The organism is Streptomyces sp. NPDC088261, assembly GCF_044740805.1.
GTDB lineage: Bacteria > Actinomycetota > Actinomycetes > Streptomycetales > Streptomycetaceae > Streptomyces.
Map to the genome: position 1 here is coordinate 1 of NZ_JBIURL010000002.1, position 113,129 is coordinate 113,129.

A 113,129-nucleotide genomic window follows, 5' to 3' on the forward strand; every position below is an offset into this window, starting at 1 on the left:
GGCGGCGTGAGGGGGGTGGGGTCGGAGGAGGTGCGTGTGGCCGGACGTAAAGCGTGTTTTGTGGCGCATGGCTACCGTTAATCAAGACAAGACCTCGCACGCGCCGTAAAACATGCAGTCCGGACATACGTGCCTCCGGAGGCCCCGCCCCCCGTCACCACGGCACCCCCAAGCCCGTCCGGCGATTGAGGACATCAGTAAGCCGCGCCAAAGCACCGCGCCGCAGAAGCCCGTCCGGCGATTGAGGACAAGGGAAAACGGCAACGGACACCGCCGCAGGCGCTAGCTATCGCTGAGGCCCGCCCTCCGGAGCGCGTCGGCCATCGCGCTGTTCGCCGGCCCCGGCACCCGCGCCGCAGGCGCAGACGCAGACGCGCCGGCACGGCCCCCCCGCTGCCGAGGCCGAGGCGCAGACGCCCGCTCCGGCCTCGCCGAAGTCGCCGCCTCGTCGTCCAGCCGCAACGTCAGGGAGATCCGCTTACGCGCAAGGTCCACCTCCTGGACCTTCACCCGCACCACGTCCCCCGGCTTCACCACGTCCCGCGGGTCCTTCACGAACGTCCGCGACATCGCGGACACATGCACCAGCCCGTCCTGATGCACGCCCACATCCACAAACGCCCCGAACGCCGCCACGTTCGTCACGACGCCCTCCAGGATCATGCCCGGCTCCAGGTCGGCGAGCTTCTCGACGCCGTCCTTGAACGTCGCCGTCTTGAACGCGGGACGCGGATCCCGCCCCGGCTTCTCCAGCTCGCGCAGGATGTCCGTCACGGTCGGCAGCCCGAAGGAGTCGTTCACGAACTCCGCCGGCCTCAGCGACCGCAGCACCGTCGTGTTGCCGATGAGCGACGCGACCTCGCCGCCCGCCGACTTCACCATCGCGCGGACGACCGGGTACGCCTCCGGGTGGACCGACGACGCGTCGAGCGGATCGTCGCCGTCGCGGATCCGCAGGAAGCCCGCGCACTGCTCGTACGCCTTGGGACCCAGCCTGGCCACGTCCTTGAGCGCGCGCCGGGACCGGAAGGGCCCGTGCGCGTCGCGGTGGGCCACGATGTTCTCCGCGAGGCCCGCGCTGATGCCGGAGACCCGGGCGAGCAGCGGCGTGGACGCGGTGTTGACGTCGACCCCCACCCCGTTCACACAGTCCTCGACCACCGTGTCGAGCGAGCGGGACAGCTTCACCTCGGACAGGTCGTGCTGGTACTGGCCGACGCCGATGGACTTGGGGTCGATCTTCACCAGCTCGGCGAGCGGGTCCTGGAGCCGCCGCGCGATCGAGACGGCGCCCCGGATCGACACGTCCAGGTCGGGCAGCTCCTGCGAGGCGAACGCCGACGCGGAGTACACGGAGGCGCCCGCCTCCGAGACCATCACCTTCGTGAGGTTCAGCTCCGGATGCGCCGCGATCAGCTCGGCCGCGAGCTTGTCGGTCTCGCGGGACGCCGTGCCGTTGCCGATGGCGATCAGGTCGACCGCGTGCTCCTTCGCGAGCCGCGCGAGCTTCGCCAGAGCTTCGTTCCACTTGTTCGCCGGCACGTGCGGGTAGATCGTGTCGATGGCGACGACCTTGCCCGTCGCGTCCACGACGGCCACCTTCACGCCCGTACGGAACCCGGGGTCGAGGCCGAGCGTCGCACGCGTCCCCGCCGGCGCCGCGAGGAGCAGGTCGCGCAGGTTCGACGCGAAGACCCGGACCGCCTCGTCCTCGGCGGCCGTCCGCAGCCGGAGCCGCAGGTCGATTCCGAGGTGCACGAGGATCCGGGTGCGCCAGGCCCACCGCACGGTGTCCGCCAGCCACTTGTCACCGGGCCGGCCCCGGTCGGCGACGCCGAAGCGCCGCGCGATCATGTTCTCGTACATCGTCGGACCCGGCAGGTCCGACGGCTCCTCGGGCTCCAGGGAGAGGTCGAGGATGTCCTCCTTCTCGCCCCGGAGCATCGCCAGCACGCGGTGCGAGGGCAGCGCGGTGAACGGCTCGGCGAAGTCGAAGTAGTCGGCGAACTTCGCGCCGGCCTCCTCCTTGCCCGCCCGCACCTTCGCGGTCAGCCGCCCCTTGGCCCACATCCGCTCGCGCGCCTCGCCGATCAGGTCGGCGTCCTCGGAGAACCGCTCGGTGAGGATCGCCCGCGCCCCCTCCAGCGCCGCGGCCGGGTCGGCAACGCCCTTGTCCGCGTCCACGAACGCCGCGGCCGCTGCCAGGGGATCCACCGAAGGGTCCGTCAGCAGCCCCTCGGCGAGCGGCCCGAGACCGGCCTCCCGGGCGATCTGCGCCTTCGTGCGCCGCTTGGGCTTGAACGGCAGGTAGATGTCCTCCAGGCGCGCCTTGGTGTCGGCGCCCCGGATCCGCGCCTCCAGGGCCGCGTCGAGCTTCCCCTGGTCCCGTACGGACTCCAGGATCGCCGTCCGCCGCTCCTCCAGCTCGCGCAGATAGCGCAGCCGCTCCTCCAGGGTGCGCAGCTGCGTGTCGTCGAGCATCTCGGTCGCTTCCTTGCGGTAGCGCGCGATGAACGGCACGGTCGACCCGCCGTCGAGCAGCTCGACGGCCGCCCTCACCTGTCGCTCCCGTACGCCGATTTCCTCGGCGATCCTGCCTTCGATGGACGTCGTCACGATCACGCTCCGCTGTTCTGTGGTCCGCCGTCTGCATTGTGGCAGGTGGCTGTGACAGCGGGGGGCGCGACCGGCGGTCCTGACAGCCGCCGGCCCGGTCCCGAGAGCGGATCGGGACCGGGCCGGCGAGTTGGGGGACGGGTCAGGCGTGCCCGCGGGAAGCGCCGCCGAAGAGCCGCGCGAGCGCGCGGAAGGGCAGGGTCACCACGGAGGCGATCGTCGATCCGATCGAGCGGAGTACGTCGGCGATGGCACGGAACACGGGGGCCTCCTGCTGTCGGTCGTCGGGCCGCCGACCGCGGGGATCGAACGGGACGCGGTCGGTCACTGTCTTCCGGGTGTCCCGCTTCGAGCCGGGTAAACGGTCCGTCAGTGCTTGCCTATGAGGTCCGCGGGGAACGCCCTGGCCGCCAGGGCGGTGCCCGTGAAGCCGCCGGCCAGATCGGTCAGGCGGGCCACCCCCGCCGCGCCCAGCCGTTCGTAGGGCGCCACGTCCAAGCGGTTCGTCTCGTCCTCCAGGGCCTTGCGCAGGTCCGCGCCGGCCTCCGTCAGCTCCCCGTCGGCGTCCAGCAGACCGCGCTCGCGCAGCCGCCCCCGGGCCGCCTCCCACTCCCCGGAGGTCCAGCCCCTGCTGGAGACGGCCCACTTCGGCGTCATGCCCCGGCCGCTCGCGGTGTGGCTGGCCAGCGCCTCCACGGGGTCCAGGCCCGAGGACAGCAGCGCCGCCAGGTGGCCGTCGCCGCGGTGCTCCCGCAGCAGGGTGGTGGCGTGCCAGTACGCCAGGTGCGGTGCGTCCGGTACGGGCAGGTCGGCGTTGGCCGCGTACAGCGGGCGGGCGTGGCGGGTGCATCCCTCGGCGGCCCGCAGCGCCAGTTCCGCCGCCTCGGCCATCTCCCCGGACGCGACGGTCTCCTCCCCGAGGAGCCGGCGCAGCAGCGAGTCGACGGCGCGCAGCCGGGCGTCGAGGGCGGCCTGCGGGGAGAGGATGTCCCAGACGGCGGGTACGTGACGGGTGATCAGCTCGTGGTTGAAGTTGTAGAAGGTCGCGGCGACCACACCCGCGCCGACCGGGCCGAGGGGCGCCGCGCGGGCGGCGAAGTAGACGGCGTCGGAGTCCCGTACCCCCTCGCGCTCGAACTCGCGCCCGAGGTCGGGCGAGAAGTACAGGGTCGAGTGGATCGGGTTCAGGGCGGCGTAACAGCGTCGGGCGGCCCGCTCGGGCAGAGTGGTCATGGCCTCATATTACTGACCGGTCGGTACGGGGCTGCGTGTACGGCCGGGATGGCAGGAAAGGAGGGGTCCTCGTCATTGCGGCCCTCCTCCGCAGGGCGGAAGGATGGCGGGCATGACCGAGCGATCCGTGCTGGTGGTCCTCTTCGACGACGTGCAGAGCCTCGACGTGACGGGTCCGGTGGAGGTGTTCGCCGGGGCCGCCCGCTTCACCGGCGACCCGGACGCGTACCGCATCCGCACGGCCTCACTCGACGGCGGTCCGGTCCGCGCGTCCAGCGGGCTGACGCTGGTCCCCGACACCGCGCTCGCCGCGGCCGCCGCGCCGCACACCCTGCTCGTGCCGGGCGGATCGGGCACCCGCACACCGGATCCACGGCTGATCGACTGGTTGCGGGAGAACGCGCCGCGCGCCCACCGGCTGGTGTCGGTCTGCACCGGCGCCCTGCTCCTCGCGGAGGCCGGCCTGCTCGACGGGCGCCGGGCGACCACCCACTGGGTGGCGGCCGACCTGCTGTCCCGGAAGTACCCGGCCGTGGACGTGGACCCGGACCCGATCTTCGTACGGGACGGCCGGGTCTCGACCTCCGCCGGAGTGACGTCCGGCATCGACCTGGCCCTGGCCCTGGTCGAGGAGGATCTCGGGCGGGACGCCGCGCTGACCGTCGCCCGTCATCTGGTGGTGTTCCTCCGACGGCCCGGCAACCAGGCCCAGTTCAGCGCCCGGCTCGCGGCCCAGACGGCCCAGCGCGGTCCGCTGCGCGACGTGCAGGCGTGGATCGGGGAACACCCCGGCGGCGATCTGTCCGTCGAGTCGCTGGCCGGGCGCGCGCGGCTGTCGCCCCGCCACTTCGCCCGCGCCTTCCGCGCGGAGACGGGCACCACGCCCGGCCGGTACGTGGACCGCGTCCGGCTGGAACACGCGCGGATGCTGCTGGAGGACAGCGCCGACGGAATCGAGGAGATCTCCCGCGCGAGCGGCTACGGCACCCCGGAGGCGATGCGCCGGGCCTTCGTGAAGTCCCTGGGTACGTCCCCGGCGGAGTACCGCCGCCGCTTCCGGCCGCACCCGGCCCCGGCGCCCGACGAACCCGGCAACCACCCGGCCGCGCCCCGTACCTGACAACCCGTAACACCCCCTACCTGACGACCGTCACCTGACGCCCCGCCACGCCCCACCACCGGAGGGCCCCCATGCAGATCGCGATCCTGCTCTTCGACCGGTTCACCGCCCTCGACGCCGTCGGACCCTACGAGATCCTCGCCCGGACCCCCGGCGCCCGGACCGTGTTCGTCGCCGAGCACACCGGACCGGTGGCCAACGACCAGGGCAGCCTGTCGCTCGTCGCCGAACGGACACTCGCCGAGGTGACCCGCCCCGACATCGTCGTGGTGCCCGGCGGGCCCGGCCAGGGCGCGCAGATGGAGAACGAGACCGTCCTCGGCTGGCTGCGGGCCGTGGACGCCACCACCACCTGGACCACCTCCGTCTGCACCGGCTCCCTCCTGCTCGCCGCCGCCGGGCTGCTCACGGGACGGCGCGCCACCACTCACTGGCTCTCGCTCGACCGGCTCGCGGGCCTGGGGGCCGAACCGACCGGCGAGCGGGTCGTCTTCGACGGCAAGTACGTCACGGCCGCCGGCGTCTCGTCCGGCATCGACATGGGCCTGAGCCTGCTCGGGCGGATCGCCGGTGACCGGGTCGCCCAGTCCGTACAGCTGATGACCGAGTACGACCCGCAGCCGCCCTACGACGCGGGATCGCCCGAGAAGGCGCCCGCCGCCCTCGTCGCGGAGTTCCGGGCGAAGCGGCGGCCTCCCGTCACGACGCCGTCCAGCTGAACCGCGGCTCACGCCGTTCCAGGAAGGCGGCGACCCCCTCCGAGGTGTCACCGCTGCCGCGCGCCTGCTCCGTCCAGTACGCGTCACGCTCCTCCCCGTACGCCGCGCGCCCGTCCGGATCGGCGGCGAACTCCTTCGCCGCCGCCTGGGTCAGCTGCGAGCGCGAGACCAGCACCCGGGCGAACTCCGCCACCCGCGCGTCCAGTTCGCCCGCCGGCAGCACCTCGTCCACGAGGCCGGTGCGCAGCGCCCGTTCCGTGTCGATCAACTCGGCCGAGAACAGCAGGTACTTGGCGGTCGCCGGACCCACCAGCGACGCCAACCGCCGCGTGGAGGAGGCCGCGTACACGATCCCGAGCCGGGCCGGCGTCACCCCGAACCGCGCCCCCTCCTCCGCGAACCGCAGATCGCACGCGGCGGCCAGCTGGCAGCCCCCGCCCACACACGACCCGCGTACGGCGGCCAGCGTCGGCTTGGGGAAGGCCGCCAGCGCGTCCTCCGCCGCCACCGCCAGCGACCGCGCGTCCTCACCGGGCTCCCCGAGCGTGGAGATGTCCGCGCCCGCGGAGAAGTGCGCCCCCTCGCCGGTGAGCACCAGCGCCCGTACAGCGGGGTCCGGGGCCAGCCCCGCGAGCAGCGGAGGGAGGTCCCGCCACATCCGGGCCGTCATCGCGTTGCGCTTGGCCGGATGGTGGATGACGACGGTCGCGACACCGTCCGCGACGCGGTGCAGCAGCTGGGGCTCCATGCGCCGGATCGTATCCGGGGCGCGGGACCGGCCCGCGGACAGCCCTCACCGCCCCCGCGTACCGCCCTCGCCACCACTCCGGACGAGCCTCACCGACCCCACAGAGAGCCCTCACCGAAAGAGACGGAAGACGGCACCCGGCGATCAGAGGCGGTCGCGTGTCCGAGGTGTCCGCAACAAGGTGATCGGACACCATCAATAACGGCTGACTTCTGTTCAGTGGCCCGGGCGGGACCCGCCCGTTCCCAAGACTCGGTGTCCGATGGACGTCGCCGGCGGAAACAGCCGGTCAAGCCGAGGGTGGTGCCGCAGGATGGTGGAGAGCCGCGGGAGTGTTCCGGCCCGGCCGCTGTCGTACGAAGGAGTGTGGCGGTTCACCGCCCCCACCGTCGACGTCTCCGTGCCGCGGGCCCGGCATGCCGTACGCGATCTCCTGAAGCGCCAGGGGGTCCCGGTCAGGGACGACGTCGTCCAGGGGATCCTGCTGATCGTCTCCGAGCTGGTCACCAACGCCGTACGGCACGCGGCCCTGCTCTCGCCCGAGCTGGCCGTCGGGGTGGCGATCGAGGCGGAGTGGATCCGGGTGTCGGTGGAGGACAACCACCCGTACCGCCCCACGGCGCTGGAGACCGACTACGCGCAGACGGGCGGGCGCGGGCTGCTCCTCGTACGGGAGATCGTCCGCGAGGCGGGCGGCGGCTTCGACATGGAACAGACCGCCGGTGGCGGGAAGATCATCTGGGCGGCGCTTCCCCTCAGGTCACCGCTCGACGATCCCCCGCTCCGGGAAGGTGTCACCAGCCCCCGGCCGGCCCTGTGAGCTCTCTGATCGCCGGGCGCGCCGCGTCCAGCACGCTCATGAACCACGCGGAGAAGCGCGCCTCGTCGTGACGTTTCGTCAGCTCCGCGGGGGTGACGAACACCGTCTCGCCGACCTCTTCCGGGTCGGGCAGCGGGGGCGCCTGGGCCATGCCGACGAAGAGGTGGTTGTACTCCTGCTCCACCAGCCCGGAGTCCGGGTCGGGGTGGTTGTACCGGACCGTGCCGGCCTCGGCGAGCAGCGACGGCGAGATGCCCAGCTCCTCGTAGGTCCGCCGGGCGGCAGCGGCGAACGGCGCCTCGCCCGGGTACGGGTGCCCGCAGCAGGTGTTCGACCAGACGCCGGGGGAGTGGTACTTGCCGAGCGCGCGGCGCTGGATGAGCAGCCGGCCCTGCTCGTCGAAGAGGAAGACGGAGAACGCCCGGTGCAGCTTCCCGGGCGGCTGGTGGGCGGCGAGCTTCTCGGCGGTGCCGATGGTCTGCCCGAGCTCGTCGACCAGCTCCAGCAGGATTGGCTCTGGTACCCCGTTCGACGAGTCCGGTACCCCGTTCGGCGAGCTGCTCGCCTCAGTGACTGGTGTGGTCGGCATAACCATCCTTCGCTTCGGGCCTCGAACCCCAAGTCTGCCGTACAAAAGCCCCGTGTCCGCACTTCGAACGTGTGGGCATGTCTGTTCGGCCGACCGGCCGGCCGGGCGCCTCAATGGCAGAGTTTCGCCTCGTGCTCGGCGTGTCCCCGGGGTTCCAGCTGGAACGTGCAGTGCTCCACGTCGAAGTGGGTCCCGAGGCATCCCTGGAGGTCGTGCAGCATCTTCTCGTGCCCCACCGAGTCCAGCGCGTCCTGGTCCACCACCACGTGCGCGGAGAGCACCGGCATGCCCGAGGTGATCGTCCAGGCGTGCAGGTCGTGGACGTCGGCCACACCGGGCAGCGCGAGCATGTGGGCCCGTACCTCCGCCATGTCGACATTCCGGGGCGCCGCCTCCAGCAGCACGTTGAGCGTCTCTCTGAGGAGCTTCACCGTACGCGGGACGATCATCAGACCGATCAGCAGGCCCGCGATCGGGTCGGCCGTCTGCCACCCCGTGGTCAGGATGATCACGGACGACACGAGCACGGTGAACGAGCCGAGCGTGTCGGCGAGCACCTCCAGATAGGCCCCGCGCACGTTCAGGCTCTCCTTCTGCCCGCGCATCAGCAGGGAGAGGGACACCAGGTTGGCGGCCATGCCGATCAGCGCGAAGACGATCGCAAGACCGCCCCGCGTGTCCGGCGGCACGATGAACCGCTCGATCGCCTCGTACAGCAGATAGCCGCCGACCCCCAGCAGCAGGAGGCAGTTGGCCAGCGCGGCGAGGATCTCGGCGCGCGCGTAGCCGAAGGTACGGCTGGTGTCGGCGGGCCGGGCCGCGAAGTGGATCGCCAGCAGCGCCAGGCCGAGGCCGACCGCGTCCGTCGCCATGTGCGCGGCGTCCGCGACCAGGGCGAGCGAGTCGGCCGCGATGCCACCGATGATCTCCACGACCATCACGGACAGCGTGATGCCCAGGGCGATCCGCAGCCGTCCCTGGTACGCCGCCGCGGCCGTCCCGGTCGGCGGTGGTCCTCCGTGCGTGTGGCCGTGGTCGTGCCCTGCCCCCATGGGGACGCCTCCCGGTCGTCTCGGTGAAGTGCCGACCACGTCAGTGAACTACGGACGGGGGGTATCCGACAACACGGGACTGAACACCGTTGTCATATGCTCTGACCTGCGAAAACGGCCTACCGGACGGCCCCTGGGGTGATCCGCCGGAAGGGCGCGGAAGCCCGCAGGTCAGAGCCCTGACCGCGTCATCCGACCGGCGCGGGGCGGTGCTGTGCCTGCCAGCCCTCCCATGCCGACGCGACCATGTCCCGTACGTCACGGGTGGCCGTCCAGCCCAGCTCGCGCGCGATCAGCTCCACCGAGGCCACGGCCTTCGCCGCGTCCCCGGGGCGCCGGGCCTCGACGACCGGCGGGGTCCGGTGGCCGGTGACCTCCGCGACCAGGTCGGCGAGTTCCCGGACCGAGACGCCGACGCCGCGTCCGATGTTCAGGGTCAGATCACCGGATCCCGGCCGCTCCGCCAGCCGCCGGGCCACCGCGAGATGCGCGTCGGCGAGATCCGCCACATGGATGTAGTCCCGCACACCCGTGCCGTCCGGTGTCGGGTAGTCGTCGCCGAAGATACGGGGCGCCTCGCCCCGGCTGATCCGGTCGAAGAACATCGGGATGATGTTGAACACCCCGGTGTCCGCCAGCTCGGGCCGCGCGGCGCCCGCCACGTTGAAGTAGCGCAGACAACCGGTGGCGATCCCGTGGGCCTTCCCGGCCGCCCGCACCAGCCACTCGCCCGCGAGCTTCGTCTCGCCGTACGGACTGATCGGGACGGCCGGCGTCTCCTCCGTGATCAACTCCACATCCGGTACGCCGTACACGGCGGCGGACGAGGAGAAGAGGAAGCGCCCCACCCCGGCCGCGACCACCGCGTCGAGCAGCACCGTCAGCCCGTGCAGATTCTCCCGGTAGTAGCGCAGCGGCCGCTCCACGGACTCGCCGACCTGCTTCTTCGCCGCCAGATGCACCACACCGGTGACCCCGTGCTCCGCCAGGACCCCGTCCACCGCGTCCCGGTCCAGCAGTGAGCCCCGTACCAGCGGAATCTCCGCGGGCAGCCGCCCGGCGACGCCCGTCGACAGGTCGTCGAGCACCACCACCCGCTCGCCCGCCCCGCTCATGGCCCGCGCCACGTGCGCCCCGATATAGCCCGCCCCACCTGTGATCAGCCACGTCATGCCGCCACCCTAAGGGCTGCCGCCCGGCCGCCGGGGGCCGTACGGCGGAGGCGACCGGGGTCCGTACGGCGGCGGTCCCGGCCCGGCGGCGGTTTGTGGGCGGCGCGGTGATCGACAATGATGATCTCCGCCCGGGACCCCGTTCAGACCATGGCGTCCTGTGCGTAAACGCCCGGTGAACTCAGGCTTCCGTTCATCCGATAGCCTCTGCCGACGTGTCGCCGCCCGGAATCCCCGGGCACGGGCCTGTCGCAGGACAGGCCCTGGTCGCCGCGCACCAACCCTGATCAGTGCCAAGGAGTGAGTTCGTCTGTCGACCGCCATCCTCACCGGTCTCCCGGTACCCGGATCGTCGCTCGCGCACGATCTGCGGTCGCTGGGATTCGACGTACGCACCGCCACCAGCACGGCCGAGACGGTCAGCCTGATCGCCGAGGTCCCGCCGGCCGAGCGTGTCGCCCTCGTCGACCCCCGCTTCGTCGGCCACCTCCACGCCCTGCGCCTCGCGCTGACCGACCCCCGCTTCCCGCTCGCCGCCGTGACCGGCGCGCTCACCGCCCGGCCCGGGGCCCGTACCGCGCTGGTACGCGCCGCGGGCGCCGTCGAGCGGAGCGCCGCGCTGTCGCCGGCCGCCGCCGACCACCCGACGGGGACCGCCGGGACCGCGCAGCTCTCCTCCGCCGTCCTCGCCGACGGCGGTTCCCTCGCCGACCGGGTCGCGGAGGCGCTCGACGCCGAGGGCACCCCCGTACACCGCCCCGAACTGGGCTCGCTCGTCGCCGCCGTCCCGCTCGACACCGCCTCCCACCAGGAGGCCGCCGCCGCCACCGCGGCCGTCGACGACGAAGCCGTACGGCTGCGCTCCGCCGTGAAGGCCCGTGACGGCTTCTTCACGACGTACTGCGTCAGCCCCTACTCCCGCTACCTCGCCCGCTGGTGCGCCCGCCGCGGCCTGACGCCCAACCAGGTCACCACCGCGTCCCTGGTCACCGCGCTGATCGCGGCGGCCTGCGCGGCCACCGGCACCCGGGGCGGCTATGTCGCCGCCGGAGTGCTGCTGCTCTTCTCCTTCGTCCTGGACTGCACCGACGGGCAGCTCGCCCGCTACTCGCTCCAGTACTCCACGATGGGCGCCTGGCTCGACGCCACCTTCGACCGGGCCAAGGAGTACGCCTACTACGCGGGCCTCGCCCTCGGCGCCGCGAGGAATGGCGACGACGTATGGGCCCTCGCGCTCGGCGCGATGATCCTCCAGACCTGCCGCCACGTCGTCGACTTCTCGTTCAACGAGGCGAACGCCGACGCCACGGCCGCCACCTCCACCGGCAAGGCCGTCGTCGGGACCCCCACCGCCGCGCTCTCCAGCAAGCTCGACAGCGTCGGCTGGACCGTCTGGGTGCGCCGGATGATCGTGCTCCCGATCGGCGAGCGCTGGGCGATGATCGCCGTCCTGACCGCCCTGACCACCCCGCGTGTCGTCTTCTACGCCCTCCTCGTCGGCTGCGGATTCGCCGCCTGCTACACCAGCGCCGGGCGCGTACTGCGCTCGGTGACCCGCAAGGCCGTCCGCACCGAACGCGCCGCGCGGGCCCTCGCCGACCTCGCCGACTCCGGCCCGGTGGCCGAGACCGTCTCCCGGCTGCTGACCCGCCTCAAGGCCCGCCCGCCGTTCGGCCTGCGCCCGTTCGTGGCCTTCGCCGGCGGCGCCCTGCTGGTGGCCGCCGCCTGCTTTGAACCGTTCGGCAGCTCCTGGGTGGTCCTGGCCGCCGCGCTGTACGCCGTCCTCGCCGGCGCCGCCGTCACCCCGCCCCTCACCGGCGCGCTCGACTGGCTCGTCCCGCCGGTGCTCCGGGCCGCCGAGTACTCCACGGTCCTCGTCCTCGCCGCGCGCTCCGAGGTGAACGGCGCGTTGCCCGCGGCTTTCGGGCTGGTGGCGGCCGTCGCCTACCATCACTACGACACGGTGTACCGCATCCGCGGCGGCACCGGCGCCCCGCCCCGCCTGCTGGTCATGACCATAGGCGGACACGAGGGCCGCACGCTGGTCGTCACCGCCCTCGCCGCCGTCCTCGGGACGCGCGGCACGGACTTCCCCCTGGCCCTGACGGTGCTCGCGACCGTCGTGGCGCTGGTCGTGCTCCTGGAGTCCATCCGCTTCTGGGTGTCCGCCGGAGCCCCCGCCGTACATGACGAAGGAGAACCCGCATGATCGGCCTCGTACTGGCCGCCGGTGCCGGACGGCGTCTGCGCCCCTACACCGACACGCTCCCCAAGGCCCTCGTGCCCGTGGACCCCGAAGGGGAGGGGACCCTCACGGTCCTCGACCTGACCCTCGCCAACTTCGCCGAGGTCGGCCTGACCGAGGCGGCCGTCGTCGTCGGCTACCGCAAGGAGGCCGTGTACGCCCGCAAGGCCGCCCTGGAGGAGACGTACGGCATCCGGCTCACCCTCATCGACAACGACAAGGCCGAGGAGTGGAACAACGCCTACTCCCTCTGGTGCGCCCGTGACGTCCTGGCGAAGGGCGTGATCCTCGCCAACGGCGACACCGTCCACCCCGTCTCCGTCGAGAAGACCCTGCTCGCCGCGCGCGGCGAGGGGCGGCGGATCATCCTCGCCCTCGACACGGTCAAGCACCTCGCCGACGAGGAGATGAAGGTCGTCACGGAGGGCACCAAGGGGGTGCGCCGCATCACCAAGCTGATGGACCCGGCCACCGCCACCGGCGAGTACATCGGCGTCACGCTGATCGAGGCCGAGGCCGCCGCGGACCTCGCCGACGCCCTGCGGACCACCTTCGAGCGCGACCCCGACCTCTACTACGAGGACGGCTACCAGGAACTGGTCGACCGCGGTTTCACCCTCGACGTGGCGCCCATCGGCGACGTCCCCTGGGTCGAGATCGACAATCACGCCGACCTCGCGAAGGGCCGTGAGATCGCGTGCCAGTACTGACCCGGCTGATCCCCTCCCCGGTCTCCGTCGACATCCGCCGCGGCGCCATGGACGACCTGGCCGGGCTCCTCGCCGACCAGCGCATCTCCAGCTCGGGCCGGCTCGCGTTCGCCATCAGCGGCGGCTCGGGGGCGGCGCTGCGCGACAAGCTGGCGCCGGTCCTGCCCGACGCCGACTGGTTCGCCGTCGCCGACGGCACCATCGACTCCGCCGTCCGGCTCGCCGACGGCATCAAGGGCAAGCGGTACGACGCCGTCGTCGGCCTCGGCGGCGGCAAGATCATCGACGTGACGAAGTACGCGGCGGCCCGCCTCGGCCTGCCGATGGTGGCGGTCGCCACCAACCTGGCGCACGACGGCATCTGTTCACCCGTCGCCACTCTCGACAACGACAACGGCCGCGGCTCGTACGGTGTGCCGACCCCCATCGCCGTGGTCATCGACCTCGACGTCATCCGGGACGCGCCCGTCCGCTTCGTCCGCTCCGGCATCGGCGACGCCGTCTCCAACATCTCGGCCATCGCCGACTGGGAGCTGTCGCACCGGACCAACGGCGAACCCGTCGACGGCCTGGCCGCCGCCATGGCCCGCACGGCCGGCGAGGCGGTGCTGCGCCACCCCGGCGGCGTCGGCGACGACCTGTTCCTGACGGTCCTCGCCGAGGCGCTGGTCCTCACCGGCATCGCCATGTCGATCAGCGGGGACACCCGCCCCTCGTCCGGCGCCTGCCACGAGATCAGCCACGCCTTCGACCTGCTCCACCCCAAGCGCTCCGCGCTCCACGGCGAACAGGTCGGCCTCGGTGCCGCCTTCGCCATGCACCTGCGCGGTGCCCACGAGGAGTCGCGGCTGCTCGTCGAGGTCCTGCACCGGCACGGACTGCCCGTCCTGCCCGAGCAGATCGGCTTCACCGTCGACGAGTTCGTACGGGCGGTGGCCTACGCGCCGCAGACCCGCCCCGGCCGCTTCACGATCCTCGAACACCTCGACCTGTCCACCGATCAGATCAGGGACGCGTACGCCGACTATGCCAAGACCATCAGTAGCTGAACTCCGTCCCGTCGTCCACCCCGACGGAGTGAAGGACCGGCGCAGCGGGGAGCACTGGGCCGGCCGCATGTACATGCGGGAGATCTCGCTGCACATCGACCCGTACCTGGTGAACACCCGGATCTCGCCCAACCAGCTCACGTACCTCATGGTGGTCGTGGGTGTCATAGGCGGCGCGACACTGCTCCTGCCGGGGCTCACCGGCGCGATCCTCGCGGTGGTCCTCTTCCAGGTCTACCTGCTGCTCGACTGCGTCGACGGCGAGGTGGCCCGCTGGCGCAAGCAGACCTCGATCACCGGCGTCTACCTCGACCGGGTGGGCCACTACCTGTGCGAGGCGGCCCTGCTGGTCGGCTTCGGGGTGCGCGGCGCGGACGTCTTCCACGACAACGGCGCGTCCACCAACTGGCTGTGGGCCTTCCTCGGCACCCTCGCCGCGCTCGGCGCGATCCTGATCAAGGCCGAGACGGACCTGGTCGACGTGGCCCGCCAGCGCAGCGGCCTGCCGGCCGTCAAGGACGAGGCGTCCGTGCCCCGTTCGTCCGGCCTGGCGGTGGCCCGCCGCGCGGCGGCCATGCTCAAGTTCCACCGGCTCGTCGGCGGGATCGAGGCGAGCCTCTTCATCCTGGTCGTCGCGATCATCGACCAGGCGCGGGGCGATCTCTTCTTCACCCGCCTCGGCATCGCGGTCCTCGCCGGCATCGCCCTCGTCCAGACCCTGCTCCACCTGGTCTCCATCCTGGCGTCCAGCAGGCTGAAGTGAGCGACATGCGGCTCGGCGCGGTGATCATCACGATGGGTGAGCGCCCCGGCGAACTGCGTGCGCTCCTCGACTCGGTCGCCCGCCAGGAGGGCGACCCGGTCGACGTCGTCGTGGTCGGGAACGGCGCCCCGGTGGGGCCCGTTCCCGACGGGGTACGGACGGTCGAACTGCCCGAGAACCTGGGCATCCCGGGCGGCCGCAACGTCGGCATCGAGGCCTTCGGCGCGGCGGGCTCGGAGGTCGACGCGCTGCTCTTCCTGGACGACGACGGTTCGCTGCCCCTCACGGACACGGCCCAGTTGGTACGGGAGGCCTTCGCGGCCGATCCCGCCCTCGGCATCGTCAGCTTCCGGATCGCCGACCCGGAGACCGGTTTGACGCAGCGCCGGCACGTCCCGCGCCTGCGCGCGTCCGACCCGCTGCGGTCGTCCCGGGTGACGACCTTCCTCGGCGGCGCCAACGCCGTACGGACGAAGGTCCTCGCGGAGGTCGGCCCGCTGCCGGACGACTTCTTCTACGCCCACGAGGAGACCGATCTCGCCTGGCGGGCGCTGGACGCCGGATGGATGATCGACTACCGCGCGGACCTGGTGCTGCACCACCCGACGATGCCGCCGTCCCGGCACGCGGTCTACCACCGCATGGTGGCCCGCAACCGGGTCTGGCTGGCGCGGCGCAACCTCCCCGCCGCGGTCGTACCGGTCTACCTGGGGGTCTGGCTGCTGCTGACCCTGCTCAGGCGGCCGTCGCGCCCGGCGCTCAAGGCGTGGTGGGGCGGCTTCCGGGAAGGCTGGTCCACCCCGTGCGGACCACGGAGGCCGATGAAATGGCGTACGGTCTGGCGACTCACCAGGCTGGGCCGTCCACCGGTCGTCTGAGATGCTCGGACTCTGAGAGCATCTGGGGTCTGAGAACATCTCATGTCCTGTCCCCGCGGCCTGGCCGTCCGTGCCGGTGCCCGATCGTCTGCGCATCTTGAACACGAAAGTTTCAACTTGTGAGTGAGACAACCCATGACGGTGCGATCGCGATGAGCGCCCCGCCGTCTCCCGACGACCGTCTCTCCCCGGCGGAGGTCGCCGCCAAGTACGGCCTGGCGGTGAGCGGGGCGCGCCCCGGACTGGCCGAGTACGTGCGGCAGTTGTGGGGTCGCCGGCACTTCGTCCTGGCCTTCTCCAGCGCGAAGCTCACGGCCCAGTACAGCCAGGCCAAGCTCGGCCAGCTCTGGCAGGTGGCGACCCCCCTGCTCAACGCGGCCGTCTACTACCTGATCTTCGGCCTGATCCTCCAGAGCAGCCGGGGCATCCCGTCGGAGGTCTTCATCCCGTTCCTGGTGACCGGGGTGTTTGTCTTCACCTTCACCCAGAGTTCGGTGATGGCCGGGGTCCGTGCCATCTCCGGGAACCTGGGGCTGGTCAGGGCCCTGCACTTCCCCCGGGCCGCCCTGCCGGTCTCCTTCGCGCTCCAGCAGCTCCAGCAGCTGATGTACTCCATGATCGTGCTGGTGGTCGTGGCGGTGGCCTTCGGCAGCTATCCGTCGCTGAGCTGGCTGCTGATCCTGCCCGCGCTGGCCCTCCAGTTCGTGTTCAACACCGGCCTCGCGCTGATCATGGCGAGGCTGGGCAGCAAGACCCCGGACCTCGCCCAGCTGATGCCGTTCGTGATGCGTACGTGGATGTACGCGTCGGGTGTGATGTTCTCCATCCCCGTGATGCTCAGGGACAAGCCCGCCTGGATCGGGGACGTCCTCCAGTACAACCCGGCCGCCATCTACATGGATCTGGTCAGGTTCGCGCTGATCGACGGCTACGGCTCGGAGAATCTGCCCGCGCACGTCTGGATGGTCGGCCTGCTCTGGGCCGTGATCCTGGGCGCCGGGGGCTTCGTGTACTTCTGGAAAGCTGAGGAGCGGTACGGCCGTGGCTGACATCGAAAAGGGGCGCACCCCCACCGTCATCGCCGACGACGTGCACATCGTCTACCGGGTCAACGCCGGTGGCGGCGGCAAGGGCAGTGCCACGGCGGCGCTGAGCCGGATCGTCCGCCGGGAGAGGGAGAAGGGGGAGTCCCGGGGCGTCCGCAAGGTCCACGCCGTCCGGGGTGTCACCTTCACCGCGTACCGCGGCGAGGCGATCGGCCTGATCGGCACCAACGGCTCCGGCAAGTCGACCCTGCTGCGGGCCATCGCCGGGCTGCTGCCGACCGAGCGGGGGAAGGTCTACACCGACGGTCAGCCCTCGCTGCTCGGGGTGAACGCGGCGCTGATGAACGACCTGACCGGCGAACGCAACGTGATCCTCGGCGGTCTGGCCATGGGCATGTCGCGCGAGGAGGTCCGCGAGCGCTACCAGCAGATCGTGGACTTCTCCGGCATCAACGAGAAGGGCGACTTCATCACCCTTCCCATGCGGACGTACTCCTCCGGCATGGCGGCCCGGCTGCGGTTCTCCATCGCCGCCGCCAAGAACCACGACGTCCTGATGATCGACGAGGCGCTGGCCACCGGCGACCGCAAGTTCCAGATCCGCTCCGAGCAGCGGATCCGCGAGCTGCGCAAGGAGGCCGGCACGGTCTTCCTGGTGAGCCACAGCAACAAGTCGATCAGGGACACCTGTGACCGGGTGCTCTGGCTGGAGAAGGGCGAGCTGCTCATGGACGGCCCCACCGACGAGGTCATCAAGGCGTACGAGAAGGAGACGGGCAAGTAGTCCGCCGGTCCGTCCCCCACCGTGCCCCTCGGCCCGACGCGGCCCCCGCCGGAACACCACGGCGGGGGCCGCGCCATGACGGGGGCCCGGCGCGCCCCCGGCGATCCCCGGCCGGCCGGGAGCATCATGGCGTACGGGGTTTCACCGGGGCGGGACCGGGCGGGCCGGGTGCGGCCACCGGCCGTTTTCGTCAAACGTCGGTCAAGTCGGCCGGGTCGGGGGAAGGTTGACCGGCATTGCGATGTTCTTGTTATGCGCTCAACACCCCCGCGTGTTCCTCTTCGTTGTACAACGTAAGCTGTGCGGGTGCTGATTCGTGGCATGTGGGGCGATTCCCCCGGGGGCGTCCTGTCCGCCGGTGACCTCCGGACGCGGGAGCGGCCAGGTGCGCGGGAGTGCGAAGGGACTGGGCCGAGCGGGCGGCGTGTCCGAAATGGGATGTATTGGGTCGGCAGTGTAGAACGGGAGATGTGACGGCAATGACGGAAAATCTCCAGATCCGCGAGGGTTTCGCCGTCCTTGCACCGGGAAGCTCGCAGTGACGGGCACCCCACAGGTGCGCCCCGACGCCACCTCGCGGACGACGCTGGACAAGGCCGCGGACGAGAACTTCCCCGTGGCGCCGTTCTTCCTGCCCCGCGCCTGGCGCGACGACCTGATGGCGGTCTACGGCTTCGCCCGGCTCGTCGACGACATCGGCGACGGCGATCTCGCCCCCGGCGGCGGCGACGCCCGCCACCTCGGGGTCGACCCCGGGCAGGCCGACGACCGGCTCGTGATGCTCGACGCGTTCGAGGCCGACCTGCGCCGCGTCTTCGACCCGGCGGGACCCGCCCCCGGTCATCCGCTGCTGAGGGCGCTCGTCCCGACCGTACGGAACGCCTCGCTCACGCCCGAGCCGTTCCTCGGCCTGATCGGCGCCAACCGGCAGGACCAGCTGGTACGGCGCTACGAGACGTACGACGACCTCCTCGCGTACTGCGAACTGTCCGCGAACCCGGTCGGCCGGCTCGTCCTGGCGATCAGCGGCACCGCGACCCCGGAGCGTCTCCGCCTCTCCGACGCCGTCTGCACCGCGCTCCAGATCATCGAACATCTCCAGGACGTGACCGAGGACCTCGGGCGCGACCGGATCTACCTGCCCGCGGAAGACATGAAACGATTCCGCGTCACCGAGGCGGACCTCGCCGTCCCCAGCGCGGGCGCCGCCGTGCGCCAGCTGGTGGCCTACGAGGCCGAACGGGCGGGGCGGCTGCTGAATGAAGGCACCCTGCTGGTGGGTAGCGTCCACGGCAGACTCCGTCTGCTGCTCGCGGGATTTGTGGCCGGAGGGCGCGCCGCCCTCGCTTCGATCGCGGCCGCCGGGCACGATGTGCTCCCCGGACCGCCCAAACCCACCAAGCCGCGTCTGCTGCGCGAAGTGGGAGCTGTCTTGCGACGAGCGCACAGAGAGGGGTGAGCCGGAACGTGGAGGGACAGACGCCGATGTCCGCGCCGGTATGGGCGGCCTACAGCTACTGCGAGGCCGTCACGGGCCAGCAGGCCCGCAATTTCGCCTACGGCATCAGGCTGCTGCCGACCGACAAGCGGCAGGCCATGTCCGCGCTGTACGCCCTCTCCCGGCGGGTGGACGACATCGGCGACGGCACACTGGAACCGGCGGCCAAGCAGGCCAGGCTGGAGGACACCCGTGTGCTCCTGGACCGGATCAGGGAAGGCGCCGTCGACGAGGACGACACCGACCCCGTCGCCGTCGCGCTCGCCGACGCGGCCCGCCGCTTCCCCATCCCCGTCGACGGGCTCGACGAGCTGATCGACGGCGTCCTGATGGACGTCCGCGGCGAGACGTACGAAACCTGGGACCGGCTGAAGGTGTACTGCCGGTGTGTCGCGGGCGCCATCGGCCGGCTCTCGCTCGGCGTGTTCGGTACGTCCCCCGGCGCGCCGGGCGCCGAGCGCGCGTCCGAGTACGCCGACACGCTGGGCCTCGCCCTCCAGCTGACGAACATCCTCAGGGACGTGCGCGAGGACGCGGGCAACGGCCGTACGTACCTGCCGTCCGACGACCTCGCCAAGTTCGGCTGCTCCGCCGGCTTCCACAGCAACACCCCCGCCCCCGGCGCCGACTTCGCCGGGCTGGTGCACTTCGAGGTCCGCCGCGCGCGGGCGCTGTTCGCCGAGGGCTACCGGCTGCTGCCGCTGCTCGACCGGCGCAGCGGCGCCTGTGTCGCCGCCATGGCCGGCATCTACCGCAGGCTCCTCGACCGCATCGAGCGCGACCCCGAGGCCGTGCTGCGCGGGCGTGTCTCCCTGCCGGGACGCGAGAAGGCGTACGTGGCGGTCCGCGGCCTCTCGGGTCTCGACGCCAGGAGCGTCACCCGGCAGACGGTCAGGAGGCGCGCATGACGTGCGACAACACCCCGGAGGGCTCCCGGACCGGTACGAGCGGCACACCGGCGCCGACGGCCGGGCCGACGGTGTCAACCATCCGCCGGTCCGACGCGTCCCTGACTGCGACACTCCGAGGGGAGCAGGCATGACCACAGCCGACGGCACGCGGTCCCGGCACGCGGTCGTGGTCGGCGCGGGACTCGCCGGGACCACCGCCGCGCTCCAGCTCGCCGACGCCGGACTGGACGTGACCCTGGTCGAGGGCCGGCCCCGCCTCGGCGGCCTCGCCTTCTCCTTCCGCCGCGGCGACCTCGACATCGACAACGGCCAGCACGTGTACCTGCGCTGCTGCACCGCGTACCGCTGGTTCCTCGACCGGGTCGACGGCGCCGCGCTCGCCCCCCTCCAGGACCGCCTGGACGTGCCCGTCCTGGACGTCGGCACGCCCGGCGGGCCGCGCCTCGGCCGGATCCGCCGCAACGGCCTGCCCGTACCGCTGCACCTCGCCGCGGGACTCGCCGCCTACCCGCACCTCTCCCTCGCCGAGCGCGCCTCCGTAGGACGCGCCGCGCTCGCCCTCAAGCGGCTCGACCCCGCCGACCCGGCGCTGGACGGGATCGACTTCGGCACCTGGCTCGGCCGCCACGGCCAGTCGGCCCGGACGATCGAGGCCCTCTGGGACCTGGTGGGCGTCGCCACCCTCAACGCCACCGCGCCGCACGCCTCCCTGGGGCTCGCCGCGATGGTCTTCAAGACCGGACTGCTCTCCGAGCCCGGCGCCGCCGACATCGGCTGGGCGCACGTCCCCCTCGGCGAGCTGCACGACACGCTGGCCCGCAAGGCCCTGGACTCCGCCGGCGTACGGACGCAGCTGCGCACCCGCGTCCACTCCGTCACCCGGGCGGAGCACGGCGGCTGGCACGTCGAGGTGGACGGCGAGCGGCTGGACGCGGACGCCGTCGTCCTCGCCGTACCCCAGCGCGAGGCACACGCGCTGCTGCCCGAGGGCGCCCTCGACGACCCCGACCGGCTGCTCGACATCGGCACCGCGCCGATCCTGAACATCCACGTCGTCTACGACCGCAAGGTCCTGCGCCGGCCGTTCTTCGCCGCCCTCGGCAGCCCCGTCCAGTGGGTCTTCGACCGTACGGCCGCCTCCGGACTCCAGGAGGGCCAGTACCTGGCCCTCTCCCAGTCCGCGGCCGAGGACGAGATCGACACCCCCGTCGCCGCCCTGCGCACGCGCTACCTGCCCGAGCTGGAACGCCTGCTCCCGGCGACCAGGGGCGCGGAGGTACGGGACTTCTTCGTCACCCGTGAGCGGACCGCGACCTTCGCCCCCGCCCCGGGCGTGGGCCGGCTGCGGCCGGGGGCCCGTACCCGCGCGCCCGGCCTCTACCTGGCCGGCGCGTGGACCGCCACCGGCTGGCCCGCGACCATGGAAAGCGCGGTCAGGAGCGGCTTCAGCGCCGCCGGCGCGGCCCTGGCCGGGCTGGGCGCCCGCCCCGCACACCCGCTGGAGGAGGCGGCATGAGCCCGAGCACCGCCCCCACGAGTACTGGAACAAGAGGAGAGACCGTGCCGACCGTGCCCCCGGCGAACCCGGCTGTCGACACCGCCGACGTCCACGCACTGCTGGAGCGCGGACGGAGCATGTCGACCCCCGTGCTGCGCGCCGCGGTCGACCGGCTGGCCCCGCCCATGGACACCGTGGCCGCCTACCACTTCGGCTGGATCGACGCCGAGGGCAGGCCCGCCGACGGCGACGGCGGCAAGGCCGTGCGCCCGGCGCTCGCGCTGCTCTCCGCCGAGGCGGCCGGCGCCGACCCGCGTACGGGCATCCCCGGCGCGGTCGCCGTGGAGCTGGTCCACAACTTCTCGCTGCTGCACGACGACCTGATGGACGGCGACGAACAGCGCCGCCACCGCGACACCGTCTGGAAGATGCACGGCCCCGCCCAGGCGATCCTCGTCGGCGACGCGCTCTTCGCGCTCGCCAACGAGGTGCTGCTGGAGCTGGGCACGGTCGAGGCGGGCCGGGCGACCCGCCGGCTGACCACCGCCAGCCGCAAACTGATCGACGGCCAGGCCCAGGACATCTCCTTCGAGCACCGCGAACGGGTCACCGTCGAGGAGTGCCTGGAGATGGAGGGCAACAAGACCGGCGCCCTGCTCGCCTGCGCCGCGTCCATCGGCGCGGTCCTCGGCGGCGCCGACGACCGGACGGCCGACACGCTGGAGGCGTACGGCCACCACCTCGGCCTCGCCTTCCAGGCCGTGGACGACCTGCTGGGCATCTGGGGGGACCCGGGGGCCACCGGCAAGCAGACCTGGAGCGACCTGCGCCAGCGCAAGAAGTCCCTGCCGGTCGTCGCCGCGCTCGCGGCGGGCGGTCCGGCGTCGGAACGGCTCGGCGAACTGCTCGCCGCCGACGCCAAGAGCAACGACTTCGAGCGTTTCTCGGAGGAGGAGTTCGCCACCAGGGCGGCTCTGATCGAGGAGGCGGGCGGCCGGGAGTGGACCTCGCAGGAGGCCCGCAGGCAGCACACCGTCGCCATCGAGGCGCTGGACGCCGTGGACATGCCGGAACAGGTCAGGGGGCAGCTCACCGCGCTCGCCGACTTCGTCGTCGTACGAAAGAGATGATCATTATTCCCATATGCCTCGCAGTCGCCGTCCACGGCCCCTAGGGCACAGCCCTCGCGGCAGCCCGACCGGGCATGGACGACGGAGACCCCAGCACAGCAGAAGCACCACTGCACGAAGGGGAAGCCATGACAGCGACGACCGACGGAAGCACCGGGGCCGTGGGACCCCGCGCGGCCGCGGCCAGTGAACCGACCGACACGACTACCGCCGCGGCGGGCGCCCTCCTGACGGCCGCCCGGCGGGCCACCGCACGATCCGTCGAGCACCTGCTCGGCCAACAGGACGCCCAGGGCTGGTGGAAGGGCGACCTGGAGACGAACGTCACCATGGACGCCGAGGACCTGCTGCTCCGTCAGTTCCTCGGGGTCCAGGACCCGCGCACCACCGAGGCCGCGGGCCTGTTCATCCGCGGCCAGCAACGCGCGGACGGCACCTGGGCCACCTTCTACGGCGGCCCCCCCGAACTCTCCGCCACCATCGAGGCGTACGTGGCCCTGCGGCTCGCCGGGGACAGCCCGGACGACCCGCACATGAAACGCGCCGCCACCTGGGTACGGGAGCAGGGCGGCATCGCCGCCGCCCGCGTCTTCACCCGGATCTGGCTGGCCCTCTTCGGCTGGTGGAAGTGGGACGACCTCCCCGAACTGCCCCCCGAACTCATCTTCTTCCCCAAGTGGTTCCCGCTCAACATCTACGACTTCGGCTGCTGGGCCCGGCAGACCATCGTGCCGCTCACCATCGTCTCGGCGAAGCGGCCCGTGCGGCCCGCCCCCTTCCCGCTCGACGAACTGCACACCGACGCCGGAGCCCCCAACCCCGTCAAGCCGCTCGCGCCGGTGGCCAGTTGGGACGGTGTGTTCCAGCGCCTCGACAAGGTTCTGCACGCCTACCACAAGGTCGCGCCGCGCCGTGTGCGCAGGATCGCGATGAACGCGGCCGCCCGCTGGATCATCGAGCGGCAGGAGAACGACGGCGCCTGGGGCGGGATCCAGCCGCCCGCCGTCTACTCCGTGATCGCGCTGCACCTCCTCGGCTACGACCTGGACCACCCGATCATGCGCGCGGGCCTCGAATCGCTCGACCGGTTCGCCGTGTGGCGCGAGGACGGCGCGCGGATGATCGAAGCCTGCCAGTCCCCGGTCTGGGACACCTGCCTGGCCACCATCGCCCTCGCCGACGCGGGCCTGAGCCCCGACCATCCGGCGCTGGTCAAGGCCGCCGACTGGATGATCGCCGAGGAGATCTCCCGGCCGGGGGACTGGGCCGTACGCAGACCCGAACTGGCCCCCGGGGGCTGGGCCTTCGAGTTCCACAACGACAACTACCCGGACATCGACGACACCGCCGAGGTGATCCTCGCGCTGCGCCGGGTCAGACACCCGGCGCCCGCGCGGCTCGACGCTGCCGTCGAGCGCGGTACCCGGTGGACGCTCGGCATGCAGTCCAGGAACGGGGCGTGGGCGGCGTTCGACGCCGACAACACCAGTCCGTTCCCCAACCGGATGCCGTTCTGCGACTTCGGCGAGGTCATCGACCCGCCGTCCGCCGACGTCACCGCGCACGTCGTGGAGATGCTGGCGTACGAGGGGATGGCCCAACACCCCGACACCCGCAGGGGCATCGAGTGGCTCCTGGCGGAACAGGAGGCGTCCGGGGCCTGGTTCGGCCGCTGGGGCGTCAACTACGTCTACGGTACGGGCTCGGTGGTGCCCGCCCTGACCGCCGCCGGGCTGCCGGTCACCCACCCCGCGATCCGCCGGGCGGTCCGCTGGCTCGAATCCGTGCAGAACGACGACGGAGGCTGGGGCGAGGACCTGCGCTCGTACCGCGAGGAGAAGTGGATCGGGCACGGTGTCTCCACCGCCTCCCAGACCGCGTGGGCGCTGCTGGCGCTCCTCGCGGCCGGCGGCCGGGAGAGCACGGCCGTCGAGCGGGGCGTCGCCTGGCTCGCCGAGACCCAGCGCGAGGACGGGTCCTGGGACGAGCCGTACTTCACCGGCACCGGCTTCCCGTGGGACTTCTCCATCAACTACCACCTCTACCGGCAGGTCTTCCCGCTCACGGCCCTCGGCCGGTACGTCAACGGCGAGCCCCTGGCCAGCGGCGCGATCAGCCGCAAGGGGAGCTGATGGACGAGCCCTTCGGCCTGCTGATCGCCTGCGCCCTGGGCATCGAGCGGTTCGCGCTGCGCACCGGCGGGCGCGCCGACGCGGCCGGTCCCGTGACCGTCCTGCGGACGGGCATGGGACCCAAGAACGCCGAGCACGCGGTGGCACGCGCGCTCGGCGAGGCCAGGCACAGGGACGCGGCCGTCATCGCGTCCGGCTTCTGTGCCGGCCTCGCTCCCGGGATGAACCCCGGGGATTTGATCGTCGCCGACGAGACCCGGGGAGCCGGCGGCTCCACGCCCTGCACGGCCACCGGGCTGCTCGTCGAGGCGCTGACACGCGCAGTACCGGGACACGCGGTCCACACCGGACCGCTGACCGGCTCCGATCATGTGGTGCGCGGCGAGGAGCGGGTCGCGCTGCGTACCACCGGGGCGGTCGCGGTGGACATGGAGTCCGCCACGACACTCCGTACCGCTCTGCGTGCCGGACCCCGTCCGGTTGCCGCCGTCCGGGTGGTCGTGGACGCCCCGGAGCACGAGCTCGTCCGGATCGGCACGGTGCGCGGTGGAATATCGGCTTTCCGTGTTCTCCGTGCCGTCCTTCCAGCTTTTTATGAATGGCACCGTTCTTTGCTGCTCCCCAGGAGGTGAGCTAGATGGCCATGCCGCTTCGCCAGACCATCAGGGTCGGGACTTATCTGGCTGAACAGAAGCTCAGAAAGCGGGAGAAGTTCCCGCTCATCGTGGAGCTCGAACCACTGTTCGCCTGCAATCTGGCCTGTGAGGGCTGCGGCAAGATCCAGCACCCGGCCGGCGTGCTCAAGCAGCGGATGCCCGTTGCCCAGGCGGTCGGCGCGGTGCTGGAGTCAGGGGCGCCGATGGTCTCCATCGCCGGCGGCGAGCCGCTGATGCACCCACAGATCGACGAGATCGTCCGGCAGCTGGTGGCCAAGAAGAAGTACGTCTTCCTGTGCACCAACGCGATGCTGATGCGCAAGAAGCTCGACAAGTTCACCCCGTCGCCGTACTTCGCGTTCGCCGTGCACATCGACGGGCTGCGGGAGCGGCACGACGAGTCCGTCGCGAAGGAGGGGGTGTTCGACGAGGCGGTGGCGGCCATCAAGGCGGCCAAGGCGGCCGGTTTCCGGGTGACCACCAACTCGACCTTCTTCAACACCGACACCCCGCAGACCATCATCGAGGTGCTGAACTACCTCAATGACGACCTGAAGGTGGACGAGATGATGATCTCGCCCGCCTACGCCTACGAGAAGGCCCCCGACCAGGAGCACTTCCTGGGTGTCGAACAGACGCGGGAGCTGTTCAAGAAGGCGTTCTCCGGCGGCAACCGCAGGCGCTGGCGCCTCAACCACTCGCCGCTCTTCCTGGACTTCCTCGAAGGCAAGGCCGACTTCCCCTGCACGGCCTGGGCCATCCCGAACTACTCCCTCTTCGGCTGGCAGCGCCCCTGCTACCTGATGAGCGACGGGTACGTCCCGACGTACCGGCAGCTCATCGAGGAGACCGACTGGGAGAAGTACGGGCGCGGCAAGGACCCCCGGTGCGCCAACTGCATGGCGCACTGCGGCTACGAGCCGACGGCCGTCCTCGCCACCATGGGCTCCCTCAAGGAGTCCCTGCGGGCGGTCCGCGAGACGGTCGGCGGAACGCGCTGACGCAGGCTCCTACCCCCGCCGCCGCCGGCCCGTCCGGCGGCGGCGGGGGCTCGGGCGGCCCGTCGACGCGGAAGGGGAACACCGGATGACCAAAGACTTCGACCTGGCACGGCTGCTCGCGGAGCGCGGCGCCGAGCGGTACGACCTGCACACCAAGCACCTCAACCACCAACTCCCGCGCATGCTCCACACCATCGGCTTCGACCGCGTCTACGAACGGGCCGAGGGCGCCTACTTCTGGGACGCGGACGGCAACGACTACCTGGACATGCTCGCCGGGTTCGGCGTGATGGGGCTCGGGCGCCACCACCCCGTCGTACGGAAGGCGCTGCACGACGTCCTCGACGCCTCGCTCGCCGACCTCACCCGCTTCGACTGCCAGCCGCTGCCCGGGCTGCTCGCGGAGAAGCTGCTGGCCCACAGCCCGCACCTGGACCGGGTGTTCTTCGGCAACAGCGGTACGGAAGCCGTCGAGACGGCGCTGAAGTTCGCGCGGTACGCCACCGGCCGCCCCAGGATCCTCTACTGCTCCCACGCCTTCCACGGGCTGACCACCGGCTCGCTGTCCGTCAACGGCGAGGACGGCTTCCGGGACGGCTTCGCGCCGCTGCTGCCCGACACGGCGATCGAGATGGGCGACCTCGACGCGCTGGAGCGCGAGCTGAAGCGCGGCGACGTCGCCGGGTTCGTGGTCGAACCGATCCAGGGCAAGGGGGTGTACGCGGCACCGCCCGGCTTCCTGCGCGGGGCCCAGGAGCTGCTGCGCCGTCACAAGAGCCTGCTCATCGTGGACGAGGTGCAGACCGGCCTCGGCAGGACCGGTGACTTCTACGCGTACCAACACGAGGACGGCGTCGAGCCCGACCTCATCTGTGTGGCCAAGGCGCTGTCCGGCGGCTATGTGCCCGTCGGCGCGACCGTCGGCCGGGACTGGATCTTCAAGAAGGTCTACTCGTCGATGGACCGGGTGCTGGTCCACTCGGCGAGCTTCGGCTCCAACGCGCAGGCGATGGCGGCGGGCCTGGCCGTCCTGTCGGTGATCGAGGACGAGCAGGTCGTCGCCAACGCGCGGGTCACCGGCGACCTGCTCAGGACCCGGCTGGCGGCGCTCGTGGACCGCTACGAACTGCTGCACGACGTGCGCGGGCGCGGGCTGATGATCGGGATCGAGTTCGGCCGGCCCAGCTCGATCAAGCTGCGGGGGCGCTGGACCATGCTCCAGGCCGCCCGCAAGGGGCTCTTCGCCCAGATGGTCGTCGTACCGCTGCTCCAGAAGCACCGGATCCTCACCCAGGTCTCCGGCGACCACCTGGAAGTGATCAAGCTGATTCCGCCCCTGACGATCGGCGAGCGGGAGGTCGAGCGCTTCGTGGACGCCTTCACGGCCGTGATGGACGACGCGCACGGCGGCGGCGGGCTGATGTGGGACTTCGGCCGGACGCTGGTGAAGCAGGCCGTCGCGAACCGGTAGCGGGCGGCTGGGTTCGGGGCGATTTTGCCTCGGAGGCAAAAAAGTTGCCTCCGAGGCACGTCCCTGGCGCAATAGAGGCATGAACACGCCTGAGGGCGCGGCTTCGGGCCGGTCCGACGAGCTGCCGAACGCCACGCCGGACATCATGCCCGACGCCGTACCGGAAACACTCCCCGACGTCGCCCCGCGCCTGCGCGAGCTGCGCCGCGACCGCCGGCTCACGCTGGAGACCGTCGCCGCGCGGGCGGGCCTGTCACCCGCCCACCTCTCCCGGCTGGAGACCGGCCGCCGCCAGCCCTCGTTGCCGATGCTGCTGGCGCTGGCCCGCATCTACGGCACGACGGTGGCCGACCTGCTCGGCGAGGCGCCCGCCGAGCGCGATCCCGTCGTCCGCGCGGGACGCCAGGAGCCGGTCGAGGCCGACGGCTGGACGTACCACCGCGCGGGCGGCTCGGGCCGGGCCATGCAGCCGCTGCGAGTCGTGGTGCCGTACGGGGCGCAGGGCGATCTCGTACGCGTGCACCCGGGGGAGGAGTGGCTCTACGTGCTCCGCGGGCGCCTGCGGCTCGGCCTCGGCGACGCGGTGCACGTCCTCGGCCCCGGGGACAGCGCGCACTTCGACTCGCTGACCCCGCACCGGCTCGCCGCGGCCGACCCCGGCGGGACCGAGCTGCTGTTCGTCCACACCCTGCTCCAGAGCCCCGCCGCCGATCTCCACTGACGGCTTCGCCGAGCGTCACCGACGGCCTTCGAGAAAGGTTCGGCACCATGCCGGAGAACAAGAAGAACCGCACTCTGCCCCGGGGGCTGGTCATCCGCCTCTTCGCCTACCTGATCGCCGGCCACCTCTTCGCGGGCTTCCTCTACCTGCTGTTCAGCGTCGGCTCCTAGGGCGCCGCTCCCGCGCGCGTCCTAGGACGCGTCCAGCAGGCCCTCCCGCAGCCGTTCACGGGTCTCCGGGGCCAGCCCGAGGCCCTCGGAGAGGTAGCGGTCGGTCGAGCCCCAGGTGGCCGTGATCGTGTCGAAGGCCGCTTCGAGGTACGCGGCGCGCGCGTCGAAGAGCGGACCGAGCAGCTCCATCACCTCCGCCGACCTCCCGGCGGGTGAGGTGTCGCTGCGGCGCACCTGGTAGCGGCGGCTCGGCTCGTTCGACTTGAGGTAGTCCTCCTCGATCGCGTCCCGCTCCACCCCGACCGCGAGCAGCGACACCGCGACGGACAGGCCGGCGCGGTCCTTGCCGGCCGCGCAGTGCATCAGCGCGGGGACGTTGTTGTCGGCGAGCGCGTGCAGGACCCTGCTGTGCTCGGCGGTGCGGTCCCTGATGATCGCGCGGTACGAACCGATCATCCGGGCCACCGCCTTCCCGTCCGCGAGCAGCGAGCGCAGCTGGTCGAGGTCGCCGTCCCGGACCATCCGCCAGAACTCGGCGCCGTCCGCCGGGTCCGTGAGCGGGATGTTCACGTTCCGTACGCCGGGCAGCTCGATGTCCTCCCCGTCCAGGCGCACGTCGGCCGCGTTGCGGAAGTCGAAGACCGTGTGCAGGCCCAGCGACGCCAGGTGGGCGGCGTCCGCCGGGGTGGCCGACGCGAGGTGCCCGCTGCGGTAGAGCCGCCCGTACCTGACCCTCCTGCCGTCCGTGGTCGGCAGCCCGCCCACGTCGCGGAAGTTGCGTACCCCGGTCAGCTCCGGCTCGACCGGCGGTACGTGCGGCAGATTCTGGGTCACGGGCTGCTCCTCCGTGTCTGCCGTCGGCGCGGCTCGCCGACGATGTCGAGTGCGACCCTACGACATGGGTCATTGGGTAATTGGCGGCATCTGTCCGTATTGGGGCATTGCGCATAACCTGCCCCGATCGAGGGGGAGATGGTCCTCGGCTCGTGAGCAGGATCATATCCGTGACGGTGCGTGGCGGTGACGGAAAACGGAATTGCGCCGTCAGAAGGAAAGCGAAGATCGCATATCCACGCAGGGTGACCGGAAAGGCCGGAAGATATCGGAGCGTGCACGAATGCGAGGTACCGGTGGCTTGTACCGGCCCTCCGCGTCGGCTTACGTTCACCCTCAATCCGAGCGGAACGCCTAATCCTGCCGCCGCCCGGAATTCGCACCCACCGACCATCCACGCGTGGCAGGAGCGGGGGACCCAGGTAGTACGCCGTTCCGTTTCCGCGGGCGGCTTGGGGTGAAGTCGCGCGGCAACCGCGACCGGGCATCTCCAGCCCGAACCCGACAGCTCACCTCGTAGGCGCCGGAGAGGAATTCGCCATGCCCGGCAAGGGTAAGCACCGCCGTCCCAAGAGCAACCCGATCACCCGCGGATTCGTCCTGGCCGGAACGGGCGGAGCCGCAGTCGTGCTTCCGCTCATCGGCGCCACCGGGGCGCACGCCGCACCGGCCGCCGCCGGATCCGTCACCGCGGCCCCCGCGTCCGCCGTCCACGCCGCTCCCGCGTCCGTGACGCGGGCCGCCGCCGCGAAGACCGCCGCCACCTACCGCGTGGTCTCCGGCGACTCCCTGTCGAAGATCGCCAAGAAGAAGAAGGTCGCGGGCGGCTGGAAGAAGCTGTACGCGGACAACCGGCGCGTCATCGGCTCCGACCCGTCGCTGATCCACCCCGGCCAGAAGCTGACCCTCGGCGCCAAGGCCCCCGCGGCCGACCGCGCCAAGGCCCCCACCACGGCCTCCCGCTCCGCCGAGCGCACCGCGCTCAAGAAGGCCGCGCCGGTGAAGAAGGCGGCGCCCGTGAAGAAGGCGGCCCCGGCCGTGAAGGCGTCCGCCTTCACGCTGCCGGTCTCCGGCATCGCCATCGGCACGCCGTACCACGCCTCGGGCAGCAACTGGTCGAGCGGCTACCACACCGGCGTGGACTTCCTGGCGCCCTCGGGCACCGTCGTGAAGGCCGTCGGCGCGGGCACCGTCGTGACCGCCGGTGACGGCGGCTCGTACGGCAACCAGGTCGTCGTCCGGCACGCGGACGGCATGTACTCGCAGTACGCGCACCTGTCCTCGATCACCGTCTCCGCCGGACAGACCGTCAGTGAGGGCCAGCAGCTGGGGCTCTCCGGCGCCACCGGCAACGTGACCGGCCCGCACCTGCACTTCGAGATCCGTACCGGCCCCGACTACGGCTCCGACGTCGACCCGCTGGCCTTCCTGCGCCAGCAGGGCGTCGTCATCTGATCCCTTCCGGGCTCACTTCGGCCCCGCTCCGGTGATTCCCTTTCACCGGGCGGGGCCATTCCCGTTCGAGCCGAACTCGACCGATGGCATGTCTCACCCCGCGTCAATGCCGCCGGCCGGGACGCGCTCCAGCACCCCGCCCGCGAACACGTCGTACAACGGCAGTGTCTCCAGGTGCACATAGCCGATGTGACAGTCGCACACGGCCAGCGGACAGCCCCGGGGGCCCAGGGCCGCGCGGTACGAACCGTCGTACAGGTTGCCCAGCTCGGCGCGGACGAAGTGGCAGCGCCGTACCGTACCGTCGCCGTCCACGGAGATCACCGACTCGCCCGTGCGGCAGGGCAGGCCGGCCGAGCGGTGTGGATGGCGGCTGTACGGGAACAGCGGGTCCAGGTCCGTCCACCGGACGGCCTCGTCGTCGCCGTACGTGTGCCCCTCGGCCGCGTTGATCCACAAGTAGACGTGCTCCGGCAGCTCCGCGCGGAGCCTCCGCGCGTGCTCCAGGTGCTCGGACAGGCCGACCACGCCGACGCTGAACCGCACCCCGCGGGCCGCCAGGTCGTGGCACTTGGCGAGGAAACGGTCGTACGGCGTCTGTCCCGGGTGGTACGTGCACCACAGGGCGAGCGTCTCCGGATCGGCGTCCGCCAGCCAGTCGGTGCGGCAGCTCAGGTTCGTCTGGACGGCGACCCGGCGGATGTGCGGCAGATGCGACAGCTCGGTGAGCGTGCGCCGGTACCAGGACCGGACCAGGCTCTCGCCCCAGGGGGTGAAGAGCACCGACAGCCGGTCGTCCGTGGGCTCGGAGGCCCAGGCGGCGAACCGGGCGAGAGCGGTCCGGTCGGCGCGCAGCTGCTCCCGGCTGTCCCGCCGCTTGGCGAACGGGCAGTACGGGCAGTCGTAGTCGCAGGACGCGAGCGGGCCGCGGTAGAGGATTGTCAGGTCCATCGCGGGGCTCATTTCAGCGTGTACGCGGCCATGGCGGCCCGTACGGCGGGGGAGAAGAGCGCGGGGCCCAGGGCGTCGGAGTGCGCGAGACCCTCGGGGGAGAGCCGCAGCAGACCGGGGCCGGTACTCGCGTCGAGCCAGCCGTACGCCTCGAACCGGGCCAGCTCGGCCGGGAAGTCGTCGGCGGGGCCGCTGCCGAACCGCGCGCGGTAGTCGGCCGTCTCCATGCCCTGGGCCTGGAGGAGGGACTGGAGCAGGTGGCGGCGGCGGGCCTCGTCGCCGTCGCCGTCCATGCGGTGGCCCACCAGGGCGCGGGAGAAGTCCTTGGTCTCCGTGTAGGTGTCGATGAGGGTCCGGATCTCGCGCATCTCGACCGCGTAGTCGAAGGAGTAATGCAGCCGCGAGGTGTACGAACGGGCGCCGCACCCCAGGCCGATCATGCCGTCCGTCTGGCAGGCGTGGTCGTCGGGCCCCTGCGCGGGGGCTCCCGGGCGGCGGAACATCCGCATCGACACCTGCTCGTACCCCTCGGCGAGGAGATGGTCACGGCCCTGCCGGTAGAGGCGCAGCCGCCGCTCGTCCCACGCGTCGTCGCTCTCCTCGCTGCCGTCCCCGCCCGTCCTGCCGAGGCCGGTGAGGGGGCGTACGTACAGCGGGTAGAGGTACAGCTCCTCGGGGCGCCAGGCGAGCGCGGCGTCGAGGGAGTGGCGCCAGGACCGCTCGGTCTGGCCGTCGATGCCGTAGATCAGGTCGATGTTGAGGACGGGGATCCGGGCGTCGCGGATCAGGCCGAGCGCCGCCTCGACCTCGGCGCGGCGCTGCGGCCGTACCGCCGCCTTCGCCTCCGCGTCGACGAAGCTCTGCACGCCGATGCTCAGCCGGGTGGCGCCCCGGTCGGCGAGGACGGCGAGCCGGTCGGCGGTGGCCGTCGACGGGGACGTCTCGACCGAGAGGGGAACGGCCCGCAGATCGGCGCCGGTCCGCTTCTCGGCGATGTCGCACAGCCGCTCCAGCTCGCCCGCGTCGAGGAAGGTGGGGGTGCCACCGCCGAACGCGGCGGCGGCGAACCTCAGCGGCTCGCTGTCGCCGAGCGCGTCCCGTACGGCGACCGCCTGGCGGTCCAGCGCGTCCAGGTAACGGGTGGTCAGGTCACCGGGCGCGCCGATCCGGGTGAAGAGGTTGCAGAAGCCGCACCGCACCTCGCAGAACGGGATGTGGAGATAGAGGGAGAGCGCGTCCTTGCGTTCGCCCGCCCACTCGTCGGCCAGCGCGGGGCGGTCGGGCAGCTCGCGGTACGCCGTCTTGTGCGGGTAGGCGTAGACGTAGCTCTCGTACGGGCGGGGGCGGGGGCGGTGCCGGTCGGACGGCTGGCGCTGGTGCTGGTGGGGCGGTCGGTGCGGGTGGGGCGGTATGGGCTGATCGGTCATGAGAGGGCCCCCGGTTCCAGGAAGAAATGGGCGTACGGCACGGTCCAGACGCTGTCGTGGCCCAGCCGGTGTCCGGTCCAGCCGTCGTCGCCGTACGCCGTGCCGTGGTCGGAACAGACGATCGTGAAGCACCGGCGGCGGCTGCTCGCGGCGGCGAAGAGCCGCCCGATGTGCCGGTCGACGTATTCGAGGGCGGCCGCGTGGGTGGCGCGCGAGTCGCCCGCCTCGTGGGTGGCGCCGGGCAGATGGAACCAGTTGGGCTGGTGCAGCGCGGCCACGTTCACGAAGAGGAACAGCCGCCGCTCGGCGGGCAGGGCCGCGACCACCTCCTCCGCCCGGGCGACCTGCGCCTCGAACGAGGTGGGGGACGGCACGCCGAACTCCGGCTCCCAGTGGCTCTCCTGGAACAGGCCGGGGAGGACGGAACCGAGCGCGCCCCGCCGGTTGAAGAACCCGACCCCGCCCACGCACACCGTGCGGTAGCCGGCGGCGGCCAGGCCCGAGACCAGGTCCGGGGTGTCGAACACCCAGGTCCGGCCCGCGGTGGACTCGCTGCCCGCGAAGCGCGCGGCGAACAGCCGCGGGTGCGGGCCCGGGGACGCGGGGGTGGGCAGGAACCCGGCGAACATCGCCTGGTGCGAGGCATACGTGAAACTGCCCGGCGCGTGCCTCTTCTCCCAGCGCCCGCCGGGCAGATGGCGCGCGAGACGCGGGATCCGGCCTTCGGCGGCCAGTTCCCGCGCCACGTCGAAGCGCAGGGTGTCGAGGGTGACGAGAAGCAGGTCGTCCCGGCCCACGACGTCGTTCATGTCGGGGTTCCCGCCGGGGTCCAGGGCAGGGCTCACATCGAGGTGCGGGTCAGGCGCCGACACGGTCCCGCCCTCCCCGTGTCCCGGCGGCGTCCGCCAGGGCGGCGACCTGCGCCCCGTACGTGTCCAGGCCCTCGGCGCCGCTCCCCGGCAGCCCGGTCAGGCGTGGCAGGAGATCGCCGAAGGCGTTCACCTCGCCGACCGCGAAACGCCGCCAGCCGGCGAAGGGCAGCAGGTCGACCCCCACGCAGTGGGTGCCGGGGAAGCGGGCCGCCGCCCGCTCGCAGATCGACAGCGCCTCGTCGAAACCGCTGCCCGCCGCCGCCATCGCGGCGCGGGCGGCGTCGAGATCGCCCCTGGTGCCGCCGAGGTGCAGATTGGTCATGGGCGAGCGGCTGGTCCGTACGACCGCGTGGGTGGCGCGGCCCGCGACCACGACGACCCGCAGATCGGCCGCCCGGCCGTGCTGCCCGGCCTTGGGCAGCCACCGCTCGATGTGCAGACCGTCGGGTGCGAGGGTGTCGACGATCGCCGCCACCTCGCGCTCGGTGGGGTAGGACCGCACCCGCAGCGAGTTGAACAGCCGCCCCTCGGCATCGCGTTCGACCGAGGTGGTGGCACGGACCCGGCCGGGGCCGGCCGTCTCGACGGCCAGGACGCCGGACGCCGACGAGCCGTGGGCCGGTTTGACGAAGGCGCGCCGCAGCCCGGCCTCCGCCATCAGGGCCCGCACATCGGCCCAGCCGGACACGGCCGGGGCGGTGGGTCCCGAGGTGGGGGAGAGCGGAACGGGCACCCCGGCGCGGTCCAGCACACCGTGACAGAGCCGCTTGTCGAAGAGGACCGCCAGCTCACCGGGGTCGTCGAGCACCGTGGCTCCGGCCGCGACCGCCTCGCGCGCCAGCGTGTGGACGGCGGCCGTGAAGCGTCCGTACCAACGGGCCGTGCCCTCCACCCGGGTGGGGTCACCCGCCCCGCGCAGCAGCAGCTCGACCTCCCGGTCCTCACCCGGCGAATCGATCCGTACGGTCTCTCCCGCCGCGAACCCGGCCGCCGCCGCGCCGTCCGCGCGCAGCACGTCGCGCCAGGCCACCACCCGGGCGGGCGGCAGCCCGGCGGCCCGCACGGCGTCCTGGAACAGCGTGACGCGGCGGTTGTCCGGGTTGCCGACCACTGCAAGACGACGGGGCGGGGCCATCGTCACTCCGCGACCGCGGTGTAGCGGTCCTCGCGGTCCTCCTCGTCCTGATGGTCCGACAGGTCGACCTCCACCCCGGCCGCGCCGAGGGTGGCCCGCAACCGCTCCCGCATCGCCTCGCCCACGAAGTGGTGGTGCAGGTCGAGCTTCTTGAGGTGGGTGAGCGGCTGTCCCGCGAGCAGCGCCGCCACGCCGTCGTCGCCGAGCGCGCCCATCGACAGGTCGAGCGTCTCCAGGCCCGCGACGACCGGGGCGCCCGCGAGGGCGGCGGCTATCTCGTCCTGGATCTGGCTGTTGCGCAGCGCGAGATACCGCAGCTTGGGCAGCCGGGACCCGGCGAGGATCGGCGCGAGATCGGCGATCTCCGCGTTCGCGCCGTACCACGACGTACCGAGCCACAGGTCCAGATGCTCCAGGGCGGGGAAGTCGCTCGCCGCCACGTTCCGTACCACTTCGGCGTCCAGGCCGCCCGTCTCGATGGTCAGCGAGCGCAACTGCTCGTGCCGGACGGCGGGGAACCGCAGACCCTGTCCGCCGCGGACCCCGAACTCGTGCAGCGTCGGGAAGGCGTCGAGCAGCGGTGTCACCAGACCCTGGTTGATCCAGGAGATCTCGCACTCGTCGAAAGTGATGTCACCGAGGAAGAGCGCGCGCAGCCGGGGAAGTTGGCGACTGATCGCCACCAGGGCGTTGACCACTTCCTCGGGGTCCGAGTCGTAGGGGTCGCTCCAGGAGCCGACGACCAGGGCCCTGACCTCGCCGAGGTCCACGGCCTTGGCGAAGCGGCCGAACGCCGCTTCCCACGCCTCGTCCGCGTCGTACGAGTCGACCGAGATGCGCCAGGCCACGGACGCGGCGCCCGGGAGCCCGCCGGCCGGCTCCCCGTTCGTCCCCCCGGCGGGGAAGTCGAGGACGGGCAGGCCGTACAGCTCCTGCATGTGGTGGGAAATGGCCATGGTGAAGGCTCCAGACACCGTGCGGCGTTGGTCGGTGGGCGTGTGCGAGAAGTTGTACCAACTCCCACTGACAACGCCCCTCGCGGGGGCGGGCGGAGTGCGTGCCTCCGCCTTCGCCGGGGGCCGGTTGTCAGACCCTGCCTCTAGCGTCGTTCACAGGTCGGCGCACTCGGCGCCGCCGACGAGGGGAGAGCCATGTTCCGGCAGGGAGACGTGCTCATCATGCCCGTGGCGGAGGAGTCGGTGCCGTCGGGCGCCGCGGAGGCGGCGGGTGAACCGCGGGACGGGCGGGGCCGTTTGGTCCTGGCGCTCGGCGAGGTCACCGGCCACGCCCACGCCGTGACCGGCCGCGGCCGGCTGATCCGTGAACCGGGGTCGGCGGAGGGGCCGATGCTGCTCCATCTCCCGGAGGGCGGGCGGGTGGTGCACGAGGAACACGCGGCGATACCACTGCCGCGCGGCTGGTTCCGCGTGGTGCGCCAGCGGGAGTACCTGCCGGGATCGGTGCGGGTCGTCGCGGACTGAGCGTGGCGGGCCGCGGCCGTTCGGTGAGGCGGCGGGACAGCGGGGCCACGGGGCAGCGCGGACGTGGGACAGCAGGGACACGGGACAGCACGGGCTTACCAGGCACACGGGCATCCGGGCGCGTGGCGACCTGGTCGGACAGGGACAACAGGGGAGACGGGGCAGCGGACATGAATGACGTGGACACATGGCGGGGCGTCGCGGCGGCGACGGGCGCGGCGGACCGGCCGGCGGCCGAGCGGGGCGTACGGCTGGCGTACCGCACGGCGGGCCTGGCGGAGCCGGAGCGGATCATCTGGGTGGAGTCGCCCCTGGCCGGGGTGACGGCGGTCCGGTCGCTCGACGGCCACGGACGGTCCGTGCGGGACGCGGTGCGCACCGGCCCCTGGGCGGCCGAACGGCGGCGGATGCACGATGCGCTGGGTCCCGCCGGCTGGGCCGCGCACTGGAACACCACCGGCGCCCGGCTCTGGGACACCACGCGTGCGCTCGCCGAGCGGATAAGGACCGGCGTGGTGGACACCCTCGCCGGGAAGCCGGAGGAGGCGGAGGAGATCCGCCCGGCGCTGCTCGACGCCGTCCTCGGACAGCACGACGCCGCCTGGCTCGTCGCCTTCGACGGGTGCGGCGAGCGGCTCGAAGGGCTCGCCGAGGTGGCCAGGCACGCGGGCTGGTGGTGGCCGTACGAGAACGCCGTGGTGATCTCCGAACGCCCCGTCCACCTGCACCGGGACGAGGCGGGCCGGCTCGACCGCTCCGACGGCCCCGCCCTCGCCTACCCGGACGGCTTCGCCCTGTACGCCTGGCGGGGCATGCCCGTTCCGGCGGAATTCCTGGACGAGCTCGCGTCCCTGACGCCCGAGCGGATCCGCGGCGAGAGCAACGCCGAGCTGCGCCGCGTCATGTTGGAGCACTACGGCTACGACCGGTTCCTCGCGGACTCGGGGGCAGAGCCGGTGCACCGCGACGAGACGGGCATCCTGTGGCGCATAGCCCTCGCCGACGACGAGGACGTCGTGACGGTCGAGGTGGTCAACTCCACCCCCGAGCCCGACGGCACGAGCCGTACGTACTGGCTGCGTGTCCCACCCACCACCAGGACCGCCAAGGAGGGCGTCGCATGGACCTTCGGACTCTCGTCCGAGGCGTACGAACCGGTGCGGCAGACCTGAGCCGCCGCACCGGCGCGGCGCTGTCAGATCTTCGCCGCCAGCAGCTCGTCCAGTCCGATCAGGCCCGCGTCGCCCTGCCCCGTACAGGCGTAGGCACCCGCCACCGCGCCGAGCGCGGCGCAGGCTTCGAGGTCCCGGCCGGCCAGCCGGCCGTAGAGGAAACCGGAGAGGTACGCGTCCCCCGCACCGTTGGAGTCCACCACCGGCGCGGGCGGGGCGGTGGCCCGCACCGGACGCGGGGTCCGGCTGCCCTCCCGGGTCATCACGTACGAACCACCCGCACCGGCCGTCGCGACGACGGCCTCGGCCCGGCCCTCGCGCAGGATCTCCCGCATCACGGACGCTATGCGTTCGCGGGCTCCTGCGGCGCTGAGGAACACCAGGTCGGCGCGGAAGGCGAACTCCCGGTGGTAGTCGTCGAGTCCGTTCCAGTCCTGGAGGTCGGTCGACACCGGCACCCCCAGCGCCTCTATGTCGTCGAGGAGGAACCGGGTGAAGTGGGTGAGGGACAGGTGGACATGGCGGGCGCGCCGCAGGTGCGGCAGGTAGAAGTCACGCGGCATCCGGAGGTCGTCCGGGTCCCTGGCGTCGAAGAACGACATCCGGCGGCCCGTCTTGTCGACCAGATTGACCGCACGCCGGGTCCCCGCGGGCGACGGCAGTGTCGCGAAGTCCACGTCCCCGCCGGTGAGCCGGGCGCGGACCTGTTCGCCGGGCCAGTCGTCGCCGAGGAAGTCGAGGAACTTCACCCCGAGGCCGAGGGTCCGGCAGCCGAGCGCCACGTTGCCGCCGGTGTGCCCCGGCCACTCGTGGATCGGACCCACGCCGACGGAGTCGGCGAGCGGGACGGGAAGCGAGTTGACGCGGACGACGGTGTCCACACCGCCGCCCCCGATGACCAGCACGTCGAGCGGGGGCGGTTCGGACTGATCGGTCTGGTCGGTCTGGTCGGTCTGCTGCTGGGCCACCGTCTGCCTTTCCGGTTCCGGACGTCCGTTCGCGGTCACAGTACGGGCGTGGCGCCCGTGGTCGGGCCCCGGGGCGGCCCAGGTTCCGGGGCGGTCGGGCAGAGGGCGCGCGGGCTTGTCAAAGATACGATTTTGATTCCGGATCCGAGGCGTGCCGGGGAATCCCGGGGGCAGCGTGGACGTTGCATACGCGTGTCCGTGAGGGCGGGACGGCTTGTCCCGCCCGACCCGCACGGACGTACGGCCCCGGCCATAATGGGGGCGACACCGAACCTCCAGGAGGTGCTGTGACAGGCGCTGTTTCTCCCCCTTCGTTGCGCTCCCGACTGCGCTCGCTGCGACCCGCGGCCTTCGGGGCCGATTCGGCGGGGAAGCGGCTGGAGCGGATCCTCGCGTCACCCAATTTCGCCGACGGCGTCTTCCAGAACCCGGTGGGTGCCCGGATCAGGCCCTCCGGCGTCGGCAAGGAACTGGCGAAGACGTACCTGGAGAAGGAGTCGCGGGCCCTGCGGGCCCCGGCCGGCACCATCCCCGTGTATCCGACGACCCTCGCCGAGCTGGCGACGCCTCCGGCCTCCGGGCTGCGGGTCACCTGGATGGGCCATTCGAGCGTGCTCGCCGAGATCGACGGGCGGCGCGTGCTCTTCGACCCGGTCTGGGGCGACCGCTGCTCGCCCTTCGCGTTCGCGGGACCCAAGCGGCTGCACCCCGTGCCCGTACCGCTCGCGTCGCTCGGTCCGGTCGACGTCGTCGTGATCTCCCACGACCACTACGACCATCTCGATCTGCCCACGATCAAGGCGCTCGTCTCGACGGACACCGTCTTCGCCGTCCCGCTCGGCGTCGGCGCGCACCTGGAGAAGTGGGGTGTGCCCGCGTCGCGCCTGCGCGAGCTGGACTGGAACGAGACCACCGAGGTCGCCGGGATCAACCTGACCGCCACCCCCGCGCGGCACTTCTGCGGGCGGGGACTGCGGAACCAGCAGGTCACCCTGTGGGCGTCCTGGGTCGCGGCGGGGCCCGAGCACCGGGTCTACCACAGCGGCGACACGGGCTACTTCCCCGGCTTCAAGGACATCGGGACGGAACACGGCCCGTTCGACGCGACCATGATCCAGATCGGTGCGTACAGCGAGTACTGGCCGGACATCCACATGACCCCGGCCGAGGGCATGCAGGCCCACCTCGACCTTCAAGGCGGCCGACCGTCGGGCGTGATGCTGCCCATCCACTGGGGGACCTTCAACCTGGCCCCGCACCCGTGGTCCGAGCCCGGCGAGGGCACGATCACGGCGGCGGCGGAGGCGGGCGCGGACATCGCGCTGCCGCGACCGGGCGAGCCGTTCGAACCGGCTGGTGGGGCCGTACCGACCACCCCTTGGTGGCGGCCGGTGGCGGTGATACCGGCTGGGGGGTGGCCGGCGCCTGCTGGGTCTGTTGCGGCGGGGGGCGATGTTGAAGCTGGTGCCGGATTGACGGGGGCGGCTGGGGCCGCCGAAACTGCGTCTTCCGCCAAGGGGTGATCGCTGGGCTCGGTGGTCGGCCGGGGTCGGTGACGACTGAGCGGTCCGCGGGAGTCCGTTAGGCGTGGATCACCCTTGTTCCGTGTTCCTCGAACGGTGCGGTCAGGGGTTTTGCCTCTGTGCCGGTGATCAGGGTGTCTATTGCCTCTGGGGGGCAGATTCGGGCGAACGCTCGGGTGGTCAGCTTTGAGTGGTCCGCCACCACTGTGACGTTTTGTGCTCTTTCTGCCAGTAGTGCGTTGACCTGTGCCTCGCGTTCGTCGTGTGCGGTGGCTCCTGTGTGGGCGTCCAGGGCGTCCACGCCCAGGAAGACCAGGTCCAGGCTGATCTCGTGCAGGAGGTGGCGGGCCAGGGGGCCCACCAGTTCGTACGACTGCGGCAGTGCCACGCCGCCGGTCGTCACGATCTTGATGTGGGGGCGGACCGCCAGTTCGTGGGCGATGTTGAGTGCGTTGGTGACGATGGTGAGCGCCGGGTCGGCGGCGCTGCCCGTCAGGTCGCCGCGGGTGGCCAGCGTCCTCGCCACCTCTGATGTTGTCGTTCCGCCGTTGAGGCCCACCACCATGCCCCGGCTGACCAGTGCCGCGGCTGCTCGGGCGATGCGTTCCTTCTCGGAGGCGTGGCGTACCGCCCGGTAGCGCAGGGGGAGTTCGTACGACACCGAGTGCGCCACGGCTCCGCCCCGTGTGCGCGTCAGCAACTGCTGCTCGCCCAGGTGGTCCAGGTCGCGGCGGACCGTGGCCACGGACACGCCCAGCTCGGCGGCCACCGCCTCCACCTCCAGCTGATGCCGCTCGGCCAGGAGGTCGAGCAGCGCGGTGTGCCGTTCGTGCCGGTTCACTGCGTCCCCTTTGTCGCGTGACTGATGCTTGGTTTTGATCGAAATGCTCATCTAGCATGCAGGAACCATCATAGTGGGAGTGGAGACCATGAGTTTTGTCGAGACGGAACTGGCCGACCAGCCCGAATCCTGGGCCCGGGCGGCCGCGTTGGCCGGCGGCCTCAAGGAACAGCTGCCTGCCCCTGGGGAGCGCACGGCCGTTGTCGGTTGTGGGACCTCGTTCTTCATGGCGCGCGCGTACGCCGCACTTCGGGAGGGTGCCGGGCTCGGGGAGACCGATGCCTTCGCCGCGTCCGAGTTCCCGTCGGGTCGCCGGTACGACCGGATCGTCGCCCTGACCCGGTCCGGTACCACCACCGAGGTGCTGCGGCTGCTCGCGGACGTGCGCGGCTCCGCCCGTACCACCGCGATCACCGCGGATCCGCGGACGCCGGTCCGTACCGCCGCGGACGACCTCGTCGTTCTCGACTTCGCCGACGAACGGTCCGTCGTCCAGACGCGGTTCGCCACCACCGCCCTGACGCTGCTCCGTGCTCACCTCGGGTTGCACAGCGACTCTGTCGTCGCGGACGCGAGGACCGCTCTCGCCGAGCCGCTGCCTGAGGGTGTGGTGGGCTGCAACCAGTTCACGTTTCTCGGGCGGGGGTGGACCGTCGGCCTCGCGGAGGAGGGGGCGCTCAAGATGCGGGAGGCCGCCCTCGCGTGGACCGAGGCGTACCCGGCCATGGAGTACCGCCACGGGCCCATCAGCATCACCACCGGCGGCACGGCGACCTGGAGCCTCGGGCCGGCCCCCGACGGCCTCGCCGAGCAGGTCACGGCGACCGGCGGACTGTGGGTGGCGGGCCGGCTCGACCCGCTGGCCGAGCTGGTACGGATCCAGCGCCTCGCGCTCGCCCTGGCGGATCTGCGCGGTCTCGACCCGGACCGGCCGCGTCACCTGACCCGTTCGGTGATCCTGCCCTCGGAGCAGCCGGCGCCCCCTGTGCGGCCGACCCCGGGCGGGTAGAGCGGGACCGTACGTGGGGTGTGTGGCATTCGTGCTGGTGTGCGATGCCTCATACCGGAGCGGGATGCTCTGTGGGCAACTTCGTCAACTGTCCACCGCACCCGAACTCTTGGCGACTACCGTGAGTGCGCGGTGATCAACGGAGGGCTCCGGCGGCATGCGTGGGACCCGACGTCGGCGCCGCAGTCGACCACCAGCAACGCCGATTCCTGGGGCCCCACGTACCGAGGACACTGATGTCTCAACTTCGCGCACCCGCCGCGCGGCCGGACCGCCGCGAAGGCGGGCGGCACGGCCGGCCGGGCGCCCGTTCGCTGCCCTCCCCGGGCCGGCCGAACAGGCCCGCACCCCCGGACGCCCGTATACGTCCCCAACTCCTGCGCACCGCCGTTCTGCCCGCGATAGTCGCGGCGTTGAGCGGCGCGGCCGCCGTGGCCCTGGTCTTCAGGTCCACCGCGGCCGAGCCCACCCCCGCGGTCTGGGCGGCCCTGTTCGGCATGGCGCTGGTCGCCTTCGCCGCCGTCGCGGCGGCCGCCCTCGGCGCGGAGCGCACCGCGCGGTCGCTCATCGACCGCTGCAACGCCCTGCGCCGGTCCAGCGCGCGCGGACAGGCCGACCTGCGCGCCGTCGTGGAGCAGCTTCGGCGGGGCGAGCGCGTGCCCCCGCGCCGTACGCCACCGCCCCCCGTCGTCGGCGGGGACGAGTTCGACCTGCTCGCGGAGGAGCTGAGGCGGTCCCAGGAGACGGCCGTCACCACCGTCGTGCAGGCGTCCCGGCTCTCCAGCAGCGTCGGCAACGAGCAGAAGGTCGAGGTCTTCGTCAACCTCGCCCGCCGCCTCCAGTCCCTGGTCCACCGGGAGATCCAGCTCCTGGACGACCTGGAGAACGAGGTCGAGGACCCGGAGCTGCTGAAGGGGCTCTTCCACGTCGACCATCTGGCGACCCGGATCCGCCGGCACGCGGAGAACCTGGCCGTTCTCGGCGGCGCGATCTCGCGCAGGCAGTGGAGCAAGCCGGTCACGATGACCGAGGTGCTGCGGTCCGCGATCGCCGAGGTCGAGCAGTACCCCCGGATCAAACTGGTGCCGCCGATCGACGGCACGCTGCGCGGCCACGCCGTCGCCGACGTCATCCACCTGCTCGCCGAACTGGTCGAGAACGCGACCCTGTTCTCCGCCCCGCACACCCAAGTCCTGCTGCGCGTGCAGTATGTGACGGCCGGTCTGGCCATCGAGGTCGAGGACCGCGGGCTCGGGATGGCGTCCGACGAGCGGAAGAAGATGAACGGGCTGCTCGCCGACCCCGACCAGGTCAACGTCGCGCACCTGCTCCAGGACGGCCGCATCGGTCTGTTCGTCGTCTCCGCGCTGGCGCGCCGGCACGGCATCGCGGTGCGGTTGCAGTCCAACATCTACGGCGGCATCCAGGCGGTGCTCGTCCTGCCGCAGGCACTGCTGGGCGGGGAGCATCCGCCGGCTCCCGACGGGCGGGACGGGGCCGCGGCCCCGACGGGCGCCGGTCCGGGTGCGGGTGTGGTTCCGGGGATGGAGGCGCTTGGTACGGTCCCGCCCGCGCCCGCCGCTGCCGTACCCCCGCCCCCCGTGGTGGCGCCCTCACCCGTACCGCAGGCCCGGCAGCGGACGTACGAGGCACCGCCGCGCCCCTCGCACCGCGCGCCCGGGTCCGGCGCCCCCGCCCCGCTGCCCGTCCGTGGTGAGCGGCCCGACCGCCCCACGCCGGCCGCCGCGCGCCCCGGCGTCACGTACCCGAGGCAGCAGCCGGCCGACGGCGCCGCCCCCTCCGGGGCCAGGGTCCAGGCGCGCGTGCCGGCCTACCCGTCGTCCGAGCCCGCCGCCGACGGGACCCTCCCCTCCACCGCGAGCCGGCCCCAACTGCCCAGGCGCCGGGGGCAGGAGCACCTGGTCCCGCAGCTACGGGACCGGCCCGCCCCGGCACCCGCCGCCGAACCGGTCCTGCACGACCCCGGTCTCATGGCGGCCTTCCAGCGCGGCATCGACCTCGCCGAGGCCCAGCCCGCCGTCACCGGCCCCCGGGCGGAGGCGCCACCGGACCCGTCGCGGGATCCCGGGCCTGATCCGTTGTCCGACCCGCTGCCCGACCTCTTGTCGGCGCCTCTGCCGGACCCCTTGTCGGACCCGCTCCCGGAACAGCCGGAACCGCAGCGCCACGACACCACCTCCAAGGAGTAGATGCACCATGGCGAGCGATGTGCCGACCGGCCATGTCTCCGACCTCGACTGGCTGCTCAGCGGTCTGGTCCAGCGTGTCCCGTACACCCGCAGCGCGGTGCTGCTCTCCTCCGACGGCCTGGTGAGGTCCATGCACGGCATGGACGCCGACAGCGCGGACCACATGGCCGCCCTCGCCTCCGGGCTCTACTCGCTCGGCCGGAGCGCCGGGATCCGGTTCGGCGACGGCGGTGAGGTCCGCCAGGTCGTGGTCGAGCTCGACTCCACCCTGCTCTTCGTCTCGACGGCCGGCTCGGGCACCTGTCTCGCCGTGCTGGCCGGCCGGGAGGCCGACGCCGCCGTCCTCGGCTACGAGATGGCGATGCTGGTCAAGAGCGTACGGCCGTACCTGATCACCCCCCTGAGACAAGCGGCGGGTACGACCCCGAGTGCCACGGGGGGGCTGTGAGCGTGTCGGCCACGACGGACGGGCCCTGGCTGGACGAGGCAGCCGGCCGGCTCATCCGTCCGTACACCGTGAGCGGGGGCAGGACGCGGCCGACCACGGCCCTGGACCTGCTGACGCTGGTGATGTCCACGGGCTCGGTGCCGGACGCGCACCTGGGGCCCGAGCACGCGCAGGCCGTCGGTCTCTGCCAGAGACCGACCTCGGTGGCGGAGATCGCGGCGCATCTGCGGCTGCCCGCGACCGTCACCAAGGTGCTGCTCTCCGACCTGGTGGACTGCGGAGCGATCTCCGCGCGGCCACCGGACAGTTTCGACCATCCCACCGACGTTTCCCTGCTGGAGGCAGTGCTCGATGGCCTACGACGACAGCTCTGAATCCTTCAGCTCCGAATCCTTTCCCACCGCCCTCAAGATTCTGGTCGCGGGCGGGTTCGGGGTCGGCAAGACGACCTTCGTGGGCGCGGTGAGCGAGATCGCGCCGCTGAGCACGGAGGAATTACTCACGCAAGTCAGCGCGGCCACCGACGACTTGACGGGGGTCGAGGCCAAGACGTCCACGACGGTCGCCATGGACTTCGGGCGGCTGACCCTGGACGAGCGGCACGTGCTCTACCTCTTCGGTACGCCGGGTCAGGAGCGTTTCTGGTTCATGTGGGACGAGTTGTCGAGGGGCGCGCTCGGCGCGATCGTCATCGCGGACACGCGGCGGCTCGAATACTCGTTCTCCGCGGTCGACTTCTTCGAGCAGCGTGGCATCGGGTTCGTGGTCGCCGTCAACGAGTTCGACGGTTCGTACCGCTACCAACCGGAAGAGGTACGGGCGGCGATGGACCTCAGACCGGACGTGCCGATCGTGCTGTGCGACGCGCGGATCGCCAGCTCCGGGATCCAGACGCTGGTCACGCTCGTCCAGCATCTGCTCACGGCGACGACCGGGGCGAGTCCGGCGCCGGACGCGGGGGTGGGGCCGGGTGCGCGCTCCGGCCCGAGTCCGAGTCCGGGTGCCGCCGCGAGCCTGAGCCTCACCCCGATCCCGAAGCCGATCCCGATGTCGGCCCCGGACCCCGCCCCCGAGCACGCCGAATGACGCCGCGGCCCCCGATGTTCCCGAGCGACGGAGCACCCGCATGAGGTACGACCCGATCGCCCGCCTGCTGCTCACGCCCGTCGACCGGGAGGCGCCCGACCGCGTGCGGCGATTACGGCGGCTCGGGCTGGGCGAGCGGCCGGAGCCCGCCTTCGACGCCTTCACCCAGCAGTTGGCGCAGATGACGGGCGCTCCGTACGCGATGGTCAACTTCATCGACGAGAACCGGCAGTTCTTCGCGGGGCTGCACACCGCGCGGGGCACGGACGGCGACGGGGGCACGGACGGGGAGCGGGGGACCGGCGGTGTGCGGGGGACGGGCGGTGAGCGGTTCATGGCCCGCGACCACGGCTACTGCCCGTACGTCGTCGTCCGGCGCAAGGCGCTCGTCCTCGAAGACGTCCGCGACTTCCCCCGCTTCGCGGGCAACCCGCTGGTGGACGAGATCGGGATCCGCTCCTACCTCGGGGCCCCGCTCATCGACCGTACAGGCCTGGCCCTCGGCACGGTCTGTGTGGTCGACACCGAGCCGCGGCGCTGGGGGCGTACGGGCCTCGACACCATCAAGTCGTTCGCGGCGGAGCTGATGTCGCAGATCAGGCGCCGGGAGGACGGCCTGCTCCCGGGCCTCCCGGACCGCCGCGAGGTCCCTCGCGTACCGGAGTAGGGCCCCGCAGGGGCCCTCACGGTCCGGGGACGGCCGGGCGGGGCGGCGCGGTGCGGTCGGCCGGGCGGGGTGGCGCGGTGCTGCCCCGCAGGACCACGTCACCGCCCACCCGCAGGACCCGGGCCCGGGTCCCGCGCGGTTCGCGCAGGGCGAGCGAGATGACGTGCCGGCCCATCTCGGTGAGGGGCAGGGCGACGGTGGTGAGCGCGGGCGTCAACTCCCGTACGAGCGGGATGTCGTCGAAGCCCGCGAGCGAGAGGTCGTGCGGCACCCGCAGGCCCGCCTCGCGGAACGCGGCGAGCGCGCCCACCGCCATCACGTCGGTCACCGCGAAGACGCAGGTCGGGAGGGTGGGTCCGGCCAACAGCTCCCGGGCGGCGGCGTATCCGCCGTCCCGGGTGAACGCGCCGCGGACGACGGCGCCGGGACGCAGGGTGACCCCGGCCTCTGCCAGCCCCTCGCGGAACCCGGCCAGCCGGTCCGCGACCGTCGTGAGCGCGGGCGGTCCGCTCAGCACGCCGAACTCCCGGTGGCCCAGGGCCAGTAGGGCGCGGGCCAGAGCGGCCGCCCCGCCCCTGTTCTCCGGCAGTACGGCGTCGGCGCGCAGGCTCCGGTGCCGGCTGACGACCGCGACCCGGCCGCCCGCGCGGACGTACGGGGCGAGTTCGGCGTCCAGGGTCCGTTCCCAGGCGCGGTCCTCGAAGCCGGAGCCGATCAGCAGGATGGCGCGGGCCCGCTGCGCGCGGAGCATGGAGACGTACGCGATCTCCCTGGCCGGTTCCCGGAAGGTGCTGGCGAGCATCACCAGCACGTCCTGCTCGGCGGCGGCCCGCATCACGCCGCCGGCGATCGCGGCGAAGTAGGGGTCGCCGACGTCGTGGCAGATCACGCCGACGGTGTTGCCCGCGGCGCCGGCCAGCGCCTGGGCGTGGGCGTTGGGGATGTAGCCGAGGAGATCGGCCGCGGCCCGTACCCGCAGGCGCAGTTCCTCGCGGACGCGGGTGGTGCCGTTCAGGGCCCGGGACGCGGTCGCCAGGGAGACCCCGGCGCGGCGGGCGACGGCGTCGAGGGTGACATGGGCGTGCGCGGCGGGCGGTTCCGGTCTGCGTGCTTCCCGTTCACTCAACTCGACCCCCGGAATTTAGGGACGACCTATTGACCGTATGGACGGAGAGTCATTAGCGTGGCGATCACCGTACCAGAAAGCGCTTTCTGAAAGCGCTTAGCTCTTGTAACTGCCCGGATCACCCGAGGAGTTCACTGTGAGCCAGAGCCAGTCTCCCAGCGCGAGTCCGAGTCAGGTGCAGAGCGACGGCCGGGGTCGGTTTTCGAAGAGCGGATCCGGTGCGTCCGGCGGCGTGTCCGGTGTGTCGGCGCGCGACCGGCCGGGGGCGGGTGAGCGGCTGGCCCGGCTGGTGGACGCGGGCTGGCGGCCGGCCGTCCTGCTGGTCGCCTGTTTCGCGGCCTGGTGGATCGTCGCGGCGGCCGAGCTGGTGGAGCCGTACCTCGTCCCGTCACCGGGCGCCACCCTGGACGTCCTTACGGGCAAGACGAGTTACCTCTGGCAGCACACGTGGGTGACGACCTACGAGACCCTGCTCGGCTTTGTCATCGCCGTCGCGGTGGGCGTGCTCGCGGCGGTCGTGATGGTCTACTCGTCGACCGTCGAGAAGACGCTCTACCCGATCCTGCTCTTCGCCCAGGTCGTGCCGAAGATCGCGGTCGCGCCGCTGTTCGTGGTGTGGCTCGGCTTCGGCATCACACCGAAGATCCTGATCGCCGTGCTCATCGCGTTCTTCCCCGTGGTGATCTCGATGGTCACCGGGCTCAAGGCAGTTGACCCGGAGATGCTCCAACTCTCCGCGACCATGGGGGCGAAGCCGTGGCAGACCTTCGTGAAGATACGGTTCCCGGCGTCGCTGCCGCACCTGTTCTCCGGGCTCAAGGTCGCCGTGACCCTGGCCGTGACGGGGGCGGTGGTCGGTGAGTTCGTCGGGGCCAACGAGGGGCTCGGCTATGTGATCCTCCAGGCCAACGGGAACCTCGACACGCCGATGCTCTTCGCGGGGTTGCTGGTCATGTCACTCATCGGGGTGGTGCTCTTCGTCCTGGTCGAGATCGCCGAGAAGCTGTTGCTGCCCTGGCACGCCAGCCGCCGGGACGTGGGCGCGACCACGGCGTTCTGATCCGTACGGCGTACTGAACCGACCCGGTCCCGTACCCCCACCGTTGCATATCCCCTCTGCTTCTCCCACCGCGTACCGATCCGCCCGAACTCCGTCCAGTGAAGGGCCTCGCCATGCACGCGCGCAGACTCATGACCGGCCTCGTACCGCTGCTCCTGGTGGCGACCGTCACCGCCTGCGGCGACGACGGGCCGGCGACCACGACCAGTGACTCCGGCAAGAAGCTCGACAAGGTGACGCTGACGCTCAACTGGTACCCGTACGGCGAACACGCGCCGTTCTACTACGGGAAGCAGCAGAAGATCTTCGAGAAGCACGGCATCGATCTCACCATCCGGGCCGGCCAGGGCTCGCAGAAGACGGTCCAGGCGACCGGCGCGGGCCAGACGGACTTCGGCTGGGCGGACACACCGGCGCTGCTCAGCGGGGTCGACCAGGGCGTCAGAGTGAAGAGCCTGGGGGTGTTCCTCCAGACCACGCCGTCGTCCGTGCAGTACTTCGCGGACCAGAAGGTGAGCGCGCCGGCCGACCTCAAGGGCAAGACGATCGCGGGCACGGCGGGTGACGCGCTCAGCAAGACCTTCCCGATCTTCCTGGAGAAGAACGGTCTGGACGAGTCGGACGTCAAGATCCAGAACACCGATCCGGCGGGCAAGATCGCCGCCGTGATCTCGGGGAAGACGGACGCGCTGCTCGGGTACGCGAGCGACCAGGGGCCGACCATGCAGGACAAGGCGAAGAAGCCGGTGTCGTACCTCCGTTTCTCCGAACACGGCCTGAACTTCTACTCCAACGGCCTCATCGCGGGCCAGAAGATCCTCTCGGGGAGGAGCGAACTCGCCGGGCGGATGGTCAAAGCGGTGAGTGAGGCGTGGGCGGCGGCGGAGAAGGCGCCCGAGCCCGCGATCGCCGCGATGCACGGCGCGTCGGAGCAACTGCCGCCGCACATCGTCCTGTCGGAGCAGTTCAAGACGACTCTGACCCTGCTCCACACCGAGGCGACCGACGGCAGGGCGCCGGGCGTGAACACCGACGCCGACTGGCAGCAGACGATCGACGTCTTCGCCGAGGCCGGGCTGGTGAAGAGCCCGAAGGCGGTGGCGGAGTACTGGGACAGCGGCACGGCGCTGAAGGGATGACGATGGCCTCGGATGCGACGCTCCGGAAGACGGGTGCGACGGACGGGACGCGGGCGGGGGCGGGCGCGGGCTCGGGCTCGGGCGCGGCCGGTACGGCTCCGGCGGTGGGCCTGTCCGGCGTCTCCGTCCGCTTCCGTACGAAGAACCGCGACGTCACCGCCCTGCGCGACGTCTCGCTCGACGTGGCGGCGGGGGAGTTCGTCGCCCTGGTCGGCCCCTCGGGCTGCGGCAAGTCGACCCTGCTCAAGCTGGTCGCGGGTCTCCTCGACCCGTCCGCCGGGTCCGTACGGCTGCACGGCGAAGAGGTCCACGGCCCGCGCCCCGACATCGGGTACGTCTTCCAGCGGGCGGCGCTGCTGGAGTGGCGCAGCGCCCGGCGCAACATCCTGCTCCAGGCGGAGATGCGCCGGATGCCGGCCGCGGCGGCGCGCCGGCGGGCGGACGAACTCATCGAGATGACCGGGCTGACCGGCTTCGAGGACGCGTATCCGCACGAGTTGTCGGGCGGCATGCAGCAACGGGTCGCGCTGTGCCGGGCATTGCTGCACAAACCGCCCGTCCTGCTGATGGACGAGCCGTTCGGCGCGCTCGACGCGCTCACCCGGGAGCAGATGAACCGCGAACTGCACCGGATCTGGCACGAGACGGGCACCACCGTGCTGCTGGTGACCCACTCCATCTCGGAGGCGGTCTATCTCGCGGACCGGGTGGTGGTGATGAGCCCGCGGCCCGGCACGGTCACCGAGATCATCGACGTGGGCCTCCCGGCGGAACGCGACTACACGGAAACGCTGGGCCGAGACGAGTTCCGCGAAGCGGCGTCCCGGATCAGGGAGTTGCTGGGCGCGGCGTCCGCGGCGGACTGAACGGGCCCGGCGTCCGGCGCGCGCCTCTCAGGCGTCACCGGAATCCCGGATCTGGGATATCCTCCCGCATGTGAGAGAAGAGGGTGCCGGACCCGGGGCCGACCGGGTCGATGTGCTGCTTGCCGCGCGGCTGGCGGAGTTGCGGAACGAACAGGGCTGGTCGCTGGAGGAGTTGGCGCGGCGCAGTGGGGTCAGCCGCTCCACCCTGTCGCGGGCCGAGCGGCGCGAGATCAGTCCCACCGCCTCGCTGCTCGGACGGCTCTGCGCGGTGTACGGGCGTACGCTGTCGCAGCTCCTCAGCGAGGTCGAGACCGAGCCCGCCCACCTGGTGAGGGCCGGCGCCCAGACCGTGTGGACCGACGAGGCCTCCGGCTTCGTCCGCCGGTCGGTGTCGCCGCCGCAGGCGGGGCTGCGGGCCGAGGTGGTCGAGGGCACGCTGCGGCCGGGCGCGGACCTGTCGTACGACCGGCCGCCCGTGCCCGGCATGGAGCAGCACGTCTGGGTGCTCGACGGATCCGTCGAGATGACGGTGGACGGTACGGCGCACACCCTGCGCGCGGGCGACTGCCTGCGGACGCGGCTCTGGGGCCCGACCCGCTTCCGCTGCCTCGGGACGGAACCGGTCAGGTACGCCGTGGTGGTGGTCCTGCCGTGAGCACCGGCCCCGGCCCGGTCAGTGAAACCCTCGGCGCCGACGAACTCCTCGACCGTCTCGACACCCTCGCCGATCTCCTGGTCGACACCGTCGCGGGCGGCGCCTCCGTCGGCTTCCTGTACCCGCTGGACCGTACCGCCGCCCTCGCCTGGTGGCGGGCGCAGGCCGGTGCCGTCCGGGCGGGGGAGCTGGCCGTACGGATCTGCCGGGACGGCGAGCGTGTCCTCGGTACGGTCGCCGTGGCGTACGCCGACAAGCCCAACGCCCGCCACCGCGCCGAGATCCGCAAACTCATGGTCCACCGCGACGCACGCGGCCGCGGTCTCGGGCGCGCCCTGCTGGCCGACGCCGAGACGGCGGCGGCCGAGGCCGGGATCACCCTGCTGCTGCTCGACACCGAGACGGACAGCCCCGCCGAGACGCTGTACCGCTCGGCGGGGTGGACCGTGCTCGGTGTGGTCCCCGGCCACGCCGAGGACCCGGGCGGGACGCTCCGCCCGACCACCTTCTTCTACAAGGGACTTGGCGCCGTGCTCAGTACCGCAGCCGGGACAGGTACCGGTAGCTGTTCCGCGCGCTGACGAACGGGTCCGGCGGGGAGTCGTGCTCCACGAGCCACTGCTTCACACCACCGCTGCGCGCCGTGTCGAACATGGCCGGGAAGTCCAGCACCCCCGAACCGACGTCCTCGAAGCCGCCGTTGGGCGCCATGTCCTTCACGTGGAGCGCCGGGAAGCGGTTCCGGTGCTCCACGAACAGCCGGCCAGGATCGTCCCCGCCCTTCGCCGCCCAGTACAGGTCCAGCTCGAACCCGACCAGGTCGGGATCGGTCTCCCTGAGCAGGATGCCGTACAGGTTCTCGCCGTCGACCACCACGTGGTCGGCGTCGTGGTTGTGGAAGAGCACCTTGAGACCGGACTCCCTGGCGAGGAGCCCCGCCTTGTTCAACTGCCGTGCCGCTTCCCGGTATCCGGCCGGGGAGTGCAGCTCGGCGGGCAGGCTCGGCACCACGACCCAGCGCCCGCCGAGCGTGTGGACGTCCTCGATCGCCTGCGGCAGACCGCTGCCGGCGACCGTGCCGTACCCGACGTGTTCGAGGACCGCCCTGAGCCGGGTCTCGTCCAGCATCCGCCGGATGTCGGCCGCGCTGTACCCGTGCCTGCCGCTGACCCCGACCGTCGCGTAGCCGATCCGCGCCAGCTGCTCCAGGGTGCCCTTGAAGTCCGTCGCGAGGGGCGTGCGCATCGTGTAGAGGTGCATGCCGATCCCGGACGGCGGGATGCGCCGTGCGCACCGGCGGGAGGCGGAGGAGGGGGAGGACGCGGGGGCCGCCGAGGCCGTCCCCGTACCCGCCGCCGTGCCTGCCCCCAGGGTGGCCAGGCCCACCGCCGTACCCACCGCTCCGCCCAGGAAGGAGCGCCGTGTGCCGGTCATCTCAACTGTCCTCTCCGCCTGCGTCGATCCGGACCGCGCCTGTGGTGGTGTCGCCCTTGTCGTCCGTGACGGTCAGGTGCGCCGTGTACGGACCCGGCCGCGCGTACGCGTGGCGCGCGGTCGGCCCTTCCGTGCCCGTCGCCTTGGTGTTGTCGCCGAAGTCCCAGTGGTAGGAGGCGATCGTGCGTCCCGCCGCCGGGGCGACCGTGCTGCCGAGCTGAAGGGTCAGCGGGTCGGCGGCGCTCACGGGCGCCGCCGTCACGGTGACCTTCGTCGCCGGTTTGGCCTCCACCCCGGGGCCGTTGAAGTGCAGCCAGTCCACGGCGAACAGGTCCGCCTTCTCCGCCGACCACTCGGGGTTGACGAACACCGCGTACATCTTCACGGTGGTGCCCACCGGCCGGAGGTTGACGCTGGGCGACACGACGTTGCCCCAGCCGCCGGTGTTCGGGACGGTCACCGTGCCCATGAGCGGACCGGTCGGCGAGCCGTTGCGGAACTCGATCTTGCCGCCGATCCCGCCCGACGCCGCGCCCACCGTGACGGACGTGATGCCCTTGAGGCTGACCGGGGAGAACGCGATCCAGTCACCGTCCTCGATCTCGGTCAGCCGCTTGCCGCCCGACGCGTCCGCCCGGTCGCCCGTCACCGCACCGCCGTTGGCGCCGCCGGTCTCGGTACGGTGCTCCGCCTCGCGGAACGTCGTGCGCAGCGTCAGCGCGGACGAACCGGTCAGCGCGGGCACGTCACCGGCCCCGCGGTCCGTGTACGTGGCGGTGATGCCGTAGTAGAGGTTCTGGCCGGGGCCGTGGCTGTCCCCGGCGTCTGTCACGATCTCGCCCGCGCAGCCGGTGTAGTTGTCCAGCGGATGCAGATGGCTGTCGTGCCCGAGCTGCGACTGGACGACCACGCGGGAGCAGTCGATGGCTCCGTCCTCGCCGGTCTTCCCGTCCTCGCGGTCCTTGACCTTCACCGTGAACGGGATGGTGTCGCCGAAGCTGAACATCCCTCCGTCCGGGGGCTGTTGGACGGTCACCACCGGCCGGGTGTTGCCGACGGTGATGTCCTGGACGGAGTTCGCGGTGAGTCCGCCGGGTCCGGTGACCGTCAGCCGCGCGGTGAACTGCCCCTCGGTCCGGTAGACATGGGAGGGATTGGCCTGCGTCGAGTCGGTGGTGCCGTTCCCGTCGAAGTCCCACGCGTAGGTGGCCGGCAGGTCGCCGGGGACACCGGAACCCGCGCTGGAGAAGGTCACCTTCAAGGGGGCGACTCCGCTGTCAGGGGTCGCGGTGGCCTTGGCCGTGGGCAGCCGGTTGTCGCCGACGTGGTCGATGCGGTAGATGCCCGAGCCCTCGTTCGTGCCACCACGGCCCGTACCGCTGCCGAGCCCGAAGTCGATGACGTACAGCGCGCCGTCGGGGCCGAAGTCGGCGTCGAAGGGCTGGTTCCACTTCATATCGGCGAACACGCCGTTGATGGACTGGAGATCGCCCGCCTTCACCGGCGCGAAGCGCGGATCCTGGAACGTCTGGTCCTTCTCCTGGAACGAGAAGGTCTTGAACCAGGTCCTGGTCAGTTCGTAGGTGAACCACTTCCCCTCGAAGTACTCGGGGAACTTGGCCGGGTTGGGGTTCGCGGGGTCGTAGTCGTAGACGGGACCGCTCATCGGACCCGCGCCGCCCGTGCCCAGTTCGGGGAACTGCTGCGACGCGGAGTAGGCGTACCAGACCGTCGCGCGCTTGGCCGGCGGCAGGTCGCGCAGGCCGGTGTTGTACGGCGAGTCGTTCACGAGCCTGCCGCAGTCGAACTTCGCGCCCGACGTCCTGGTGGCGAAGTCGTAGTCGTTGAACGGGGTGTTGTTGCCCGTGCAGTACGGCCAGCCGTAGTTCCCCGGCTCGGTGATCCTGCTGTACTCGACGGTCCCCTCCGGACCGCGGTCGGCGACGGCCTCGCGCGCGTCGGGGCCGTAGTCGGCCACCATCAGCGCCCCGCTGCGCGGGTCGGTGGTGATCCGGAACGGGTTGCGCATGCCCATCGCGTAGACCTCGGGGCGCGTCTGCTCCGTACCGGGAGCGAAGAGATTGCCCTCCGGGACCGTGTACGTACCGTCGTCCTCGGGCGTGATCCGCAGGATCTTGCCGCGCAGGTCGTTCGTGTTGCCCGAGGTGCGCTGGGCGTCCCAGGCGCGGCGGCCCTCGCGCTCGTCGATCGGCGTGAAGCCGTCGGAGGCGAACGGATCGGTGTTGTCGCCGGTCGCGATGTACAGGTCACCGTTCTTGTCGAAGGCGATCGAGCCGGCCATGTGGGAGTTGGCCCGGCCCTCGTCGCGCTGGGTCGGGACGGTCAACAGCCGCTTCTCGGAGCCCGGTTCGACGGTGTTCCCCGTCACGGTGAAGCGCGACAGGTTGAGCTGTTTCTCGGTCTTGTCGGAGTTCAGCAGATAGAGCCAGTTGTTCGTCGCGAAGTCCGGGTCGAGCGCCAGGCCGAGGAGACCGTCGGACTGGCTCGTCATCTCCGGCGTGTACGCGAAGTCCAGGGCGGTCGAGACCTTCAGGGTCTTCTGGTCGATCACCTTGAGCTTGCCGGTGCGCTGGATGAAGAACACCCGGCCGTCCGGGGCGACGGCCAGCTCGAAGGGGTCGGCCAGATCCTCCGTGGCCAGCGCGGTCCGCTGGAACGAACTGGTCTTCGTGGCCGTGCAGTCGCCCGGCTTGTTGCCCGCCGCCCACTGGATGCCGCCGAGGAGGTGCTTGCGGAAGGCGTCCTCCCGGAAGGCGGACGCGTCATGGCCGCCCGCGGTGAACCAGGAGCGCCCGCCGTCGTAGTTCTGGCACCAGGACCAGGGGTGGTCGACGCCCTCGTCCAGACCGGTGATGCCGTCGTTCACCTTGATCTGGGCGAGCGTGTGGACCTTGCCGGTCGGATTGGTGCGCCAGTTGTACCACTCCTCCGTGCGCTCCCACAGCTCGGGAAGCCCCTGGGTGGAGGGGTGCGCCTGGTCGAGCACCTTGACGCGGCCGGTCTGGATCGCTGGGTGCTTGTCGAAGATCGCGCCGACCAGCCCCTCGTACCACCCCCAGTCGCGCTCGCTGGCGGAGGCGGCGTGCAGACCGACCCAGCCACCGCCCGCGCGGACGAATCCCTGGAGCGCGGCGCGCTGCGGGGCGTCGAGCAGATCCCCGCTCTCCGGGGTGGAGTTGGTGTTGTTGAAGACGATCGCCTGGAACCGGGCGAGGTTGGCCGTCGTGAAGGCGGTGGCGTCGGTGGTGGCCTCGACCTCGAAGCCGTTCTCGGTGCCCAGCTGCCTGACGGCCTCGACTCCGGCGGGGATCGAGTCGTGCGAGAAGTTGGTGACCTTGGAGAAGACCAGGACGCGGAACGGCGCCGCCTCGGCCTCGGGCGGCGAAGCCATCCCGAGGCCGAGGACGAGCGCCAGTAACGCGGTGATCACAAGAAAGGGCGGCGAGGTTCTCATGGGCGCTCCCGGGTGCTGGTGGGGCCGGCGGGTTAGAAAGCGCTTTCTGGAGTACGTCGCACAGCGTAGGTGGCGGTATTACAAGGGGTCAATGGGTCGGACGGGGCGGGGTGTGGCGCGGTCTTCACGGCGTGTTCGCCCGCCGGACGGGCTGGTCGAGTCCGTCCGGCGCACGCCCACCCCCACCGCGCCGTACCGCGTCACGCCGCGTCGAGCTCCGCCAACTCCTCGGCCGTCAGGGTCAGATCGGCGGCCTCGACCGAGTCGCGGACCGTCGCCGGGCGGCTGGAACCCGGAATCGGGATCACCGTGGGGGACTTGGCCAGGAGCCACGCCAGGCAGACCTGGTGCGCGCTCACGCCGTGCGCCTCGGCCACGCGGGCGAACGGGGCGAACTTGGACCCCAGTTCACCGGCCCGCGCGATGCCGCCGAACGGGCTCCACGGCAGGAACGCGATGCCCAGTTCCGCGCACAGCTCCAACTCCGGTTCGCTGGAGCGGAAGGCGGGCGAGAACTGGTTCTGTACGGAGACCAGCCGGCCGCCGAGGATGTCGTTGGCCTGCCGGATCATCTCCGGGTCCGCGTTGGAGATGCCGGCCTGCTGGATCTTGCCCGCGTCCAGCAGATCGCGGATCGCGCCGACCGACTCCGCGTACGGCACCTTGGGGTCGGGGCGGTGGAACTGGTACAGCCCGATCGCCTCCACCCCCAGCCGTCGCAGCGACGCGTCGCACGCCGCCCTGAGGTACTCGGGCGAGCCGTTCAGCGTCCACGAACCGTCCCCCGGGCGCAGGTGGCCGCCCTTGGTGGCGACGAGCACGTCGCCGCCCCGGTCGTGGGACGCGAGCGCCTTGGCGATCAGCGACTCGTTGTGCCCGACCTCGTCGGCGTGCAGGTGGTAGGCGTCGGCGGTGTCGATCAGCGTCACACCGGCGTCCAGCGCCGCGTGGACCGTGGCCACCGAACGGGTCTCGTCCGGCCGGCCCTCGATGGACATGGGCATACCGCCCAGACCGATCGCGCTGACGTCCACGGTCCCGATGCGGCGTGTCTTCATGGTGGGGGAGCCCTTCTGCTGCGGGGTCCCGCCGGTTCCGGCGGGACGTACACACCTTGGCAACCGTTCCACCGGCGCGTCCAACAGAAGAAAGCGAACACATTCAGCGCGTACGCTTCTGAATCGTGGAACTCAGGCATCTCGAATACTTCGTCGCCGTCGCGGAGGAACGTCACTTCACGCGCGCGGCCCACCGGCTCATGGTCTCCCAGTCGGGACTCTCCGCCTCCGTCAGGGCCCTGGAGCGCGAGCTGGGGGCTCCGCTGTTCGTCCGCAGCACCCGCCGCGTCGAGCTCACCGGCGAGGGGCGCGCCCTGCTGGTGGAGGCGCACCGCGCGCTCGCCAGCGTACGCGCGGGCAAGGAGGCGGTCGCGGCGGTCCAGGGCCTCCTGCGGGGCACGCTGGTGGTCGGCACCGAGCAGTGCGTCACCGGGGTGCACGTGCCGGGCCTGCTCGCCCGGTTCCGGTCCGAGCACCCGGATGTGGAGGTACGGCTCCGGCAGGCGGGCTCGGCCGCGCTGGTCGAGGACGTGGCGGAGGGGCGGCTCGACCTGGCGTTCGCCGCCCTGTCGGGACCCGCGCCCGACGGGGTGAGGCTCGTACCGCTGGCCAGTGAACCGATGGTGCTGCTCTGCCATCCCGGCCATCCCCTGGCGGGGGCGGCCGGGGTCCGGTGGGCGGACCTCGGCGGCGAGGTCTTTGTCGACTTCCACGAGGACTGGGGAGCCCGGGGCCTGAACGACCGCGCCTTCGCCGCCGCCGGTACGGCCCGGCGGGTCGCCCTGGAGGTCAACGACGTGCACAGCCTGATCGAGCTGGTCGGCCACGGACTCGGCATCGCGGTGGTGCCCCGGCCGATCGCCCGCAAGAAGGAGGCGGCCGTGCTGCGGACCGTCCCCCTGACAGGCGCGGAGGACCCCTTCTGGGAGGTCTCGGTGGTGCTCCCGGAGGACCGGCGGACGGGCCCGGCGGCGCGCGAACTGCTCTCGTACCTGCCGGACACGCCGCTGGGCGGGGCGTGCGAGACGGCTCCCGCGGCTCCCGCTCCCGCTCCTGCTCGCGCTGCCTCCGCTGCTGCCGTCCCGGCCGCCCGTACGGCTCCGCCGGTCCCCGCTTCCCGTACGACTCCGCCGGTCCCTGGCTCCCGTACCCCGCCTACCGTCGCCGCCCCAGCACCCCGTGGATGAAGGCCGCCTGCCCGGCGTGCTGGAGGTCGTCGGAGATGACGCTGACCAGCCGGACCCCCAGGGTGACGTGCGGGATCCACGCGTCGTCCACGACCCGGTCGAGATCGGAGACCTTGAGGGTGCCGAGGTACTCGACCGTCCGGTCGTGGACGGCGTCGTGGTAGCCGGTGAGCAGGTCCGCCGTGACGCCCGAGACCTTGGCGACGTCCTTGGGGGAGTGGCCGTACCCGGTCGACCCGTGGGAGAACGGCAGCTCGAACCGCCCGGCCCAGCCCTCCGACGTCCACACCTGGTCGGTCCCGGCCGCGTCCGAGACGTGGTCGTCCTGGATCCGGGTGAGGTGCCAGACGAGCCAGGCGATCGAGTTCGCCCCGTCGTCCAGTCGGGTGGCCAGCTCCTCCGCCGTGAGGTCCGCGACGGCGTCGTGCACCACCTCGCGGATACGGCCGAAGGCGTCGATGAGCAGGTCACCGCTGGCGTTCATGGCTGACTCCCTACCTGTGCCCGTCCGTGTGCCCGTGTTCCTGTGTTCCTGTTCCTGTGTTCCTGTGCCCGTACGCGTGCTCCCGTCGTCAGTGCTCCCGTCGGCGACGCCGGCAGGGCTCCCGTACAGGTTCCCCCGGCGGACCGGAAGACGCTCCCCGGCGTTCCGGGCGACGGGCCACGCCCGGGAGCACGTCCTGTCCCAGGCTCAATGCCCCAGGAACGCCGAGATCCGCTCGCGCAGGGACGCCGGGTCGAGGCCCTGGGCGGCCACATGCTCGTGGAGCTGCCCGTACCGCCGCAGCTCACGCCGCGCCACGCCCAGCCCGAGCACCCGGTGCGGGGCGTCGGCGAGGGCGTCGTTGGCGGCGGCCGTGGACGTCCCGGCGAGGTACGGCTCCACGATCACCACGTCCGCCGCGTGCCCGGCGGCCACGGCCCGGCGTACCGCCGCGCCGTCGAAGGGCCGCACGGTGGTCGCGTACAGCACGGTCGTGTCCAGCCCCTCCGTCGCCGCCAGTACGTTGTCCAGCATCGGCCCGACGGCGATCACCACCCCGCCGCGCCCCTCGCGCACGCTCCGGAACCCTGGCCCGGTGAGCGGCGTCGGCCGGGCGTTGCTCTGCTCGGAGAGCCGCACGTAGTCGCGGCCGTCCCCGGCGGCGGCGCGCCGGATCAGGGCCTCGGCCTCGTCGGGATGGCCGGGGACGTGGATGTGCCAGCCGTCGAGGGTGTCCATGAGCGCCACGTCGCCCGGTGACATGTGGGTGAGACCGCCGGCCGGCCAGTCGTACGAGCCCCCCGCGCTCACCAGCACTCCGCCCACGCCCTGGTGCCCGAAGTCCAGCTTCACCTGCTCGAAGGGCCGCTCGACCAGAAAGCTCGCGAAGGTGTGCACGACCGGCCGCAGCCCGGTGAGGGCGAGCCCGGCGCCCACCCCGATCAGCAGCTGCTCACGGATGCCGACGTTGATCACCCGGTCGGGATGGCGGCGCGCGGCCCCGGTGAAGCCGTCCCTGCTGATCTCGGCGAGGACGACCGCGAGGCGCGGGTCCTCGTCGAGCAGCCGGGAGGTGGTGGCGATGAACCGTTCCCGCATGGTGTCCATGGAATCAACTCCGGAAGTTCGTGGTGGGTCCGTGATTTCGGTACGGAGGGACTCGCCGACGCTCATGACTTGGGCTCGACCCGGGCCACGACCGCCAGGGGGATCCCCTCGTGCGGTGCGGTGAACGCCTCGTACAACGCCTCGTGGTCCCGGCCGTCGACCGTCCGCACGGACCAGCCGGCCGCCTCGAACCGCGCGGCGATCCCGCCGGGCCGGCTGTGGCTGGCGGAGGCGTTGTCGATCACCACGGTGTGGAGCTGCCCGAGCCCGGCGGGCCCGGCGAAGGCGACGGCCTCGTGGTTGCTGCCCTCGTCCAGCTCGGCGTCGCCGATCAGCACCCACACGCGGGGGTCGGTGAGGCCCTGCGCCCGCAGCCCGAGCGCGGTCCCCACGGCGAGCGGCAGCCCGTGCCCGAGCGAGCCGCTGCCGATCTCGACCCCGGGCAGGAGCGTCCCGTCGGGGTGGTGGCCGAGGGGCGAGTCGTACGAACCGAACCCGGGGAGCAGCTCCTCGTCGAGGAACCCCTTGGCGGCGAGGACGGCGTAGTACGCCATCGGCCCGTGCCCCTTCGAGAGGAGGAAGCGGTCGCGGTCATGTGCGCCGACGGTCGCGGGTGTCACCCGCAGGACCCGGTCGTAGAGCACCCAGAGCGTGTCGAGGGTGGAGGTCGCGGCGGGTCCGTGTTTCTCGTCACCGGTCATCAGGGCCAGCAGCCGGTCGAGATCCCGGTGGCCGGGGACGCGCGCCGGGGCGGTGCCCGACGTCCTGCTCGTTGTCGTGGTCATGGGTCCACGCTGCAACCTGAACCGAGCTTGAGGTCAAGGCCACCACGCCAGGAAAGCGGTTCGTGACCACCGCTTCAAGTGCGGTATTGTTCTCATGCGCGTTCGGCCAGGGGGAAACCCCAGGTCAGCGTGGTTCGGGACGTGGCGCAGCTTGGTAGCGCACTTGACTGGGGGTCAAGGGGTCGCAGGTTCAAATCCTGTCGTCCCGACTTGCTTTTCGGCAGGTCGCAGGCGGTATCGGAGAAATCCGATACCGCCTTTTCGCCGTTCTTGGGGATCAGCCGGGGGCCAGTACGCCTCCGCCGGGGTCCGGGGGCGGGTTGGACGGTGAGGGTGAGGGGGGGCGTGGATGGGATTGAGGTGGGCGGTGAGTGTGGTGTCGGCGTGGGTGATCTGGGACATGTCGGGGTGGAGGTAGCGCTGGGTGGTGAGGAGAGAGCCATGTCCGGCGATCCTGCGGAGGACGTGGGCGGGGACGTCGGCGTCGGCGAACCAGGTGAGGCCGGTGTGGCGGAGGTCGTGCCTGCGTAGGTGTTCGTGGCCGAGTGAGGTGACGACGTCGTCCCAGTGGGTGGCGTCACGGAGGACGGCGGTGGAGATGCGTCCGCCACGGGGGCCGGTGAAGAGGCGGGCATGGGGGTCGGGTCCGGCGGCGAGGATGCGTTCGGCGATGAGGGGGCGGGTTTCCGCTCGGAACACCCCCGCGGTGGCGGGGAGGACGGTGCCGGGCCGCGGGCGCGGTCGCCTCGACGTCGCGGCGCAGCAGCCCCGCCAGCGCGTACCGGACGGCCCGGGCCCCACCGGAACGAGCAGCCGGCGGCGGCGGTGCCGGCGGCGGTTGCCATCACTCCCGCCGCCGGCCCGCGGCATCGTGGCCGCTCCGTCGGGCCATCGCCTCCTCCAGCTCCAGGTCGGCCAGAGCCTGGGCGCGCTCGGTGCGAGAAGGTGCCTCTGTCACGACACGGAGAAGCCGCTGAGGTATCCGTCGCTGTCGGCGTTGCCTCGTGATGTCGTCCGGGCGATACGGCATAGCTGCGCGGGGGTGTGCCCGGAGAGGGTTCGGAAGTCCCGGCTCATATGTGCCTGGTCGTGGTAGCCGCTCACTGCCGCGAGTTCGGCCAGCGACCGGTATCGGTCGGGTGGCATGGTGAGGGCGTGCTGGAACCGGAGGATCCGGGAAAGGGTCTGGGGTGGGATTCCGGCGTAGTCGCGGAAGAGCGACTGGATGCGCCTTTGACCCAGCCGCGTGGTTCGGGTGAGTTCGGACAGGGTCGCCCTGCCGTGGCGGGCACGTAGCAGGTCCCATGCCTCAACGACTGAGGGCGGGGGCGGGGGACGGTAGGCACATTGTCTGGCGAAGATGTTGTTGAGCAGGGCCCAGCGCTCGCCCCAGTTCTGGGCCGTGGCGAGTTGTTCGGTGGTCCTGGTGGTCCAGCCTGTGCCCATGACCTCGTCTGGATGTACCAGCGTCTGGGCGAGGTGGTGCAGGGGTATACCCATGCACCGGTGGGCGCCAAGCGCAGTGAAATCGACTTCCACTGCCTGCCCGATGCCCCGGTAGCTGGCAAGGACGTGCGCGGTCTGCGGCCCCGCGATCATCGAAAGCCAATGGGCGGGCTCGCCCCTGCCGCCCGGACCTTGCGATATCTCCAAGGCGTCCCCCCATCCCAGGACCAGTGTGACCGTGGCCGAGGGAAGCGTGACCCTGGGCCGGCCGCGCCCGGGCAGCCGGTACCCGCGGTATCCGATCACCTGACCCCGTAACGCCGCCGACGCCCGACATCGGATGAAGATCTTTTGACTCCCGGTCTCGAACAACAGGAACTCCTCCCCTCCGCCCGACCAGACCACCACCGACCAAGAGCGGTCAGGAAAGTTGCGCCTTCGTACAAGACACCGGTCCCCCCCGAGAAGGCAGTCTGGGCGAACGCGCCAGTCGTGGTGAAGACGACGACCGGACAAACAAGCGGCTCCTGGGACCGGACCGGCCAAATAAGGGCTGGTCCGGTACGTTTCAGCGCTTCCACACGACGAATAGCCCTCAACGCAGCGGGCTGGACCTGAAGCCGCTTCGGGTGAGCAGGGCGCATCGAACATCCGGAATACCGAACACTCGGCGACAGCAACACTTAGACCTTGAGGGAGAAACCCATGCGTATTCGACTTGCACTCACCAGTGCGGTGGTGGGAGCCGTCCTACTGACCGGTGGTCTCACCACCGGTGCGCAGGCGGCATCCACGCCCATCGGCACGAACACCACGACAGCCGCGCCGATCACCACCGCCACCACTTCGGTAGCGAATGTCGAGACCACGGTGTCCTCGGGCGGTTATGTCAGGGAGGATGTATATGGGGCGTCTGACCCTGTCGTCTACAGCCCTTGGGGCGAGATTCTTGTCGTGCTTGGTTCGGTCCGAAACGACTACGGCAACAAGTGGTATGCGGTTCGGACCCCCGAGGCCCTCTACGGGTGGATCTACTGCGGGAACGTGACGGCCGGTTGCTGACCCTGGCCCCCGACTCCCAGCTCTGCCTGCATGATGCTCAGGCTCAGGGGCGAGACCAGGACCTCACCGGCACCACCGCCAAGAGCATCCTCGGCGGCTCCCGCCTTGCCGGTCTTGCCCTGGCCTCCGGCCGCATGGTCGCCATGCGGCGTCACATCGCACCAACCTGCGTCTGACGCTGCACCACGAAAAGCGGCGCGGAGAAGCCCCCGGCGGCGCAGGAGCAGCCGCCGGGGGCTTCATGCGTCGCCCGGGCCCACGGGGGAGGCGCCGGGAGACAGCACCGGGAAATGTTCCAGACCACCGGCCTAGTGCCGCTGCTGGCCGAACGAGGCCTCACCCTCTCGCGCGAGCAGGTCTTCCGCCTGGTAACGCAGCCGCCGCAGCAGATGTCGATGGACATCCTCGCGGCTCTATGCGACATCCTCGGCTGCCAGCCCAACGACCTCATCGAGGTCCGGGTCGTCAACGAAGAGGCACGCAAGACCGCCGGCGGCGAGACGCCCGGCCTGCTTCCGGCCGTGCGCCGGACCTCGATCCGGCGACCGGAGGGCCTGTGACCGCACCCTCGCCGACCGCTCCGTCGGCCGTCGCCCGTCTTGCCGCACAGGCGGCTCGGATGGAGGCCACCACGACAATGGCTCTTCCCGGGCAGCATGGTCCCCGGAAAGCCGATGTCCACACACGGCATGACCCAGAAACTGAACCGGCACGGCATCCCGGTTCGCACCGTCCGCAACGCGGCACTGGCCGCCCTTGCCGCTGACCTCCCCAGCCCGATCCTCGCCGACGTGACCGGTATGCACCGCCACACCGCACTCCGCTGGGTCGCCTACGCGCGACGCGACTGGGCCAAATACCTCGCCGCACGCGCCGAGGCGCATACTCAAAAACCGCAAGAGAGGAATGAAATAGCATGACGGATAGCGACTTCATTCCGGGCGGCGAGATTGAAGTAGATGCACTCATGGGCAGCGAATACACGTCAACTTCGCGAACGAAGGAGCGAGACGAGTTTACTGAGGCGACTCGTGAGGAGATCTGTGATCTCCTTACTCAAATTATCGTTGATGTTGCCATTGCGGCTACGCCGCGCGTTAAGAGATGGTGGGAGGATCAGGCACTTCCGACAGTAAAGTCTCAATGGGACAGGATGCCCCGACGGAACGACAGGCGACCCGCCACTACCGAAGTATAGGCCGCGATTGAGGCTACGGTCGTGGAATCCCCTCAAGAAGCGACTGCTGTACTTGATGAGCATAGAGTTCACATGAGCAGTGAAGAAGCGCAGGCGCGTCTTCTGCTGGCTCTCCTGGCTAAGGTATTCGGCGAAATCAGCCAAGCCTTGGTTAGAACGCCGGGCCAGTCTACGGTAATTTCAGAAAGCAATTGGTTGAGGACTAGTGGTGGAAGGTCGAACACCGGCTCCGGCTTCCCCCTCTTTCCGTGCATCGGCCGACTATCGAGCAGGAGTCCGATAGGTTTTTCCGGTTCGACCGTGCGCACGCGGGCCAGTTGATTTGCAAATTTGCTTTCCATCGCACGACCCAGACTGTTACGCATTTCTCCCACGGTGCAGGACCAGCCTCGCCCATCCGGCGACACGCGTCCAGACCAGCCTGCTGTTAGATCATTGAAGCCGATGGTGACCGGTGATCGGAATCAAGGGCTTCGCAGAAGCCGACGGCGGGCAGAGGAAACGGCCCCTGCGGAAGTTTTCTGAAGTCCACGAATGGCTTTCCACGCTCGACCGCCTTGCTGGCCGTATCCACCACGCGACGATAAAGGCGATCACGTTCCTTCTTGCTGGCACCCATCCATGGCCCTGCATCGATCGATACCAAGATTCCGCCGCCCGGTGCTTCCGCTGCTAGATCTCTAAGTAGATTGATTAGATCGCGGGCAACGGTATCCTGCGTCGCAACACGAAGAGGGTTTTCCCTGCGGTGCTGGCACCACAGTGTGATCAACGAATCCGGCGACACCATTGATCTCGATTTCTGCATCGACTGGAATTGCCGGGGTATACGAATACGGACTTTCCTGCCGCTCAGGGCTTCCCGTCAGTCCAGCCGACAACCCCTAATACCGGAGGCCGGCGATGAGGGAAGCGAAAGCCGTCAGCTCGCGAGGCTTGTCAATCATCAGCCGCAGAACAGACTCTGTCATGTTGGCCTGCCTGCTGGATACCACTCGAGCGCTTTGTTGCGCAACGCCGAAATCTCGCGCCCAATGCGGCGCTGCCCCCCGCTGCCGATTTCTCCAGCCACCGCCACACCGCACTCTGCGGGTTCACCTACGCCCGGGCCTCAGACAGCACGGAAGTAAGCCGAAAGAACGCGAAGAGGGCAAGCCACTGCAGTGCTGCTGTTCATCCGTCGGAGACGCTCGGCACGGCTACTTCCGCTCGAGGGCGAGCGTCCACCCTTACTCTCCAGCAGATACGTCAGGCAAAACGATTTCCCGAATGCGCTCCAGCTTCTGCTCTGCGGTCAACGCTTCGGAGTCGCCGCCAGCAACGCCGTTGAGGATGGACCGAACGTCCTCATCGAGGTAGTCCCGGGGGTCCAGAACGATCTCAATCACCTGACACCGAAGATCGCCCTCGGAGGCATCGAAGATCCACACCGACTGCTCTTTACGGGGCGTCTCATTGTGCTTGGGATCAAGCGGAGCGAGTGGGAAGTACCCCAGGCCAGCGTCCTTGATCGCCTCCGCCACCTCGACCAGAACCCACTTCCCGAGCTTCCCATAGCCGAGTTGCTCGCGAAGTTCTCCCAGCGTCGCTTTAGTCAGTCCACCTTCGGCACGGCACCGCGCCGCGATCACAGCCATCTCGTCAGACATACCAACGCCACCCATCAAGTTATGCCGCTACCGCCAGACACAACATTGACGCCCATCCACACAAAATGTCAACGATTCTACGGATATTATATCTACTCGATCTTGAATGTGAGTAGTTCTGCCTGGTCACAGAGGTCCGCTGGCTTCCTCCGCCAGCTCCGAACCACCGAAGCTCAGCCCCAGTGCCGCCGCAGGATGCACGTTCGCCGAGTCGCAGGAGCGGGGCGCAAGTATGGGCCAAGATCAGGACGAGGTCTGCCGGCGCAGATGAACGGACTCAGTCTCGGAGTCCTCTCGTGACAACGGGGGCTCTGGACTTGGGCTCCTCCATCAACGTGCCGGACGGGCGATCAGGCCGCGACCACAGACAGGGAGGAATACTGCACGGTTGGAATATCCCCCTCTCGCCAGTAGTGGCCAATCTGCGGCGTGGCTGCCGGGCTGAGGACGTGAAGTCCGGGGAACTGCTGCTCGGGCACCGGGGCAAGGGGTACGACCGGAACGCGGCGGAGACGCAGCCGCCGCCGACCCGTCCCTGGGCCGTCGTCAGCCCGGTGCACCGGGCACTCGCCCTGCTGGAGTCGCTACACGAGACGGACCTGCTGTTCCCCACCCGCCTGCCAGGCAGCGGCCAGCGCAAGAGCCGCGCGGGTGCGCGGACCTGGGACACCAAGAAGACCAACACGGAGCTGAAGCGAATGCTGGACTGGGTGAACTCCACCTTCACGCCCGTCAGCGGCGCTCCCGCGATACCGCCCGACCCGGCCAAGCGCCTGCACGCCTCGCGGTTTCGCCGGACGCTCGCGTACTTCATCGCGCGCCGCCCCTGCGGCCTGATTGCCGCCGCGTTGCAGTACGGCCACCTCAAGCCAAAAGTGACCTTGAACTACGCCAAGGCTTGGGAATTGCATCAGACGGGCGAGAAGGCGCAGGTCACCAGCTCATGGGGACGGCTTCACGGTCTCCGAGGCTACTACGAACTAGTGGGCCGGAGCAGGCATGTTGCCGAGGCGATCCCGTTTGATGCATGACCTGCCCTCCATAAGGGATGGTCTGGAGTGGTTCATCAGTAGAAGGTGGCCCTGGCCGGGGCGGCTCGTCTGGAGCTCGTGTCCGGCATGGTCCAGCTTCGTCCGAAGGACCGATGTTCGACGCGATGCTGAGAGGCTGGCGGGCTCAGCAGAAGTCGCGCGGCCTGAAGGACGAGACGATCGACCCCAGGGAACGGCTCGTCCGCCGGTTTCTCGAGTTCGCAAACGACTACCGTGGTAATGGAGACCGGCCCACAGGGACGAGTGGTCCGCCTCGCTGACGGGCGAGAAGCACCTCGCGCCGTCCGCGACCCGCAGCTACCAGGGCGACATCCGGCTATTCACCGAGTTCGTCATCGACGGCCGCTACGGCGGGGGACCTGCCTGCGAAGAAGCCTTCGCCGTCCACCCAGTGGCGATCGCTCACGAGTGGAACACCCAGCCTCACCTGCAGGAATACGAAGGCGATCCGGAAGCGAGGCCGTTCTCCCGCGAAGAACTGCAGCGGTTTCTCGACTACGCCGACGACCAGGTCGTACGCGCCGTGAAGCCCAAGCGGAAGGGCGCCCTCGCCGCCTACCGCGACGCCACACTCTTCAAGGTCATATACGGCTGGGGTCTTCGACGGACCGAGACGTCGAAGCTGGACGTGGTCGACTTCGGAGGAACCCGAAGGCTCGCCAGTTCGGCCGGTACTGCACATTCAACGTCCGCTACGGCAAATGAGCTCGGCACCGAAGGGCTCACGCTGCGGACCTGCACCCAGCCGGACCTGGAACGCTGGATGGCCGCCCTTACGGTCAGCTACCGCGACGAGACCGGCCACTCCATCCGCTGGTCGGTACAGCACCGGCATGCCCGCGACCTGACCTACGGCACCGTCCGCTGGAAGGGTCCGCTCAGCGCCATCGACAGCGAGAAACGCCGGGCCGACGCCCGGCGTCTCCTTAACGACGACACCCTGCCGACCCCGGACCGCGTCGCGGGACTGCTGCTGATCCTCTACGCACAGAAGATCTCCACCATCAGCCAACTCACCGTCGACGACGTGAACATCGGCGGCGACACCGTCGCGATCAAGTTCGGCACGTCGCCAGTCGTCCTCCCCGCACCGCTCGCCAATCTCATCCGTGAGCACGTCGCAACCCGCCGCGGCGAGGCCAAGATCGGCACTCCGGACGACGTTCCTTCGCTGTTCCCGGGAGGTCACCCTGGTCTCCCCCTCACCGACAGTCAGATCGGCAAACGCCTGCACCGAATCGCGATTTGGCACAAACGGGACCGTTCCACCGCGCTGTGCACTCTCGCGACCGAAGTCCCCGCCGCGATTCTCGCCCGGATGCTCGGGATCCACATCAAGGTCGCGGTCCAGTGGCAGCAAGCATCAGCCGGGGACTGGGCCGCCTATTCCGCAGACGTCAACCTCCGATCAAGCACCGCACCAGCACCCAGCGCCCCAACCACGCCCCGATAGCAAGGAAGAACTATGCACTGCGAAAACACCTGGGTGACCTCGGCCGGCGGACCCTTGATCCTCATTCCCCAGTCCGTCTGCGACCACTGGGGCGGCGCCCCGCGCACCTACCCAGACGACGAAGGCGACTACGGACGCGCCTGCGAGGTCGACGGCTACGTGGGGCTCATCGACGTCGGAGGCGCACAAGCGCTCGTCCTGGGCGACATGCCAGCCCGCACCACGTTCCTTCCCCAGCACAACGTCCTGGTCAGGGAGATCGCCGGCGACGAAGACGATGCGAACCTCTCCGCCCTCGTCGCTGATCTACTTCCCTGCGTGGAATGGGAAACGGGCCCCACCTGGACCGTCAATGAGCCAGTCGTCCTCTTCGACTCCGTTTACGAATCAACCGAGATCGCCAGGGAGGAACACCTGCGCATCGACCTCCCAACGGGCGAGTACGTGATCGAGGCGGGATACATCGAAGTCCCCAGTGAGTACCTCATCCTCGTGCGCCTCCTCTGCGACCAGCTGCCCCCTTCAGCTGGTCGAGCTGGGCAGCCCGCCGCATCCAACGGTCGGGGAGACCTCCAGTGCTGACCTACGAAGACCTGACCGCATGGGCCGGAGCCGAAAATGTCACCCGGGCCAACCCCGCCGACGTGGCCAGCTGGCGCATCCCCGAGCACCAGAAGGCCCTGCTCGTGAACATCGGCGTTCCCGTCGTCGATCAACTGATCGAGTACGTCACGTTCCAGACAGACCCGGCCCCCGCCCTTCGGACCGCATCGGGCAGCGTCCTGTACCAGCTCTCACGGAACCATCACGGAGACCTCGTGCCAGGTCTGCAATGGGCCTTCGGCGTCGAGCCGGACACCGGAAGGGTCTACTACGTCCTGCCCGACGGGGAAGCCTGGTTCGCCAACTCCTCCATCGACCTCTGGCTGCGGACACTGCACCACTACGGCCGACACGTGAGTCAGTCCCCGATTCTCAACGACCCGGACGAGCACGAGGACGAAGCCCTGGCCGAACTTCGCGACCTTGCGGAAGAACTCAAGGGGGTCGACCCACCCGCCTTCGAGGGCTACGTCGGCTTCATCTGGGCCGAGTTCCTCGAACGCTGGCTCTGGTGAAGGGCAGCGTTGCGGATGATCCAGAACCACGGTGGCTGTCGCCGCTCCGCTTAGCGTCGGCCTCAGGCTGAACGCCGTTCAACACCCACTCACGGGGAAGCATTCGGACAGTTCCCATACCCGACTCCACCATGAGCGAACGACGACTCGTGGCTCGACGACATCGCCGTGGAACGCCTGGAGATGGTCCTGGAACAGTCCGAGGACGATTGGACCCGCCTGGAAGAAGAGCACGAGCACGTCAGCGGCCCGGCCGCCGCGGAGTACCGCCGCCGCACTGCCGGCGCCGCAGTGTTTCTCGGCCGCACTGTACGGGCACAGGCGAGCGTGAGTCGCCTGCTGGCACAGGCGGACACCGATATCCACCCGGAAACGCCATGACCGCGAGCATCGTGCGGAAACCTCGGCCTGCCGCAAGGAGAAGCTCCTGCTCGGGTTGCCCGCCGACGACGGACCCGATGGATCGCTCTGCCACAGCACCTGCGTCAACCTCGCGTACACCGACCTGGACATCGCCGAACACCGTGCGCGCCTGCCCGTCCTGATGACGGAGGCCCTCGACCCGATGACCCCGCGCCCGCGCCGGGACCGCGCGGCCGCACAGGCCGACCTGATCCTCTCGGTGATCGAACAACACGAGATGTCGCGGCCCAAAGCCGTACACACGAAGGGCGGACAGACGACATGACCCGCTGGAGCAGGAGCCGGAATGCGGAGCGCGAGGCGATACGAGCCGCCGCGGAACGTCTCCTGGCCGGCACGCCCTTTCGCTCGACGACCGGGAGCCTCACCGGGACCGAGCTGATCGCCGAGTGCGGGCCACGGCGCGACGTCGTCCACGGCGACCACAAGGACCTCATGGAGGAGTTCAAGGCGCAGGCCAAGGCGCAGAACTTCAACCCGCAGGTCACCCAGCGAATGGCCGAGGGCAACGCCGCGCTGAGGGACACCCTGGAGAAGGCCAAGGACGAACTCGCCGCGGAGCGAGAGCGGGTCCGCGCCCTTGTCCGCGCCACTGCCGAGCTGTCACTCGAACTGGACCAGGCACGCGAAGAACTCGCAGCAGCCCAGCAGATCACACGACTACCCGGCCAACGAGACACCAGAGTCTCCTAGACTTTGGGGCGGGCAGGCCTCCCTCACTGCCAGATGGCGCCGAGTTGTCCAAGTACCCAGCTGCTTCCGTACAACTCGACAGTGGCGTTCAAGGCAGAGGGATACGAGTACCCAGCACGTCTGACCGATGTGGAACCTCGGCTCTGGGGACAGCAGTTGCCAGGCCATGCGCCGAGAGGTAGGGCGAACTGGATACCCTGCTGACCCAGCCAGTGAGATACCTCGCGCACCTCGGCGACCTCTGGATATCGGTTGCACCCAGCCAGCACGCCTCAAGCAGATCGTGTCGCAAGTTCGCTCAAAGACGCCCAGACACCTACAGATCCTCACATTTTTCCATATCCACTCACGAAGTGATGCCGGCACGGCATACTGCGCAGCACGTGAGATGCCTTGGGGGTTTCTGTGAGCCGTGCGCCGTTACGCCTATATCTGACCATCGGTGTGCTGAGCGCGACGTGTGTGATGACGTCATGCGGTGGATCGACCGATGGCAACCGGGGCAGTGCCCATTCACCGCTGGAGGGCACGCCAGGCTCGGCGTCGCCAAGCCTTGACGGCCCGTCAGCGTCCAAAGAACCGACGCCAGAGCCAACCGTTACACCTGGTCAGGAACTGGCGACATATCCAAGCAGCCAGGTGCCCCACCTAATGTCAGACGGCCGTATGCTCGCGGTTTTGAGTACGCCGACAGGCAGTGGACAGCAGCTGGATCTGTTCGACCTTCGGACTGGGCGGAAGGCGGACTCGATCAGCCTTGAGACGTCCGGCGAGTGGAAGAACGTGTGTGGGATCGCTCTCGTTCCACGAGGAAACGATGCGCATTCGATGCTTGTATCCACGAGCGTCGTGGCACAGCCGGCCGAAGGAATCCACCCCGCTTACGGCACCCTGACTTTCCGCGCCCACGACGCGATGACTGGCTCCTTGATCTGGAAGAAGGATGTCGACAAGGACAGTGAGGAGTGGGCCTCCAGTTGCGAAGGAGCAACCGCCAAGGAACTGAACTTGTCCGCCACTTCCGACGGCGCATACGCGCTGGTTTCCCCGGGCTTGGAGTCCTACGTCGTCAGCCTTGCTGACGGCAGCCTTCGGAAGGTGCCGGATTCGACAATCATCCTTGACCGCTGGCTCGGCGTGCCGCAAGAGGATTCCGAACACATCAATCCGGTATCCGTGGACATCGAGGCACCTGATTCAGGAAAGAAACTCGGTACCGTCAGCGATCAGGTGACGGAGGCTGGCTTCGAGTTCGGGAGCATCGCCACCTACCGAGATCTTCTGGTAGTCCTGAATGGTCAGGACGCCCAGGGGGAAAGCGCCGTAAAAGGCTACAGCCTCCCGTCAGGGAAGCCCGCGTGGTCATTGCGCCACTCAGACTTCGCCAATAGTGGCTACTTAGTCACGATGGACATGGACGCGGCAACAGCAACCGCAATCGTCTATGACAACGGCGGCGGTTCCATCGGCGCACTTGCGGCAGTCGACATCATGTCCGGGAAAATCAGGTGGGAGATCGACGGATCGGACGACTTCTGCGGAACCGCAGGTGGACGCGTCTACCTGAGAGTCAACAGCCAACTGGCTGTTCTCGACACGAAGACAAAGAAGCAGCTGCGCTTCGACAGCTCAGACACCGAGTGCCCGCACGTCTTCCCCGGGGCTTTGATGTACACAGGCGAGACATCGGAAGACATCACCAACACCTACCAGTACAGGATCGCGGCGCCATGACCTCTGCGAAAGTCGACTACTTCATCAGCTTCACCGGCGTCAACGCCGACTGGGCAGCGTGGATCAACGACGCCCTCGAAGAGGGCGGTTATCGAACGGTTATTCAGCTGCTGGACTTCGCCGTCGGCGGGAACTTCGTCGTCGACATGGATATGGCCCTGCACAACGCCGAGCGAATCATCCTCGTCCTCACTCCCGCCTTCCTGAAGTCCGGGATGACCAAGGCCGAGTGGACGGCTGTCTTCAGCCAGGACCCCAACGGCTCACGCCGACTGATCGTACCGGTGATGGTGGAGCCCACATCAGTCGAGGGGCTGCTTGGCCCGCGCACTTACATCTCGCTTGTCGGACTGGACTCGGACACTGCCCGGCGTACCCTTCTGGACAGTCTGCAGCCTGCCCGTTCCCGCCCCCGTTCCCGCGCTCCCTTTCCAGGTGCTCGATGACAGTAGACTTCTTCATCTCCTACGCCGACGACGACCTCTCCTGGGCCGAATGGATCGGATGGCAATTGGAGAACGAGGGATACACAGTCCGTCTGGGGGCCTGGGATCATGAGATCGCGGGGGGCAACAGTGTGCTGGCCCGTGACCGGGACCTCCAAGTCGCGAAACGGCTGATCGCGGTGGTTTCGCCCTCTTACCGCCTTTCGCCGCAGAGTAACGCTGAGTGGTCATCCTTCTTGCGTGACGACCCTTCAGGGGAAGGGCTCACAGTCGTTCCAGTACAGGTCGAGCCTGTCTCACGCAGTGCGTTGTTGGGTAATCTCACCCCCGTTGTCCTGCACGGTATGTCAGAGAAACAGGCTGCGGCCGTGCTCAAGACAGCCGTTACCCGAACACGCCTCAAGCCCTCGCGAGAACCGGGCTTCCCGGGACGCATTGCGCCACAGTTCCCTCGGGGCGCCGCTGCCACGAGCATGCGTGCCGACACGAAGTTCTTGCTGGTTCTGCTGCTGTTCGACGGCGCCTTCTTCTTGTACGGCGCCACCAGTTACAGCGGTGACGGGGGCAGTGCCGATCTGAAACGGGCGATCATCGCGATCGTGGCGTTCGTCTTCACCGTCGGCACTTTCAAGCGATGGTTCAAGCGCCGGTTCTGACCTCGGAGAGATAGGAAGGGGAGGCCGGGCCCCCGGCAAGAGGAAATCTGGGGCTCGCATCCTACCCGGCTGAGGGCAGGATACGAATCACCGCACCGTCTTCGGAGTAGTAGGAGTATTCGCCAAGCGGAATTCCGCAACCACCCCGATCCGCGCTGTACGAGATCTGGTCGCCGGTGCGAGGTTCGATCACCACCAACTGGCCGTTAGTGCTGACGGCCACGCCTCCGGCGTTCGCCGCGCAGACCTCGAGGCCAGGAAGGCTCCACAGCTTTTTCCCGTCGGCCAGCGAGATGCCAAGGTCCTTTTGTGCCTCGGGTGCGACCCCCTCCTTGTTGATTGCCGCCAGATCAGGGATCACCACGACACCAGCCTTCTCGGCGAGAATGACTTTTTGACTAATAGGACCGGTGTACGAGGTCCCTTTAATTTCCCAATTCACCTTGCCAGTGACAAGCGATCGGGACTGCAGTGCATAGGAAAGAGGATCTCCGGAAATGCGACGGGCGAGGAACAGAGTGGATCCGTCAGCCGAGGTAGCGAACTCTCCCGGCACCTCGGAGAGATCGGCGATGATGTCATGGTCAGGGAAGGAGAATAGCTTTCGTCCGGTCGCCGGGTCGGTGACCGGTACCGATTTCATCCCATTGAGACAGTTTGCGCATACCCCGTCGTACACCAGGATGGCGTTTCCCACAGCGCGCGGAAAGACGCCGTAACCGAGTGCCCGCGAGGTGCCGTCGGTGAGACTGATGACCCATTCACCATAGGCCAGCCACTGCTCATCTTTCGTCAGTGAGGCTTCATCTGCGTATGCACATCCTGCGAATTCCTCGGAATCAGCGACGAGAGGTTTGCGCCACCGCTCCTCGTAAGTCTTGACGTCGGTGGCAACGATCGACAGCGACTGGCTCGCCGGTTCCAGTCCAGTAGCCGGCTTGTCTGTTACCTGAGCCCAGATCAAGGATCCGGAACCGGGTGCCGAACCGGTGACGCCCAGGATGCAGCCACCGGCGAATTTCGTTACACTAGACCGCGCAATTTCTTTCCCGTCTGTCGAATGGGTGACTACGTTGTCTTCACCTAGAGAAACAAAGAAATTGCGGGCCGGATAGATCTTATCGACGCCTTCAAGCGCAGCCGTCTTTGTAAATAGCGCCTCATTTTCAGATCCGGAATTTTCACCTCCTCCGGAATCATCGGACCCGCTCGGCGTCGTGATCAAGGAAGGAGGATCTGAGGCGGGAGTACTCTTCTCGCCTTCCCCCTGAGAGTCACAAGAAGCCAGTAGGAAAAATACCGTCAGAATGGCAGGGAGGAATCTTTTGTGTGCCATTGACCCAGTCTAGCAGGACGTCTGCCGAGTCGCCCTGAAATCGCAGATTGGCAAGAGTAGCATTCTGCAATGACATCGTTATCGCATACCGCCACTTCGGCCGCACGGAGCAGGGCACTCATCGAAAACCCGTGCGGAGACTCCCGCCGCCGACGTGTGCCGCACCCCTTCACTCGCCCCTGAAGTGACCTATCGCAGTTGAAATATCATCTGATTCCTTACTAAAGTACCCTGAGATTAGGTTGCAACTGCGTGCCGCAGAGAGGGCGAGCAGCGAAGCTCGTGGATCCCGACAATTCCGACTCCGACATCCCACTTGCCTAGTGCATCGGCTGGTTGTCGCCGTGGATGTAGCCGACGGGCACCGGGCCGACGCGGCGAAGGCGGGCAGCGTGATACCGGATCAGCTGCTGCTCGTCCTGGTCGAGCCGGTCCCCGGCGCGAGCCAGGTACTTCTCCGCACCGTCGGCGGCGGCCACAGAGGCTTCAGCCTCCAGGCGGTCGCCGCGGTCGAGTTCACCCGCTGTCCGAGTGCGGGGACGATGTAGCGGTAGGCCCGGCTCTCCCGGGTGAAGAACTTCACCGAGAGCGAGACCTTCAGGCAGTGGCGTACCCCGCGTTCGCCCTCCAGGCGGGGACAAGGAAGTGAGCTGCGCGTACGTGCCTTCTTGGACGAGGCGGCTTCGGTCGAGGACGAAGATTCGGTCGGCCACTGCGACGTTGGCGAGGCGGATGGCGCGGTCCTTGGCCAGGTCCCGCAGGCCTGTGAAGACGTGGTGTTCGGCTCGGGCGTCGAGGGCGGCCGTGGGCTCGTCCATCACCAGCAGGCTCGCCTTCCGGTGGAACGCCGGGTGAGGATGACGCGTTGCCACTGCCCGCCGGACAGCTGGTGGCCTCCGAACCATTCGCTGGTCAGGAGGGTGCCGAGGCCGGAACGGAGGGCGGGGAGCATGTCCACGGCGCCGGACGCCCCGCAGGCCGCCATGAGCGCGGCGTCACTGGTGTCGCCCAGCCCGAGGGTGACGTTGTCGCGCAGCGTCAGCGGCAGGTAGGTGAACCGCTGTGGCGCTACCGCCACGTGCTGCCACGCCTCCCACGGCTCCAGCCGCAGGGCGCCGTCGTCGAGTACGGCGTTGCCGGGGCCCAAGTCTGGGTGGAGTGCCGTGGCGGTCCCGACGGTGATGAGTTGTTCCACGATGCGGGCGGCGGCGGGCGCGCCGGGGCCGAAGCCGCCGCAGGCCCCGGCCCGGCGGCCGCCCCTCGTTGTCCAGGACGCGCAGGTCCCCGCGGACCTACCCTTCCAGCGGGCGGGTGGCGTTGTAGGTGAAGAGGTTGCGCTGGGAGAAGGACGAAGGCGTCGAGGCCGGCGAGGGTCGCGCCGGGGGTGCGGGTGTGTACGTACGCGGCGTGCTCGGCCGGGTCGGGCTGTCACATCCAACCCGCACTCTCCCTGAAGCCGTCAGCCGCTTGTCTCTGAGGTGTCGCGCTCCAGGAGTACAGATCCATCGCATCCCTAGATGCCGGCGACGCTGGGAGCGTGGCCCTTGCGCGTGCCGGTGGGGATGGTCAGGTGGGGCTGGATATGCTCGACCGACTCGCCGTTCGCCCGGCGTCGCAGCACGGTGCGCGGCATGTCCTCGGTGGTGACGCGTGGACGGCCGCCGTGCTGGACCTTGCGAGCGCCGCGTTGAGCCCGTTGAGGGTCGACTCCTGGAAGTTCTCCCGCTCGGTCTCCGCCATCGCCGCGAAGAACGCGGAAAGCGGACGGCCTGGCCCGCTTGGGTCGTTCATCCCGGGCAGGGGCCCGGCGAGCGCTCCAGGACCAGGCCGGGGTCTCATCAGTCAGAAACTGCATCGGCACAAGGCGAACCGTAGCCAGCGCCAACAGAGCCGCCCGGCGACCTTTCCATGAACCCCACCAGGAGCCGCATACCAGGTGCCAGCCGACCATGATCAATCTTAGCGGCGCTTTCCGTACCGCCACTACTCACACCCGTATCACGGGCACCTGCTCGAAGGCCCCAGCGACGAAGCCGCGTGAGAGATTCGGGGACAGCGGATTCAGCGGCCTGCGAGGCATCGCTTGGGGACCACACGATGTGCGCAATAACGCACGATCGGGCCTCTCAGGCACACTATGCGCCCGGATTAGGTCTGTTATCTGCTCATAGTCTGGGTGACCCACACTCCTGGGGGTCAAGGGGTTGCAGGTTCAAGTCCTGTAGTCCCGACTTGCTTTTCGGCAGGTCGCAGGCGGTATCGGAGAAATCCGATACCGTCTTTTCGCCGTTCTTGGGGACCGGCTGGGGACCACGTGTCCGGCGATCTCGCGGAGGACGCGGGCGGAGGCCCCGGAGTCCGGGGACGTGTCGTCATCGCCCGCACCTACGGCACTGCGGGCCGCGTCACCAAGGGCGTGGAGCCCGGTGCCACCATCGGTTTCGTCCGCGAACCCTCGGGCACCCTGGTGTCCATGAGGACCGGGGGGAGCAGCCAGTACTACGTCACCGACGCGCTGATCATGCCTCCCGGCGCTGCCGGACTGCCGACCTGGGGGATCGTCCTTGTCCTCGGGGCCTTCATCGTGGCGGTGCTGGTCGTCGTGTCTCGCCGTCGATAGCTCGCGGCCCGGGGAACTGGGCGGTTGCCAGGGCTACGCCGTACGGCGGGGCGCCGCCGGGGCACCGCGGTGCACCCGTCTGCCTCCGCGGTCACCGCATGATCGTTCACACGCCGGTGATCAACGGGAAAACGGTGCCCGGACTTGTCGCGCCCCCAGCTGATCTTCCCTCAACACCGCACCCCTTCGCCCGGCACCGGCCCACGCCGCAGGAGACGCTGTCCTGCCCCCGTACATGGGCAGTCTCGGTGCACCCGAGGGCCAGGGACGCATCACCGCCGGCCTGCGGATGCTCCGCAGTGCTGCTGAGTGCTTGTGTCGTTCTGGGGGCCGTCATGTGGGGCCGGTCGTGCCTTGGTGCAGGCGGTCCGTGTGGTCGGTGAGGGCGTCGACCCGGTCGGCTAGTTCGGGGTGGGTGGGGCGGAGGGACGGGGCCGTGGCGGCCAGGGGGGCCAGGAGTGTCGTCGGGTCGTTGTCCGCCAGGGCCTGGTGCAGGTTGTCGACCAGGCCCTGTGAGGAGACCGGCAGGTCCGTGAGGGCGGTGATCTGGCCCGCCAGGCCGCGCAGGTCGGCGCCGTTGTCGCGGGCCCAGGCGGTGACGCCGCGGTCCGCGGCCCGGCGGTCGCGGGTCGCGCGCACCCGTTGCTCGCCGGTGCTTCCGGCGGCTCCGGGGCGTTGTCGCAGGTAGCGGCGTTCGGCGGCCTGGCGGCTCGCGACGCCGAGCGGCTCGGCGAGGTCCGCCCAGCTCGCGCCCGCGCCGCGCGCCGTCTCGACCAGGCCCGACTCCCATGCCGCGAGCTGATCCCGTATCCGGCGCAGCAGCAGCAGCGTGTCCAGGACATGCCGGGGGTCCGGCCCGCCGTCCTCGGGGGCGTCGGGCGCGTGGCTCCTGGCCGTCCGCAGGGCCTGGTCGATCGCTTCGAGGGCCGCCGCGGTGGCGAGGAAGGACGCCGGACCCGGCGCCTGCGCCGGGCCGGGATCGGGCTGGTCGGCCGCGGTCATGCGGGTCTCCTCCGGTCGCGTCATCCTCTGGACGACACCCTGGTTGTCATCCAATGGATGACATGCTACAACAGATCCCAGACGAAGCGCATGGGCAGTACAGCCCGGACCTTGGAGGTGTTTCGCGATGCTGATGCGCACTGACCCCTTCCGCGAACTCGACCGGCTCACGCAGCAGTTGATGGGCCCCGGCACGTGGTCGCGGCCGGCCGCGATGCCGATGGACGCCTATCGCGACGGCGACGACTACGTCGTGGTGTTCGATCTTCCCGGTGTGGCGCCGGACGCGATCGATGTCGACGTCGAGCGGAACATGCTCACGGTCAAGGCCGAGCGGCGCCCGGTACCCCGGGCGGACGCGATCCAGATGGAGCTCGCCGAGCGCCCGCTCGGGGTGTTCTCCCGGCAGATCGTCCTGGCCGACACGCTGGACACCGAACGCATCAGGGCCGACTACGACGCGGGTGTGCTGACGCTGCGCATCCCGATCGCCGAGCGTGCCAAGCCCCGCAGGATCAGCGTGAACGGGTCGGCAGGCACCCGGGAGATCTCCGGCTGAACCCGGGCCCCCGGGGCAGGAGGCGGTTATTCCGCCTCCTGCCCCTCCCGCCCCCGCGTCCGGCGCGGCTTCCCGTCCGGCGCGGCTCCCCGGCCGGTGGCCCCTCCCCGGCCGGCTCGATCACGGCCGCCCCTTCCCCCGTCGGCTGTCACCCGCAGAGGGCCCGTCCCCGACCGGCCCTCCGCGATCCCCCCGCGCGGTCACGTCGCCCGCTCAGCGCCGGACCGCCCTGACACGAGAAAGGCGAACCGAGTCATGTACCGCCCCGAGCCGAGTCGGCCCACCCCGGTGATGACGTACGAACAGATGCTGGAGAGGATCCAGTACGAAGGGGCCTATCCGACCCGGGAGCGCGCCGACAGGGCCGCGCGCGCCGTCCTCGCGGGCCTGGGCCGGCAGCTGACCGGCCAGGAGCGCGCCGACCTCTCCGCCGCCCTGCCCATCGAGGCGGCGCTGGCCCTCAGCGGGCAGGCGCCCGCCGCCGAGGCGCTCACCGGGTGGGGGTTCGTCAAGGACCTCGCGACCAGGACCGGCACCTCTCCCGCGATCGCGCGCTGGGACACCGGCTCGGTCTTCTCCGCGCTCGCCGCCCTCGCCGGCCCGGATCTCCTCGCCCGTACCATCGCCCAACTCCCGCCCGGATACGCGCTGCTGTTCGGGCAGGCCGAACTGGTCCAGGCCGCCTGAGCGGCCCCCGTCCCGGGACGCCGTCCGTCCGGCCGGTGTCCCGGGACGCGCGGGCCCGCGTAACGGGCCGGGCGCAACCCCCTCGTACTCCCGCGCGCGCTCACGCTCCCGCGTGCTTCCGCGCTTTGAGGTGTCTTCGCCAATTCACAGGTGTAAGGCCGGGAGGACAGGGCAGCAGCCGCCTCGGTCGTCCACATCCTTTGACCCGGCTCATCTTCTCGGGAGAGAAAACATGTCCATGCACCGCCCATCCGCGACGCTGCTCCGGGAAACGGCAGGAACCTCCGACGGTGACGCCCGGACCGGCGGGCTGCCCTGGATCGAGGACGCGGAGAAGATCGCGCCGAAGGACGCCAGGGACCTGTCGAAGCTGTTCTTCGACCGGTTGCGGGAGCTGGAGGAGGGCACGCACGCCCACCAGTACGCCCGCAACACGCTGATCGAGATGAACCTGTCCCTGGTCGCCTTCGCCGCGCGCCGCTTCCGCAACCGGGCGGACCAGATGGAGGACATCATCCAGGTGGGGACGATCGGGCTGATCAAGGCGATCGACCGGTTCGAACTCTCCCGCGAGGTCGAGTTCACCACGTTCGCGGTCCCCTACATCGTGGGCGAGATCAAGCGCTTCTTCCGCGACACCACCTGGGCGGTCCACGTGCCGCGCCGGTTGCAGGAGCTGCGGGTCGAACTGGCCAAGGCCAAGGACCACTTGGCGGTCGTCCTGGACCGCGATCCCACCGTGGGCGAAATCGCGAAGCACCTGGAGCTGACCGAGGAGGAGGTCATCGAGGGCCTGATCGCCTCGAACGGCTACAACAGCGACTCGCTCGACCTGCCCGCCGACTCCGGCGCGGACAACCGCGGCAGTACGAAGACCACGTCGCTCGCCGACTTCGTGGGCGCGGTCGATCCCGCCATGGAACTGATCGAGGACTTCCACAGCCTCGCCCCGCTCCTCGCCACCCTCGACGACCGGGAGCGCCTCATCCTGGAACTGCGCTTCGGCCAGGAACTGACCCAGGCGGAGATCGGCGAGCGCCTGGGCATCTCCCAGATGCACGTCTCGCGGCTCCTGTCGCGCACGCTGACCCGACTCCGCGCCGGGCTGCTCGTCGAGGAATGAGCCGGACGGGCGGGCGCGGCGCCCGCTCCCGGGGCCTACCGGGGGCGGGCGCCGCGTCGCTCACCTGATCGGCTCCGGCTCGTGGGCATATATCGCACCTTTTGGGTGAAATGCTTAGTGTGGGGATGTTCACACAGGAGGTCCCATGCTTACCGCAATCGCAGATGTGCTCCGTGCCATCGGTGGCGCCATCGCGACCGTCGTCACCCTGCCGTTCCGTGCCCTGGCCCGCCTGTTGGGCGGCGCCTCCGGCTGAGGGCGTGAGCCGGCGCGGTGGCCGCCCGTACTCCCGTGGCGGCCGCTCGTGCCCGTGACAGGGGCGGACCTCCTCGCGCCGCCGCCGACGACTTGTTTGCGCCGGTCGGGGGAGGGCAGGCGGCAGCGGCCCCCACCAGGAACGCGAGGGCGCCCGCTCTGTCCGTACAGGAGGAAAAGTGTCCGCTGACGCGAGCTCTCCCGCCGGGTCTCCGCCGACGGCCGGCCTCCCCGACCGCTCCGGTTTCCCGGATCAGCCTGGCCTCCCCGACCGCTCCGGCCCCGGCGACGATCCCGGCCTCCGGGACGATCCCGGCCTCCGGGACGATCCCGGTCTCCGGGGCGACGCGGGCTCCTTCGATCCCGACGCCGTCCGCCGTGCCGTCGCCGCCCGCTTCACCGCGCTGACCGACGCGGGCGCCCTCCGGCTGCCCCTGCCGGGAAAGGGACGCACGCGGGAACGCTTCCGCGCCCTCTCCGACCTGGCGCGCGAGGATCTGTCGCTCGCCCGGTTGGCCGAGGGACACACCGACGCCGTCGCGATCCTCCACGAGCTGGGCGGCCCGCTGCCGCGGGACGGCGAGCGCTGGGCGGTGTGGGCCGCCCAGCCGCCGGGCCCGGGCCTCACCGCCCGGGAGATCCCCGGCTCCGCGGCGGGCTCCCCGGCCGTTTCCGCAGCGGGGGAGAGCGGACCCGGTACGGTCCGCGCCGCGTCCGGGGAGGCGTACGAAACCACCGGCTGGCGGCTGAACGGCGTGAAGCCGTACTGCTCCGGCGCCCACGTCTGCACCCACGCGCTGATCAGCGCGGACACGGCCGACGGCCGTCGGCTGTTCGCGGTACGGCTCGACGCGCCCGGGGTCTCGCCGGTGCCCGGCACCTGGCAGGCGGTCGGTATGGCGGGCAGCGATTCACCCGACGTCGCCTTCTCCGACGTCCCGGCCGTGCCGGTGGGATCGGTCGGCGGCTATCTCGACCGCCCCGGGTTCCAGCACGGCGGGATCGGGGTGGCCGCGTGCTGGCTCGGCGGGGCGCGCAGCGTGGCCGACACGCTGTCCGCCGCGACCCGGCGCCGTACCCCCGACGCGCACACCGCCGCCCACTTGGGAGCGGTGGACGTCCTGCTCAGCGCCGCCGGGACGGTCCTCGACGCCGCCGCCGACGACATCGACGCCGACCCCGGCGACGCGCTGGGCGGCGGCCGGGTGCGCAGCCTGCGGGTGCGAGCCCTGGTGGAGAAGGTCTGCTCCGAGGTCATGACCCACGTGGGACGCGCCACCGGAGCCGGACCGCTGTGCCACGACGCCGGCCACGCCCGCGCGGTCGCCGACCTGACCGTCTACCTGCGCCAGCATCACGCCGAGCGCAACCTCGCCGAGCTCGGCCAACTCCTCAGCGACGTCGGCGAATCCGGCGAATCTAGCGGATCCAGCGGCGTGGGCGGCGTGGGCGCCACCGGCGGCCACAAGAACGCGGACGTCCGGTGAGCGCCGCGAACCGCCCCGTCGCGACCGGCCGCCAGGCCGCCGCCGACGCCATCGACGCACCCGGTACCCCGGAATCGGAGTGGGCCGCCTGGCCGCCCCTGGCCGGCCTCCCCGCCGTACCGCTCCCCACCGGCCCCGTGGTGGTCGTGGCCGCACACCCTGACGACGAGGTGCTGGGGTTCGGCGGGGCCATGGCGGAACTGGCGGCGGCCGGCACCGAGGTGCACCTGGTGTCCGTCACCGACGGCGAGGGCTCCCACCCCAGGAGCGCACAGATCGACCACGCCCGCATGGCCCGGGTGCGGGAGGCCGAACTCCTCTCCGCCCTCGCGGAGTTGGGGCTCCCGGACCTCCGACCCACCCGGCTGCGGGTGCCCGACACCCAGGTGCACCGGTACGAGACAGCGGTGGCCGACGCGATCGCCGGTCTGGTACGGGAGGTGGGCGCCGCCCAGTGCGTGGCGCCGTGGACGGGCGACCTGCACAGTGACCACGAAGCCGCCGGCCGCGCCGCCGCGGCGGCCTGCGCGGCGAGCGGCACGCCGCTGTGGCTCTACCCCGTCTGGATGTGGCACTGGGCGCGGCCGGGGGACCCGCGCGTCCCCTGGGCCACCGCCGCCCGCCTGCCGATGGCCGCCGGGACCCTCGCGGGGAAGCACCGCGCGGTGCGGTGCTTCACCAGCCAGACGGTGCCGCTCGCGGCGGGGGAGGAGAACGCGCCGATCCTCCCGCCGGACGAACTCGCCCACCACACCAGGCCGTTCGAGGTGGTCCTCCGATGACCGGGGTGTCCGGCGCCTCCACACCGGCCGATTACTTCGAGGGCATGTACCGGGGCACGTCCGACCCGTGGGATCTGGCCGGCCGTTGGTACGAGCGCCGGAAGTACGGGCTGACCGTGGCCTCGCTGCCCCGGCGCCGCTACCGCTCGGCCTTTGAACCCGGCTGCTCCGTCGGCGTACTCACCAGCCTGCTGGCCCCGCGCTGCGACCGGCTGCTGGCCACCGACCGGGTGCCGGCCGCGGTGCGGGCCGCCGCCGACCGGACCCGCGACCTTCCCCAGGTGGACGTCGAGCGGCTCACCGTGCCCGCGCAGTGGCCGGAGGGCCGCTTCGACCTGATCGTCCTGTCCGAACTGCTCTACTACTTCGACGACATCGCGCTGCGCGAGATCCTCGATCGCACGGTGGAGAGCCTGGAACCGGGCGGCACCCTCGTCACGGTGCACTGGAACCATCCCGTCGCCGAACACCTCCGTACCGGTACGGAACTCGCGCCGCTCCTCACCTCCGTACCGCAGCTCCAGACGCTCACCGACCACCGGGACCCGGACTTCGTCCTGCACACCTTCGCCCGGCGGCACCCCGACGGGCGACCGGTGCTTTCCCCGGCCGCCGAGGAGGGGCTGGTGTGAGCGGTGACGGTGGCCGCGACGGCCCGTCGGCCTGCGCCGTCGTCGTCCCGGCCCACAACGAGGCGGGTCACCTGGCCGCCACGCTCAGCAGCATCGGTACGGCGGCCCTCCACCACGACCTGGCGGGGGTCACGGTGCTCACCGTCGTCGTGGCGGACGACTGCACGGACGGGACCGCCGCAGCGGCCCGCGGCTTTGGCGCGCTGGTCGTCGAGGTGTCGCGCCGGAACGTGGGAGCCGCCCGGGCGGCGGGGGTCGCCGAGGCCCTCGACCGGCTGCGGGCCCACGGCGACGGCGTCTGGATCGTCACCACCGACGCGGACACGCTCGTACCACCGCACTGGCTCGCCCACCACCTGCGCCACGCGCGCGCCGGATGGGAATGCCTCGCGGGAACCGTACGGCTGGCCCCGCACGCGGAGTTGAGCCCGGCGACGGTCGCCCGCCATGACGCCCGTTACTTCGACGGACGCCCGGCCGTGCCCGCGCTCTGGTCCCATCCGCACGTCCACGGCGCCAACTTGGGGATCGCCGCGGCCGCCTACCGGCGGGCCGGCGGCTTCCCGCCGCTCCCGTACAGCGAGGACCGCGCCCTGGTCGCCGCGCTCGAACGCGACGGCCGCCGCATCCTCCGCACCGATCTGTGCCCCGTGCTCACCTCGGGCCGTCCCGACGCCCGCGCCCCGCACGGATTCGGCGCGCACCTCCGCGCGCTGGCGGTCACGGACAACTGACGTCGCCCGGCGGGGGGTTGGGTGGTGCGGACGGGTGCGGCTCAGGCCGGCTGTGTCTCGGCGCCCCGCAGGCGCTCGGCCAGTCTGGCCAGGGAGCGTTCCTGGAGGCGCCCGTAGCGGGCGACGCGTATGTCGCCGCCGGCCGCGTCGATGATGGCGAGCTGGCTTCGCCGGCGGCGTCGGCGACGGTGGCTACAACCTCCTGGTCTCCACGCTCCAGGACCTGGTGACCGCCACCGGCGGCACCGAGCTCAACCCGTGGGACCCGCCGGCCGTCTGGGCGGCCTGCCACGGCCTGGCGTTGCTGCGCCAGGACGCCGCGCTGCGGGTTCTGCCCGAGGAGGTCTTCACGCAGGCCCGCGACCGGGTCCTGGCCACCATCACCGCCGCCGTCCCGCTGGAATCCCCCGGGACCTGAGCGGTGACGCCCAGGGGGCGTCACCGCCGAGCGTCAGCCGTCGGTGTCCGTCGAGGGGATGAAGGCTCCCGGAACGTCGTCGGGTGTGTAGATCTTCTTCTCACCCGGGTACGGCTTGGACCAGTTGTACCGCTGGTAGTAGGTGAAGTGGTTCATCTGCTCCGGGTTCGCGAAGTCGGCCACCGCGTGGGTTCCTGTCGTACGCTGGTGCGACTTCCACGCGTCCCACGTCGACGCCGTCGACTTCATGCTCGCCGGTACCTTCGAGGCCGGTACGGCCTCCGCCTTCGGGTCCTGCGGAGCCGGGGTGTCGAGGCCGCAGGAGGGCGCGGTCGCCAGGCCGTCGGTCAGCGACGTCCGGTTGGTGACGGCGTTGTACGGCGTCAGGTCGGGCTTCTTGGTGAAGGCCCCGGTCATCGGGGTGGCCGCGGTGTCCTTCTGGTTCATCGGGTGAATCCCGAGGATCTGCTCGATGGTGCGGACCATGGTGATCTGGGAGTAGTAGCGGCTGTCGACGCCGCCGTGCTGGGTGTAGGGGCTGATGATCTGGACGGGCGCGCGGTGGCCGTCGACGTGGTCGAGGCCGGCCTGGGAGTCGTCCTCGACGACGAAGATCGCGGAGTCCTTCCAGTACTTGCTGTGCGAGATCTCGTCGACCATCTTGCCGACCGCGAGGTCGTTGTCGGCGACCTGGGCGGCCGGGCCTGCGGGGCCTCCGGTGTGGTCGCTGGAGAGCCAGAACATGTTCAGGTTGGCGGGCCCGTTCTTCTCGAAGTCCTGCTTCCAGATCTGCTCCCGGTACTGGTCGGGGACACTGGTGTCGAACTTGGGGAAGCCCGGCACCGACACGTCGTTCAGTGAGGGGATCGGCGAGGACGAGGTCATCGGGTAGGCCGTGGCGGCCCCGGTGGCCTGCATGTTCTTGCTGTCGCAGTAGAGGTTCTGCCAGCTGGCGCCCGACGGCTTGGTGAGGAACTGCTGGAACTCACCGAAGTCACGGACCGATTTGCCGGCGGCCTGGGCGCCGGTCCAGAGGAATCCGCTCTTCTGGTGGCCGAGCGCGTCGTCCTCGGTGTCGTAGGAGCGCAGGTACTCGCCGGCCGACGACTCGGTGTACTCGGGGTTGTCGGCCTGCATCAGCCAGTTGTGACCCTCGGCCGAGTTGGTGCCGATGTCGTACGTGTTGTCGTACAGGCCGAACTGGGAGGCCAGCGCGTGCTGGTTCGGAGTCACGTTCTCGCCGAAGTCCGCGAGAGCCGGGTCGCCGTTGCCCTGGGGCATGTCGCCGAAGAGCTGGTCGTACGTGCGGTTCTCCTTGACGATCAGGAAGACGTGCTTGATCGTCGAGGGGTCCCCGATCTTCTTCGGGACCGGTACGGCCTTGGCCTTGCTCTTGCCCTTCGCCGCCTGTGCCGCGTTCTTGGTCCAGCCGTTCTGCTGGAAGACCTTGTCCGTCTGGGCCTTGATGGCCTTGTCGCTGGGCAGCGTGAAGTGCGTCAGGCTCGACGTGGTGTCGTGGGTGCCGTGCTGGTCGCTGTCGGTGGTCCGGCGGGCGTCGACACCACGGGTGTTGGAGACGACCACTTCCCCACCGACCGTGGTGACCTCGGCCGGGAAGTAGTCCGTGGGGAGCAGACCCACGTAGCTGACGGGTTCCTGGGCGCTGGTGAACTTGTAGACGGCGACCGCGTTGGCCCGGCCCAGTGTCACGAGGAGGTGGCCGTCGTCGGTGAGGGTCACCGCGTTGGGCTCGTAGCCCACCGATGCCTCGGCCCACGGCTGGGTGGAGATGGTCTGGACGACCTTGTTGTTCTTGGGGTTGATGACGGAGACGGTGTTGTCGGCGGTGTTGGTGACGAACACGGCGTTCTTCGTCGCGTAGACCGCGGTCGGGTGCAGACCGACGTCGATGCTCGCGGGGGCGGCCTGCGGCTTGTTCAGGTCGATGACGCTGACGGTGCCGGTGGTGGTGGCGCCGGTCACCGGGTTGGCCGGCACCTGCGTACCGTACGAGTTGATGGTGGTCTCGCCGGGCCTCGCCGCGCGGCCGCCCTCGTTGCTGACGTAGAGCTTGTCACCGACCTGGACCAGGCCGCGCGGGGCGTTGCCGGTCTGCCAGCTGCGCTGGACGGCTCCGGTCGACGCGTTGATGGCCACGACCCGGTTCTGTCCGTTGACGGCCGCGTACACGGTGGAGCCGTCGGGGGAGAAGATCGCCGCGGCCACCAGCGCGTGCTTGGTCCCGTCCGCCGGGATCGGGACGGTGGTCGGGCTGGACAGACTGCCGTCCGCGTTGACGGTGAACCTGGTGTAGCCGTCGGTACGGCCCAGCCACAGGTGCTTGCCGTCGGGCGAGTACGCGGGGGCTTCCTGGCCCACGTCTCCGCCGCTGATCTTCAGATCGGCGGTCGCGCCGCTGCCTATGACCTGCTGGACCTTCCAGGTCTTCAGGTCGATGATGTTCAGCACCGCACCGCCGTCGGTGACCGAGGCGGCCAGGTGGGTCCCGTCCGGGCTGACGGACGACGACATGATCTTGCCGTCGCTCACGAGCGCCCGCTTGCCGTACGGCGCCAGGTACTGATCACTGGAGATGACCTGGCCCTTGGCGGTCGTCTGGCCGACCTGCTGCCTGCCGAACTGGTCCGTCTGGGCGAAAGCGGTGCCCGCCGCCGCGACGGCGAGGACGGTGATGCCCGCTGTCATGAGGGGGACGCGGCGTCCGAAGCCTCTGTTCGCGGAGGAGGACCGGTCCTCCGGCTCATGCCTGCGGCGTGTTACCTGCATGGGACTATCCCTTCGTGGTGCCGAGCAGATCGACATTGCCGTCGAACTGCCAAAGCGGGTTGGGCGCGTCACCGATCGGTGTGCGCACCAGGAAGTAGCCGTTCACTTCCTTCGGTCCGTCACCGTCGGCGACGAACCGCCCGTCCGGAGTGATGTCGAGTTGATAGACCGCCGTGCCGGTGGCCTCGACATCGGGGAGATGCCAGGAGACGACACAGCGCCAGTCGTTGCCCGCCCCTTCGGCGTGGTCCGGGACGCCGCCCTTGGTGCAGGCCGCCGAGGACTTCAGCTGTGCCTCGGTCACGGCGGGCCGGTGCAGTTCGTCGGTCTGCCGGCGGTAGAGGTGGGCGAAGGCGACGGCGAGCGAGTTCTCCACCTTGGTCTGCTGGATCCCGGAGCCCGTACTCGGTACGGCGGCCGCGACGACCCCGACCGATACCGCGAGCAGACCGACGAGCGGGAGGGCTCCGGCCGCCAGGGCGCGGCGGGGTGACGCGCCGTCCGCGAGGTTCGTGAAGTCGCGCCGTACGAAGAGCAGACAGGCCAGGACCGTCGCGATGACGGCCCACACCAGGCTGACAACGATGCCAATGAGCAGCGGACCGAGCTGCCCGGGAGAGGTGAACAGGCCCTTCCAGCCGATGAAGGCGTAACCGGGCAGCGCCAGGCGTACGGGGACGGGGAGGGGCAGCATCTGGGCGAGCTGCATCGCCAGCGCCACGAGCGCCGGCAGCAGAAGCCCCATCGGGGAGCGTCCGAGCGTGACCGAACCGAGCAGTCCGATCCCCGCGAGGGCCAGGGTCGGGGCCAGTACACAGGCCCAGGCGAGAAGGACCTTGCCCGCCGCGTCCCCCGCCGACAGCAGACCGCCGTCCAGACCCACCAGCGGCTGGTTGCCGACGGCGGCCAGGCCACCGACGACGCTGGAGCCGGCCAGTCCCGCCACGAGCAGCACGATGACCGAGAGGCTTGCCAGTGCCTTCGCCGCGAAGATCCGCCGCGGCGACCGGATCGCCACGAGCAGGTGGCGCCAGGTGCCGAGGCGGTCCTCGGCGGCGAACACGTCGCCGGCCACCAGGGAGGTCAGCAGCGGAAGCGCCCACTGGCCCGAGAAACCGAGGACGACCAGCGGTCCGGCCCAGCCCGTGGCGTGCATCCACCGGCCGAAGAGGGTGTCGACGGGGAGCGAGCCCTGTTGGCTCACCGCCGCGACGAAGAGCGCCGGGGCGATCCAGCAGGCGAGGACCACCAGCCGGATGCGCCACTGGGAGACCAGTTTGACCAGTTCGAAGCGATAGCCGCGCGCGACGGAGACAGGACGCGTGGCGAGGGGGGTGACCCGCTCGGTGACGGGAGTCGCGGTCATCGGCCGGCCTCCTTGTGCTCGGTGAGGGCGAGGAACGCCGCCTCGAGGGGTGAGACGACCGGGGCGAGTTCACGCAGCGCGACACCTGACTGGACGAGGTCCACGACGAGTTCGTCGAGGGCCGGAACCAGGGCCCGTACGACGAGCAGGTCGGCGTCGTGGCGCGGCGCGGCGCCCTCGATGACCCGGATCCCCCTGGCGGCGGCCAGCCGGCGTGTCGCCCGCGGGTCCGAGGTACGCAGCCGGTAGTCCAGTTCCCGGCTGTCGGGGGCCAGTTCGCTCAGCGGGCCGGAGAAGACGACGCGCCCGGTGGAAAGGATGGTGACCTCGGAGCACAGCGCTTCGAGATCGTCCATGCGGTGACTGGAGAGCACGACGCTGGTCCCCTCCGCCGCGAGCCGGGTGAGGACACCGTGGACGTGTTTCGCGCCGGCCGGATCGAGGCCGTTGGAGGGTTCGTCCAGCACGAGCACGCGGGGCCTGGTCAGCAGCGCGGCGGCGAGACCGAGCCGCTGGCGCATGCCGAGGGAGAAACCGCGGGCCCGGTCGTCGGCGACATCGGTGAGCCCGACCTGGTCGAGTACGTCGTCGATCCCGGCGGTCCGCCTGTCGTGGCCGCGCAGGGCGGCCAGGGCGGCGAGGTTCTGCCTGGCGGTGAGCGAGGGGTACAGGCCGGGCCCGTCCACGAAGCCGGCCACGCCGTCGGGAGCGGCGAGAGCCCGCCCCACCGGCGTGCCGAGTATGTCGAGTTCACCGCTGTCGGCGACGGCCAGGCCCAGCAGGAGGCCGAGCAGGGTGGTCTTGCCTGCGCCGTTCGGCCCGACCAGGCCGTGGATCTGCCCCTGCGTCACCTCCAGATCGACGCCGTCCAGGGCGATGACGTCGCCGAACGACTTGGTCATCCCGCGCGCCCGGATGGTGGAGAAAGTGTCCATGGATCCCTTCCTTACGAACCCTTATGGACCTTAGGTGTGACCTACACCTAAGTCGGGGGCGGGAAGTTGAACGATCGTGGAACAGGGGACGACCGCCGTCCACGATCCGGCCGCTTCGGCCACCAGGACTTCGCGGCGGCTGTCGCGGCCGTCGCGCCGGGCCGCCGGCCGGGGCGACGGCCGGTCAGGAACCGGGTCGCGACGGCCGTGCGCGTACGAAAAGGGCGGCGCCCGTGAGACACGCCGTGGCGTAGAGCCAGCCGCCGATCACATCGCTGGCCCAGTGCACGCCGAGGTAGATCCTGGTGAGGGCGACGGCCACCGCCCAGACGAGCGGCAGAAACCGTACGGTCCGCGGGAGACGGCTGTGGGCGCCGCGGAGCGGGGGGCCGCCGTCGGGGGAAGCGGCGCCCGTATCCGCGGAGGCGCGTGCGGTGTGCCGCGTGATTCCCCAGTACAGCAGGCCGCCCGCCAGGGCCGAGGTGGTGGCGTGGCCGGAGGGGAAGGCGAACCCGGAGGCGTGGGTGGCCCAGTCGGCGAGGGGCGGTCGAGGCCGGGCGATCAGCGCCAGCAGGCCGTAGCGCGCCGCCTGTCCCGCGAGGAGGGCCGTGAGCGCGAGAGCGCCGGCGCGCAGCCGCTCCGACGTCGTGCGGCCGGCCGGCAGGCCGGCGGCCACGGCGATCAGGTAGGGCCATGGGCCCGTCCCGGTGGTGGTGATCCCGCGCGCCAGGCTCACGGCGAGGTGGGGGCGGTGCCGTACGGACCAGGTGTGTGTCGCCCCGTCGCCCGGGAGTGGCGCTCCGTGCCGTACGGCGACCAGGACCGCGAGTGCGGTGAACAGCGTCGCCGAGGCGCACGCGAGGACGGCTGTCCGCTGTCGCGGACCGCTCACGGCATGTCACCCTCGCCTGCCCGCCCGCGCGTACGGGCGCGGCGCAGTTCCAGGGCGAGCGGGATCAGGGAGACGATCACCACGACCGCCACCATCGGGAGGAGGTAGCGGTCGACGTTCGGGATCGACGAGCCCAGGGCGTACCCCGCGAGGACGAGTCCGACGGTCCAGATCACCCCGCCGACGGTCTGCCAGAGCAGGAAGACCCTCGCGGGGACCTCCAGTGCTCCGGCGAGCGGGTTGAGGACGGTCCTCACGACCGGTACGAAGCGGGCGAGGACGATCGCCTTGGCGTGGCCGTACCGGGTGAGCAGTTCCTCGGCCCGCACCGCTCCTTCGCGCAGCCGTTTCGCCCGGCCGCGGGCGAGCAGCGCCCGGCCGCCGCGGCGGCCGATCCAGAAACCCGCCTGCGCCCCGGCCAGTGCGCCGGCGACCGCCGCCGCGAGTACCTGGGGGAGTGAGAGGTGCCCCGGACCCCGCGAGCCGTCGACGCAGAGCAGGCCGGCGGTGAACAGCAGTGAGTCGCCCGGCAGGAAGAACCCCACGAGGAGGCCGGTCTCGGCGAACAGGACGACGGCGATGCCCAGAGCCCCGAAGGCGGAGAGCAGTGAACCGGCGTCCAGAACGTTCACGGCCAGGGATTCGGCGAGCGGGGCCATTGCCACGGCGCGACCTCTCAAAAGGTGGAGGGGGCGACGCTCGCCCCCGAAGAACCACACGTGAAGGACTACAGCGATGTAGACGGTCTACTGGACTGTAGTCGATGAGAGTGCGCGAAGCGATTCCGCTGCCGAAGCGGGTTGCTGGGAGTGGAGTGGTACGGGCGCCGGCCGCCGGGCGGCCTCAGTGCGGCGCGTGGAGCCTGGGCTACTTCTTGCCGCCGCTCTTCGACGGGGTCTGCGCCAGGGTGCTCGCCGCCGCTGTCTTCTCCGCCTTGGTGGCCTTCTTGCTGTTCAGGGTCTTGCCCGCGGCGGAGGCGGCCTTCTTGCCGGTCTGTCCCTTGCTCTTCGGGGCCTGGGACACCGCGCTGGCCGCCGCCGTCTTCTCGGTCTTGGTGCTCTTCTTGCCCGTCAGCGACTTGCCGGCCGCCGACGCGGCCTTTTCCCCGGTCTGACGCGTGTTCTTCGTGCTCTTCGTGTCCTTCGTGTCCTTCGTGCTCTTCGACATGTGGATCGATCCTCTCTGAAGCGGATGTGCCTTGGCCCGCGTCTACCCCTCAACCTCCCTGCCACGCTTGCCCAGTTGACGCGAGGACGACGTCCACGCGGGATGACCGCGGGCCGCGACCGGGAGGGCGCGGCCCGCGGTGACGCGTCGGGCGGGCTCAGTATCCGAAGATCAACTTGTACGCGACCTCCGGGAGGAACTGACCCGCCGCGGACCCGGCGCCCACTCCGCAGTTGCCGTCGGAGTCACCGGGCGTCTTCAGCCACAGCAGCATCTCGGCTCCGCCGCCCGTCTGCGCGGCTGCCCCGATCCGCCGCCCTGCCGGGTTGCACCACTCACCGTTGGAGTCGTTCCCGTTGCGGCTGGTGTCGATGACGAACGGCTTTGTGTAGCCGAAGGACGCCGACAGCGCCGCGTTGACGGCGTTGCCGTAGCTGATGTTCCGTCCGTTGCCGTAGTAGTTCGAGATGTTCGACGCGAAGCCGTGCGCCTGTCGCGCCCCGGCGCCGTCGAGAGCCCGGGCCATGGTGCCCGCGTCGATCCAGCCGGGGTTTCCGGCGTCCAGGTACGTCCACGTGTTCGGCGCCTGCGCGGAGAACCGCGCCAGGGCGTCCCTGAGCATGCCGTTGCGCTCGTCGATCTGCTGCTGGGACATGCAGCTGAAGTCACCGAGCGAGTCGGGCTCGATCACCACCAGCGCGGGCCGCCCGCCGATGGCCGAGGCGAAGGCGGAGATCCAGGTGCGGTACGCCGCCGGGGAACCGGCCCCGCCGCCGGAGTGGCCGCCGCACGCGTCACGGCCGGGGATGTTGTACGCGATCAGGACGGGAAGCTTGTCGGCGGCGTCCGCGGCTCCGACGTACGAGCCCACCGCGGCCCCGATGTCACCGCTCCAGGCACCGAACCACCGGGCCATGGGGCGCGAGGCGATGTTGTCCCGGATCGCCGGCGCCCGTCCGTCGCCGGGGTTCGCCGCGACCCACGCGGCCGGATTCGAGTGCGGGTCCACGTAGAACCCGCTGGTCATGCCGATCGGATCGGCCTGGACTCCGGCGTCGGCCTGTCCGGTGCCGAAGGGCAGGAGCAGGCACGCGAATGCCGACACGGCGAGCGTACGCATCATCTTTCTCATGAGTGCAGCCCTCTCTGGGAGCGCTCCCACATCGGCGGTGACTCAGCGCGCGGGGAGACGCGGGTGGGGGGAGGATCGAGCGGTGGTCTCCTGGGGGCTCTCTCCGGGAATGCCGCTGTCAGACGAGACAGTGACAGGGGGTCGGACGGCTGTCAATGAGTTCGGCGAGGGGTGCGGGACGAGGGAGGCGGGGGGTGCGGGAGGAGGGACGAGGAGGGCGCGGGGAGTGGGACGAGGGGCAGGCCCATGGACTCGGAATTGGCTGCTTCTCGTCTCGCGCGCGGAGCCGAGTTGCTGCTTAATGGGGCTCCCGCACGCGCGGGTGAGCCATGAGTACACGGGGAGCACATGAACACCACGGGGGGCGGCTTCGGGCCGCCATCAACACCCACGCCACCGCCAGGACCACCGCCCTCCCGCCCGCCGGATCCTCCGTCCGGGTCTCCCACGAACCCGCCGCCGCTGCCGCCGCTGCCGCCTCCGGGAGGCGTCCTGGAGGTTTCGGTCAAGCGCCGGATGCTCTGGATCGGTGCGGCGGCCCTGCCACTGAACAACCTCACCCGGGTCGAGGCCATCAAGCTCCGGCCGGAGCGGCACCTCGTCGGCTTCCTGATGGGGCTGGCGCTTGTCGCCGCCGTCTACTCGGTGACCGACTGGACACTGGTTCTCGTCCTGCTGCTCGTTCTGGCCGGCTTTTTCGTCGCGGCGCTGATCAAACCGGAGCGGCCGGCGCTGGTGGTGGAGACGGCCGGCGGCTCCTTGGTCCTCGTGACCCTGCCGAGCGTGGACGAGCTGCGGTCGATCGCCGGGCGCATCGTCCACGCGATCGACCACCCGGAGGCCGAGTTCACCGCGTACGTCAACCAGTTGAACAACTACAACGGCCCCGTCTTCAACCAGAGCGGCGGTCAGAACACGGGGATCAGGCTGTGAGTGAACCGACGCACCACTCGACCTACAACGGCCCGGTCTTCAACCAGAACGGCGGTCAGAACATCGGCATCAACTACGGCTACGTCGGTGCCGGCCAGGACCCGGAATTGCGCGCGGCCGTCCAGGAGTTGACCGCTCGGCTCCGCGACCTCGCCGCCCACCTCACCCCGGACCAGGCGCGTGCGGTCGAGGAGACCCTGCCGGTGCTCGCCCTGGACCGCGAAGGCATGGCCGAGCGCGGCCTCACCCTGGCCCGTCTCGGCCAGATCACCACCGTGGTCGGCCCGGTGGCCCAGCCCGTCGCGGACGCGCTGGGCCGACTGCTCGGACTGCTGGGGTAGGGCGGGCGACGAACCCCGGCCCGCCTGGTGGTCACGCCGAGGCCGGGAACCTCACTCGTACGGGGCACATGGCCGGCCCGGCAGTCACCTGACCGGCCTTGGGCCTGTCCGGCGGATCGTCGTGGGCCCGCAGGCCCGGCACCGCGGGCCGATCCACGAAGATCCGCCGGACGCCCCTACCGGTGGCGTGGCCGTGGGGTCACCGCAGATCGCGGCGCAGCTCGTGGGGGAGGGCGAAGGTGATGGACTCGTCGGCGGTCGTCACCGTGGTGACATCGTCGTATCCGCGCTCGGCCAGCCAGTCCAGGACGCCGTCGACCAGGACGTCGGGGGCGGAGGCGCCGGAGGTCAGGCCGACCGTGGTGACGCCCTCCAGCCAGGCTTCGTCGATCTCGTGGGCGAAGTCGACCAGATGGGCGGCGGGCGCGCCGGCGTCGAGGGCGACCTCGACCATGCGGACGGAGTTGGAGGAGTTCCGCGAGCCGACGACGATGACGAGTTCGGCCTCCTCGGCGAGTTTCTTCACCGCGGTCTGCCGGTTCTGCGTGGCGTAGCAGATGTCGTCGCTGGGCGGCGAGGTCAGATGCGGGAAGCGGGTCTTGAGGGCGTCGACGGTTTCCATGGTCTCGTCCACGGAGAGGGTGGTCTGGGAGAGCCAGACGACTTTGGACTCGTCGCGTACGGAGAGGTTCTCGACGTCCTCCGGGCCGTCGACCACGGTGATGTGGTCGGGGGCCTCGCCGCTGGTGCCGATGACCTCTTCGTGTCCTTCGTGGCCGATCAGGAGGATGTCGTAGTCCTCCCGCGCGTACCGGACGGCTTCCCGGTGGACCTTGGTGACCAGCGGGCAGGTCGCGTCGATGGTCGCGAGGTTGCGGGCGGCGGCTTCGGCGTGGACGGTCGGGGCGACGCCGTGGGCGGAGAGCAGGACGATGGCACCCTCGGGGACCTCGTCCGTACGTTCGACGAAGACGGCGCCCTTGTTGCGCAACGTCTGCACGACGTGTTTGTTGTGCACGATCTCGTGGCGGACGTAGATGGGCGCCCCGTACTGTTCCAGGGCCTTCTCGACGGCGAGCACGGCGCGGTCCACGCCCGCGCACCAGCCGCGGGGCGAGGCGAGCAGGACGCGGCGGGGGTGCGCGGACGGTTCGGGTACGGCGGGCGAGTGGGTCATGGGATCCTCTTCGTCATGGGGTCCTCGACTTCGTCATGTGGTCCTCGACGTGGTGGTGAAGGCCAGGGACCGCAGTACGGCCTTGATGTGGAGGGGCAGGGCGGCGGTGTCCAGGGTGGTGAGCGCGGTCTGGCGCCGCTGGGCGATCATTTCTTCGAGGGCGGCGCGGGCGCCGGTGTCGATGAGGACGGTCCGTACGTGCCCGGCGTCGTCGTGGTTCAGGTACGGGTTGCCCACGTGGCGGCGCAGCGTGCGGAGTTGGCCGGCGTCGGCGCGGCCCAGGGCGAGGGCCATCAGGACGGTGGCCTTGCCCTTCCTGAGGTCGTCCAGGTCGGGTTTGCCGGTGTCGTCCGGGTTGCCGAAGACCCCCAGCAGGTCGTCGCGCAGCTGGAAGGCCTCGCCCACGGGAAGGCCGTAGGCGCTGAGCGTGCTCCGTACGGTGCTGTCGGCGGCGGCGAGGGCCGCTCCCAGCAGCAGAGGGCCTTCGACGGTGTACTTCGCGGTTTTGTACCGGGTGATCGTCAGGGCCGGGCCGGTGTCGGCGGGGGGCTGTCCGGCGTGCGAGATGTCGAGGTACTCCCCGAAGACGGTGTCGGCGCGCAGCTGGTTGGCGACGGGCAGGACCGCGGCGAGCTGGGCGGGGGTGAGGCCCGCGCCGTGCAGGAGGTCGTCGGCGAGAACGAGGGCGAGGTCACCGACGAGGATGGCGGCTTCGGTGCCGACCTGGCGGTGGACGGTGGGCCGGCCGCGGCGGGTGTCGGAGGCGTCGATGATGTCGTCGTGGATGAGGGCGAAGGCGTGGAACATCTCCAGGGACGCCGCGGCCCTGAGGACCGGTTCGGGAGCGCCGGTCCCGCCGGCCGCCTGCCAGCCGGCCACGCACAGCACCGGGCGGATCCGTTTGCCGCCGGCGCCGAGGAAGTCGCTCAACGCCTGGACGGCCTCCTGCGGCAGGCCGCGCCGGCGTGCGCTCCGCATCTGGCCGCTCAGGTGGTCGGCGAGCACGGTGTCCACCGCGCGGCGTAAGGAGTCCTGGTCGAAGAGGGAGGCCGGGTCGCTCACGCGGGGGTCTCCTCCTCGGGGTTCTCCAGGGCCAGTTGCTCACCCAGCCGCATCGCTTCCTCGACCAGCGCCTCGACGATCTTCGACTCGGGTACGGTTTTGATCACTTCGCCCTTGACGAAGATCTGGCCCTTGCCGTTGCCGGAGGCGACCCCCAGGTCGGCCTCGCGCGATTCGCCGGGCCCGTTGACGACACAGCCCATGACCGCGACGCGCAGCGGGTGGGGGAAGCCGTCCAGGGCGGCGGTGACCCGTTCGGTGAGGGCGTAGACGTCGACCTGGGCGCGGCCGCAGGAGGGGCAGGAGACGATCTCCAGCCGGCGGGGGCGCAGTCCGAGCGATTGCAGGATCTGGAGGCCGGTCTTGACCTCTTCGACGGGGGGCGCGGTGAGGGAGACGCGGATCGTGTCGCCGATGCCCTCGGCGAGGAGGATCGCGAAGGCGGTGGCGGATTTGATGGTGCCCTGGGGCGGCGGGCCGGCTTCGGTGACGCCCAGGTGCAGGGGGTAGTCGCAGGCGGCGGCGAGGTGGCGGTAGGCGGCGACCATGGTCATGGGGTCGTGGTGTTTGACGGAGATCTTCAGGTCGGTGAAGCCGTGCTCCTCGAACAGGGAGCACTCCCACAGCGCGGACTCCGCCAGCGCCTCGGGGGTGGCTTTGCCGTACTTGGCCAGCAGCCGCCGGTCCAGGCTCCCGGCGTTGACGCCGATGCGGATCGGCACGCCGGCCGCGCCCGCGGCCTTCGCGATCTCTTTGACCTTGTCGTCGAACGCCTTGATGTTGCCGGGGTTGACCCGTACCGCGGCGCAGCCGGCGTCCAGGGCGGCGAAGACGTAGCGGGGCTGGAAGTGGATGTCGGCGATGACGGGGATCTGCGACTTTGCGGCGATCGCGGGCAGGGCGTCGGCGTCGTCCTGGGAGGGCACGGCGACGCGCACGATCTCGCAGCCGGCCGCGGTCAGTTCGGCGATCTGCCGCAGCGTCGCGTCCACGTCCGCGGTGGGGGTGGTGGTCATGGACTGGACGGAGACCGGCGCGTCGCCGCCCACGGGCACGGCGCCGACGTGGATCTGCCGGGAGCGGCGGCGTACCGGTGCGCGGGGAACGGTGGGCATGGGGAGAGCGACGAAGGTCATCGGGGGATCCCGTCGGTGGGGGCGGTGTGCGCGAGGGGTTTTCCGGCGCGGGCGCGCAGGACCGCGCCGGCGATCCGCTCGGCCGTCAGGCCGGCGTCGGCCAGGAGTTGTTCCCGGGGGCCGTGGGTGAGGAAGGCGCGTGGCAGGCCCAGATTGTGCACGGGGGTGGTGATCGCGTGGTCGCGTGCGGTCTGGGCGAGGGTGCTGCCGACGCCTCCGGTACGGGAGTTGTCCTCCACGGTGACCACCAGCCGGTGCCGGGAGGCCAGTTCGAGCAGTTCGGGTGCGACCGGGATCGCCCAGCGCGGGTCGGCGACGGTCACTCCGATGCCCCGCTCGGTGAGCAGGGTGGCGGCCTGGAGGCAGAGGGGGGCCATCGGACCGTACGAGACGAGGAGGACGTCCCGCATCCCGGACGCCGACAGGACGTCGACGCTTCCGGTACGGCGTACGGCCTCCAGGTCCTGCCCGGCCGTGCCCTTGGGGAAGCGCAGCGCGGTGGGGCCCTCGTGCGCGGTGGCCTCCCGCAGCAGCGACCGCAGTTGGCCGCTGTCGCGCGGCACGGCCAGCCGCAGGCCGGGCACGATGCCGAGGAGGGAGGCGTCCCACATGCCGTGGTGCGAGGCGCCGTCGGGGCCGGTGACGCCGGCCCGGTCGAGGACGAAGGTGACCGGCAGCCGGTGCAGGGCCACGTCCATGAGGACCTGGTCCACGGCCCGGGTGAGGAAGGTGGAGTAGAGGGCGACGACGGGGTGGAAGCCTCCCATGGCCAGACCGGCCGCGGAGGTGACGGCGTGCTGTTCGGCGATGCCGACGTCGAAGACCCGGTCGGGGTACTTCACGGCCATCGGATGCAGGCCGGTGGGGCGGAGCATGGAGGCGGTGATGGCCACCAGGTCCTCGCGTTCACCGGCCAGTTCGAGCAGGGCCCGGCCGAAGACGCCGGTCCACGACACGGCGGGCGGCCCCGAAGCGGCAGGAGCGGCGGCGGGCCGGCCGGTGACCGCGTCCACGGTGCCCACGGCGTGCAGGCAGTCCGCCTCGTCGTCCTCGGCCGGCGCGAATCCCGAGCCCTTGACGGTCACCGCGTGGACGAGGACGGGCCGCCGCAGGAGGCGGGCCCGGTCCAGGACGGCCTCCAGCGCCCTGGTGTCGTGGCCGTCGACGGGACCCAGGTACGTGAAGCCGATCCGGGTGAACAGGTTCTCGCCCGCCTGGTCCCGTGCGGTGGCGGTGGGATGTTTCAGGGCGTGCAGCTGGTTGGTGAGGGCCCCGGTGGTCGGGGCGTAGGAGCGGCCGTTGTCGTTGAGGACGACGACGACCGGACGCCCGGCCGCGCCGATGTTGTTCAGCGCTTCCCAGGCCATGCCACCGGTCATGGCCCCGTCGCCGATGACGGCGACCACCGACCTGTCCCGGTGTCCGCGCAGTTCATGGGCCTTGGCCAGGCCGTCGGCGTAGGAGAGGGAGGTGGAGGCGTGGGAGTTCTCGCTCCAGTCGTGCGCCGACTCGGCGCGCGAGGGGTAGCCGGACAGTCCGCCGGCCTGGCGCAGCCGGTCGAAGTCCGCGGCCCGTCCGGTCAGGATCTTGTGGACGTAGGACTGGTGGCCCGTGTCGAAGAGGAGCGCGTCGCGGGGCGAGTCGAAGACGCGGTGCAGGGCGATGGTCAGTTCCACCACGCCCAGGTTGGGACCGAGATGGCCGCCCGTCGCACAGACCTTCTCGATCAGGAACGTACGGATGTCCTGGGCCAGGGCCGCGAGTTGTCCGGTCGGCAGGGCACGCACGTCGTGCGGGCCGAGTGGGTTTCGTGGCAGGACAGTTGCAGTGGGGGGCATGAGCATCCTTCCGCCGTGGACAAGCGCAGCACGCGTCACGAGGACCGTGGTGGCTGCGTCGTTGTTATGGAGGGTGAGGCTTCTTCGGGTACCTCCGTTCGGAATGCGTCAGCACCGCGGCTGCGGGCACACTGGGAACACCGCACACAATCAACGTCCGCACGGCCTTCGCCCGCCGTGCGTCACACCGGCGGGCCGCTCGGTAGAGGCATCGCACACCGGGGGTCGCAGCTGAAGCACCACCACGCTACGGTAGCGGACAGTCTGTACAACAGGACAGGCAGCGAACAGGCCGTGCCGACAAGTGTGTTGACCGCAGGTTGACCAGTGGAGAGGCTGCTTGTGCTGTATCTACACTTTTCCCCGGCCGGTCCCGGCCGCGTACGCCACGACCGCCATGCGTAGGCCGGCCCCGCAACAACCCGAGTGGGACGACCCCTCACAGGTACGGCGCATCCGGGAGGTACTGGCCGCACGCCCCCCGCTGGTCAGGGCCGAGGACGTACGCGCGCTGCGGACACTGCTGGCGCGGGTGGCCCGGGGTGAGGCCCTGGTGGTGCAGGCCGGGGACTGCGCCGAGAACCCGGACGAGTGCGACGCGGCGTACGTGTCACGCAAATCGGCGGTGGTGGACCTGCTGGCCGCGACACTGAAGGCGGCCACCCACAAGCCGGTGGTACGGGTCGGACGCATCGCGGGCCAGTTCGCCAAGCCCCGGTCCAGGCCCTTCGAACGGATCGGCGACCTGGAACTGCCGGTCTACCGGGGGCACATGGTCAACGGCCCGGAGTACGACGCGGAAAGCCGCCGGCACGATCCGCTGCGCCTGCTGACCTCGTACATGACCGCCTGCGACGTCATGGAGCACCTGGGCTGGCGCGGGCCCGCGGCCCTGGGGCAACAGCCCGTGGCCGAGGTCCGTTTGTGGACGAGCCACGAGGCCCTGGTCCTCGACTACGAGGTACCCATGATCCGTGAGCTGGGTGACGGGCGCCGCTGGCTCGGCTCCACCCACTGGCCGTGGATCGGCGAGCGGACCCGCCAGCTGGACGGCGCTCACCTGGACCTTGTCGCCGGAATCGTCAATCCGGTGGCCGTGAAGGTCGGTCCGGCCACCACCCCGGAGGACGTCACCGTCCTGTGCGAACGGCTGGACCCCTCGCGGGAACCGGGCCGCCTCACTCTCATCGCGCGGATGGGCGCCGAGGTGGTCGAGGACCGGCTGCCCGCGCTCGTGGCGGCGGTCCGGGCGGCCGGACATCCGGTCATCTGGCTCAGCGACCCCATGCACGGCAACACCGTGACCGGCCCGGACGGGCACAAGACGCGCCTGCTGGAGACCATGGCACGCGAGGTCAGGGGATTCCTCCGGGCCGTGACCGATGTCGGTGGCACGGCGGGCGGACTGCACCTGGAGACCACGCCCGACAACGTCCTGGAGTGCGCGGCGGACCTCTCCGCGTACGAGGGGAAGACCGTCCGCAGGACCAGCCTGTGCGACCCGCGGCTCAATCCCGAACAGGCTGTCGCGCTGGTCTCCGCCTGGTCGGACGTACGCGCCACCGCCTCGGGAGATGGCGTATTCGTCATGTAGGACGTCCGTGAACCGGCGGTGTACACCGCCTGTACGGCCCCCGGCGCACCGACCGCGGCTCCCCCCGCACAACCGGTCATTCCCGGGCGCTCTCCCATGCCCAGGAGCCGCCGGGGCGGACCTGTGAGCCGTGCGGCGCCGGAGGCCGATTCGCCCTGAGCGTGGCCGGTAATGGGCCCTTTCGCCCTCGGACCCGTTATCGAAAAGGAGGGGTCGGCCGCTGCCCGTACGTACTCCGCCGGGTTGGTAATTCAAGCCAGACTCAAAAAAGAGAGGCACAACCGATCGGGCGTGGACGGTGCCCGAACAGAGTGGGGGCCGGGCCCGTTCGGTGCCCGCGTCGAGTTCGTCTTCGCCGGGACGCAGATCTGGAACATCTTCCGCGACCGCCGCCCCAAAGGCGGCGGCCTTCATCATGCCATGCGCGCCTTCGTCCGCCCGCACCCCCTCATGCCGGCCGCACGGGGGGAAGTGGCGCTGGTCAACCAGCCTTCCGTAGATCATTTACGGGTCGCTGTTCACGCCCGGCCAATCAGGGGATTTCGGGATGGCGAATTACATGCCGCTCAAACCGCCCAAGCCGGGGAAAAGCCCGATCCGTCGGCGACGGGATTTCGAACAGGTCGAACATCTGCCGGCTCCGCGGAGTGCTGGGCTCGATTCCCGCCAGGGCCGTAAGGCGTCGTTGACACGGCTGGGAGAGGTCACTCAGACTCCAATCCGGTAGCGCGGATTCCGGGGTTTTCGAAACCCGGGAGCGGCTCACCGGTGACCAGCATGCCCGTTGAGCTGCGGTGATGCTGGGTGATCATGGGCTTTCGCATAAGCCTCCATGCATCGGAATTTCACCGCACGGCTAAGTGGAGCAGGAGGTGAAGAGGTGTGATGGCGTGTATGCAACATGTTCAGCACATTGATGGGTGTTCACTGGTTCAATTCGCGAACGGCATGTGCTTCACTCGCGTGGCCGGAGGGGAATCGCGATGAGTACACGTGTCACCCCGTCCGCCGGGTCCCAAGCCCTTCTGTCGCCGAACGTAGTGCGATCCACCGTATTGCCCGTTATTCAGCAACAGGTTTCTCTGCTGGATCCGCCGACACTGGCCCGGATCTGCCGTTACCATCTCGGCTTCATTGACGAACATGGTGACCCCAGCGTCGGCGGGGACGGGAAACTGACCCGTGCCAGTCTTATGACGGCGGTCGCCGATGGAGTCGGGCTGCGACCGGAGGACATACAGTCCCCGGCGGCGGCGGTGGAGTTGCTGCACAACGCGACTCTGCTCCACGACGACATCGCCGACACGGACGAACTGCGCCGCGGCAGGCCGGCCGCCTGGAAAGTATTCGGCGTGAGTCTGGCCATACACGCCGGAAACGCGTTGCAGGCTCTCGGTCTGCGCATCGTCGTGGACGATTCAGGACCGGGCCACCACCCGATCGCCGGTTCGTTCGCCAAGGCCGTCGCTCTGGTCCACGCGGGCCAGGCCCGTGAACTCACTCTCCGGCCCGGTACGGGCTCCGGCATCGCCGCGTACGAGCAGATGGTGATGGAGAAGGCCTCGGCATTGCTGGAGTTCTCACTGGTGGCGCCGGCCCTGCGGGCGGGCAGACCGGAGAACGTCCTGGCCGCCCTGCGCGACGCGGCACGGCACCTGGGCATCGCCCTCCAGATCTCCAACGACGTGGAGGACATCTGGGGCGATCCCGCGGTGACCGGCAAGCCGATCCGGGGAGACATCAAACGGCGCAACCTGACCTTCCCCGTGCTCGCGGCCCTGGCCTCCGACGGCCCGGCCGGCGGCCGGCTGAACCTCCTGTGGAACGCCGAAGGCACCACACCGGCACACCTCCAGGCACTGGCCGATCTCATCGAGGAGGCCGGCGGCCGGCACACCGCCGAGGGGCTGTCGGGCCGCCACCTGGACTCGGCCGTACAGGCCCTCGGACGGGCCGCACTCACACCGGCCGCGACCACCGAACTGACCACGTTGTTCGACCGCATCGTCAATCGCGCAGCATGACCCGCGCCGCCCGACAGGGGCGGCACCTGGATGGGAGTACGCAACATGACCACGACCCACGACAACCCGGCCTCCCCTGTCGTCCGCACCGAATTCGAGCGCCGGGCGCAGGCCCACTACGAGACCAAGACCCAGGACCCGATCAACCTCCTGCTGGGCGAGGAGGACGGGCTGTACCACCACCACTACGCCGTCGGCGGCTACGACAAATCCGTCCTGGAGGTCCCCGAGCCCGAGCGGGACGCCGCGATCCTCGCGGAGATGGGCCGGATGGAGAACGAGCAGGTCGAGCTGGTGCTGCGGGGGCTGGCCCCGCTGTCGCCCGACGCGAGGGTCATGGACGGCGGGTCCGGTCGCGGCGGCACGTCCTTCCTCGTCAACCGGCGGTTCGGGTGCGAGGTGGTGGGGGCCAACTTCTGCGCCCACCACATCGCGTTCGCCGAGCGCCTCGCCAAGGAGAAGCACGGCTGCGACGACAAGGTGTCCTTCAAGTTCGCCAACATGTGTGACACCGGTCTGCCCGCCCACTCGTTCGACGCCGTGTACACCAACGAGACCACCATGTACGTCAACCCCGCCGAGGCCTTCACGGAGTTCGCCCGGCTCCTGCGCCCCGGTGGCCGCTACGTCTGCGTCACCTGGTGCGCCAACGACGCCGTGTCGACCAACAGCCAGGCCGTGAAGCTCATCGACGAGCACTACGACTGCCACATCAACAACCGCAGCGAATACTTCAAGGCGCTCGCCGACAACCACCTCGTGCCCTCGCAGGTCTGGGACCTGACCCAGGAGGCCATCCCCTACTGGGACCTGCGGTCCCACTCCGGACTGCGTACCGGCGTGGAGCAGCCGTTCCTCGACGCGCACCGGAGCAACGAACTCAACTACATCGTCGTGGTCGCCGAGTACACACCGCCGGCCTAGGACAGCAGTTCCTCGACGGACACGGAAGCAACGCACTCAACTACATAGTCGTTGTGGCCGAACCGCACACCGCGCGCACGGCGGGTGCCCTCGAGAAGATGCCCGGTGCTCGAGTGGCGCCCGCCGTTCCGGTGATCACCGACCGGAACGCGAGTGCGGCGGTGGTCCATCTCGACGAGGAGGTTGTCAGTGAAGACCACAGCTCAACTGCCCTTCGAACAGGCGCATCTGCTGCACGTCGCGCCGCGTCTGCGGACGCTCCAGTCCGAGGGCGCGATCCACCCCGTCCGTACGGTCGACGGGGACGAGGCGTGGCTGGTCACCGGCCACGCCGAGGTGCGGGCCCTGCTGGACGACAAACGGCTCAGCCGCTCCAACCCCGACCCCGAGTCCGCGGCCCGCGACAGCGGCTCCGTGTTCCTCGCCGGCCTGCTGGGCGGTTTCGCCACCGACCACGCCCGGATGCGGGAGGTGCTGGAGCCCCACTTCGCACCCGCGCGCATGCTCGCCCTGCGCGACCACGTCGAAACACTGACCGACCACCTGCTCGGCGAGTTGGCCGCGCAGCCGGCCCCGGCGGACCTCCGCCAGGCGCTGGCACTCCCGCTCCCCATCCTGGTGATGTGCGAATGGCTCGGCGTCCCCCACGAGGACAAGGACCGGTTCAGCCAGTGGACCCAGGACGCCGCCAACGTCCAGGACCGCGCCAAGTCCCAGCAGGGACTGGGCGAGTTGTTCGGCTACTGCCAGAACCTGGTCGCCGACAAGCGGCAGAACCCGGGCGACGACGCGATCTCCCGGCTGTGCGCGACCGAGGGCCTCAAGGACAACGAGGTCGTGGGACTCACCGCGCTGCTGCTGTTCGGCGGCTTCGAGACCACGGTCGCCCGCATCGGCACGGGCGCCCTGCTGCTGCTGGTCAACCCCGGGGAGCGGCAGGCCCTCCTGGACGAACCGAGCCTCATCCCGGGCGCGGTGGAGGAAATCCTGCGGATGTCGATGCCGAACCCGCACAACGGCGGCATGCCGCGCTACGCGCTGACGGACCTGGAGATCGACGGAACCACCGTCCGGGCCGGAGACCTCCTGCTGCTCAACATCATCGCGGCCAACCACGACGAGACGGTCTTCGCCGACCCCGAACGGGTCGACGTCACCCGCCACAACGAGGGCAGCCTCACCTTCGGCCACGGCGCGCACTACTGCGTCGGCGCGCCGCTCGCCCGGATGCAGCTCCAGGTGGCCCTCGCCCGGCTCGTCGAGCGCTTCCCGACCATGCGCCTCGCCGTCGAGGTGGAGGAACTGCGGCTGCGCCACGACACACTGACCGGCGGGCTGGTCGAGCTTCCGGTGACCTGGTGACCGGCGTCCCGGCGGCGGCGGGACGCGCCAGGGCCCCGAAGATCTCCGAGCGCGTGGTCAAGAAGAGCCCCGATCCCCTGCGCGCCTATCTCATCCTGATGCGCCTGCACGCCCCCACGGGGGTGGTGCTCTACCTCCTGCCGGGACTGTGGAGCCTCACCCTCGCCTCCGGGCGGCGGCCCGACCTGCTGTCGGTGGTCCTGCTCGCCCTGGCGGCCGTGCTGGTACGGGGGGCGAGCTGCGCGGTCAACGACGTCATCGACCGCGACATCGACGCCCTGGTCGCCCGTACCGCGTCGCGTCCTGTCGTGGCGGGGACGATCAGCGTACGGAACGCCCTCCTCTTCTCCGCCGCGCAGGCGGTCGCCTCGCTGCTGATCCTGGCGCTGGTGAACGCCGAGACGGCCCTGGTCGTCGGGGCCTCGTACCCGCTGCTCGTCGCGTACCCCTACATGAAGCGCGTCTTCCCCTGGCCCACGGCCTGGCTGGCGCTGGTCATCAACGTGTACGCGCTGGCCGGCTGGACGGCGGTGACCGGGAGCCTCGACTTCCCGCCGGCCGTGCTCGGTCTGTACGCGTGCGGGTTCTTCTGGACCCTGTTCCACGACACCGTCTACTCCCACCAGGACAAGGAGTACGACCGGAGAATCGGTGTCAAGTCCTCGGCCCTGATGTTCGGCGGGGCCACCAAGGTGTGGCTCGCCGTCTTCATCGTGCTGAGTGCCGGCGGCGCGTGGTGGGCCGGCGCCGAGGCGGGGACCGGCTGGGCCTTCCCCGTGCTCGTCGGGTGCGCGGGGCTCCTGCTGACCTGGCTGACCGTACGCGTGGACCTGGACGATCCACAGTCCTGCTGGGACACCTTCGTCGCCAACCGCTACTTCGGCTGGATCATTCTCGCGGCCGCCGTCGCCGGCCAGTTCACCTGAGGGATGGGATACGCATGACGGATTCGATGTGGCAGGGCAACGGCGTCGACCTGGACGCCTATCTGTCCCGCGTGGGACACCTGGGCGACGTGGCGCCCGATCTCGGCACACTGCGGCGTCTGCACACCGCACACGTCGACGCGATCGCGTTCGAGAACATCGACGCGATGCTCGGGCGCGCGGTGCCGCTGGACCTGGAGAGTGTCCAGGACAAGATCGTACGACGGGGCCGGGGCGGCTGGTGCCTGGAGCAGGTCGTGCTCGTGGCGGCCGTACTGGACCGCATCGGGTTCACGTTCACCGCGCTCGCGGCCCGGTCCCGGATCCGTACCGGGAACAAGTTCGGCCCCGCCGTCCATGTGGCCCTGTGCGTCGAGCTGGACGGCGAACAGTGGCTCTTCGACGTGAGTTTCGGGGGGTACGGGCTCCACGAGCCGATCCGCCTCGCCGAGGGATCGCAGGCCGGCGGCGACTGGTCCTTCGACCTGGTGCGGGAGCCGCGGGGGGAGCACGTCCTGCGCTTCCTGCGGCCCGAGGGACCCGCGGAGCTCTACGGGTTCACCACGGATCAGCGCTATCCGGCGGACTTCGAGATCCTCAACCACTTCTGCCTGTCCCACCCCCGCTCACCCTTCAACCACCGGGTGATCCTCCAGCGCACCCAGCCCTCGGTCAGGCACGTCCTCATCGGCAACGTCCTCACCGAGATACGGCCGGGAGAGCCGGCCACCCACCGGGAACTCGACGAGGACGAGACGCTCTCCGCCCCCGAGAAGATCTTCGGGGTCACCTTGGAACCGGGCGAGGCCGAGGCACTCAGGACCGTGGTCGCCGCGGCCGCGGCCGGCCGGCCCTGACCCGGACCGGACACGTCACCGCCCGGGCCCATCCATCGACAGCAGGGGAGATCACAGGGATGATCAATCCGGAATTCGGGGCGTACTCCGTGGCGGAACGGCTGCGGTCGCTCCCCGAACACGATCCGAACGACGCAGTGGAGAACGCCATCATCAGCAGGCTCGCCGACAACTGGAACCGGCGCGCCACGGTCAGGCGGCGGGAGGAGACGCTCGACGACGTGTTCGAGCACGACAGGCCGGACTTTCCCGTCGCCCTCCTGCCGTTCCGGAACCATCCCACCTATCTGGGCCTCGACGACGACGTCAAGGCCAAGCTCCTCGCGTGGGGCTGGGTGGCGTTCAACAAGAACGTCATGGACATCGAACAGTACGTGGTCAACACGGGGTTCGGCCTGATCGCCAGAGGCGTCTTCGACACGGGGCTGGACGGGTCCATGGAGATCGCGGTCACCCAGGCCATGGTCGACGAGCAGTACCACACACTGATGCACCTGAACGCCAGCGCCGTGACGCGCCGGCAACGCGGCTGGCGCATGCCCGACTCCGTCCTCCCCCTCGGACACAAGACCCGCCGGCACGCGCACCGGCTCGCCGCCGCCGGGACACCCGGGCAACAGGCCCTGGTCTCCCTCGCCTTCACCACCGTCGCGGAAGTCTCCATCAACGCCCACCTGGACCTCATCGCCGAGGATCACGAGATCCAGCCCCTCAACCGCCTGACGGCCGTCCTGCACAACCGCGACGAGTACTGCCACGCCTCCATCGCGAGCACCGTCGCCCAAGAGGCGTGGAAGCGCTTCGACGCCGAACAGCGCGGCTGCTTCCTCGCCGAACTGGCCGACGGGATGGAGGCGTTCGCCGCCCACGACTTCACGACCTGGGCCAGGATCCTCGACCTGCTCGGAGTGGAGGGAGGCGGAGAGATGCTGCGCGACCTGGAGAACGGCTCGGGCAGCGGCCGGCTCCTCCAGGACTTCAGTGGGTTGCGGCAGCTGTGCCACGAGCTGGACGTCGTCGACTCCGTCCCCTTCGACTGGTCGACGGTGACGACCGACGCCCCGTGAGGTGCCCCGCACACCCCTCCTCTCCGCCTCCCACAACCACTTGGTGTCCGCCCATGCGCGTCCTGCTGATCGACAACTACGATTCCTACACCTACAACCTCTACCAGCTGCTGGCGAAGGTGTACGGCATCCCGCCCGTCGTCGTACGGAACGACGCCGCGGCCTGGGACCACCTCGATCTGGACAGCTTCGACGCCGCGGTCATCTCACCGGGACCGGGGCACCCGGCCGTTTCCCGCGACTTCGGCCGCTCCCGTGACGTCCTGGAGCACACCCGGCTCCCCGTCCTGGGCGTGTGCCTCGGGCACCAGGGCATGGGACTCCTGGCCGACGCGCGGATCGTCCCCGCCCCGCAGCCCCGGCACGGCCACCTGTCCACGATCCGGCACCACGGCGACGGACTCTTCGCGGGCATCCCCCAGGACTTCACCGCCGTGCGCTACCACTCACTGAGCGTCGCCGAACCCGTGCCCGCCCACCTCACGATCACCGCACGCGCCGAGGACGGCGTGGTCATGGGCCTGGCCCACCGCGAACGGCCCTGGTGGGGCGTGCAGTTCCACCCCGAGTCGATCTGCACCGAACACGGAGCCCTGCTCCTCGCGAACTTCCGTGACCTGGCCCTCGCCCCGGGCTTGAACGGCGGCGGTACGAGCATCCGTGACCGTCGGGCCGGCGGCGGCGTCAACGGGGTGTCCGTGCCCGGCGCACTGTCGGCTCCGCACCCGGACCCCGTACAACTCCAGGCGGAAATCAGCGTCCTGGAGGGCGCCGTCGACACCGAGGCCGCGTTCCTCACCCTGTACGGCGCCGGCGCACGTTCCTTCTGGCTCGACAGCTCCCACGTCGAACCGGGCCTGGCCCGCTTCTCCTTCTTCGGCTCCGCGGAAGAGCCCGGGGACGAGATGCTGACCTACCGCGTCGAGGACAACCACGTGGTCGTGGACCCCGCCGGAGGTGTGCCCCGCGTGGAGGGCGGCACCATCTTCGACGCCCTCAACCGCCGCACCGGCCGGGTGGTCGCCGGTTCCGAGGAGCTGCCCTTCGACTTCACCGGCGGCTATGTCGGCTACTTCGGCTATGAGTTGAAGGCCGACCTCGGCGCCCGGCGCGCCCACCGGTCGGAGACCCCGGACGCCGTGTGGCTCCAGGCGGACCGCTTCATCGCCGTGGACCACGCCGAGAACCGTACGTACGTGGTCGCGGTGTGCGACCAGCGGGACGTCGCCGCCGCCCAGAAGTGGATCGGCGCGGTGGTCACCGCCCTGGCGGACCTGCCCACACCCCAGGAGGCCGACACGGCTCCGCCGCCCCGCGCCGAAAGCCACGACGCGTCGCGACGACTGGCCCGCTCGCGCACCCAGTACCTCGCCGACATCGGTGAGTGCGACCGCCGGCTGCGGGAGGGCGTGAGCTACGAGATATGCCTCACCAACAAACTGCGCCTGCCCGCACCGGCCAACGATCTCGCCTACTACCAGCGCCTGCGCCGGCTGAACCCCGCTCCCTACGCGGCGTTCCTGCGCCTCGGCGCGGTCACGGTCCTCAGCTCGTCACCCGAGCGCTTCCTCAAGGTGGACGCCGCGCGCACGGTGGAGACCAAACCGATCAAGGGAACGGCCCCCCGCCACCCCGACCCGCGCACCGACGACGAGCGGCGCCGCTCCTTGCAGATGGATCCCAAGACGCGCGCGGAGAACCTCATGATCGTGGATCTCCTCCGCAACGACCTCGGACGGATCTGCGAGATCGGCAGTGTCACCGTTCCCGCGCTCATGGTGACCGAGTCGTACGCCACCGTGCACCAGTTGGTCTCCACGGTCACCGGGAGACTGGGCGACGGCACGTCCGCCGTGGACGCGGTACGGGCCTGCTTCCCCGGCGGATCCATGACGGGGGCGCCGAAGCTGCGTACCATGGAGATCATCGACGCGCTGGAGGGGGAAGCCCGGGGGATCTACTCCGGGGCCATCGGCTTCATGGGATACACCGGGACCACCGACCTCAGCATCACGATCCGCACCGCCGTGAGCCACGACGGCGAACTGACCATCGGTGCGGGCGGCGCGATCGTGCTCGACTCCGATCCCACGGCGGAGTACGAGGAGATGCTGCTCAAGGCCCAGGCGACCCTGCGGGCACTGCCGAAGGCGAGGGTCTCGGACCTGTGACGGTGACACTCGACGGGACGCCCGTGTCCGCGGACGACCTGCTTCCTCTGGCCCTCACCAACGTCGGCCACTTCACGTCCATGCGTGTGGACGCGGACGGCCGCGTCCGCGGCCTCTCGCTCCATCTGGAACGTCTGGTGCGCGACTGCCGGACGGTGTGGGGCGCGGACCTCGACACCGGCCGGGTGCGGGACCACGTACGGCAGGGCCTGGCCGGTGTGACCGGCCGGCCCTGCGTCGTCCGCGTCACGGTCTACGACCCGGCGGTGGACATGGTCCACCCGGCCCGCGCCGACGAGCCGCGCGTCCTGGTGTCCGTACGGGGCGCGGGCGCCCTGCCGCCGGAGCCGCTGCGGGCCCTGTGCGTGCCGTACGAACGTGACCTCCCCGAGGTCAAGCACGTCGGGCTCTTCGGCGCGCTGCACGCCCGCCGTACCGCGCAACTCGCCGGTTTCGACGACGCGTTGTTCGTCGGCCGCGACGGCCTCGTCACGGAGGGCGGCACGTGGAACGCCGGATTCGTGGACCACGACGGCACCGTGGTGTGGCCGAGCGGTCCCGTGCTCCCCGGTGTCACCATGGCCCTGCTCCAGAAGCACACCGAACACACCGGGCACCGGGTCGCTCCCGTCACACCGCAAGAGGCCAAGGGCATGGCGGCGGCCTTCGCGACCAACACCAGTGTGGGGGTCCGCGCCCTGTCCGCGATCGATGACACCGGATTCCCCTCGGACCACCCCGTCCTGGGCCGCCTCCAGGAGACGTACCGGTCGATCCCCGGCGAAATCCTCTGACCTTCCTCCGGGCGCGGAACAGGACGGGTGCGGTGCGGTGTGATGCGGTGTGGTGCGGTCACCTCTCCGGGATGACGGGGAGCAGCAGGTACGAGGCGTGTGCGCCGCCCGTGTGGACGGTGGTGTGTCCGTCGTACGTCCCCGCCATCCGGTCGCGGTCGTCGTTGTGCAGGAACGGCCCGCAGCCGGTGAGGTCGTTCTTGAGGTTGGACAGCCGGGCGCTGGGCCCCGGGTGGACGTAGTCCTTGCCCCGCACCTGAAGCGCGATCCGGTACCCGGCCGGGACGACCAGGCAGGTCGGCAGGATTTCGATGTCGAGTTCGTACACCGTGCCCGGCTCCAGGGGCTCGGCGGCCTCGTGCGGGTGGTAGGGGCGGTGGGCGGTGGACAGTACCGGGTCGAGGCGTCGGTGTGACGCGCGCAGCCAGCCCTGGGCAATGGGAGTGTGCGGGTCGAGCGCGCCCTGGAAGACGACTTCCTCGTCGTCCGGTGAGAAGACCCGTACGACGAGGAACAGGTCGGCGTCGGTGGTGCTGGACGAGACGAACAGTTTGGCGGCCAACGGGCCGGTGATCTCGGTCTGTTCGGTGAGCGGTGGGGTGCTGAACTCCACGCCGTCACCGAGCGCGGCGAAGCCCGCCGTACCGTCGGACGCGGCGCCCTCCGTGAGGAGGGACGGTCCGGCGGCGTCCAGGTAGAGCTTCGTCCAGCGGGTGGAGGGCAGCGGCCAGGCGTCCTCGCCGCGTGGTGTGAAGGTCGCGTCGACGTGCCGTATCTGCAACTGCACCGCCGGCCGGTCCTCCCACCCGTTGGCCTCGTCCTTGAGATAGCGGTCGAAGAACCGCCGCTGGAGGTCGACGCCGTAGTCGGTGTAGAACAGCGGCCAGTGCGC

Annotated in this window: 110 protein-coding genes, 1 tRNA gene, 2 pseudogenes and 1 riboswitch (1 of these 114 running past the window's edge); of the genes and pseudogenes, 71 read left to right on the forward strand and 42 right to left on the reverse strand. The window is 70.5% G+C overall.

Going from position 1 to position 113,129, the window contains the following annotated elements:
• Positions 1–282: 282 nt before the first annotated feature.
• The 3 genes from ACIODU_RS03925 to ACIODU_RS03935 all read right to left on the reverse strand — a co-directional run bounded on the left by ACIODU_RS03925 (position 283) and on the right by ACIODU_RS03935 (position 3,849).
• Positions 283–2,616: a Tex family protein gene (locus ACIODU_RS03925; protein ID WP_401763570.1), complete on the reverse strand. Its 2,334-nt coding sequence runs from the start codon at positions 2,614–2,616 to the stop codon at positions 283–285.
• Between the two features lie 142 nt (positions 2,617–2,758).
• A complete protein-coding gene (locus ACIODU_RS03930; RefSeq protein ID WP_345944023.1) occupies positions 2,759–2,878 on the reverse strand; it encodes an LPFR motif small protein in 120 nt (39 codons plus the stop codon).
• A gap of 107 nt (positions 2,879–2,985) precedes the next feature.
• Positions 2,986–3,849: a hypothetical protein gene (locus ACIODU_RS03935; protein ID WP_401763573.1), complete on the reverse strand. Its 864-nt coding sequence runs from the start codon at positions 3,847–3,849 to the stop codon at positions 2,986–2,988.
• Positions 3,850–3,961: 112 nt separating this feature from the next.
• Here ACIODU_RS03935 and ACIODU_RS03940 point away from each other — a divergent pair, with 112 nt between their 5' ends.
• Both ACIODU_RS03940 and ACIODU_RS03945 read left to right on the forward strand, forming a co-directional pair.
• On the forward strand, positions 3,962–4,969 hold the full coding sequence (locus tag ACIODU_RS03940) for a GlxA family transcriptional regulator (protein ID WP_401763576.1): 1,008 nt from the start codon (positions 3,962–3,964) through the stop codon (positions 4,967–4,969).
• Between the two features lie 71 nt (positions 4,970–5,040).
• Positions 5,041–5,688 carry a DJ-1/PfpI family protein gene (locus tag ACIODU_RS03945; RefSeq protein ID WP_401763579.1) on the forward strand — a complete coding sequence of 216 codons (648 nt, stop codon included), beginning with the start codon at positions 5,041–5,043 and terminating at the stop codon, positions 5,686–5,688.
• Here the strand turns inward: ACIODU_RS03945 and ACIODU_RS03950 are convergent.
• Positions 5,669–6,436: an enoyl-CoA hydratase/isomerase family protein gene (locus tag ACIODU_RS03950; protein ID WP_401763582.1), complete on the reverse strand. Its 768-nt coding sequence runs from the start codon at positions 6,434–6,436 to the stop codon at positions 5,669–5,671. The genes ACIODU_RS03945 and ACIODU_RS03950 overlap by 20 nt on opposite strands.
• A gap of 316 nt (positions 6,437–6,752) precedes the next feature.
• Between ACIODU_RS03950 and ACIODU_RS03955 the strand changes: the two genes are divergently transcribed.
• A complete protein-coding gene (locus ACIODU_RS03955) occupies positions 6,753–7,256 on the forward strand; it encodes an ATP-binding protein (RefSeq protein WP_356419688.1) in 504 nt (167 codons plus the stop codon).
• Here ACIODU_RS03955 and idi read toward each other — a convergent pair.
• From idi to galE, 3 genes are all read right to left on the reverse strand, one after another.
• Positions 7,231–7,845: an isopentenyl-diphosphate Delta-isomerase gene (gene idi, locus ACIODU_RS03960; RefSeq protein ID WP_401763584.1), complete on the reverse strand. Its 615-nt coding sequence runs from the start codon at positions 7,843–7,845 to the stop codon at positions 7,231–7,233. The two genes, ACIODU_RS03955 and idi, sit on opposite strands and share 26 nt — an antisense overlap.
• Before the next feature lie 110 nt (positions 7,846–7,955).
• Entirely contained in the window at positions 7,956–8,897 is a 942-nt protein-coding gene (locus tag ACIODU_RS03965) for a cation diffusion facilitator family transporter (RefSeq protein ID WP_356419612.1), read from the reverse strand.
• A 188-nt stretch (positions 8,898–9,085) separates the two neighbouring features.
• Positions 9,086–10,069 (reverse strand): UDP-glucose 4-epimerase GalE, encoded by a 984-nt coding sequence (galE, locus tag ACIODU_RS03970; RefSeq protein WP_356419610.1) that lies wholly within the window; start codon positions 10,067–10,069, stop codon positions 9,086–9,088.
• Positions 10,070–10,379: 310 nt separating this feature from the next.
• On the opposite strand from galE, the gene ACIODU_RS03975 reads away from it, so the two are divergent.
• From ACIODU_RS03975 to ACIODU_RS04055, 17 genes are all read left to right on the forward strand, one after another.
• Complete coding sequence (locus ACIODU_RS03975) at positions 10,380–12,278, forward strand: DUF5941 domain-containing protein (RefSeq protein ID WP_401764885.1); 1,899 nt, start codon at positions 10,380–10,382, stop codon at positions 12,276–12,278.
• Complete coding sequence (locus ACIODU_RS03980; RefSeq protein ID WP_356419607.1) at positions 12,275–13,024, forward strand: phosphocholine cytidylyltransferase family protein; 750 nt, start codon at positions 12,275–12,277, stop codon at positions 13,022–13,024. The genes ACIODU_RS03975 and ACIODU_RS03980 overlap by 4 nt, the downstream gene beginning before the upstream one ends.
• Positions 13,012–14,073, forward strand: coding sequence for an iron-containing alcohol dehydrogenase family protein (locus ACIODU_RS03985; protein WP_161307943.1), 1,062 nt, complete (start codon positions 13,012–13,014; stop codon positions 14,071–14,073). The genes ACIODU_RS03980 and ACIODU_RS03985 overlap by 13 nt, the downstream gene beginning before the upstream one ends.
• Positions 14,051–14,836, forward strand: coding sequence for a CDP-alcohol phosphatidyltransferase family protein (locus tag ACIODU_RS03990; RefSeq protein ID WP_401763586.1), 786 nt, complete (start codon positions 14,051–14,053; stop codon positions 14,834–14,836). The genes ACIODU_RS03985 and ACIODU_RS03990 overlap by 23 nt, the downstream gene beginning before the upstream one ends.
• Before the next feature lie 5 nt (positions 14,837–14,841).
• Positions 14,842–15,714 (forward strand): glycosyltransferase family 2 protein, encoded by an 873-nt coding sequence (locus ACIODU_RS03995; protein WP_401764888.1) that lies wholly within the window; start codon positions 14,842–14,844, stop codon positions 15,712–15,714.
• Positions 15,715–15,833: 119 nt separating this feature from the next.
• A complete protein-coding gene (locus ACIODU_RS04000; RefSeq protein ID WP_356419604.1) occupies positions 15,834–16,763 on the forward strand; it encodes an ABC transporter permease in 930 nt (309 codons plus the stop codon).
• Positions 16,756–17,544, forward strand: a complete 789-nt coding sequence (locus ACIODU_RS04005) for an ABC transporter ATP-binding protein (RefSeq protein ID WP_401763588.1) — start codon at positions 16,756–16,758, stop codon at positions 17,542–17,544. Before ACIODU_RS04000 ends, ACIODU_RS04005 begins: the two co-directional genes overlap by 8 nt.
• Before the next feature lie 538 nt (positions 17,545–18,082).
• On the forward strand, positions 18,083–19,003 hold the full coding sequence (gene hpnC, locus ACIODU_RS04010; protein WP_356419598.1) for a squalene synthase HpnC: 921 nt from the start codon (positions 18,083–18,085) through the stop codon (positions 19,001–19,003).
• The gene (gene hpnD / locus ACIODU_RS04015; protein WP_401763591.1) at positions 19,000–19,950 is read left to right on the forward strand and encodes a presqualene diphosphate synthase HpnD; all 951 of its coding nucleotides are present in this window, start codon (positions 19,000–19,002) and stop codon (positions 19,948–19,950) included. Before hpnC ends, hpnD begins: the two co-directional genes overlap by 4 nt.
• A gap of 130 nt (positions 19,951–20,080) precedes the next feature.
• The gene (hpnE, locus tag ACIODU_RS04020) at positions 20,081–21,469 is read left to right on the forward strand and encodes a hydroxysqualene dehydroxylase HpnE (protein WP_401763594.1); all 1,389 of its coding nucleotides are present in this window, start codon (positions 20,081–20,083) and stop codon (positions 21,467–21,469) included.
• Positions 21,466–22,581, forward strand: coding sequence for a polyprenyl synthetase family protein (locus ACIODU_RS04025; protein WP_356419590.1), 1,116 nt, complete (start codon positions 21,466–21,468; stop codon positions 22,579–22,581). Before hpnE ends, ACIODU_RS04025 begins: the two co-directional genes overlap by 4 nt.
• 128 nt (positions 22,582–22,709) lie before the next feature.
• Positions 22,710–24,713, forward strand: coding sequence for a squalene--hopene cyclase (gene shc / locus ACIODU_RS04030; RefSeq protein ID WP_356419587.1), 2,004 nt, complete (start codon positions 22,710–22,712; stop codon positions 24,711–24,713).
• Positions 24,713–25,345, forward strand: a complete 633-nt coding sequence (locus ACIODU_RS04035) for a 1-hydroxy-2-methyl-2-butenyl 4-diphosphate reductase (protein WP_356419584.1) — start codon at positions 24,713–24,715, stop codon at positions 25,343–25,345. Before shc ends, ACIODU_RS04035 begins: the two co-directional genes overlap by 1 nt.
• A 5-nt stretch (positions 25,346–25,350) precedes the next feature.
• Positions 25,351–26,370: an adenosyl-hopene transferase HpnH gene (hpnH, locus tag ACIODU_RS04040; protein WP_161307951.1), complete on the forward strand. Its 1,020-nt coding sequence runs from the start codon at positions 25,351–25,353 to the stop codon at positions 26,368–26,370.
• Between the two features lie 85 nt (positions 26,371–26,455).
• Positions 26,456–27,841, forward strand: coding sequence for an aspartate aminotransferase family protein (locus ACIODU_RS04045; protein WP_401763598.1), 1,386 nt, complete (start codon positions 26,456–26,458; stop codon positions 27,839–27,841).
• A gap of 145 nt (positions 27,842–27,986) precedes the next feature.
• Entirely contained in the window at positions 27,987–28,562 is a 576-nt protein-coding gene (locus ACIODU_RS04050; protein WP_401764891.1) for a helix-turn-helix domain-containing protein, read from the forward strand.
• A gap of 47 nt (positions 28,563–28,609) precedes the next feature.
• Positions 28,610–28,732, forward strand: coding sequence for a DUF6126 family protein (locus ACIODU_RS04055; RefSeq protein WP_237530559.1), 123 nt, complete (start codon positions 28,610–28,612; stop codon positions 28,730–28,732).
• A 21-nt stretch (positions 28,733–28,753) separates the two neighbouring features.
• Here ACIODU_RS04055 and ACIODU_RS04060 read toward each other — a convergent pair whose 3' ends face one another.
• Entirely contained in the window at positions 28,754–29,566 is an 813-nt protein-coding gene (locus tag ACIODU_RS04060; RefSeq protein WP_401763601.1) for a tyrosine-protein phosphatase, read from the reverse strand.
• A gap of 374 nt (positions 29,567–29,940) precedes the next feature.
• Positions 29,941–30,102: riboswitch (cyclic di-AMP (ydaO/yuaA leader) on the forward strand.
• A 4-nt stretch (positions 30,103–30,106) separates the two neighbouring features.
• On the opposite strand from ACIODU_RS04060, the gene ACIODU_RS04065 reads away from it, so the two are divergent.
• Complete coding sequence (locus ACIODU_RS04065; RefSeq protein WP_401763604.1) at positions 30,107–31,021, forward strand: peptidoglycan DD-metalloendopeptidase family protein; 915 nt, start codon at positions 30,107–30,109, stop codon at positions 31,019–31,021.
• Positions 31,022–31,114: 93 nt separating this feature from the next.
• Here ACIODU_RS04065 and ACIODU_RS04070 read toward each other — a convergent pair whose 3' ends face one another.
• Genes ACIODU_RS04070 through ACIODU_RS04090 form a run of 5 tightly spaced genes read right to left on the reverse strand, consistent with a single transcriptional unit; the run spans position 31,115 to position 36,362 of the window.
• A complete protein-coding gene (locus ACIODU_RS04070; protein WP_401763606.1) occupies positions 31,115–31,972 on the reverse strand; it encodes an STM4011 family radical SAM protein in 858 nt (285 codons plus the stop codon).
• Between the two features lie 8 nt (positions 31,973–31,980).
• Positions 31,981–33,399, reverse strand: a complete 1,419-nt coding sequence (locus tag ACIODU_RS04075; RefSeq protein WP_401763609.1) for an STM4012 family radical SAM protein — start codon at positions 33,397–33,399, stop codon at positions 31,981–31,983.
• On the reverse strand, positions 33,396–34,208 hold the full coding sequence (locus tag ACIODU_RS04080; RefSeq protein WP_401764893.1) for an STM4013/SEN3800 family hydrolase: 813 nt from the start codon (positions 34,206–34,208) through the stop codon (positions 33,396–33,398). The genes ACIODU_RS04075 and ACIODU_RS04080 overlap by 4 nt, the downstream gene beginning before the upstream one ends.
• A 49-nt stretch (positions 34,209–34,257) precedes the next feature.
• The gene (locus ACIODU_RS04085) at positions 34,258–35,406 is read right to left on the reverse strand and encodes an STM4014 family protein (RefSeq protein WP_401763612.1); all 1,149 of its coding nucleotides are present in this window, start codon (positions 35,404–35,406) and stop codon (positions 34,258–34,260) included.
• A gap of 2 nt (positions 35,407–35,408) precedes the next feature.
• Entirely contained in the window at positions 35,409–36,362 is a 954-nt protein-coding gene (locus ACIODU_RS04090) for an STM4015 family protein (RefSeq protein WP_401763614.1), read from the reverse strand.
• A 195-nt stretch (positions 36,363–36,557) separates the two neighbouring features.
• Here ACIODU_RS04090 and ACIODU_RS04095 point away from each other — a divergent pair, with 195 nt between their 5' ends.
• The gene (locus ACIODU_RS04095) at positions 36,558–36,887 is read left to right on the forward strand and encodes a hypothetical protein (protein ID WP_356419559.1); all 330 of its coding nucleotides are present in this window, start codon (positions 36,558–36,560) and stop codon (positions 36,885–36,887) included.
• Between the two features lie 170 nt (positions 36,888–37,057).
• Entirely contained in the window at positions 37,058–38,059 is a 1,002-nt protein-coding gene (locus tag ACIODU_RS04100; protein ID WP_401763616.1) for a DUF6745 domain-containing protein, read from the forward strand.
• Between the two features lie 23 nt (positions 38,060–38,082).
• Here the strand turns inward: ACIODU_RS04100 and ACIODU_RS04105 are convergent, their stop codons facing one another.
• On the reverse strand, positions 38,083–38,961 hold the full coding sequence (locus ACIODU_RS04105; protein ID WP_401764896.1) for a carbohydrate kinase family protein: 879 nt from the start codon (positions 38,959–38,961) through the stop codon (positions 38,083–38,085).
• Between the two features lie 353 nt (positions 38,962–39,314).
• Between ACIODU_RS04105 and ACIODU_RS04110 the strand changes: the two genes are divergently transcribed.
• A complete protein-coding gene (locus ACIODU_RS04110) occupies positions 39,315–40,550 on the forward strand; it encodes an MBL fold metallo-hydrolase (protein WP_401763619.1) in 1,236 nt (411 codons plus the stop codon).
• 58 nt (positions 40,551–40,608) lie between these two features.
• Here the strand turns inward: ACIODU_RS04110 and ACIODU_RS04115 are convergent, their stop codons facing one another.
• A complete protein-coding gene (locus ACIODU_RS04115; RefSeq protein ID WP_356419551.1) occupies positions 40,609–41,391 on the reverse strand; it encodes a DeoR/GlpR family DNA-binding transcription regulator in 783 nt (260 codons plus the stop codon).
• A gap of 88 nt (positions 41,392–41,479) precedes the next feature.
• Between ACIODU_RS04115 and ACIODU_RS04120 the strand changes: the two genes are divergently transcribed.
• The 6 genes and pseudogenes from ACIODU_RS04120 to ACIODU_RS04145 all read left to right on the forward strand — a co-directional run bounded on the left by ACIODU_RS04120 (position 41,480) and on the right by ACIODU_RS04145 (position 46,811).
• Positions 41,480–42,400, forward strand: coding sequence for an SIS domain-containing protein (locus ACIODU_RS04120; protein WP_401763621.1), 921 nt, complete (start codon positions 41,480–41,482; stop codon positions 42,398–42,400).
• Between the two features lie 236 nt (positions 42,401–42,636).
• Entirely contained in the window at positions 42,637–44,610 is a 1,974-nt protein-coding gene (locus ACIODU_RS04125) for an ATP-binding protein (RefSeq protein WP_401763624.1), read from the forward strand.
• A 7-nt stretch (positions 44,611–44,617) separates the two neighbouring features.
• Positions 44,618–45,058 (forward strand): roadblock/LC7 domain-containing protein, encoded by a 441-nt coding sequence (locus ACIODU_RS04130; RefSeq protein ID WP_401763627.1) that lies wholly within the window; start codon positions 44,618–44,620, stop codon positions 45,056–45,058.
• A 2-nt stretch (positions 45,059–45,060) separates the two neighbouring features.
• The gene (locus ACIODU_RS04135) at positions 45,061–45,432 is read left to right on the forward strand and encodes a DUF742 domain-containing protein (RefSeq protein WP_356419541.1); all 372 of its coding nucleotides are present in this window, start codon (positions 45,061–45,063) and stop codon (positions 45,430–45,432) included.
• A pseudogene (locus ACIODU_RS04140) lies at positions 45,410–46,027 on the forward strand (GTP-binding protein); the annotation flags it as partial. The gene ACIODU_RS04135 and the pseudogene ACIODU_RS04140, both read left to right, overlap by 23 nt.
• A 157-nt stretch (positions 46,028–46,184) precedes the next feature.
• Positions 46,185–46,811 carry a GAF domain-containing protein gene (locus ACIODU_RS04145; RefSeq protein ID WP_401763630.1) on the forward strand — a complete coding sequence of 209 codons (627 nt, stop codon included), beginning with the start codon at positions 46,185–46,187 and terminating at the stop codon, positions 46,809–46,811.
• Positions 46,812–46,827: 16 nt separating this feature from the next.
• On the opposite strand, the gene ACIODU_RS04150 is transcribed toward ACIODU_RS04145, so the two are convergent.
• Complete coding sequence (locus ACIODU_RS04150) at positions 46,828–47,937, reverse strand: LacI family DNA-binding transcriptional regulator (protein WP_401763633.1); 1,110 nt, start codon at positions 47,935–47,937, stop codon at positions 46,828–46,830.
• Positions 47,938–48,169: 232 nt separating this feature from the next.
• Between ACIODU_RS04150 and ACIODU_RS04155 the strand changes: the two genes are divergently transcribed.
• From ACIODU_RS04155 to ACIODU_RS04175, 5 genes are all read left to right on the forward strand, one after another.
• Positions 48,170–48,997, forward strand: a complete 828-nt coding sequence (locus ACIODU_RS04155; RefSeq protein ID WP_401763635.1) for an ABC transporter permease — start codon at positions 48,170–48,172, stop codon at positions 48,995–48,997.
• A 113-nt stretch (positions 48,998–49,110) separates the two neighbouring features.
• Positions 49,111–50,136 carry an ABC transporter substrate-binding protein gene (locus ACIODU_RS04160; protein ID WP_401763637.1) on the forward strand — a complete coding sequence of 342 codons (1,026 nt, stop codon included), beginning with the start codon at positions 49,111–49,113 and terminating at the stop codon, positions 50,134–50,136.
• Positions 50,133–51,002: an ABC transporter ATP-binding protein gene (locus ACIODU_RS04165; RefSeq protein ID WP_401763640.1), complete on the forward strand. Its 870-nt coding sequence runs from the start codon at positions 50,133–50,135 to the stop codon at positions 51,000–51,002. Before ACIODU_RS04160 ends, ACIODU_RS04165 begins: the two co-directional genes overlap by 4 nt.
• A 70-nt stretch (positions 51,003–51,072) precedes the next feature.
• Positions 51,073–51,657, forward strand: a complete 585-nt coding sequence (locus tag ACIODU_RS04170; RefSeq protein ID WP_401763642.1) for a helix-turn-helix domain-containing protein — start codon at positions 51,073–51,075, stop codon at positions 51,655–51,657.
• Entirely contained in the window at positions 51,654–52,238 is a 585-nt protein-coding gene (locus ACIODU_RS04175) for a GNAT family N-acetyltransferase (protein WP_401763645.1), read from the forward strand. The genes ACIODU_RS04170 and ACIODU_RS04175 overlap by 4 nt, the downstream gene beginning before the upstream one ends.
• Here ACIODU_RS04175 and ACIODU_RS04180 read toward each other — a convergent pair.
• From ACIODU_RS04180 to ACIODU_RS04190, 3 genes are all read right to left on the reverse strand, one after another.
• Entirely contained in the window at positions 52,192–53,091 is a 900-nt protein-coding gene (locus ACIODU_RS04180; RefSeq protein ID WP_401763648.1) for a sugar phosphate isomerase/epimerase family protein, read from the reverse strand. The two genes, ACIODU_RS04175 and ACIODU_RS04180, sit on opposite strands and share 47 nt — an antisense overlap.
• A 1-nt stretch (position 53,092) precedes the next feature.
• Positions 53,093–56,566: a ThuA domain-containing protein gene (locus ACIODU_RS04185; RefSeq protein ID WP_401763650.1), complete on the reverse strand. Its 3,474-nt coding sequence runs from the start codon at positions 56,564–56,566 to the stop codon at positions 53,093–53,095.
• A 200-nt stretch (positions 56,567–56,766) separates the two neighbouring features.
• Positions 56,767–57,624 (reverse strand): aldo/keto reductase, encoded by an 858-nt coding sequence (locus ACIODU_RS04190; protein WP_401763652.1) that lies wholly within the window; start codon positions 57,622–57,624, stop codon positions 56,767–56,769.
• A gap of 125 nt (positions 57,625–57,749) precedes the next feature.
• Between ACIODU_RS04190 and ACIODU_RS04195 the strand changes: the two genes are divergently transcribed.
• The gene (locus tag ACIODU_RS04195; protein WP_401763654.1) at positions 57,750–58,811 is read left to right on the forward strand and encodes a LysR family transcriptional regulator; all 1,062 of its coding nucleotides are present in this window, start codon (positions 57,750–57,752) and stop codon (positions 58,809–58,811) included.
• Here the strand turns inward: ACIODU_RS04195 and ACIODU_RS04200 are convergent.
• The 3 genes from ACIODU_RS04200 to ACIODU_RS04210 all read right to left on the reverse strand — a co-directional run bounded on the left by ACIODU_RS04200 (position 58,780) and on the right by ACIODU_RS04210 (position 61,187).
• Entirely contained in the window at positions 58,780–59,295 is a 516-nt protein-coding gene (locus ACIODU_RS04200; protein WP_401763657.1) for a DUF664 domain-containing protein, read from the reverse strand. The two genes, ACIODU_RS04195 and ACIODU_RS04200, sit on opposite strands and share 32 nt — an antisense overlap.
• A 207-nt stretch (positions 59,296–59,502) precedes the next feature.
• The gene (locus ACIODU_RS04205) at positions 59,503–60,402 is read right to left on the reverse strand and encodes a transketolase family protein (RefSeq protein ID WP_401763659.1); all 900 of its coding nucleotides are present in this window, start codon (positions 60,400–60,402) and stop codon (positions 59,503–59,505) included.
• Between the two features lie 62 nt (positions 60,403–60,464).
• Positions 60,465–61,187, reverse strand: coding sequence for a transketolase (locus tag ACIODU_RS04210; protein ID WP_401763662.1), 723 nt, complete (start codon positions 61,185–61,187; stop codon positions 60,465–60,467).
• Positions 61,188–61,322: 135 nt separating this feature from the next.
• Between ACIODU_RS04210 and ACIODU_RS04215 the strand changes: the two genes are divergently transcribed.
• A tRNA-Pro gene (locus tag ACIODU_RS04215) sits at positions 61,323–61,396 on the forward strand.
• Here ACIODU_RS04215 and ACIODU_RS04220 read toward each other — a convergent pair.
• Positions 61,362–62,057, reverse strand: coding sequence for a tyrosine-type recombinase/integrase (locus ACIODU_RS04220; protein WP_401763665.1), 696 nt, complete (start codon positions 62,055–62,057; stop codon positions 61,362–61,364). The two genes, ACIODU_RS04215 and ACIODU_RS04220, sit on opposite strands and share 35 nt — an antisense overlap.
• A gap of 84 nt (positions 62,058–62,141) precedes the next feature.
• Complete coding sequence (locus ACIODU_RS04225) at positions 62,142–62,687, reverse strand: helix-turn-helix domain-containing protein (protein ID WP_401763668.1); 546 nt, start codon at positions 62,685–62,687, stop codon at positions 62,142–62,144.
• 651 nt (positions 62,688–63,338) lie between these two features.
• Here ACIODU_RS04225 and ACIODU_RS04230 point away from each other — a divergent pair.
• The 3 genes from ACIODU_RS04230 to ACIODU_RS04240 all read left to right on the forward strand — a co-directional run bounded on the left by ACIODU_RS04230 (position 63,339) and on the right by ACIODU_RS04240 (position 64,615).
• A complete protein-coding gene (locus ACIODU_RS04230) occupies positions 63,339–63,695 on the forward strand; it encodes a hypothetical protein (RefSeq protein ID WP_401763670.1) in 357 nt (118 codons plus the stop codon).
• 290 nt (positions 63,696–63,985) lie between these two features.
• Positions 63,986–64,255 (forward strand): helix-turn-helix domain-containing protein, encoded by a 270-nt coding sequence (locus ACIODU_RS04235; RefSeq protein WP_401763672.1) that lies wholly within the window; start codon positions 63,986–63,988, stop codon positions 64,253–64,255.
• Positions 64,256–64,384: 129 nt separating this feature from the next.
• Positions 64,385–64,615 carry a hypothetical protein gene (locus ACIODU_RS04240; protein WP_401763675.1) on the forward strand — a complete coding sequence of 77 codons (231 nt, stop codon included), beginning with the start codon at positions 64,385–64,387 and terminating at the stop codon, positions 64,613–64,615.
• A gap of 346 nt (positions 64,616–64,961) precedes the next feature.
• Here the strand turns inward: ACIODU_RS04240 and ACIODU_RS04245 are convergent, their stop codons facing one another.
• The 3 genes from ACIODU_RS04245 to ACIODU_RS04255 form a co-directional block, all read right to left on the reverse strand.
• The gene (locus ACIODU_RS04245) at positions 64,962–65,258 is read right to left on the reverse strand and encodes a hypothetical protein (protein WP_401763677.1); all 297 of its coding nucleotides are present in this window, start codon (positions 65,256–65,258) and stop codon (positions 64,962–64,964) included.
• A gap of 62 nt (positions 65,259–65,320) precedes the next feature.
• Positions 65,321–65,701, reverse strand: coding sequence for a hypothetical protein (locus tag ACIODU_RS04250; RefSeq protein ID WP_401763680.1), 381 nt, complete (start codon positions 65,699–65,701; stop codon positions 65,321–65,323).
• 421 nt (positions 65,702–66,122) lie between these two features.
• Positions 66,123–66,542 (reverse strand): hypothetical protein, encoded by a 420-nt coding sequence (locus tag ACIODU_RS04255; protein ID WP_401763683.1) that lies wholly within the window; start codon positions 66,540–66,542, stop codon positions 66,123–66,125.
• Positions 66,543–66,991: 449 nt separating this feature from the next.
• Here ACIODU_RS04255 and ACIODU_RS04260 point away from each other — a divergent pair, with 449 nt between their 5' ends.
• The 10 genes from ACIODU_RS04260 (at position 66,992) to ACIODU_RS04305 (ending at position 74,117) form a co-directional block, all read left to right on the forward strand.
• Positions 66,992–67,573 carry a hypothetical protein gene (locus ACIODU_RS04260; protein ID WP_401763685.1) on the forward strand — a complete coding sequence of 194 codons (582 nt, stop codon included), beginning with the start codon at positions 66,992–66,994 and terminating at the stop codon, positions 67,571–67,573.
• 412 nt (positions 67,574–67,985) lie between these two features.
• The gene (locus ACIODU_RS04265; protein ID WP_401763688.1) at positions 67,986–69,047 is read left to right on the forward strand and encodes a hypothetical protein; all 1,062 of its coding nucleotides are present in this window, start codon (positions 67,986–67,988) and stop codon (positions 69,045–69,047) included.
• A gap of 12 nt (positions 69,048–69,059) precedes the next feature.
• Positions 69,060–69,629, forward strand: a complete 570-nt coding sequence (locus tag ACIODU_RS04270; protein WP_401763691.1) for an Imm21 family immunity protein — start codon at positions 69,060–69,062, stop codon at positions 69,627–69,629.
• A complete protein-coding gene (locus tag ACIODU_RS04275; protein ID WP_401763693.1) occupies positions 69,623–70,165 on the forward strand; it encodes an SUKH-4 family immunity protein in 543 nt (180 codons plus the stop codon). The genes ACIODU_RS04270 and ACIODU_RS04275 overlap by 7 nt, the downstream gene beginning before the upstream one ends.
• A 168-nt stretch (positions 70,166–70,333) precedes the next feature.
• Complete coding sequence (locus ACIODU_RS04280) at positions 70,334–70,546, forward strand: hypothetical protein (protein WP_401763696.1); 213 nt, start codon at positions 70,334–70,336, stop codon at positions 70,544–70,546.
• A 55-nt stretch (positions 70,547–70,601) separates the two neighbouring features.
• Positions 70,602–70,853 (forward strand): hypothetical protein, encoded by a 252-nt coding sequence (locus tag ACIODU_RS04285; RefSeq protein WP_401763699.1) that lies wholly within the window; start codon positions 70,602–70,604, stop codon positions 70,851–70,853.
• Positions 70,850–71,281: a hypothetical protein gene (locus ACIODU_RS04290; RefSeq protein ID WP_401763701.1), complete on the forward strand. Its 432-nt coding sequence runs from the start codon at positions 70,850–70,852 to the stop codon at positions 71,279–71,281. The genes ACIODU_RS04285 and ACIODU_RS04290 overlap by 4 nt, the downstream gene beginning before the upstream one ends.
• A gap of 678 nt (positions 71,282–71,959) precedes the next feature.
• The gene (locus tag ACIODU_RS04295; protein ID WP_401763704.1) at positions 71,960–73,015 is read left to right on the forward strand and encodes a hypothetical protein; all 1,056 of its coding nucleotides are present in this window, start codon (positions 71,960–71,962) and stop codon (positions 73,013–73,015) included.
• Positions 73,012–73,461 carry a toll/interleukin-1 receptor domain-containing protein gene (locus tag ACIODU_RS04300; RefSeq protein ID WP_401763707.1) on the forward strand — a complete coding sequence of 150 codons (450 nt, stop codon included), beginning with the start codon at positions 73,012–73,014 and terminating at the stop codon, positions 73,459–73,461. The genes ACIODU_RS04295 and ACIODU_RS04300 overlap by 4 nt, the downstream gene beginning before the upstream one ends.
• A complete protein-coding gene (locus ACIODU_RS04305; protein WP_401763710.1) occupies positions 73,458–74,117 on the forward strand; it encodes a toll/interleukin-1 receptor domain-containing protein in 660 nt (219 codons plus the stop codon). The genes ACIODU_RS04300 and ACIODU_RS04305 overlap by 4 nt, the downstream gene beginning before the upstream one ends.
• Before the next feature lie 61 nt (positions 74,118–74,178).
• Here ACIODU_RS04305 and ACIODU_RS04310 read toward each other — a convergent pair whose 3' ends face one another.
• The gene (locus ACIODU_RS04310) at positions 74,179–75,342 is read right to left on the reverse strand and encodes a hypothetical protein (RefSeq protein WP_401763713.1); all 1,164 of its coding nucleotides are present in this window, start codon (positions 75,340–75,342) and stop codon (positions 74,179–74,181) included.
• 755 nt (positions 75,343–76,097) lie between these two features.
• A pseudogene (locus ACIODU_RS04315) lies at positions 76,098–76,561 on the reverse strand (ATP-binding cassette domain-containing protein); the annotation flags it as partial.
• A 1,206-nt stretch (positions 76,562–77,767) separates the two neighbouring features.
• On the opposite strand from ACIODU_RS04315, the gene ACIODU_RS04320 reads away from it, so the two are divergent.
• On the forward strand, positions 77,768–78,073 hold the full coding sequence (locus ACIODU_RS04320; RefSeq protein ID WP_401763716.1) for a hypothetical protein: 306 nt from the start codon (positions 77,768–77,770) through the stop codon (positions 78,071–78,073).
• Between the two features lie 333 nt (positions 78,074–78,406).
• On the opposite strand, the gene ACIODU_RS04325 is transcribed toward ACIODU_RS04320, so the two are convergent.
• On the reverse strand, positions 78,407–79,075 hold the full coding sequence (locus ACIODU_RS04325) for a type III effector protein (protein ID WP_356419489.1): 669 nt from the start codon (positions 79,073–79,075) through the stop codon (positions 78,407–78,409).
• A 127-nt stretch (positions 79,076–79,202) separates the two neighbouring features.
• Between ACIODU_RS04325 and ACIODU_RS04330 the strand changes: the two genes are divergently transcribed.
• The 9 genes from ACIODU_RS04330 (at position 79,203) to ACIODU_RS04370 (ending at position 85,752) form a co-directional block, all read left to right on the forward strand.
• The gene (locus ACIODU_RS04330; protein WP_401763719.1) at positions 79,203–79,634 is read left to right on the forward strand and encodes an Hsp20/alpha crystallin family protein; all 432 of its coding nucleotides are present in this window, start codon (positions 79,203–79,205) and stop codon (positions 79,632–79,634) included.
• 255 nt (positions 79,635–79,889) lie between these two features.
• The gene (locus tag ACIODU_RS04335; RefSeq protein ID WP_356419484.1) at positions 79,890–80,321 is read left to right on the forward strand and encodes a DUF2267 domain-containing protein; all 432 of its coding nucleotides are present in this window, start codon (positions 79,890–79,892) and stop codon (positions 80,319–80,321) included.
• A gap of 232 nt (positions 80,322–80,553) precedes the next feature.
• Positions 80,554–81,444 (forward strand): RNA polymerase sigma factor SigF, encoded by an 891-nt coding sequence (locus tag ACIODU_RS04340; protein ID WP_401763722.1) that lies wholly within the window; start codon positions 80,554–80,556, stop codon positions 81,442–81,444.
• A 145-nt stretch (positions 81,445–81,589) separates the two neighbouring features.
• Complete coding sequence (locus tag ACIODU_RS04345; RefSeq protein ID WP_356419479.1) at positions 81,590–81,700, forward strand: LPFR motif small protein; 111 nt, start codon at positions 81,590–81,592, stop codon at positions 81,698–81,700.
• Positions 81,701–81,878: 178 nt separating this feature from the next.
• Positions 81,879–83,186, forward strand: coding sequence for an acyl-CoA dehydrogenase (locus tag ACIODU_RS04350; RefSeq protein WP_401763725.1), 1,308 nt, complete (start codon positions 81,879–81,881; stop codon positions 83,184–83,186).
• Positions 83,183–83,968 (forward strand): PIG-L deacetylase family protein, encoded by a 786-nt coding sequence (locus tag ACIODU_RS04355; protein WP_401763728.1) that lies wholly within the window; start codon positions 83,183–83,185, stop codon positions 83,966–83,968. The genes ACIODU_RS04350 and ACIODU_RS04355 overlap by 4 nt, the downstream gene beginning before the upstream one ends.
• Positions 83,965–84,600 (forward strand): SAM-dependent methyltransferase, encoded by a 636-nt coding sequence (locus tag ACIODU_RS04360; RefSeq protein WP_401763731.1) that lies wholly within the window; start codon positions 83,965–83,967, stop codon positions 84,598–84,600. Before ACIODU_RS04355 ends, ACIODU_RS04360 begins: the two co-directional genes overlap by 4 nt.
• Positions 84,597–85,334 carry a glycosyltransferase gene (locus tag ACIODU_RS04365; RefSeq protein WP_401763734.1) on the forward strand — a complete coding sequence of 246 codons (738 nt, stop codon included), beginning with the start codon at positions 84,597–84,599 and terminating at the stop codon, positions 85,332–85,334. The genes ACIODU_RS04360 and ACIODU_RS04365 overlap by 4 nt, the downstream gene beginning before the upstream one ends.
• Before the next feature lie 226 nt (positions 85,335–85,560).
• Complete coding sequence (locus ACIODU_RS04370; RefSeq protein ID WP_401763737.1) at positions 85,561–85,752, forward strand: hypothetical protein; 192 nt, start codon at positions 85,561–85,563, stop codon at positions 85,750–85,752.
• Positions 85,753–85,785: 33 nt separating this feature from the next.
• Here ACIODU_RS04370 and ACIODU_RS04375 read toward each other — a convergent pair whose 3' ends face one another.
• The 7 genes from ACIODU_RS04375 to ACIODU_RS04405 all read right to left on the reverse strand — a co-directional run bounded on the left by ACIODU_RS04375 (position 85,786) and on the right by ACIODU_RS04405 (position 94,031).
• Entirely contained in the window at positions 85,786–88,539 is a 2,754-nt protein-coding gene (locus ACIODU_RS04375; RefSeq protein WP_401763740.1) for a phosphoesterase, read from the reverse strand.
• A 4-nt stretch (positions 88,540–88,543) separates the two neighbouring features.
• Entirely contained in the window at positions 88,544–89,905 is a 1,362-nt protein-coding gene (locus tag ACIODU_RS04380) for an ABC transporter permease (protein ID WP_401763743.1), read from the reverse strand.
• Positions 89,902–90,840 (reverse strand): ABC transporter ATP-binding protein, encoded by a 939-nt coding sequence (locus ACIODU_RS04385; RefSeq protein WP_401763746.1) that lies wholly within the window; start codon positions 90,838–90,840, stop codon positions 89,902–89,904. Before ACIODU_RS04385 ends, ACIODU_RS04380 begins: the two co-directional genes overlap by 4 nt.
• A gap of 184 nt (positions 90,841–91,024) precedes the next feature.
• Positions 91,025–91,732 (reverse strand): phosphatase PAP2 family protein, encoded by a 708-nt coding sequence (locus tag ACIODU_RS04390; protein ID WP_401763749.1) that lies wholly within the window; start codon positions 91,730–91,732, stop codon positions 91,025–91,027.
• On the reverse strand, positions 91,729–92,391 hold the full coding sequence (locus tag ACIODU_RS04395; protein WP_401764898.1) for a DedA family protein: 663 nt from the start codon (positions 92,389–92,391) through the stop codon (positions 91,729–91,731). The genes ACIODU_RS04390 and ACIODU_RS04395 overlap by 4 nt, the downstream gene beginning before the upstream one ends.
• Positions 92,392–92,599: 208 nt before the next feature.
• Positions 92,600–92,899 (reverse strand): hypothetical protein, encoded by a 300-nt coding sequence (locus tag ACIODU_RS04400; RefSeq protein WP_401763752.1) that lies wholly within the window; start codon positions 92,897–92,899, stop codon positions 92,600–92,602.
• A 157-nt stretch (positions 92,900–93,056) separates the two neighbouring features.
• Positions 93,057–94,031: a glycoside hydrolase family 6 protein gene (locus ACIODU_RS04405; protein WP_401763755.1), complete on the reverse strand. Its 975-nt coding sequence runs from the start codon at positions 94,029–94,031 to the stop codon at positions 93,057–93,059.
• Positions 94,032–94,523: 492 nt separating this feature from the next.
• Here ACIODU_RS04405 and ACIODU_RS04410 point away from each other — a divergent pair, with 492 nt between their 5' ends.
• Positions 94,524–94,964, forward strand: coding sequence for a DUF6232 family protein (locus tag ACIODU_RS04410; RefSeq protein ID WP_401764901.1), 441 nt, complete (start codon positions 94,524–94,526; stop codon positions 94,962–94,964).
• A complete protein-coding gene (locus ACIODU_RS04415; protein ID WP_356419448.1) occupies positions 94,961–95,305 on the forward strand; it encodes a hypothetical protein in 345 nt (114 codons plus the stop codon). Before ACIODU_RS04410 ends, ACIODU_RS04415 begins: the two co-directional genes overlap by 4 nt.
• Before the next feature lie 199 nt (positions 95,306–95,504).
• On the opposite strand, the gene ACIODU_RS04420 is transcribed toward ACIODU_RS04415, so the two are convergent.
• The 4 genes from ACIODU_RS04420 to ACIODU_RS04435 are packed head-to-tail and all read right to left on the reverse strand — an operon-like array spanning position 95,505 to position 100,518.
• Positions 95,505–96,482, reverse strand: a complete 978-nt coding sequence (locus ACIODU_RS04420; RefSeq protein ID WP_401763758.1) for a 4-hydroxy-3-methylbut-2-enyl diphosphate reductase — start codon at positions 96,480–96,482, stop codon at positions 95,505–95,507.
• Positions 96,483–96,515: 33 nt separating this feature from the next.
• Complete coding sequence (locus ACIODU_RS04425) at positions 96,516–97,544, reverse strand: polyprenyl synthetase family protein (RefSeq protein ID WP_401763761.1); 1,029 nt, start codon at positions 97,542–97,544, stop codon at positions 96,516–96,518.
• Entirely contained in the window at positions 97,541–98,680 is a 1,140-nt protein-coding gene (gene ispG, locus ACIODU_RS04430) for a flavodoxin-dependent (E)-4-hydroxy-3-methylbut-2-enyl-diphosphate synthase (protein ID WP_401763764.1), read from the reverse strand. Before ispG ends, ACIODU_RS04425 begins: the two co-directional genes overlap by 4 nt.
• Complete coding sequence (locus ACIODU_RS04435; protein ID WP_401763767.1) at positions 98,677–100,518, reverse strand: 1-deoxy-D-xylulose-5-phosphate synthase; 1,842 nt, start codon at positions 100,516–100,518, stop codon at positions 98,677–98,679. Before ACIODU_RS04435 ends, ispG begins: the two co-directional genes overlap by 4 nt.
• A 397-nt stretch (positions 100,519–100,915) precedes the next feature.
• On the opposite strand from ACIODU_RS04435, the gene ACIODU_RS04440 reads away from it, so the two are divergent.
• The 9 genes from ACIODU_RS04440 (at position 100,916) to ACIODU_RS04480 (ending at position 112,237) form a co-directional block, all read left to right on the forward strand.
• Positions 100,916–102,112, forward strand: a complete 1,197-nt coding sequence (locus ACIODU_RS04440) for a 3-deoxy-7-phosphoheptulonate synthase (RefSeq protein WP_401763770.1) — start codon at positions 100,916–100,918, stop codon at positions 102,110–102,112.
• 1,040 nt (positions 102,113–103,152) lie between these two features.
• Positions 103,153–104,136: a polyprenyl synthetase family protein gene (locus tag ACIODU_RS04445; RefSeq protein ID WP_401763773.1), complete on the forward strand. Its 984-nt coding sequence runs from the start codon at positions 103,153–103,155 to the stop codon at positions 104,134–104,136.
• Positions 104,137–104,181: 45 nt separating this feature from the next.
• Positions 104,182–105,060, forward strand: coding sequence for a methyltransferase domain-containing protein (locus ACIODU_RS04450; RefSeq protein ID WP_356419433.1), 879 nt, complete (start codon positions 104,182–104,184; stop codon positions 105,058–105,060).
• A 189-nt stretch (positions 105,061–105,249) separates the two neighbouring features.
• The gene (locus ACIODU_RS04455) at positions 105,250–106,422 is read left to right on the forward strand and encodes a cytochrome P450 (RefSeq protein ID WP_401763777.1); all 1,173 of its coding nucleotides are present in this window, start codon (positions 105,250–105,252) and stop codon (positions 106,420–106,422) included.
• Positions 106,419–107,348 (forward strand): 4-hydroxybenzoate octaprenyltransferase, encoded by a 930-nt coding sequence (locus ACIODU_RS04460; protein WP_401763780.1) that lies wholly within the window; start codon positions 106,419–106,421, stop codon positions 107,346–107,348. The genes ACIODU_RS04455 and ACIODU_RS04460 overlap by 4 nt, the downstream gene beginning before the upstream one ends.
• A 14-nt stretch (positions 107,349–107,362) precedes the next feature.
• Complete coding sequence (locus ACIODU_RS04465; RefSeq protein ID WP_401763782.1) at positions 107,363–108,205, forward strand: arylamine N-acetyltransferase; 843 nt, start codon at positions 107,363–107,365, stop codon at positions 108,203–108,205.
• A gap of 59 nt (positions 108,206–108,264) precedes the next feature.
• The gene (locus ACIODU_RS04470) at positions 108,265–109,272 is read left to right on the forward strand and encodes a diiron oxygenase (protein ID WP_356419422.1); all 1,008 of its coding nucleotides are present in this window, start codon (positions 108,265–108,267) and stop codon (positions 109,270–109,272) included.
• A 53-nt stretch (positions 109,273–109,325) separates the two neighbouring features.
• Positions 109,326–111,443, forward strand: coding sequence for an aminodeoxychorismate synthase component I (gene pabB, locus ACIODU_RS04475; protein WP_401763785.1), 2,118 nt, complete (start codon positions 109,326–109,328; stop codon positions 111,441–111,443).
• Entirely contained in the window at positions 111,440–112,237 is a 798-nt protein-coding gene (locus ACIODU_RS04480; protein ID WP_401763788.1) for an aminotransferase class IV family protein, read from the forward strand. The genes pabB and ACIODU_RS04480 overlap by 4 nt, the downstream gene beginning before the upstream one ends.
• A 58-nt stretch (positions 112,238–112,295) precedes the next feature.
• On the opposite strand, the gene ACIODU_RS04485 is transcribed toward ACIODU_RS04480, so the two are convergent.
• Positions 112,296–113,129: the final stretch of a CocE/NonD family hydrolase gene (locus ACIODU_RS04485; RefSeq protein ID WP_401763791.1), read on the reverse strand. The gene runs 927 nt beyond the window's last position; 834 of the gene's 1,761 nt are visible here — the last part of the coding sequence; its start codon lies beyond the right edge, outside the window — the gene reads right to left on this strand; it ends in the stop codon at positions 112,296–112,298.

Coding starts and splice junctions, on each gene's coding strand:
- ACIODU_RS04255 (WP_401763683.1), bottom strand. CDS start 66,542: ATGTCTGACGAGATGGCTGTGATCGCGGCGCGGTGCCGTGCCGAAGGT.
- ispG (WP_401763764.1), bottom strand. CDS start 98,680: ATGACCTTCGTCGCTCTCCCCATGCCCACCGTTCCCCGCGCACCGGTA.
- ACIODU_RS03950 (WP_401763582.1), bottom strand. CDS start 6,436: ATGGAGCCCCAGCTGCTGCACCGCGTCGCGGACGGTGTCGCGACCGTC.
- ACIODU_RS04405 (WP_401763755.1), bottom strand. CDS start 94,031: ATGAGAAAGATGATGCGTACGCTCGCCGTGTCGGCATTCGCGTGCCTG.
- ACIODU_RS04070 (WP_401763606.1), bottom strand. CDS start 31,972: ATGGACCTGACAATCCTCTACCGCGGCCCGCTCGCGTCCTGCGACTAC.
- pabB (WP_401763785.1), top strand. CDS start 109,326: ATGCGCGTCCTGCTGATCGACAACTACGATTCCTACACCTACAACCTC.
- ACIODU_RS04045 (WP_401763598.1), top strand. CDS start 26,456: ATGACCAAAGACTTCGACCTGGCACGGCTGCTCGCGGAGCGCGGCGCC.
- ACIODU_RS04125 (WP_401763624.1), top strand. CDS start 42,637: ATGTCTCAACTTCGCGCACCCGCCGCGCGGCCGGACCGCCGCGAAGGC.
- ACIODU_RS04385 (WP_401763746.1), bottom strand. CDS start 90,840: ATGGACACTTTCTCCACCATCCGGGCGCGCGGGATGACCAAGTCGTTC.
- ACIODU_RS04360 (WP_401763731.1), top strand. CDS start 83,965: ATGACCGGGGTGTCCGGCGCCTCCACACCGGCCGATTACTTCGAGGGC.
- ACIODU_RS03935 (WP_401763573.1), bottom strand. CDS start 3,849: ATGACCACTCTGCCCGAGCGGGCCGCCCGACGCTGTTACGCCGCCCTG.
- ACIODU_RS04340 (WP_401763722.1), top strand. CDS start 80,554: ATGTCCATGCACCGCCCATCCGCGACGCTGCTCCGGGAAACGGCAGGA.
- ACIODU_RS04210 (WP_401763662.1), bottom strand. CDS start 61,187: ATGACCACGACAACGAGCAGGACGTCGGGCACCGCCCCGGCGCGCGTC.
- ACIODU_RS04205 (WP_401763659.1), bottom strand. CDS start 60,402: ATGGACACCATGCGGGAACGGTTCATCGCCACCACCTCCCGGCTGCTC.
- ACIODU_RS04325 (WP_356419489.1), bottom strand. CDS start 79,075: ATGACCGCGGCCGACCAGCCCGATCCCGGCCCGGCGCAGGCGCCGGGT.
- ACIODU_RS03980 (WP_356419607.1), top strand. CDS start 12,275: ATGATCGGCCTCGTACTGGCCGCCGGTGCCGGACGGCGTCTGCGCCCC.
- ACIODU_RS04200 (WP_401763657.1), bottom strand. CDS start 59,295: ATGAACGCCAGCGGTGACCTGCTCATCGACGCCTTCGGCCGTATCCGC.
- ACIODU_RS04335 (WP_356419484.1), top strand. CDS start 79,890: ATGTACCGCCCCGAGCCGAGTCGGCCCACCCCGGTGATGACGTACGAA.
- ACIODU_RS04055 (WP_237530559.1), top strand. CDS start 28,610: ATGCCGGAGAACAAGAAGAACCGCACTCTGCCCCGGGGGCTGGTCATC.
- ACIODU_RS04185 (WP_401763650.1), bottom strand. CDS start 56,566: ATGAGAACCTCGCCGCCCTTTCTTGTGATCACCGCGTTACTGGCGCTC.
- ACIODU_RS04235 (WP_401763672.1), top strand. CDS start 63,986: ATGTTCCAGACCACCGGCCTAGTGCCGCTGCTGGCCGAACGAGGCCTC.
- ACIODU_RS04245 (WP_401763677.1), bottom strand. CDS start 65,258: ATGCGTAACAGTCTGGGTCGTGCGATGGAAAGCAAATTTGCAAATCAA.
- ACIODU_RS04330 (WP_401763719.1), top strand. CDS start 79,203: ATGCTGATGCGCACTGACCCCTTCCGCGAACTCGACCGGCTCACGCAG.
- ACIODU_RS04085 (WP_401763612.1), bottom strand. CDS start 35,406: ATGGCCCCGCCCCGTCGTCTTGCAGTGGTCGGCAACCCGGACAACCGC.
- ACIODU_RS03995 (WP_401764888.1), top strand. CDS start 14,842: ATGCGGCTCGGCGCGGTGATCATCACGATGGGTGAGCGCCCCGGCGAA.
- ACIODU_RS04035 (WP_356419584.1), top strand. CDS start 24,713: ATGGACGAGCCCTTCGGCCTGCTGATCGCCTGCGCCCTGGGCATCGAG.
- ACIODU_RS04380 (WP_401763743.1), bottom strand. CDS start 89,905: ATGACCGCGACTCCCGTCACCGAGCGGGTCACCCCCCTCGCCACGCGT.
- ACIODU_RS04220 (WP_401763665.1), bottom strand. CDS start 62,057: ATGCCGCGGGCCGGCGGCGGGAGTGATGGCAACCGCCGCCGGCACCGC.
- ACIODU_RS04180 (WP_401763648.1), bottom strand. CDS start 53,091: ATGACCGGCACACGGCGCTCCTTCCTGGGCGGAGCGGTGGGTACGGCG.
- ACIODU_RS04065 (WP_401763604.1), top strand. CDS start 30,107: ATGCCCGGCAAGGGTAAGCACCGCCGTCCCAAGAGCAACCCGATCACC.
- ACIODU_RS04230 (WP_401763670.1), top strand. CDS start 63,339: ATGCGTATTCGACTTGCACTCACCAGTGCGGTGGTGGGAGCCGTCCTA.
- ACIODU_RS04165 (WP_401763640.1), top strand. CDS start 50,133: ATGACGATGGCCTCGGATGCGACGCTCCGGAAGACGGGTGCGACGGAC.
- idi (WP_401763584.1), bottom strand. CDS start 7,845: ATGCCGACCACACCAGTCACTGAGGCGAGCAGCTCGCCGAACGGGGTA.
- ACIODU_RS04240 (WP_401763675.1), top strand. CDS start 64,385: ATGACCCAGAAACTGAACCGGCACGGCATCCCGGTTCGCACCGTCCGC.
- ACIODU_RS03965 (WP_356419612.1), bottom strand. CDS start 8,897: ATGGGGGCAGGGCACGACCACGGCCACACGCACGGAGGACCACCGCCG.
- ACIODU_RS04145 (WP_401763630.1), top strand. CDS start 46,185: ATGAGGTACGACCCGATCGCCCGCCTGCTGCTCACGCCCGTCGACCGG.
- ACIODU_RS04130 (WP_401763627.1), top strand. CDS start 44,618: ATGGCGAGCGATGTGCCGACCGGCCATGTCTCCGACCTCGACTGGCTG.
- ACIODU_RS04395 (WP_401764898.1), bottom strand. CDS start 92,391: ATGGCCCCGCTCGCCGAATCCCTGGCCGTGAACGTTCTGGACGCCGGT.
- ACIODU_RS04345 (WP_356419479.1), top strand. CDS start 81,590: ATGCTTACCGCAATCGCAGATGTGCTCCGTGCCATCGGTGGCGCCATC.
- ACIODU_RS04305 (WP_401763710.1), top strand. CDS start 73,458: ATGACAGTAGACTTCTTCATCTCCTACGCCGACGACGACCTCTCCTGG.
- ACIODU_RS03990 (WP_401763586.1), top strand. CDS start 14,051: ATGCCAAGACCATCAGTAGCTGAACTCCGTCCCGTCGTCCACCCCGAC.
- ACIODU_RS04160 (WP_401763637.1), top strand. CDS start 49,111: ATGCACGCGCGCAGACTCATGACCGGCCTCGTACCGCTGCTCCTGGTG.
- ACIODU_RS04270 (WP_401763691.1), top strand. CDS start 69,060: ATGCACTGCGAAAACACCTGGGTGACCTCGGCCGGCGGACCCTTGATC.
- ACIODU_RS04290 (WP_401763701.1), top strand. CDS start 70,850: ATGACCCGCTGGAGCAGGAGCCGGAATGCGGAGCGCGAGGCGATACGA.
- ACIODU_RS04250 (WP_401763680.1), bottom strand. CDS start 65,701: ATGCAGAAATCGAGATCAATGGTGTCGCCGGATTCGTTGATCACACTG.
- ACIODU_RS04090 (WP_401763614.1), bottom strand. CDS start 36,362: ATGGCCATTTCCCACCACATGCAGGAGCTGTACGGCCTGCCCGTCCTC.
- ACIODU_RS04440 (WP_401763770.1), top strand. CDS start 100,916: ATGCGTAGGCCGGCCCCGCAACAACCCGAGTGGGACGACCCCTCACAG.
- ACIODU_RS04120 (WP_401763621.1), top strand. CDS start 41,480: ATGAGTTTTGTCGAGACGGAACTGGCCGACCAGCCCGAATCCTGGGCC.
- ACIODU_RS04075 (WP_401763609.1), bottom strand. CDS start 33,399: ATGACCGATCAGCCCATACCGCCCCACCCGCACCGACCGCCCCACCAG.
- hpnH (WP_161307951.1), top strand. CDS start 25,351: ATGGCCATGCCGCTTCGCCAGACCATCAGGGTCGGGACTTATCTGGCT.
- ACIODU_RS04225 (WP_401763668.1), bottom strand. CDS start 62,687: ATGGGTATACCCCTGCACCACCTCGCCCAGACGCTGGTACATCCAGAC.
- hpnE (WP_401763594.1), top strand. CDS start 20,081: ATGACCACAGCCGACGGCACGCGGTCCCGGCACGCGGTCGTGGTCGGC.
- ACIODU_RS03940 (WP_401763576.1), top strand. CDS start 3,962: ATGACCGAGCGATCCGTGCTGGTGGTCCTCTTCGACGACGTGCAGAGC.
- galE (WP_356419610.1), bottom strand. CDS start 10,069: ATGACGTGGCTGATCACAGGTGGGGCGGGCTATATCGGGGCGCACGTG.
- ACIODU_RS04400 (WP_401763752.1), bottom strand. CDS start 92,899: ATGTCGAAGAGCACGAAGGACACGAAGGACACGAAGAGCACGAAGAAC.
- ACIODU_RS04050 (WP_401764891.1), top strand. CDS start 27,987: ATGCCCGACGCCGTACCGGAAACACTCCCCGACGTCGCCCCGCGCCTG.
- ACIODU_RS04100 (WP_401763616.1), top strand. CDS start 37,058: ATGAATGACGTGGACACATGGCGGGGCGTCGCGGCGGCGACGGGCGCG.
- ACIODU_RS04095 (WP_356419559.1), top strand. CDS start 36,558: ATGTTCCGGCAGGGAGACGTGCTCATCATGCCCGTGGCGGAGGAGTCG.
- ACIODU_RS04300 (WP_401763707.1), top strand. CDS start 73,012: ATGACCTCTGCGAAAGTCGACTACTTCATCAGCTTCACCGGCGTCAAC.
- ACIODU_RS03945 (WP_401763579.1), top strand. CDS start 5,041: ATGCAGATCGCGATCCTGCTCTTCGACCGGTTCACCGCCCTCGACGCC.
- ACIODU_RS04190 (WP_401763652.1), bottom strand. CDS start 57,624: ATGAAGACACGCCGCATCGGGACCGTGGACGTCAGCGCGATCGGTCTG.
- ACIODU_RS04375 (WP_401763740.1), bottom strand. CDS start 88,539: ATGCAGGTAACACGCCGCAGGCATGAGCCGGAGGACCGGTCCTCCTCC.
- ACIODU_RS04420 (WP_401763758.1), bottom strand. CDS start 96,482: ATGACCCACTCGCCCGCCGTACCCGAACCGTCCGCGCACCCCCGCCGC.
- ACIODU_RS04465 (WP_401763782.1), top strand. CDS start 107,363: ATGACGGATTCGATGTGGCAGGGCAACGGCGTCGACCTGGACGCCTAT.
- ACIODU_RS04025 (WP_356419590.1), top strand. CDS start 21,466: ATGAGCCCGAGCACCGCCCCCACGAGTACTGGAACAAGAGGAGAGACC.
- ACIODU_RS04450 (WP_356419433.1), top strand. CDS start 104,182: ATGACCACGACCCACGACAACCCGGCCTCCCCTGTCGTCCGCACCGAA.
- ACIODU_RS04080 (WP_401764893.1), bottom strand. CDS start 34,208: ATGAACGACGTCGTGGGCCGGGACGACCTGCTTCTCGTCACCCTCGAC.
- shc (WP_356419587.1), top strand. CDS start 22,710: ATGACAGCGACGACCGACGGAAGCACCGGGGCCGTGGGACCCCGCGCG.
- ACIODU_RS04470 (WP_356419422.1), top strand. CDS start 108,265: ATGATCAATCCGGAATTCGGGGCGTACTCCGTGGCGGAACGGCTGCGG.
- ACIODU_RS04435 (WP_401763767.1), bottom strand. CDS start 100,518: ATGCCCCCCACTGCAACTGTCCTGCCACGAAACCCACTCGGCCCGCAC.